Consider the following 115,343-nt stretch of genomic DNA (forward strand, 5'->3'; position numbering starts at 1 on the left):
CAAAGTCCTGAAGATCCTGGAACTGGGTTTTAAATCCATAAATTAAAAAATATTCTTTTAGAAAGTCAGATGCTATAGCATCTGGCTTTCTTTTTTTTATGAATAAACTATATATTGGTTACCAAGATGGAATTAATATTAGTCTACAATAGGCATATCTTCCTCCTTCAATTAAGCTATTTCTAATCCTCTTAAATAGGTTAAACTTACATTTATTATATTTGAGTAAACTAAATTGACTATGAAAAAACTACTTCTTCTTTCCGCTTTATTAATCTTTGCTTGTTCAAGTGATGATAATGCTGTTAAGAGTAATACTTCAACTAATCCATCTAGAAGATAAGAATACCTCATAAGGTTGAAAAAGTAATTTCACCAGCAGCATTAATATTATCATCAATAACTGAAATTATTGAAGTTGTTGAAAATGAGGAAGAAATTGAAGAAACAGTCATTGAATCAACTGAAATCGATGAGGAAGAAACAGATGAAAACACCCCTGAATCTAAAAATATTCAACTTGCAATTATTACTGATCCAAATGGAACAACTAATGTTCGATCAGGAATGGGAACTAATAATCCGGTCATTTATAAATTGAAAACAAACATCCATTCCTCTCTAGTTTTTTTACTGTATACGGTGTTTTGTAGAAAATCTACTTTACATACTTTACAATGTTTATTTTTTTGTTTCATATATTAACTAAGCTCACCAGTAACTTAACTTTTAGAATACAATATAACCACTTTATAATTATTTTTTTATACGTCCCGAGCAGCCTCTCGAGCAACCCCAAAAACCAAAAAACCCGTAAGTCATTGTTTATAAATGAGTTACGGGATAATTTTGTGGAGTCAAGAGGAGTAAAATCGAACTATTTTAGGTCTGACTTAGGTGCTTTTAGAAAAAATTATTCTTGGGAATAAAAAGTGGAGGCTGAGGGAGTAAAATCGAACTATTTTGGGCAGGATTTAACTATTTTTAAATGAAAAATAAGTCAATTTTCTCCTAAATTTTCAAAAAAAATTAGGATTTGATTCGAAAACAGGTCAATAGGGACAACAAAAGCAACTAATTTTCGAAAGAAGCTTAGTTGCTTTTTTTATGATCCCTATTTTCGTTTAGATGAAGCTCTCACAATAAGTTCTGCCTCCAGAATATTTTTCTTTAAAGTTTGGTTTAATTGATCTTGATCTTTGTACTCCAAAAATGTTTTAGCAGCTATTCTGCCAATTTCATAACTATGCTGATTTACACTTGTAATTTTAGGACTAACCATGTCTGTAAAGGGTTCATTTCCAAAACCTACCAAAGCAATATCATCAGGTATAGAAATATTTTGTTCTTTTAGAAGTTCTAATACTCCTAAAGCAGCATAATCTCCAGCAACATAAACAGCATCTGGTCTGTCTTCAAGATTTAATAAATCTTGCATTTTTAATCTACCATCTTCTTTGGATAAATTGCTTTCTATAAGCAATTCTTCATCTAATGGTAGATTATGCTTTTTTAAAGCATCTATATATCCTCTAATTCTGTTATTATAAATTCTGGTTCTTTTAAAACCACCAATATGGGCAATTCTTTTACAACCTTGTTCTACTAAATGATCTACAATAATGTGACTGCTGTTATAATCATCAATTCCTATATAATCTACATTTAAGTCGTTTTCACCTCTATCAAAAGTTATTAAAGGTATGCCAGCTGCCTTAATTTTTTCATAATGAGCTAAATCAACAGTTTCATTGGCCATAGATGCAATAATGCCATCCACTTGTGTAAAAAGTAAAGCATCTATATTAGCACATTCTTTTTTGTAAGATTCGTTAGATTGCGTAATTATTATATTATAACCTTCTGTATTCAGGCCTTCTTCTATATTATGAATTACAGATGAGAAGAAATTACTATTCGTTTTTGGCACAATAACTCCAATAAGTTTGCTTTTTCCACTTCGTAAAGCACTTGCTAAATGATTGGGCTGATAATTTAAATTTTCAGCAACTTGTCTTACAGCTTTCTTAGTTTTTTCGCTAATTCTGCTATCATTATGCAATGCTTTAGAGACTGCAGCAGTTGAGATATTTAAGACATTTGCAATATCTTTTATGGTAGTTTTGTTTTTTTTCGCCAAATTTATATATATTTGCTTAATCGTTTAAACAAAAGTACGGTTTGAAAGGTTAGAATCAAAACAAATTGTAAAATATAGGTTTTGATTTTATTTTGACACATTGGTTAAACGTTTAACTAAATTTAAATTTTATAATATTACATGGGAAAAGTAGTAACATTTGGAGAAATCATGTTAAGATTAGCTCCACAAGGATTTTTAAGATTTTCACAAGCAAATAACTTTGATGTAGTTTATGGTGGAGGAGAATCTAATGTAGCAGTTTCATTAGCTAACTATGGTGTTGATGTAGATTTTGTAACACGTTTACCAAAAAATGACATTGGTGAGTGTGCAATGATGGAAATGAGAAAACGTGGAGTTGGAGTAGATAAAATTGTTTATGGTGGAGATCGTTTAGGAATTTATTTCTTAGAAACAGGAGCTGTATCTAGAGGTTCTAAAGTAGTTTACGATAGAGCACATTCTGCAATTTCAGAAATTGAATCTGGAATGATAGATTGGGATAGCGTTTTTGAAGGTGTAGAATGGTTTCATTGGACAGGTATTACACCTGCAATTTCTCAAGGAGCAGCAGATGTTTGTTTAGAAGCAGTAAAAGCAGCAAGCGCCAAAGGAGTTACTATTTCTACAGATTTAAACTATAGAGCAAAATTATGGACGTATTGTGATGATGCTCATAGAGAAAAAATCATGACAGAAATTACTTCTTATTGTGACATTATATTAGGTAATGAAGAAGATGCCGAAAAGCATTTTGGAATTCATCCAGAAGGTCTAGACGTTCATAAACATGGTCATGATGTAAAAGCAGAAGCTTTCTTATCTGTTTGTAAACAAATGATGGAAAAGTTTCCAAGAGCTAAAAAAGTAATTACAACATTAAGAGGTTCTATTTCTGCTTCTCACAATACATGGGCTGGAGTTTTATATGATGGTTCTAAAATGTACGAAACTCGTCAGTATCAAATTACAGATATCGTAGATAGAGTTGGTGGAGGAGATTCATTTATGGGAGGTTTAATCTACGGATTATTAAAGTACCCAGAAGATGATCAAAATGCATTAGACTTTGCAGTTGCAGCTTCATGCTTAAAACATACAATTAAAGGAGATGCTAACCTAGTTACAGTCTCTGAAGTAGAAAAATTAATGGGAGGAGATGCTTCTGGTAGAGTAGCAAGATAAAACCAAGAAATTATGGCACAATATTCAAGATTAGAAGTAGCACAAGTAATGAAAGATACAGGTTTAGTGCCTTTATTTTTTAATAGTGATATAGAAGTAAGTAAGAAGGTTTTAAAAGCTTGTTATGATGGTGGTGCAAGATTATTAGAATTTACAGCACGTGGTGATTTTGCTTTAGAAGTTTTTACAGCATTAACAAAATATGCCATTGCAGAATTACCAGGTATGATTATGGGTGTTGGTTCTGTAACAGATGCAGCAGCAGCTTCTTTATACATGCAAAATGGTGCAAATTTTATTGTAACTCCAGTTTTAAGAGAAGATATTGCTTTGGTTTGTAATAGAAGAAAAGTACTATGGTCTCCAGGTTGTGGTTCTTTAACAGAAATTGCAAGAGCAGAAGAATTAGGGTGTGAAATCGTAAAGTTATTTCCAGGTGGAATTTACGGTCCAGATTTCGTTAAAGCAATAAAAGGACCTTGTCAATGGACGAGCATTATGCCAACAGGTGGTGTATCTCCAACAAGAGAAAATTTAGAAGGATGGTTCAATGCAGGTGTTACTTGTGTTGGAATGGGATCAAAATTAATAGCCAAAGATGCTAATGGTAATTTTGATTTAGATAAAATTGAAAATATGACAAAGCAAGCCTTAGATATTATTAAAGATTTAAGGAGCTAGTCAGTTATTTGATTATTTAAAACGCGAAAAACTCCAACTTTTAAGTTGGAGTTTTTTATTGTTTCTTTTTTGGAATGTTATCAAATAAAGAATTATTAAAATGGATTGTAAGGAAACTGCAATCCATTTTTTATCTTTACTAAAATCTACATTTTGAAGTTTATAAAATTCACAAAAAAAGGCATTTATTGCATTCCAGGTAAATTCTACTTAGATCCATGGTTTCCTGTAGATTATGCTATTATTTCTCACGGTCATGCAGATCATGCAAGATGGGGTAACAAGTATTATTTATGTCATAATGATTCTAAAGCGATATTAAAACATAGAATTGGCCAAGATATTTCTATAGAAAGTATGGGTTATAATGAGCCTAAAATGATAAATGGAGTTCAAGTTTCTTTTTATCCTGCAGGTCATATTATTGGTTCTGCACAAATACGTTTAGAATATAAAGGATATGTAATAGTTTTTTCTGGTGATTATAAAACGCAACCCGATTTTATTTCAGTGCCTTTTGAGCCAGTAAAATGTAACGAATTTATTACTGAAAGTACGTTTGGTTTGCCTGTTTATAAATGGAAAAGCGAACTAGATTTACAAGCTGAACTTCAAAATTGGGTATTACAAAATCAACAAAATAACAGAACCAGTGTTTTTTTAGGGTATAGTTTGGGTAAAGCTCAAAGAATTATGAAATTGGTAGAAGGAGTTGATGATGTTTATGTACACTCAGCAATCAATAATTTTAATAAAACTATCTCAGGTTCAGGTATTACAATTCCAGAAACAACTTTAATAAAACCGGATTTTGATAAAAAAAACATCCAAAATAAAATCGTAATTCTTCCACCAGCATTATTGGGTTCTAAATTATTAAAACGAATTCCAAATGCTGCAACTGCTATTTGTTCTGGTTGGATGCACATTCGTGGAAACAGAAGATGGAAAGGTGTAGATGCAGGTTTTGCTGTAAGTGATCATGCAGATTGGGATGGTTTATTAGAAGCTGTAAAAGCTACAGAAGCAGAAAAAGTATATGTAACTCATGGCTCACAAGCCGTGTTTTCTAAATATTTGAATGAAATTTGTATAGAAGCACATGAATTAAAAACAGAATATGGAGAAGATGAATTGGCAAAGCAAGACATTTTAAAAACTGAAACTGCTTAGTTATGAAAGACTTTTCTAATTTAATAAGTGCCATAGAAATCACGAATAAAACAAATGCTAAAATTGAAGCTTTAGTTAATTATTTTAAAACTGCTCCAGACAAAGATAAATTGTGGTTAATTGCATTATTTACAGGTAAAAGATCAAGCAGACCTGTAAAATCAAATTTAATGAAAGGTTGGGTGATGGAAATTACGCAACTTCCTGAATGGCTTTTTTTAGAAAGCTATTCTTCTGTGGGTGATTTAGGTGAAACCATTGCTTTGCTTTTACCAAATCCTGAAAATAAAATTGAAAAACCACTGAATGTTTGGATTGATGAACTCATCAATCTAAAATCAGAAACAGACGAAGAAAAGAAAGCATATGTTTTAAATGCTTGGAATGGTTTAAAAGCTCAAGAGCGTTTAATTTTTAATAAACTAATTGGTGGTAGTTTCAGAATTGGAGTTTCTAAAAAAACACTAGTAAATGCATTAGAAAAATTATCAGGTATAGATGCCAATCAATTAATGCACAGTATTATTGGTAATTGGACCCCAGACACCATCACTTTTGATGAATTGTTGAGTGGAGAACACATTAATTACGACAATTCTAAACCTTATCCCTTCTGCTTGGCTTATGCTTTAGAAAAAGATTTAGAAGATTTGGGTAATGAAAATGATTGGCAAGTAGAATACAAATGGGATGGAATTCGTGGTCAAATCATTAAAAGAGAAGATGAGGTTTTTATTTGGTCTAGAGGAGAAGAATTAGTTACACAGCAATTCCCAGAAATTGTAGAAGCAGTCTCTCAATTGCAAGGAAGTTTTGTAATTGATGGAGAAATTTTAGCCATAAAAGACAGTACAGTATTGCTTTTTAATGATTTACAAAAACGTTTAAATCGTAAAAATGTAACTAAAAAATTACTAGAAGAAGTACCTGTTGGTTTGTATATTTATGATATTTTAGAAATTGATGGCATAGATTTACGTGAAAAGTCTATGGCTGTTAGGCGTTTAAAATTAGAAACCTTATTTAAACAGAATAAAAGTGATATGCTTAAATTGTCTGAGGTTATCAACTTTAAGAGTTGGAACGAATTAGATGATTTAAGAAATGCTGCCAGAAGTTTCAATTCTGAAGGGTTAATGCTAAAAAAGAAATCTTCCATATATCATGTAGGTCGTAAAAAAGGTGATTGGTGGAAATGGAAAGTAGATCCTTTAACTATAGATGCTGTAATGATTTATGCTCAAAAAGGTAGTGGAAGAAGAAGTTCTAAATACACAGATTATACGTTTGCAGTTCAAAATGATGACAATTTAGTAACTGTTGCCAAAGCATATTCAGGTCTAACAGATAAAGAAATTACTGAAATTTCTAGATGGGTAAATAAAAACGCCATCGAAAAATTTGGGCCAGTAAGAACAGTAAAGCCAGAATTGGTTTTTGAAATTGCTTTTGAAGGTATTGCCTACAGTAAACGTCATAAAAGTGGAGTTGCCTTACGTTTTCCTAGAATGAAACGTTGGCGAAAAGATAAAACATTAAAAGATATTGATACTATACAAACCGTAAAAGCATTAATTGAAGTAAACTAAACTGCATATGAGAATCAATAGAAATGATAGAAAATAGCAGAAATGTCAGTTCAAGTGATTTTCTGACAAAGGAAGAAAATTGTATCGAGAATATAATAAACACAAAAAACTAAAAACCAAACTTGAGCAACTTTAAACAAACCCAAGGTTATCGAATCATTCAAAGTTGGATGGAAGAAAAAGGCCACGAACCTTTTAGTTTTCAATCACAAACTTGGGAACGTTATCACAATAATTTTAGTGGTATGGTTGTAGCTCCAACAGGTTTTGGAAAAACATTTTCTGTTTTTTTAGGTGTTGTTATCGATTATTTAAATCATCCCAACAAATATAAAAAAGGGTTAAAATTAATATGGATTAGTCCTTTAAGATCTTTAGCAAAAGATTTGGCAAAAGCCATGAATGATGTAGTAGCAGAAATTGGTTTAGATTGGGCTGTTGAGGTTAGAAATGGAGATACACCAACCAAAGATAGAAGACGTCAAGAGCGTTTAATGCCAGATGTTTTATTAACAACTCCAGAAACCTTACACTTACTATTTTCTCAGAAAAAAAATTCAAGATGGTTTAAAAATGTAAACTGTATTGCTGTTGATGAGTGGCATGAATTGTTAGGTTCAAAACGTGGTGTTTTAACAGAAATAGCAATTGCCAGAATAAGAAATTTATTACCAAAATTAAGAATTTGGGGAATCTCAGCAACCATTGGTAATTTAGAAGAAGCCAAAGATGTTTTAATTCCTTATGATGTAAAAACTACCATGATTCGTGCTAAAGAAAAGAAGAAAATTAAAATTACTTCTTTATTGCCAGATCAAGTAGAAGAATTGTCTTGGGCAGGTCATTTAGGTAAACAAATGAGCTCAAAAATAATTCCTATTATCTATGAAAACACAACTACTTTAATATTTACAAATACAAGAAATCAAAGTGAACTTTGGTATCAAATAATTATTGATGAAGAGCCAGATTTAATTGGTCAAATAGCCATACATCATGGTTCTATAGATAAAGTGCAACGAAATTGGATTGAGGAAGCAATTTCACAAGGGTTATTAAAAGCAGTAGTTTGTACATCTTCTTTAGATTTAGGTGTAGATTTTAAACCTGTAGATTGTGTAATACAAATTGGTTCTGCAAAGGGTATTACGCGTTTTATGCAAAGAGCAGGTAGAAGTGGGCATTCACCTTTTGAAACTTCAAAAATGTATGCAGTTCCTACACATTCATTACAGTTAATAGAAGTTGCAGCAGTAAAAGAAGCCGTAAAACAAAACGAAATTGAAGCTAGGCAACCTTATGTATTAACCTATGATATATTAGTTCAATTTTTGGTAACACTTGCTGTTGGTGAAGGTTTTAAACCAAAAGAAACTTATGAGTTTATCAAACAAGTTCATGCTTTTCATTTTTTGACCAAAGAAGAATTTGATTGGTGTATACATTTTATAACTCAAGGAGGAAACACCTTAAAAAGTTACGAAGAGTTTCATAAAGTGGTTTTATATGATGATGGTTTATACAGAGTCAAGAGTAGAAGAATTGCCATGAACCACAGAATGAATATTGGTGTGATTGTAAGTGAGGTTATGCTGTTTGTAAAGTTCTTTTCTGGAGGTTATATTGGTATGATTGAAGAGTATTTTATTTCAAAACTAAAAAAAGGTGATGCTTTTGTTTTAGGAGGTAAAGTTGTAGAAATTCAACAAATAAAAGACATGACAGTCTTAGTGAAAAGAAGTAAAAAGAAAAAAGCAATTACCCCAAGTTGGTTGGGTGGAAGGTTACCTTTAACTTCAGGATTAACACATTTTTTACGTTTAAAATTAAGTGATGCGCTTACTCCAAACAATAGAGAAAAAGAGCTTAAATTTTTACATCCTTTATTAAAAAGACAAGAAGAAAATTCTCACATTCCAAGACATGATGAATTTTTGATTGAAATGATTGAAACAAAAGAGGGTTTTCATTTGTTTGCCTATCCTTTTGAGGGTAGATTAGTGCACGAAATCATGGCTTCTTTAATTGCATATAGAATTAGTCAAATTAAAAAGTTAACGTTTACAATTGCCATGAACGATTATGGTTTTGAGTTGTTGAGCGATCAAGAAATTCCGCTAACAGAAGAAAATATGAATGCCATTTTTTCTAAAGAAAACTTAATTAAAGATGTTACAACCAGTATCAATGCAAGTGAAATGGCTTCTCGTAAATTTAGAGATATTGCAGTTGTTGCAGGTTTAGTTATACAAACACAACCAGGAAAACGTAAAACAAATAAGAGTTTACAATCATCATCAGGTTTAATTTTCAGGGTTCTAAATGATTATGAACCTTCTAATTTGTTATTGAAACAGGCTTATAATGAGGTGTTTGATTATGAGTTAGAAAAAGTACGTTTACAAGCTGCTTTTCAACGTATTTCTAACAGTAAAATTATTTTAAAAAAAGCACGTAATTTTACACCTTTGAGCTTTCCTTTAAAAGTAGACAGCTTAAGAGGTACAATGAGTAATGAAAATTTAAGTAAACGTATAGAGCGTATACAAAAGCAGGCTTTAAAATGATGCAAAACATTTCGATTATTTCTAAAACAATACCATGTAATGATGAGGTTTTAGAGCTAACCAATCAACGTGTTATTTATTGGAAAACCCAAAAAAGTTTAATTTTAAGTGATTTGCATATTGGTAAATCTGCACATTTTCAAAAAAGCGGAATTCCAATTCCTAAAAATGTTTTGACCACAGATTTAAAACGCTTAAAACAGCTTATTCAGCACTTTAATGCAGAAAATTTAATTATTGTAGGTGATTTATTTCATGCAGGATATAATTCAGATTTAGATGAATTTAAAGATTGGCTAACACAATTTTCGAATTTAAAAATTCAATTGATAAAAGGCAATCATGACCGATTTTCGAATGCAATTTGTGAACAGTTTCAAATTGAAGTTTTTAAAAAAGATTATTTTTTGAATTGCTTAAAGTTTGTGCATGATTTTAAAGAGCCCTCTAATGATTTTTTTACAATTTCTGGGCATACGCATCCAGGCGTTTTTATAAAAGGTAAAGGCAGGCAACGTATAAAATTACCTTGTTTTCAGGTTACAAAAAATCAATTAATTTTACCTGCATTTAGTTTGTTTACAGGTTTAAATACAAGAAGTGCACCTAAAAATTGTAAAAATTATTGTTTTACAGATGATGGAATTTTTGAACTATAACTTATTAGAATTATGTTAGATTTTTTTAAAGAAGAACCATCAATATTAAAAGTAGTGTACGCAATAACTTTTGTGTTATTTTGGTATTATAGCTATTGTTTTTTTTACAGATACACCTTTACTTCATAAATATATTCCTATAATTATGAACTGTGGAATTCTTCTTTTGATTTTTAGAAAGATGAATTATAATTCAAAACAAAGAAAATAACTATGTATTCAGATAGTTTTTCAAATCTTCATAAGAGCTAATTTTTAAAGCTACCTTTTCTTTATCAATCACTTTTTTAATTTGCTGAGGTATTTCAACTTTAACAGGCAAAGTACTTTCTACAACATCTAAAAATTTAACAGGATGTGCAGTTTCTAAAAAAACTCCAATTTCATTCTCTTTTAAACCATACTTTTCTAAACCTAAATAGCCCACAGCTCCATGAGGATCTGAAACATAACCAGAAATATCATAAATATCCTGCATCTTTTCACGAGTTTCATCATCAGAAAAAGAATAAGAAGAAAACGAATTTTTTAAAGTTTCTAAATCATTATTAAATAACTCTCTAATTCTAATAAAGTTACTAGGGTTACCAACATCCATAGCATTAGAAATGGTTGCTTTAGATGGTTTTGGTTCGTAAATTCCACTTTCTAAAAAGTTAGGTACAGTATCATTAACATTGGTAGAAGCTACAAAATGTTTTACTGGTAAACCGAGTTTTTGAGCCATGATTCCTGCACAAATATTTCCAAAATTTCCACTTGGTACAGAAAATACGATGTCTTTCTTTTTTTGATGAAGCTCTTTGTAAGCAATGAAAAAATAGAACATTTGAGGCAACCATCTTGCAATATTTATAGAGTTTGCAGAGGTTAGATTTCTTGCAATTTCATCATCTAAAAAAGCTGTTTTTACCATTTCTTGGCAATCGTCAAAAACACCATCAACTTCCAGAGCTGTAATGTTTTTTCCAAGTGTTGTGAGTTGCTTTTCTTGAATATCGCTCACTTTTCCTGAAGGATATAAAATAACTACATTCACACTTTTTGCATCCAAAAAACCATTGGCAACAGCACCTCCTGTATCTCCAGAAGTGGCTACTAAAACGGTTACTTCCTCATCATTATTTGTATTAAAGTATTCTAAACATTGAGCCATAAATTTGGCGCCAACATCTTTAAAAGCCATTGTTGGCCCATGAAAAAGCTCAAGAGAAGCAATATTATTAGTGATTTCCACAATTGGGAAATCGAACGTTAATGTGTGTTTAATGATGTCTTTTAAAATGTCTTCTGGTATTTCATCACCCACAAATTGTTCAATCACCTTAAATGCGATTTCATGATTGGTGAAGTCAGAAATATTTTCGATAAATTCAGAAGATAAAGCTGTAATTACATCAGGAAAATAAATGCCTCTATCTTTTGCTAAGCCTTCTATAACTGCTTTTTTAAAAGTAGTTTTAGGTGAATTATGATGTAAACTATAATACTGCATATTAATTCGATTCTAAAATTTTAATTCCTTTTTCATTAATTTTTGAGGTAAATAAAGTAAACTCTATTCCTGTGTTTTTATAACTTTCGTTAATGGCTGAGTGTACTTTTTTAGCATCTTCATCACCCTTACACAATGCAAAAATAGTAGGCCCTGAACCAGAAATTCCTGCACCTAAAGCACCTGATTTTATGGCTGCATTTTTAACTTCATCAAAATGTGGAATTAGTTTTTTACGATAAGGTTCTACAATAATATCAACCAAAGAGTTACTTATTAATTGATAATCTTCAGTATATAAGCCACTAATTAAACCACCAACATTAGCCCATTGAGTAATGGCATCTTTTAAGTCTATTTTAGTTGGTAAAACAGCTCTTGCATCTTTTGTTTTTACTTCAACTTGAGGATGAATAGCTACCAATTTTAATTCTTTTGGTACGGGTAATTTTATAATTTCTAAAGGTTCATAACTTCTGATTAAAACGAAACCACCATAAATTGCAGCGGCTACATTATCTGCAATTTGCGAACCACAGGCTACTTCTTCACCAAACATGGCAAATTTTACCAATTCTAATTCAGAGTAAATATTTCCTAATAATTGATTTGCACCAAATGCAGCACCTGCAGCACTTGCAGCAGAACTCCCTAATCCACTTCCAGGAGAATAACCTTTAGAAATAGTTAAAGAAACTCCAAAATCGGCATTTGCTTCATTTAGCATTTTTTGAACCACAGCACTTGCAGCATTTTCATCTACCTTGTAAGATAAACTTGCGCCAGAAATGGCAGTAATTTTCACTCCTTTTTCTGCTGTTTTTGTAAATGTCATTTCGTCACCAATAGTATCTGCAGCTAACCCTAAAGAGTCGAAACCACAAGAAACATTGGCTACAGTTGCAGGAGAAAATAGTTTTAAATAGTTCATTTTTTATTGATTTGCTATTCGAATTACATCAGCAAAAATACCAGAAGCAGTAACATCTGCACCTGCACCTGCACCTTTTATTATTAAAGGATTTTCTGGATATCTATCTGTGAAAAATAATACAATATTATCACTTCCTTCTAAATTATAAAAAGGATGCTGTGCAGGAATTTCTTGTAAACCAACATTGGCTTTTCCGTTGATAAATTCAGCCACATATTTTAAACGTGAATTGTTTTTCTGAGCCTTGGTAAATATGGATTGAAAGTGATCTTCATTCTTTTCTAATGATGCATAAAACGCCTCATTATTAGAAGTATTTAAACTCGCTTCAGGTAAAAAAGGATTGTTTTTAATGTCTTCCAACTCTAATTGATAGCCACTTTCACGTGCTAAAATTAAAATTTTTCTGGCTACATCAATTCCACTTAAATCAATTTTAGGATCTGGTTCTGTATAACCTTCTTTTTGTGCTTGTTGCACAATATCTTTAAACGTAGAGTTTGCATTAAAATTATTAAATACAAAATTTAAACTACCTGATAAAACAGCCTGAATTTTATGAATTCTATCTCCTGAATTCACTAAGTTTTTTAAAGTATCTATGATTGGTAAACCTGCACCAACATTAGTTTCAAACAAAAATGATGCATTGTATTTTTTAGATAGATTTTTTAGACTTTTATAGTTGTTGTATTCAGAAGCACAAGCAATTTTATTACAAGTTACTACAGAAATGCTATCTCTTAAATAGTTTGCATACACTTCAGAAACGCTTTTGTTAGCTGTGTTATCTATAAATACGCTATTTCTTAAATTCAGTTTTTTAACATGATCATGAAAAGATGTTAAAGAAGTTTCTTGCCCATCAGCTAATAAATCTTTCCAGTTTTTAAGGTTGATTCCAGATTTATCAAAGTACATTTTTCTAGAATTTGAAATCCCAATAACTCTAATGTTCAACTTTAAGTTCTCTTTTAAGAACTTTTTTTGTTGATGAATTTGCGCTAAAACACGTTCACCCACATTTCCAACTCCTGTTACAAATAAATTAAGTTGTTTTGTGCGTTCTTCAAAAAAATCTTCATGCAAAGCATTTAAAGCTTTTTTTGCATCGAAACTATTTATTACAGCAGAAATGTTTTTTTCTGATGAGCCTTGTGCAATTGCTCTAACATTTACATTGTTTCTACCTAAAGTGCTAAACATTTGTCCACTTAAACCTTGATAGTTTTTCATGCTTTCTCCAACAATTGCAATAATTGCTAAATCGCTTTCTACACTAATAGGTTTTATTTTTTTTCTGTCTATTTCAATACTAAAAGTTGCTTCCAATATCTCTTTTGCTTTTTGAGCATCAGCATCATAAATACCTACACAAATTGAGTGTTCTGAAGAAGCTTGTGTAATAAAGACTACATTTATTTGGGCCAATGATAAAGCTTCAAATAATCGTTTAGAAAAACCAGGAATACCAATCATTCCTCCACCTTCTAAAGTAATTAAGCTAATGTCATCTATATGAGAAATTCCTTTTACATCACTTTTATTTTGTGTGTTTTTACAGATTAATGTTCCTTTATTTTCTGGCGAAAATGTGTTCTTTATTTTAATAGGAATATCTTTCCTTAAAGCAGGCTGAATTGTTGGTGGGTACAAAACTTTTGCTCCAAAATGAGAAAGCTCCATAGCTTCTTCATAAGAAATTTCTGGAATTGGATGTGCTTGTTTTACCACACTTGGATTGGCTGTAAACATTCCAGAAACATCTGTCCATATTTGCAATTCAGATGCATTTAATGCAGCAGCATAAATAGCAGCCGAAAAATCTGAACCTCCTCTTCCTAAAGTTGTTATTTCGTTTTCAGCGTTTGAAGATATAAAGCCTCCTAGAACAGTAACTTGATGGTTATTACTCTTGAAATAAGTATGAATTAAATCATTTGTTTTATCAAAATTAACCTGAGCATTTAAATAAATATCATTGGTAAAAATTAATTCTCTGCTGTCTTTATGAGTTGCATTTAAAATTTCTTTAGCTGCATTTGCAATTATATAAGATGATAATCTTTCTCCAAAACTAGATACTTTTGCCAATGTTTTATCAGACAATTCTTGTAAAAGAAAAACACCTTCATAAATCGCATTTAATTTGGTAAATAGATCTACAATTGTTTCAGTAACTACTTTCGAATTACTTTGAATTAAATCATCTATAACCTTAATATGGAGGCTTTTAATTGATTCTAAAATTTCCTTTGCTTCCTTTATGTTTTCTAAAGCCTTATTTGCACCTGCTAATAAATTGTTGGTCGTTTTGCCAAATGCAGAAACTACAACTGCTGCTTTATCTTGTTTAGAAGTATTTGCTACAATGCTTAATACTTGTTTTATGTTTTCTGAGTTTGCTACAGACGAGCCTCCAAATTTTAATACTTTCATTTTGTAATCTTAAGTATTTACTTTTATAATATCTTTTAACTGAATTGCTTTTTGCAATAGATGATAACCTAAAATAATATGAATAGAAATAAACCCCTAAAGGGTTGTAGTAGTTTTAGAACGAATAAAACCACAATGACTAGTTGCTACTAAAGTAGTAGTTAGAAGTTTTTGTGTATGTTTTTTATATAAAATCACCTTCCAAAAATAAAAGTATTATTTATTCAGGGGTAATAAATTATCAATTATTTTCTAAAATTAGGCAATAAATAAATTGTTGGTAAAATACAGTGTGAAATAAAATGAAAAACGCATTATTTGGTATTAAAATATGATTTTTCTTTAATAACTAAAGAAATGGGTTTGTTTTGTATCTTACTTTCTAACCAAGAAAGAATGTCTAAGTACAAGAATGCTCTTTTTTCATAAGGATGATCTTTAAAAACCTCTAGTTTAGTATGTATTTTTTTAAATTCTTTTTTTATTTCTCCAGGAAATACATCGCTTAAATCTTTTATAGATGTTAAAAATATTTTTTGAACTTCTTGTAAATTTTCCATTTTTAGTAAAAATTTATAAGTTTCAATAAATTGTCTTTCTAGATCGTAATCTAAACCGCATTCATAATGTGCAATAAGGTTAAGAATTCTTGCAAAACATTGTAAATCTTCAGCAGAACTTAGTTTTTTAGATTGAATAATTTTTTGCAAATAAGCAATACACAACTCGTTTTTACCCATCCCAAAATACAAACAAGCAATTTTATAATAAAGCATTACAATGTAATGACTGTCTAATCTGTCTTGGTATTTTTCTAATTTATGATTTATTATAGCTACAAGGTATTCACCTTCAGAGAATGTAGCTTCAAGAAAATGCAGGTGAAGTTTATTAGCATATAAATACTGAAACATTAATAAATCAGTATTCATATTAGAAGGAATAACCTTACTTTCAATTTCTATTTCAAATGCTTTTAGTTCTTTTTTAAAAGTACCGGTTTTTTTAACAAAGAAAGATGCTTCTAATAGATAGTTTATACCTTTTAAATAAAAAACAGGATGTTGACTAATGTATTTTTTATCTTCTTTAAACAGTGCTACCCATTGGCTAGCATATTTGTAGCTGTGTAAAAAATCTTGTGTTAAAAAACTAAACCACAAGTGACTTTTATATAACCATAGTTTTTCTCTAAAACCAAAGGTTTTAAAATTGTATTTAGGAAGTTTACTATAAAAATATTGATTTATAAACTCTAGTTCTTCGTTGTTTTTTACATATCCATTTTGTAGTAGATGACTATATAATTGTAAAGATAAGTTAGAGAGTTTGCTCGCAATTACATTTTGTTGGCTTAATGTTTTTGCTTCTAATGATAGTTGGTTAGCTCTATTGCTTAAACTTCTGGTAATATATTGTGTTTCAATTACTTTTTCTAACTCTACAATTTCATATGCAATATTTTTTTCTTCGTTGTCCAAAGCTAAATTTTTAGCTTTATCTAATAATTTTAAACTTTGTTTGTACAATCCTTTTTGGTAAAGAACTGTAGCAAAGTCTAATTGTTCTCTTATTAATATTCTAATATTCTTGTGAGCAGGGTTTAAGCGCAAACTGATTAAAATCTGCTTGTATAGATGTGCTTTTAAATTCGATAACTGTTGTTTAGATACAATTCCACTTTTAATTATTTCTTTTTCATCATATGTTTTAAGCTTCTCTAGAAATTTAAATAAAGAAAAAAATTTAGCCCCTACATTACCTTCTAACCTACCTACATATAAGTTGAATTGTCTTTTTTCAGATTTGGTTAAAGACTTAATTAAAACGAATAAAGCATCGTTTTGCTGGCTGACTGATGTAAGCTTTTTAATCATAAATATTTAATAATCAGATTTTTATATTTTTAAATCAGATAATAGAAATCGTACAGAGAGGTAAAAGTAACTAATTATTTTAATCTCATTAAATACTTTTGATTAAATATAAAGCCAATTTTTTTAATTATGCAAAATAATCAAGTCCAAATTTTTGATACAACTTTAAGAGATGGTGAACAGGTGCCAGGTTGTAAGTTAGATACTACTCAGAAATTGGTTATTGCAGAAAGGTTAGATGTATTGGGTGTAAATGTGATTGAAGCTGGCTTCCCAGTTTCTAGTCCTGGAGATTTTATATCGGTTTCGGAAATTGCAAAAATTGTAAAAAACGCAACAGTTTGTGGTTTAACAAGAGCTGTAGAAAAAGATATTAAAGTAGCTGCAGAGGCTTTAAAATTCGCAAAATATCCCAGAATTCATACTGGTATTGGCACAAGTGATTCTCATATAAAATATAAGTTTAATTCAACTAGAGATAAGGTTATAGAAAGGGCTGTAAAAGCGGTTGCCTATTCTAAATCTTTTGTAGAGGATGTAGAGTTTTATGCAGAAGATGCAGGTAGAACAGATAATGAGTTCTTAGCAAAAGTGTGTGAAGAAGTTATAAAAGCAGGAGCTACAGTTTTAAATATTCCAGATACTACAGGGTATTGTTTGCCAGAAGAATATGGTGCAAAAATGAAATACCTTAGAGAAAATGTAAAAGGAATAGAAAACGTTACGCTTTCTTGTCATTGTCATAACGATTTAGGTATGGCTACAGCGAACTCAATTGCAGGTGTTGTAAATGGTGCTCGTCAAATAGAATGTACTATAAATGGTATTGGAGAAAGAGCAGGAAATACAGCTTTAGAAGAGGTGGTAATGATTTTAAAACAACACCCTTATTTAAATTTAGAAACCAGTATCAATACAAAATTATTGTATGATACTAGTATAATGGTTCGAGAAAAAATGGGAATGCCTGTACAGCCTAATAAAGCAATAGTGGGTGCAAATGCATTTGCTCATAGTTCAGGGATACATCAAGATGGAGTAATAAAAAATAGGGAAACGTACGAAATTATGGATCCTGAAGATGTTGGTGTAACAGACAGCGCCATTGTTTTAACAGCAAGAAGTGGTAGAGCAGCTTTAGCTTACAGATCTAAAAAAATAGGATATGAATTAACAAAAATACAGTTAGATGAGGCTTATAATTCTTTTTTAAAAATGGCAGATCAACAAAAGGAAATACAAGATGTTGACATTCATTTAATTATGAAGAGTTTAAAAATCCTTTCTACAGTAGTAATCCCATAAAAGTATACAATGAAATATAATATTGCAGTAATCCCAGGAGATGGAGTTGGCCCAGAAGTTGTAGCGCAAGCTATCAAAGTTTTGGATGCAGTAGCAGAGGCTTACGATCATATTTTTATTTATAAAGAAGCAAAATTAGGATCTTGTGCTATTGATAAAACAGGTAACCCTTTGCCTAAAGAAACTGTAGATATTTGTAATACCGCAGATGCGATATTATTTGGAGCAGTAGGAGATCCTAAGTACGATAATGATCCTAAAGCAAAGATTAGGCCAGAACAAGGCTTGTTAAATTTAAGAAGAGCTCTTGGTTTGTATTGTAATATTAGACCTGTAAAGGCATATGATAACTTGTTATCAAATTCTCCACTTAAAAGAGAAATAATAAAAAATACTGATTTTGTAATTTATAGAGAATTAACCGGAGGTATTTATTTTGGTGAAAAAAAATTGAGTCAAGACGAGCAAACAGCTTTTGATGTCTCTTCGTATTCAGTTCAAGAAATTTCAAGAGTAACACATTTGGCATTCCAAGCAGCGCAAAAACGCAGAAATAAAGTAACCTTGGTAGATAAAGCAAATGTTTTAGAAACCTCTCGTCTATGGAGAAGAACAGTTACAGAAATTGCCAAAGAGTATAAAGATGTTGAATTAGAATATTTGTTTGTAGATAATGCAGCAATGAAAATGATTTTAAACCCAACCCATTTTGATGTTATTTTAACAGAAAACCTTTTTGGAGATATGATTTCTGATGTTGCGAGTTCACTATCTGGGTCAATAGGAATATTGTCTTCTTCTTCAATAGGAACTAAAAATGGTTTGTTTGAGCCAATTCATGGTACATACTCTCAAGCCAAAGGAAAAGATATCGCTAATCCTTTAGCCTCAATACTTTCTGCTGCACTTCTATTAAAATATTTAGGCTTATATGAAGAGGCAGATGCAGTGGAAAGAGCTGTAGACAAATCTTTAGCTTTAGGTTTTACTACTCAAGATATCAAAAGGAAAATACAAAAATCAACCACAACTTCTAAAGTTGGTGATTTTATTGCAGATTATATTTTAAATCAAGACGATAGTAACATGAATTTTAGAAATATTCATATGGGACAAAGTACAATTATCTAAATATTTTAAATCTAATATAAAATCGCTTAGGTATGCTCATTGTATCTGAGCGATTTTTTTATTAAATAAAATATTATATTAATTGTAAATTGGTCTTTATGTTGAAAATAATATAAGTATTGAATATCATAATGGTAATAGTATAAAAATCTGAAATACAGTAATTAAGGTCTTTAAAAATTACTATGAGTTTAAATTTAAGAATTACATAATCTATAGCATTACCTTTGAATTATTATATTTTTGTCAAAAAGAATCTTTACCAAAAATGGAGTTAAATAAACATAGCAAAAGATTAACGCAAGACGAATCTCAACCTGCATCTCAAGCAATGCTTTATGCTGTAGGGCTCTCTGATGAAGATATGAGTAAAGCTCAGGTAGGTATTGCAAGTACAGGTTATGATGGTAATCCATGTAATATGCATTTAAACCGCTTAAAAGAAGAGGTTAAGGTAGAGTGTAATATTGCAAACATGGTAGGTTTAGGATTTAATACTATTGGAGTTTCTGATGGGATTTCTATGGGTACTTCAGGGATGAATTATTCTTTGGTATCTAGAGATATAATTGCAGATTCTATAGAAACTGTTATGAATGCACAAAGTTACGATGCGTGTATTGCTATTGTCGGTTGTGATAAAAATATGCCAGGTTCTATTATTGCAATGTTGCGTTTAAATCGTCCATCTATAATGATGTATGGAGGTTCTATTGCATCTGGAAATTATAAAGGAAAAAAATTAAATATTGTTTCTGCGTTTGAAGCTTTAGGACAAAAAGTAGCCGGCGAAATTGATGAGAATGAATACAAAGAAATTATAAAAAGAGCAATTCCAGGAGCAGGTGCTTGTGGAGGTATGTATACCGCAAATACAATGGCTTCTGCAATAGAATGTATGGGTTTTGCTTTGCCTTATAATTCATCAATTCCAGCAGAGAATCCAAACAAATTATCTGAGGCAGAGAGAACTGCTTTGGCTATTAAAAATTTATTGGAGTTAGACTTAAAACCATTAGATATTATTTCTAAAAAATCTTTAGAAAACGCTGTTGCTTTAGTAAACGCATTAGGAGGTTCTACAAATGCTGTTTTGCATTTTTTAGCAATTGCACATGCAGCAGAAATAGATTTTACTTTAGAAGATTTTCAAAGAGTATCAGACAGAACTCCTTTAATTGCAGATTTAAAACCATCAGGTAAATACTTAATGGAAGATGTCCATGGAGTTGGAGGAACACCTGCAATTATGAAGTATTTACTAGAAAGTGGCTATTTGCATGGAGATTGTTTAACTGTTACAGGTAAAACATTGGCAGAAAATTTAGCACATGTAAAAGCAATGGAGTTTGAAGATCAAGATGTTATTTATCCAAAAGATAAAGCGTTAAAGACATCAGGAAATATTCAAATTATTTACGGAAATCTAGCTACTGAAGGTGCTGTTGCTAAAATTTCTGGAAACGAAGGTTTATTGTTTGAAGGTAAAGCTGTGGTTTACGATGGTGAACAAGCAGCAAATACAGGTATTTCAAATGGAGAAGTAGAAAAAGGCGATGTTGTTGTAATTAGGTATGTTGGTCCAAAAGGTGGTCCAGGAATGCCAGAAATGTTAAAGCCAACTTCATTAATTATGGGTGCAGGTTTAGGTAAATCTGTAGCATTAATAACAGATGGTCGTTTTTCAGGAGGTACTCATGGCTTTGTTGTTGGTCATATTACTCCAGAAGCACAATCTGGAGGAGCAATAGGTTTGTTAGAAACAGGTGATAAAATTAAAATAAGTGCAGAAGATAACTCTATTAATGTACTTATTTCTGATGAACAATTAGCAAAAAGAAAAGAAAATTGGGTAGCACCTATACTAAAACATAAAAAAGGAATTTTATATAAGTATGCGAAATCTGTAGCTTCTGCATCTAAAGGATGTGTTACTGATTTATAAAGATGATATAGATAAAAGAATAAAGAGAAAAGAGAAAGATTAGAAAAATCTTCTTTTTCTATTCTAAAAAGAGGAAATATATGGAAATACAAACCATAAAATCACAAGGTAAAACTAATAAAGCTACAGAACGTATTTCTGGAAGCGAGGCAGTTGTGAGGTGTTTAATAGCAGAAGGTGTTGATATTTTATACGGATATCCTGGAGGTGCAATTATGCCTGTTTATGATGAATTATATAAGTATCATGGTAAAATCCACCATGTTTTAACACGTCACGAGCAAGGAGCAACACATGCCGCACAAGGTTACGCGCGTATTTCTGGTAAAGTAGGTGTGGCTATTGCTACATCTGGTCCTGGGGCTACAAATCTAATTACAGGAATTGCAGATGCTCAAATAGATTCTACACCAATGGTTTGTATTACAGGTCAAGTAGCTTCTCATTTATTAGGTAGTGATGCTTTTCAAGAAACAGATATCGTTGGTATTTCTACACCTGTAACAAAATGGAATTGCCAAATTACTAAGGCTGCAGACATTCCAAAAGTTATGGCAAAGGCATTTTATATAGCAAGAAGCGGAAGGCCTGGACCTGTTTTGGTAGACATCACAAAGGATGCTCAGTTTGAAGAGTTTGATTTTTTGTACGAGAAATGTACGCATGTTAGAAGTTATAATCCTTTGCCTACAACAGATATTATAAAAGTTAAAGAAGCTGCAAATCTTATAAACGCAGCAAAAAAACCATTAATAGTTTGGGGTCAAGGAGTAATTTTAGGAAAAGCTGAAGAAGAGCTTAAGGCAGTTCTAGAGAAAGCAGGTATTCCTGCTGCATGGACTATTTTAGGTGCTTCAGCAATACCAACTTCTCATCCTTTAAATGTAGGTATGGTTGGTATGCATGGTAATTATGCTCCAAATGTTTTAACCAATGAGTGTGATCTTTTAATTGCAATAGGAATGCGTTTTGATGATAGAGTTACAGGTAGCTTATCTACGTACGCAAAACAAGCAAAAGTAATTCACTTTGAAATAGATCCTGCAGAAATTGATAAAAATGTAAAATCTGATGTTGCAGTTTTAGGTGATGCAAAAAAGAGTCTAGAGGAATTATTACCGTTTTTAGAAGAAAAAAGTCATACAGATTGGCATCAGAAGTTTAAAGATTTATACCAAATAGAATACGATAAAGTAATCAAGAACGATTTATATCCTACAAAAGAAGGTCTAACAATGGCTGAAGTTTTAAAGGAAATAAATAGTCAAAGTGAGGGTAAAGCTGCAATTGTTACAGATGTTGGTCAGCATCAAATGGTTGCATGTAGATATGCAGATTTTAATGTGTCTAAAAGTAATATTACTTCTGGCGGTTTAGGAACTATGGGCTTTGGTTTGCCAGCGGCAATTGGTGCAAAAATGGCAGCTCCAGACCGTGAAGTGATTTCTATTTCTGGAGATGGAGGATACCAAATGACAATTCAAGAATTAGGGACCATTTTTCAACAAAAAGCGGCTGTAAAGGTTGTTGTTTTGAATAACGATTTTTTAGGGATGGTTCGTCAGTGGCAGCAATTGTTTTTTGATAAAAGATATGCATCAACAGAAATGGTAAATCCAAATTTTGTTGCAATTGCTGAAGGGTATTACATTAAAGCAAGAAAAGTTACCAAACGTGAAGAATTAGCTGAAGCAGTTGCAGAAATGATGCAAAGTAAAGAAGCTTATTTCTTAGAGGTTTGTGTAGAAAAAGAAGATAATGTTTTTCCAATGATTCCAACAGGAGCAAGCGTTTCTGATATAAGGTTGGAGTAAAGTTAGAGTATAGAATAAAGAACACAGAATAGAGAAGAAAGAGAAAAGTTTGTTAACTTTTATTTCCATTTTTTAATATCTTAAAAATATGAGTACAGAAGATAAACAGTTATATACAGTATCTATTTATACAGAAAACAATATTGGATTGTTGAACAGAATTTCTGCAATTTTTCAGAGAAGACACATTAATATAGAAAGTTTAAATACATCTCCATCAGAAATAGAAGGCGTTTCTAAATTTACTATTGTTGTAAATATGGATGAGGTAAATATTAAGAAAATTTTAGGTCAAATAGAGAAGCAAGTGGAGGTAATTAAGGCTTACTATCACAATTTAGATCAAATTATATATCAAATTTCTGGATTGTTCAAAATCAAGTCTGAATTACTGTTTGAAGAGCCTCATATACAGAACATCATTAAAGAGAGTAATGCTAGAATTGTGACAGTGAATAAAGCTTTTTTTATCCTAGAAAAATCAGGTAAAAAAGAAGAGATTGTAGAAATGTATAATCAACTAAGTAAATTCGGAATTATGCAATATACGCGTTCAGGATTAATTGCGGTTACCAAAGAAGAGATGAAAATATCATCATTATTAGAATCATACAACAACTAAAAATAAAATTTAGAAGAAAGAGCAAAGAACAAAGAATAAAGAGAGAAGACTTTTAATTTTAGATTAGTCGATCTCTTTTCCTTTCTCTCTTTTCTTTCTTCTGATTAAAAATTAAAAACAAGAAAATGTCAAATTATTTTAACACATTAACATTAAGACAAAAATTAGAGCAATTAGGTCAATGTCGTTTTATGGATGCTTCAGAATTTGAAGATGGTGTAACTGCTTTAAAAGGAAAAAAGATTGTTATTGTGGGCTGTGGAGCACAAGGTTTAAATCAAGGTCTAAATATGAGAGAATCTGGTTTAGATATCGCTTATACCTTAAGGCAAGCAGCAATTGATCAGAAAAGAGAATCGTACACAAATGCAACTTCTAACAATTTTGAAGTGGGTACGTATGAAGAGTTGTTGCCAACTGCAGATTTAGTAATTAATCTAACTCCAGATAAGCAACATACAAACGTGGTAAAAGCAGTAATGCCTTTAATGAAAAAAGGAGCTACTTTGTCATACTCTCATGGTTTTAATGTGGTTGAAGAAGGCATGCAAATTCGTGAGGATTTAACAGTAATTATGGTTGCGCCAAAATCTCCGGGTTCTGAAGTTAGAGAAGAGTATAAAAGAGGTTTTGGAGTGCCTACATTAATTGCTGTGCATCCAGAAAATGATCCTGAACAAAAAGGGTGGGCGCAAGCAAAGGCGTATGCTGTAGCAACAGGTGGTCATAAAGCAGGAGTTTTAGAATCTTCTTTTGTGGCAGAAGTAAAGTCAGATTTAATGGGTGAGCAAACTATTTTATGTGGATTATTGCAAACAGGTGCAATTTTATCCTTTGATAAAATGGTAGAAGAAGGTATAGATGCAGGTTATGCAGCCAAGTTAATTCAGTATGGTTGGGAAACAGTAACTGAAGCTTTAAAACATGGTGGAATCACAAATATGATGGATCGTTTGTCCAATCCAGCAAAAGTGGAAGCCTTTAGATTGTCGGAAGAATTAAAAGACATTATGCGTCCATTATTTCAAAAACATATGGATGATATTATGACTGGTCATTTCTCTAAAACTATGATGGAAGACTGGGCTAATGATGATGTAAACTTATTAAAATGGAGAGCAGCAACAGGTGAGACTGCCTTTGAAAAACAGCAAATTACAGATCAAGAAATCCCTGAACAAGAATATTTTGATCATGGAACTTTATTAGTTGCTTTTGTAAGATCGGGTGTGGAATTGGCTTTTGAAGCAATGACAGAATCAGGTATTATAGATGCATCAGCATACTATGAGTCTTTACATGAAACTCCATTAATTGCAAATACAATTGCAAGAATGAAGTTGGCGGAAATGAATCGTGTAATTTCTGATACTGCAGAGTATGGTTGTTACTTATTTGACCATGCATGTAAACCATTATTAACAGATTTCATGAAAACTGTATCTACAAATGTTATTGGTAAATCTTTTAGTAATGAAAATGGAGTAGATAATCAAGAGCTAATTAAAATCAATAAAACTATAAGAAATCATCCTGTAGAGGTTGTAGGTGAGCAATTAAGAGCTTCTATGACAGCTATGAAAGTGATTAAGTCTTAACTTTTTTAAGAACCTATTGTGAAATCTGCTAAATAAATTTTTAGCAGATTTTTTTTTGATTTTTCCGAAATCATTTTCGTAAATTATTTTTAAATTTGAAGCTAGCAAGGTTTATTTTTGTTAAATTGTAAGTTAAATTATTATCTTTAAATTATTTCAAAAGAAGTACTTATGAAAGGGTCTTATAAAAGCATACCAGAAATTTTTAAAATAAACTCACAATTACATCAAAATACATATTTGGTAAATGGAGAATTAATAACTTGGGAAGGAGATGTTTCTGAAGTTTATTCTACAATATCTTCTACGAAAGAGTACAAGCCTACTTTGTTGGGTACAATTCCTAACCTAACAGAAAGGCAAGCTTTAGATGCTTTAAATTCTGCTTATAGAGCTTATAATAAGGGGCAAGGCTTATGGCCGACAATGGGTGTTGCAGATAGAATTGCATGTATGGAGGAGTTTACAGAGCAAATGAAAACCAAAAGAACAGAAGTTGTAAAGCTATTAATGTGGGAAATTGGTAAAACACTTGCAGATTCAGAAAAAGAATTCGACAGAACTGTAGCTTATATTTATGATACAATTGAGGATTATAAACAGATGGATAGAGATTCTGCTAAGTTTGAAAAGCATAGCGGAGTTCATGCACATATACGAAGAGGTCCATTAGGAGTTGTTTTATGTTTGGGTCCTTATAATTATCCTTTAAACGAAACTTTTGCGCTTTTAATTCCGGCCTTAATTATGGGGAATACTACTGTTTTTAAACCTGCAAAACATGGTGTCCTCTTATTAACGCCTTTAATTGAAGCGTTTCAAAATAGTTTTCCAGAAGGTGTAGTTAATATTATTTATGGAAGAGGTCGTGTTTTAGCTACGCCTATTATGAAAACAGGTAAAGTAGATATTTTAGCGCTAATAGGAAATAGTACTTCAGCCAATGCAATACAAGCAAATCACCCTTACAAAAATAGGTTGCGTTTAGTGTTGGGTTTAGAAGCTAAAAATCCAGGAATTGTTTTGCCAGATGCAGACCTAGATTTAGCAATTGATGAATGCTTAACAGGTGCAACTTCTTTTAATGGGCAAAGATGTACAGCTCTTAAAATAATTTTTGTGCATGAACATATTGTAGATAAATTTAATAAGCGATTTGCAAAAAAAGTAGATGCACTTAAATTTGGTAATCCTTGGGAAAAGGATGTAAAATTAACGCCTTTACCAGAACCAGGAAAGCCAGATTATATTCAAGAATTAATAGACGATGCCAAACAAAAAGGAGCTACGATTTTAAATAAAAAAGGAGGACAAAGAACAGAAAATTATATATTTCCATCCGTATTATATCCTGTTTCAAAGAATATGAGAGTTTATGAAGAGGAACAATTTGGACCAGTAATACCAATTGTTTCTTTTAAAAACATTCAAGAACCTTTAGATGCAATGGCAGACTCTAACTACGGTCAGCAAGTAAGTGTTTTTGGTAGTGAAGTAAAAACATTAGCACCTTTAATTGATACACTAGTAAATTTAGTTTGTAGAGTCAATTTAAATAGTGCAGCACAAAGAGGTCCTGATGTATATCCTTTTACAGGTAGAAAAGATTCAGCAGTTAGTACTTTAAGCGTTCATGATGCGTTGCGATCTTTTTCTATCAGAACTTTTGTAGCATCAAAAGATACACCCTACAATAATAAAATCATACAAGACCTTTTAGATAAGAAAACCTCTAATTTTATTAATACGGAATATATTTTGTAAAAAAAAAGGTCCTAAAACAAATGTTTTAGGGCCTTTTTTTATTTCCCAAGAGGAATAACAATAAGTCCTGAAAATTTTTCTGAATAAAGAAGCATTGCTTTATCTGCTTCCAATTTTGTTTTGTAATTACCTGTAAGAACTTTCCAGTAAGGCTGTTCATAGTTAAGTTTTAGTGAAACTTTAGGAAAAGTGAGTTCAAATTCACTTTTTAAGTTTCTTGCATCTACTTCATCTCCATAATAAAGTTGTATACAATAACCGTAGCCAAATTCTTTATTAAAAGCTCTTTTTTTAGCAATAAGTCTGGCTACTTTATCATTAGATTTTGTTTTATTTTGAGCGATTAAATCAATGTTTGAGACTGAAAACGCCAAGATAAAAAATAGAATAAATGCATTTTTTCTCATGAAAATGTTTTTTACAAAAGTACTGACATCTTTTCTATTTTTGAATTTAAAAATCATTATTTAGAATTATTATAAATTAATGTTTTACATTCTTTTCCTTTTTTTAAATTTAGCAATATGTAGTACTTTTGTGTGACTGTTCAAAAACTGTTTTTTTTGAGCTATTTATACAGATATTAAAATAATTTGTAAATATGAAAAGTGTAGTGTTACACAGTAAAATTGCTAAAAAACTAGTCAAAAGTTTCGCAATTATTCTGCTTTTTTCAATCAGTTTATCTTCTTATTCTCAAGAGGTTGACGCTGCTCGTCAGGCCGAAGGAAGAAAGCTATTTAAGTCACTTTGTGCATCTTGTCATAAGTTAGACAGAAAATTAGTAGGTCCTGCTTTAGGAGGTGTAGAGGGTAGAAGAGAAAACGAGTGGTTGTTAGCTTGGATTAGAAATAATGTAGAGTTAAGAGCTTCTGGTGATAGAGATGCTATTGCAATCTACGAGGAGTATAATGGTTCTCCAATGAGTGCTTTCCCTCAATTGAGTGATGGTCAAATCAATGATATCCTTTATTATACTACTGTTGGGGATCCTGTAAAGCAAGTTGCTGCAGGTGCAGCTGCAACAGGTGTTGCTGTTGGAGATGGTTCTGGTGGTTCTCCTAAGTGGATTATTTATTTATTGGCTGGTGCTATTGTTGTTGCTTTTTTAATGATTGCTAGCTTGCTGAAGCAGGTAAATGAGTTAAAAGGTAAAAAGTCTGAAAACAAGTCAAATTTAAAAAGAGATTTACACGAATTGTGGTTGGGTATAAAAGGGAATACCTTTTTACATGTTGTAACCACTATTTTTGTTTTATTGATGAGTGCATACATTGTATTCGGAACGCTATATAAAGTTGGTGTAAACGAAGGGTATATGCCTTTACAGCCTATTGCTTTTTCTCATAAAATACATTCTGGAGAAAACAAAATCGAATGTCAGTATTGTCATTCGTCGGCAAAGCATAGTAAACATTCAGGAATTCCTTCTGTAAACGTGTGTATGAATTGTCATGAAAATATTGCTGAGGTTGCTGAAGGAACCGTGGTAGAATGGGATGGTGTTACTTATGGTAAAGCGCAATTAGATAAGGAAATTGCTAAAGTATATGATGCAGCAGGATGGGATCCAGAAGAATTAGAGTATACTGGTAATAGAAAACCGATTAAATGGATTAGGATTCATAATTTACCTGATTTTGCTTATTTCAATCATTCACAACACGTTACAGTTGGCGGTATAGAGTGTCAGAAATGTCATGGTCCTGTAGAGACTTATGATGAGATGCGTCAATACTCTCCATTAACCATGGGTTGGTGTATCAATTGTCATAGGGAAACAAAAGTAGATTTAAAAGGTACTGAGTACTATGACAATATTCACAAAGAATTAGCTGAAAAGTACAATGTAGATAAAGTTACTATTGCACAATTAGGTGGTTTAGAATGTGGTAAGTGCCACTATTAATAAAAGAAAGATAGTTTTTGTTTTATCAATTATTTAAAATAAAAACTAAAACTAATAACTAAAAGTAAATGGCTTCAAACAAAAAATACTGGAAAAGTGTTGAAGAGCTAAAAGATAGTTCTATTGTTGAAACGTTAAGTAAAAATGAGTCTGTAGGAGAAATAACTACAGATCAATTTTTAGGTGATAAAGAAACATTAGAAAATAGTTCTACTTCACGTAGAGATTTTTTAAAGTACGTTGGTTTCACTACAGCCGCAGCTTCTTTAGCTGCTTGTGAAGGACCGGTTAGAAAGTCTATTCCTTACGTAGTAAAACCTAATGATATAATTGCGGGAGTTGCAGATTGGTATGCAACCTCAATGGCAGATGGTTACGATTTTGCAAATGTTTTAGTAAAAACAAGAGAAGGTCGTCCAATTCAAATTATGCCAAATAAAGAGGCGAATGGAACAACTTCAGCTAGAGTACAAGCTTCTATTTTATCGTTATACGATGAAAAATTAAGATTAAAAGAACCAACTAAGTCAGGTGAACCAATTACATGGTCTTCAGCTGATAAGGATATTGCCCTACAGTTAGAAGGATTTAAGAGTCAAAATAAACCAGTTGTTTTATTAACAGGTTCAATGGCTAGCCCTTCAACAGAACAAATTATATCAGAGTTTTTGAATGTATTTCCAAACACAAAACATGTCGTTTATGACGCTGTTTCAGAGTCTGGAGCTGCAGATGCTATGTTGGCGATGTATGGTAAAAGAGAGTTGCCAAATTATCATTTAGAAAAAGCCAAAACAATTGTTTCTTTTGGAGCAGATTTTTTAAGTGATTTTCATGGTGGTTTTGAGAAAAGCTATGTAAATGGAAGAAAGCCAGAGACTGGCGAAATGTCTTACCATGTTCAGTTTGAAAGCAACATGTCATTAACTGGTGCTAATGCTGATAAGAGGGTTGTTTTAAAACCTTCAGATCAAGTTTTTGCTTTGTTAAACCTTTATAACGCTATAACAGGAAGTAATGTTGCTTCTAAATCTACACCTGCAGATGCTGAGGTGAAGAAATTGGCAAAAGAGTTGAGAGAAAACGGTTCTAGTTCTGTTGTAATGACAGGATTAAACGATAAAAATGCACAATTAATTGCATTTGCTATAAATGAGGCTTTACAAAGTAATGTATTTGATGTTCTAAACACATTACAAATTCGTCAAGGAAATGATGCTGAGGTTGCAAAGTTGATTTCTGATATGAAGTCTGGTAATATTGCAGGTTTATTAACGCACAATGTAGATCCTATATACTCTTCATCTAAGTCTGCTGACTTTATTGAAGGGATAGAGAAAGTTGAATTATCAGTTGCATTATCATCTGAGAATAGTGCTACTGTAAACGCTTCTATGTTTGTGTTGCCTACTCCACATTTCTTAGAATCTTGGGGAGACACACAATTTGATAGTATTACTTATGGTTTAATGCAACCAACCATTCAGCCATTATTTAATACCCGTCAATTGCAGGATACTTTATTAAAATGGTCTGGAAATTCAACAAGTTATTATGATTATTTAAAAGCTTTTGCTACAAATAATGTTTTAGACGGTGGTTCATGGAATACAGCTTTGCATAATGGGTATTTTGTAAGAACTATTTCAGATAAAAATATATTTAATAATTCAGTTTCTTTATCAGCTGTTGCTGCTAATTTGTACAATGTTACACAAAAAGCAAGTGGATTCGAACTTAATTTATATACAAAAACTAGTTTAGGAGACGGTAAGCAAGCAAACAATCCTTGGTTACAAGAATTCCCTGATCCAATTACAAGAACTTCTTGGGACAATTACCTAACGATGTCTATTGCTGATGCAAAAGAATTAGGTTTTTCTAATCCTGTAAAAGACAATGGTGCTATTAATGGTGATTATGCTAAAATTTCTGTAAACGGAAAAGAAGCTGTAGTTCCTGTAATGATTCAACCAGGACAAGCAAAAGGTTCTGTAGGTTTAGCATTAGGTTTTGGAAAAACTTTTGGATTAAAAGAAGAAATGCAAGTAGGTGTTAATGCATACTCTTTTTATGCAGATAGTAATAATATTCAATATGGAGTTACTATAGAAAAAGTAGAGGGTTATCACGAGTTTGCTTGTACCCAGGTTCAAAAAACCATTGCTGGTCGTCATGACATTTTAAAAGTAGCTTCTCTAAAAGAATATAAGACTGTAGATCCTAAAGATCATCATCATGGATGGAATAAGCCTGCTTATGTGTCTTATGATCATCAAGAGGTAGAGGCTAATACCATAGATTTATGGGATGAGCACAATAGAGAATTAGGGCATCACTTTAATTTGTCTATAGATTTAACCTCTTGTACAGGTTGTGGAGCATGTGTTGTAGCATGTCATGCAGAAAATAACGTTCCTGTTGTTGGTAAAAGAGAAGTAAGAGTTGGTAGAGATATGCATTGGTTGCGTATTGATAGGTACTATTCATCTACAGTAGAAACGAGAGAAGATGCTAAGGAATTAGGTTTAAGTAGAGGGGAAACGTATGAAGCTCTAGAAACTGAAGCTGAAAATCCTGAAGTGACTTTTCAACCTATGATGTGTCAACACTGTAATCATGCACCTTGTGAAACAGTTTGTCCAGTTGCAGCAACAACCCATGGACGACAAGGTCAAAATCAAATGACATATAACAGATGTGTAGGTACAAGATATTGTGCAAACAACTGTCCATATAGAGTTCGTAGATTTAACTGGTTTGAATATGCAAATAATAACCAATTCGACTTTAACATGAACAATCAATATGGTAAAATGGTATTGAATCCAGATGTTGTTGTACGTGGTAGAGGAGTTATGGAGAAGTGTTCTATGTGTATTCAAATGACACAAGCAACAATTCTAGAAGCTAAAAAAGAAGGTAGACCTGTTAATACAGATGAGTTTGAAACAGCTTGTTCATCTGCGTGTACAACAGGGTCATTAGTATTTGGTGATGTAAATAATAAAGAGGACAAAGTAACTACTCTTACAAAAGATAAAAGAGCTTATAATGTCTTAGATTATTTACAAACAAAGCCGAATGTAATCTATCAAGTAAAAATAAAAAACACTAACGAAGCGTAATTAAATTTAAGATATAGCATATGTCTCATTACGAAGCACCCATAAGGGAACCTTTAGTATTAGGTGATAAGAGTTATCACGATATTACCGAAGATATTGCAAAGCCTATAGAAGGTAAAGCAAATAAGAATTGGTACATGGCATTTTACATTTCTTTAGCAGCGATGCTATGGGGATTTGGATGTATCTTCTACACAGTAGGAACTGGTATTGGAGTTTGGGGATTAAACAAGAACATTGGATGGGCTTGGGATATCACCAATTTTGTATGGTGGGTAGGTATTGGCCACGCAGGAACACTTATTTCTGCAGTACTTTTATTATTCCGTCAAAAATGGAGAATGGCTATAAACCGTTCTGCAGAAGCAATGACAATTTTTGCTGTTTTTCAGGCAGGTTTGTTTCCAATTATCCACATGGGTAGACCATGGAATGCTTATTGGGTTTTACCATTACCTAACCAATTTGGTTCGTTGTGGGTAAACTTTAACTCACCATTGTTATGGGATGTATTCGCAATTTCAACGTACCTTTCAGTTTCATTGGTTTTCTGGTGGACAGGTTTATTACCAGATTTTGCAATGATTCGTGATAGAGCTGTAAAGCCTTTTCAAAAGAAAATTTATGCTTTATTAAGTTTCGGTTGGTCAGGTAGAGCTAAAGATTGGCAACGTTTTGAAGAAGTATCTTTAGTATTAGCTGGTTTAGCTACTCCTTTAGTACTTTCTGTACATACTATCGTATCTATGGACTTTGCTACTTCAATTAATCCAGGTTGGCATTCAACAATTTTTCCACCTTATTTCGTAGCTGGAGCAATTTTTTCAGGATTTGCAATGGTACAGACCTTATTAGGAATCATGCGTAAGGTTACAAATATGGAGGAATATATTACACGTTTACATGTAGAGTACATGAACATTGTAATTATTTTAACAGGAGGTATTGTTGCAGTAGCATATGCAACCGAATTTTTTATAGCTTGGTATACTGGTTCACCTTACGAAAATTATACATACTTATCTGTAGGAGCTGCAACAGGTCCTTATTGGTGGGCTTTTTGGTCACTGTTAATTTTTAACATTTTTATTCCTCAATTACTTTGGTTTAAAAAGATAAGAAGAAGTTTTATTTGGTCATTTATTATCTCTATTGCCATCAATATAGGTATGTGGTTTGAGCGTTTTGATATTATTGCAATTGTATTAAGTAAAGGTCATTTACCTTCAACTTGGTGGAGATTCGAACCAACTTTTGTAGATGTAGGTATTTTTATTGGAACTATTGGATTTTTCTTTGTGTTGTTTTTATTATACGCAAGAACATTCCCAGTAATTGCACAAGCTGAAGTAAAAACAATATTAAAATCTTCTGGAGAATTTTACAAAAAAAGAAGAGCACAGGGTATTCCTTCAAAACCAGCAATAGTTGTTGCTAAATCAGTATCTAAGGAAGCTAACTCTGATAAAAACAAAGAAGAATAATTATGGAATCATCAAAAGTTATTCACGCATTTTACAATGATGATGAAGTGTTGTTAGATGCTGTAAAAGCAGTAAAATCTGAACACTATCATATAGAAGAAGTATTTTGTCCATTTCCAGTACATGGTTTAGACAAAGCAATGGGATTAGCTCCAACAAAGTTGGCAATTACTGCTTTCTTTTACGGAATTACAGGTTTGTCATTTGCAATTTGGATGACAAATTATATGATGATTGAAGATTGGCCGCAAGATATTGGAGGGAAACCAAGTTTTTCTTGGATAGAAAACATGCCAGCATTTGTGCCAATTATGTTTGAATTAACAGTATTTTTTGCTGCACATTTAATGGTTATTACGTTTTACATGAGAAGTAGAATTTGGCCATTTAAAAAAGCAGATAATCCAGATCCTAGAACTACAGATGACCATTTTTTAATGGAAATTCCAATTCACAATAATGAAGAAGCATTAACTTCATTATTGTCAAAAACAGGAGCTGTTGAAATTAATATAGTAGATAAGCACTAATAAAAGAAGAATGAAGAGTTTAAAATTATTTATTGCTTTAGTTGTTTTTGCAAGTATAGTATCTTGTAATGACAGAAGAAAACCTCAGTTAGAGTATATGCCAGATATGTATGTATCTATACCTTATGACACTGATGATGCAAATGGTTTAAATGGAAAACCAGTAAATAGTAAGCCTGTTGCTGGTACTATTCCAAGAGGCGGTCATCCTGCTTATGATATTCCTGACACTCCTCAAGGATACGAAAAAGCGAAATCTGAACTTAAAAATCCAATTGAAGCTTCTGAAGCTAACTTAGAAAAAGGTAAAGAATTGTATTCAATTTACTGTATTTCATGTCATGGTAAAAAGGGAGATGGAAATGGTTATTTAGCACAAGCAGAAAAGTTTGAAGGGATACCAAGTTATAAAGACAGAGATATTACTGCAGGTTCTATTTATCACGTTATTTATCATGGTAAGAATTTAATGGGATCTCACTCAGGACAATTAACATATAACGAACGTTGGCAAATAATTCATTACGTAGAACAATTACGTGCTGATTTATTAAAATAATTACAAAAAGATAGATTACGAAAGATATGTATCAATTCTCAGGTAAATTAAAATCGCTCTCTATTATTCTAACAGTTGTTGGTTTAATAGGTATTGGATATAGCTTCTATACAGCTCCAGGTTCAATAGAGGACGCTAAAGAAATTATTGCAAATCAGTCATCTCACGGTGATGATCATGGAAATAATCACGCTGATGCTGCACATACAGCTATTTCAGACAGTGATTCACACCATGACGCCTCAGTAGAAGCTGATTCACATCATGGAGCAGAGAACACGCATCATGAAGGTGCTAAAGACGTAAGCAATCATGAAGCTCACAACGAACATGATGCTCATGCAGAACATGCATTTCATCAATTGCAAAATAAGCCTTGGTCTGCTTTATATGTTTCTTTATTTTTTTTCTTAGGAATTTCTCTTTTAGTGTTAGCATTTTATGCAGCTCAGCGAGTAGCTCAATCAGGTTGGTCTATCGTTTTATTTAGAGTAATGGAGGCAATTACAGCAAATTTAGTTCCAACTTCAATAATTATGGTACTAGTTATTTTAGCTGCTTCAGTATTGCATGTAAATCATATGTTTCCTTGGATGGCAGAAGGTGTTTTTGATCCTTCAAGTCCTAATTACGATGCAATAGTAGATGGAAAATCATGGTGGATGAATGTACCAGGATGGACAATCAGAAGTATTGTATACTTAGTAATTTGGAATGCATATAGATGGTTTATTAGGAAAAATTCAATTGCAGAAGATACTGCGAACGATAATCAAAAGACATATAAGAAAAACTATAATGCATCTGTTATCTTTTTGTTCTTATTTATGATTTCAGAATCTATGATGTCTTGGGACTGGATTATGGGCTTAGACCCTCACTGGTTCTCTACATTATTTGGTTGGTACGTATTGGCTAGTTTGCTTGTAAGTTCTTTAACAGTTGTTGCTTTCGTTACTATTTATTTACGTTCAAAAAATGCAATACCTGGTATAAATGACAGTCATATTCATGATTTAGCCAAATTCATGTTTGGTTTCTCTGTATTCTGGACTTATTTATGGTTTGCACAATTTATGCTAATTTGGTATGCAGATATTCCTGAAGAGACAACATACTTTGTAGCAAGATTTAATGAGTACAAATTACCATTCATAGCGATGGTTGTAATGAATTTTGTATTCCCTGTTTTGTTATTATTGAATAGTGATTACAAGAGTATTCCATGGTTTGTTGTTATAGGAGGTATTGTAATTTTAGGAGGGCATTACATAGACATATTTGTAATGATTATGCCAGCAACAGTTGGTCCTTTCTGGTCATTTGGTATTGCTGAATTTAGTGCGATTTTATTCTTCTTAGGAATATTTATTTACACTGTATTTAGTGCGTTTGCCAAGGTAAATCCAATTCCAAAAGGAAATCCTTTCTTAGAAGAAAGTGAACATTTTCATTATTACAATATAGAACACAGAGGAGAAGGTTCAGGAGATCATCATTAATAAATTAAGAATTAAATAATTAAGAAAAGATATATATGCTAGCTCTATTTTATATTTTTATAGGTGTTGCAATGGCTGTAAGTATTTGGCAGATCACTAGAATCTTAGATTTTAGAGGTGTGATTGCCAACGATGAAGACAATGCGAAGCAAGGTAAATACGCAATTTATTTTATGGTTTTTTTATATGCTATAATGATTTATTGTTTAATCTCCTTAAATGTGATTATGTTGCCAGAATCTGCTTCTATTGAAGGGGAGCACGATGATAGATTATTCAATACTACTTTTTGGTTAATAGGTATTGTACAATTTATTATGCAGTTTTTAATTTTCTATTTTACATTTAAGTACAGAGGAAATAAAAATAACAAAGCAAAATTTTATGCAGACAGTCATAAGTTAGAAATGATTTGGACTATTATACCTGCAGTAGTTTTGGTTGTTTTAATTGGGTATGGTTTATGGCAGTGGAATAATGTTATGGACATTGATGATGATGAAGCAGTCGTTATTGAAGTTTACGCTTATCAATGGGGATGGCATGCACGTTATGCTGGTGAAGATAATACTTTAGGTACAGGTAATGTAAACTATATCAAAGGTATAAATACTATGGGTGTAGATATGTCGGATGTTAATTCACAAGACGACCAACAGGTAACTGAATTGTATTTACCAAAGGGTAAAAAAGTACATTTTAAATTCCGTTCTCAAGATGTGTTACATTCCGCATACATGCCACACTTTAGAGCACAGATGAATTGTGTTCCTGGTATGGTTACAGAATTTGCTTTTACGCCAAAGTACACTACTGAGGAAATGAGAATGCAATCTGAGGTAAGAGAAAAAACAAAGGGAATTAATAAAATTAGAGCAGCTAAAGGTGAAGATCTTTATGAATTTGATTACTTACTTCTATGTAATAAAATTTGTGGAACTTCTCACTACAGTATGCAAATGAAAATTACGGTTGTAGAGGAAGAAGAGTATGATACTTGGATTTCAGAACAGCCAACATTAGCAACAGTTATACAATAATTAATAAAAAAGACACTACAAATTATATTATTATGTCAGATCACCATCATAAAGAAACATTTGTAACAAAATATATTTTTAGTCACGATCATAAAATGATTTCAAAGCAATTCCTAATTACTGGAATGTTTATGGGAATTATTGCAGTGTTAATGTCGATGTTGTTTCGTCTACAGTTAGCGTGGCCAGATACTTCTTTTTCTATAGTTGAGGCATTCTTAGGAAGGCATCAAACAGACGGAATAATGAGTCCAGATATCTATTTAGCACTAGTTACTATTCATGGTACTATCATGGTATTCTTTGTCTTGACTGCAGGTTTAAGTGGTACATTTTCTAATTTACTAATTCCGTTACAAATTGGTGCTAGAGATATGGCTTCAGGATTTTTGAACATGGTATCTTACTGGTTGTTCTTTTTATCTAGTGTTATTATGGTAATATCTCTTTTTGTAGAAGCAGGGCCTGCATCTGCAGGCTGGACAGTTTATCCGCCACTAAGTGCTTTACCGCAAGCAATTCCAGGTTCTGGTGCAGGAATGACACTTTGGTTAGTATCTATGTCAATTTTTATTGCATCGTCTTTAATTGGAGCATTAAATTATATAGTTACTGTCCTTAACCTAAGAACAAAAGGAATGAAAATGACAAGATTGCCTCTTACTATTTGGGCTTTCTTTATTACAGCAATTATTGGTGTAGTTTCTTTCCCAGTATTATTATCTGCAGCATTATTATTAGTATTTGATAGAAGTTTTGGAACCTCTTTCTATTTGTCAGATATTTTTATTTCAGGAGAAGTGTTACATTATCAAGGAGGTTCTCCTGTATTGTTTGAACATTTATTCTGGTTTTTAGGACATCCAGAGGTATATATTGTTTTATTACCAGCCTTAGGTATTACTTCTGAAGTAATTTCTACAAACGCAAGAAAACCAATATTTGGATATAGAGCAATGGTAATGTCTATTATGGCAATTGCATTTTTATCTACTATTGTATGGGGTCACCACATGTTTATTTCAGGAATGAATCCTTTCTTAGGATCTGTTTTTACATTTACAACTTTATTAATTGCAATTCCATCAGCTGTTAAAGCATTCAATTATGTAACGACTCTTTGGAAAGGTAATTTGCAACTTAATCCTGCCATGTTATTTTCTATTGGTTTAGTTTCTACTTTCGTAACAGGAGGTTTAACAGGTTTAGTTTTAGGAGACTCTGCTTTAGATATTAACATTCACGATACTTACTTTGTGGTTGCACACTTTCACTTAGTGATGGGTGTTTCTGCGATATTTGGTATGTATGCTGGTATTTACCATTGGTTCCCAAAAATGTATGGTAGAATGATGAATAAAAAAATGGGATATTGGCATTTCTGGATAACAATTATTTGTTCTTATGGAGTATTCTGGCCAATGCATTTTATTGGATTAGCTGGTTTACCAAGAAGATATTACTCAAACACAGCATTCCCTATGTTTAACGATTTAGCAGATGTAAATGTTGTGATTACTATTTTTGCTTTGGTAGGTGGAGCTGCACAGATTATTTTCTTAGCTAATTATTTTATTTCTATTTATAGAGGTGAAAAAGCAATACAAAATCCTTGGAAGTCTAATACTTTAGAGTGGACAACGCCCGTAGAACATATTCATGGAAACTGGCCAGGTAAATTACCTGAAGTGCACAGATGGGCTTATGACTATAGTAAGCGTGTAGATCCAAACGATGATGATAGTGATTACTTACATGGTCAAGATTATGTTTTACAAACAACACCATTATTAGAAGGCGAAGAGCCATCATAAGATAAATTATTATTTAAAAAAGCCTTTCCAATTTTGGAAAGGCTTTTTTGCTTTGTTACAAAACTTACAAATAGGTTTTTTAATTTCCATTATCTTTGTTAATATGAACGAAAACTTGAACCCTGAAAACACAAACTATTCTAATGAAGAATTAGATGTAGAAAAAAAATTACGTCCGCTTTCTTTTGAAGACTTTACAGGGCAAGACCAAGCTTTAGAAAATTTAAAAATTTTTGTAGAAGCTGCTAATCAAAGAGGAGAAGCTCTAGATCATGCTCTTTTTCATGGGCCTCCAGGATTAGGGAAAACGACATTAGCACACATTTTAGCAAATGAGTTAGAGGTAGGTATAAAAGTAACTTCTGGGCCTGTTTTAGATAAGCCTGGAGATCTTGCAGGTTTACTTACAAATCTAGATGAGAGAGATGTTTTATTCATTGATGAGATACATAGGTTAAGTCCAATTGTCGAAGAATATTTATATTCTGCAATGGAAGATTATAAAATTGATATTATGATCGAATCTGGTCCTAATGCGAGAACAGTTCAAATCAACTTAGAACCATTTACTTTAATAGGTGCTACAACACGTTCTGGATTACTTACAGCACCTATGAGAGCACGCTTTGGAATTAGTAGTCGTTTGCATTATTATTCTACAGAACTTTTAACCACAATCATTCAAAGAAGTGCTTCCATACTTCATGTTCCTATTTCAATGGAAGCTGCCGTAGAAATTGCAGGAAGAAGTAGAGGAACACCGAGAATAGCAAACGCTTTATTGAGAAGAGTTAGAGATTTTGCTCAAATTAAAGGAGATGGAAAGATTAGCATACAAATTGCAAAATATGCTTTAAAAGCATTAAATGTAGATGCCCATGGTTTAGATGAGATGGATAATAAAATTCTAGCCACAATTATAGACAAGTTTAAAGGAGGCCCAGTAGGTATTAGTACAATTGCTACAGCAGTTTCAGAAAATACTGAAACCATAGAAGAAGTATATGAACCTTTTTTAATTCAGCAAGGTTTCATAATGAGAACCCCAAGAGGAAGAGAGGTAACAGAATTAGCGTACAAACATTTAGGAAGAACTAAAGGAAAAAATCAAGGAGAACTTTTTTAAAATAGGCTTTTGTAGTTTGTTTTTCAGCATTTGACTACAAGTAAACGGCAAACAGTGATGATTACATGAACATAAAAAAAGTAATACCAATATTAGAGTGGTTACCCGACTATAAAGCTTCCTATTTTAAAGGAGATTTAGCTTCGGGAATTACTGTTGGTATCGTATTAATACCCCAAGGTATTGCTTATGCATTAATTGCTGGCTTACCTCCAATTTATGGTTTGTACTGTGCTTTAGTTCCACAAATACTTTATGCTATTTTTGGTTCTTCTAGGCAAGTTTCTATAGGTCCAGTTGCAATGGATTCTTTAATTGTTGCAACAGGTGTTTCTACGTTGGCTCTAGCTGGTTCAGAAAGTTATATTGCTATTGCAATTCTGCTTGCTTTAATGGTAGGTACACTTCAATTTTTACTTGGTATTTTTAGTTTAGGTTTTATCGTAAATTTTTTATCGAAGCCTGTTATTACTGGGTTTACTTCTGCAGTAGCTTTAATCATAGGGTTAAATCAATTTAGAAACCTATTTGGAGTTGATTTTTTTCAGAGTGATCAAATTCAATATATCGTCATAGACATTTGGGAACAATTTTCATTGTATAATCCACATACTACAATTATTGGTTTGTTATCTGTTTTATTAATTATTATATGTAGAAAAATCAGTAAAAAAATTCCAAGTGCTCTGATAGTGGTAATACTAGGAATTTTAATTTTGAAATTTTTTGGAACATATTTTAATAATCTAGCTATCGTAAAAGAAATTCCTTCAGGATTGCCTTTTTTTAGTTTACCAGAATTAGAGATAGACCAAATAAAAGAGTTATTACCAATTGCTTTAACATTGGTTATGGTTGGTTTTTTAGAAACAATTTCTATTGGCAAATCATTAGAAGCTAAACAAGATGAATATAGAATTAGACCCAATCAAGAATTAATTGCATTGGGATTAAGCAATATTTTTGGATCTTTTTTTAAAGCATATCCAACTACATCTAGTTTTTCTAGATCTGCAATAAATGCAGAAAGTGGGGCAAAAACAGGAATGGCATCGTTAATCTCTGTAGTAATGGTTGTAATTACCTTATTGTTTTTAACGCCATTATTCTATTATTTACCAAAGACAGTATTGGCTGCTATTATTATAGTTGCAGTATTTAATCTCATTAATTTAAAAGAAGCCTTTTATTTGTGGAGGGTAAATAAATTAGATTTTTGGTTAATGCTTTCTACATTTTTAGCTACTTTGTTTTTGGGTATTGAATATGGAATAGCAGTAGGTGTTGGACTCTCTTTAATTGTACTCATATACAGAACATCTAAACCTTACGTTACAGAGTTAGGAAAAGTGCCTAATTCTAATTTTTATAGAAATAAAAACCGTTTTGAAGAAGTAGTATTAGAAGAAGATATTTTAGTGTTTAGATTTGATGCCCAATTGTTTTATGCAAATGCGAATTATTTTAGAGATAATTTAGAGGAAATGACACTACAAAAAGGAACGGCATTAAAATTAATTGTCTTAGATGCAGAAAGTATTAATAGAGTAGATAGTACTGGAGTAGAGATGTTAAAAGAACGAGTACGCTATTATAAAAAGAAAGGAATAATCTTTTACTTTGCAGGAGTAAAAGGACCTGTAAGAGACGATTTATTTAAAAGTGGACTTTTAGAAATTATAGATATCAATCAATTTTTTATGAGAGCTAACCAAGCCGTTAAGTTTTATAAAACGGGAGATAGAAAACACCAAGAAAAATACGCAAAATACATCCACCAATCTTATCAATAAAAGAGGTTTTGCGTATCATTTATTATACTTAAAATTAAATTATTTTGAAAATAGAACAAATTTACACAGGATGCCTCGCACAGGGTGCTTATTACATAGAAAGTAATGGAGAGGTTGCCATAATTGATCCTCTACGTGAAGTACAACAATATATAGACAAGGCAGCAGAAGATAACGCGAACATAAAGTATATTTTTGAGACTCATTTTCATGCAGACTTTGTTAGTGGTCATGTTACCTTGGCTGAAAAAACAAGTGCAAAAATAATTTATGGACCCACAGCAAAAACTACTTTTGATGCAGTAATTGCAGAAGATAATCAGGTTTTTCAATTGGGTGATATTACAATTACAGCTCTACACACTCCAGGGCATACAATGGAAAGTACGTGTTATTTACTAAAAGATAAAGAAGGTAAAGATCATGCAATTTTTAGTGGAGATACGCTTTTCTTAGGTGATGTAGGTAGGCCAGATTTGGCACAAAAAGGGAATGTAACAGAAGCTGATTTAGCAGGGTATTTATATGAAAGTTTAAGAACTAAAGTAATGACTTTACCAGACGATGTAATTGTATATCCAGCGCACGGAGCTGGTTCTGCTTGTGGTAAAAACTTAAGTAAAGAAACTGTAGGTACTATTGGCAACCAAAAAAAGACCAATTATGCATTAAGGGAAGACATGACCAAAGCAGAATTTATTAAAGAAGTTACAGATGGTTTATTGCCCCCGCCAGCATATTTTCCTTTAAATGTAAAATTAAACAAAGAAGGCTACAAAGATATTACAGATGTTTTAGAAACAGCTACTAAGCCTTTATCTGTAAAAGAGTTTGAGTTTATGGCAAATGAAACCGATGCAGTTATTCTAGATGTACGCCATCAAACGGAATTTATCAAAGGGTACATACCACAATCTATTTTTATTGGAATAGATGGAGGATTTGCCCCTTGGGTAGGTGCTTTAATCAAAGACATTAAGCAGCCAATTTTATTGGTTTCTTCTGAAGGTAGAGAAGAAGAAGTAATTACAAGACTCTCTAGAGTTGGATTTGATAATGTACTTGGCTATTTAGAGGGAAGCTTCGATGCTTGGCAAAAAGCAGGTAAAGAAATGGATACTTTAGTGTCCATTTCAGCAGAAACTTTGGTAGACAAGATTTCAAATAATGAACCAGTTTTTGATGTAAGAAAACCAGGTGAATATGCTAATGAGCATATAAAAATTGCAGAAAGTACCCCTTTAGACTTTCTAAACAAACATATTGCTGAATTCCCAAAACAAGGTAAATTTTATATTCATTGTGCAGGAGGCTATAGGTCTGTAATTGCGGCTTCAATTCTTAAAGCAAGAGGTTTTCATAATGTTATAGATGTTGCTGGTGGTTATGGATCCATTAAAAAGACAGAAATTGAAAGGACAGCAACTGTTTGTCCGTCAACGTTAAAATAATTTAAAATGAGTAAAGTTTTAAGTAGTATAGTAGTATTGCTGTTTCTTTGGAGTTGTAGTGCGCAAGACCAAATTTCAGCTATTTCTACAAAAGAATTGAGAGCATTAATGGCTAAAGATACCATTCAACTTTTAGATGTTAGAACACCAAAGGAAATTAAATTAGGGTTTATAAAAGGGGCTCAATTTGTAAATTATTTTGATCACAATTTTACGACTCAGGTTAATGAAAAGTTTACTAAAAAAAACAAGATATATGTGTATTGTAGAAGTGGGAACAGAAGTTTAAAAGCTACAAAACAATTGCAGCTCAAAGGCTTTAAAGTTGTAAATGTCTTGGGAGGCTATTCGGCTTGGATTAAAGAAGAATAAAAATTACTTATAAATAAAAAAAACCTCGCAATCAGCGAGGTTTTTTGTGTGTATCTTAAAATAGAATCTATCCTAATGTTACTCTTTTAAAAGAAGATACTTCAACATCACCGTACGTTGTAACGTATTCAGCAACATTTTTCTTCTCATCTTTAATAAAAGTCTGGTCTAATAAACACTGCTCCATGTCTAAAGTAGTATTATCAGCTACAAATCTTTCCATTTTTCCTGGTAAAATTCTGTCCCAAATTTGCTCTGGTTTTCCTTCTGCAGCTAATTGTGCTTTTGCATCAGCTTCAGCTTGAGCTAAAACTTCTGGAGTTAATTGAGACATAGAGATAAATTGAGGTACATTTTTTAATGTTTTACCTAATCTACCTAACTCTATATTGTCTTTTTCAATTACAGCAATTCTAGCTTCTGTTTCAGCAGCTACATATGCAGGATCAAAATCTTTATAAGATAATGTTGTTGCTCCCATAGATGCAACTTGCATTGCTACGTCTTTTGCTAAAGTTTCAGCATTATCTACAACAGCAGATAAACCTACTAAAGCAGCAATTTTACCAATATGAGTATAAGCTCCGACAAAAGCAGCGTTTACTTTTTGAAAAGCAGTAATTTCTAACTTTTCACCAATAACACCAGTTTGTTCAACTAATTTATCAGCAACAGTCATACCACCAAAGTCAGCAGCTAAAAACTCTTCTTTATTGTTAAAGTTTAAAGCGATATCTGCGAATTCACCTCCTAAAGCAACAAATTTTTCGTTTTTACCAACAAAGTCAGTTTCACAAGCTAAAACAATAGCAACACCTTCAGTCTTGTCATCATTTATTCTTGTAACAGCAACACCTTCTGTAGATTCTCTATCAGCTCTTTTTGCTGCAATTTTCTGTCCTTTTTTACGTAAAACGTCAATTGCTTGATCAAAATCACCACCAGCTTCAACTAAGGCCTTTTTACAGTCCATCATTCCAGCTCCAGTAGCTTCTCTTAATTTTTTAACATCAGCAGCACTTACTTTTACTGTTCCCATGTTATGTTATAATTTAAAAGTTAAACTTATTTTTTATCTTCTGCTTTTGCTTCTGTTTTTTCTTCAGTTGCTTTCGCTTCTGTTTCTTTTACAGGTGCTTTTTCTTTCTTAGGAGCAGCTTTTGCTTCTTTTTTTTCTTCAGTTGCTTTCGCTTCTGTTTCTTTTACAGGTGCTTTTTCTTTCTCAGGAGCAGCTTTTGCTTCTTTTCCTTTTTCTTTATCTGCTTTTCTTTCAGATAAACCTTCTGCAACTGCATTAGAAACATAAGACAATACTTTATCTATAGATTTAGAAGCATCATCATTGGCAGGAATTACATAGTCTACTAATCTAGGATTAGAGTTTGTATCTACCATTGCAAAAATTGGAATGTTTAATTTTTGAGCTTCAGCTACTGCAATGTGCTCTTTCTTAATATCAATTACAAATAAAGCACCTGGTAAACGAGTCATATCAGAAATAGAACCTAAATTCTTTTCTAGTTTTTCTCTTTGGCGGTTAATTTGTAATTTTTCTCTTTTAGACAATGCATCAAAAGAACCATCTTGCTTCATTCTATCAATAGAAGCCATTTTCTTTACAGCTTTCCTAATAGTAACAAAGTTTGTTAACATACCTCCTGGCCATCTTTCTGTAATGTAAGGCATGTTAATACTCTTAGCTTTTTCTGCTACAATGTCTTTTGCTTGTTTTTTAGTAGCAACAAATAAAATTTTACGTCCAGAGTTAGCAATTTTCTTAAGTGCTTCTGAAGTTTCTTCTATTTTAGCTGCAGTTTTATACAAATCAATGATGTGTACACCATTTCTTTCTGTATATATGTATGGAGCCATGTTAGGGTCCCATTTTCTAGTTAAGTGTCCAAAGTGTACACCACTATCTAGTAATTCTTGTATGTTTATGTTTGCCATCTTTTAAAATGTGTTTACGTTCTGTTTTGAAATCAATACCTAAGTAGTCTTTCGAGTCTTAGGTATTTAGATACTAAACTGTTTTTTATTAAATAATTTGTAATAATAACAGTTCTCTGAGAAAATAAGTTGCAGAATAAATCCTGCAAAAATATTAACGCTTTGAGAATTGGAATTTTTTACGTGCTTTCTTCTGACCAAATTTCTTACGTTCAACCATTCTTGGGTCTCTCGTTAATAATCCTTCTGGTTTTAAGATCGCTCTATGCTCTTCGTTAATTGCTACTAAAGCTCTGGTAATTGCCAAACGAATTGCTTCTGCTTGTCCAGTAACTCCACCACCATAAACGTTAACTTTAATATCGTAAGATGCTAAGTTTTCTGTTAACATTAAAGGCTGTTGTACTTTATACTGTAAAGTACCTGTAGTAAAATAGTCTTTATAATCTTTTTTATTTACAGTTATGTTACCCTTACCTTCTGAAAGATAAATACGAGCAACAGCTGTTTTTCTTCTACCGATTTTGTGTACTATATCCATTATTTATAATCGTTAAGGTTAATAGCTTTAGGTTCTTGACCCGCGTGTTTGTGCTCTCCACCTGCATATACATACAAGTTTCTGTATAAAGCACTACCTAAAGTATTTTTAGGTAACATTCCTTTTACTGCTTTTTCGATTAATCTTGTAGGATCTTTCTCAAACATTTCTGTTGCAGTTAACGATCTTTGACCACCTGGATACCCTGTATGACGAATGTAAGATTTGTCTCTCATCTTGTTTCCAGTTAGTACTATTTTTTCTGCGTTGATAATAACCACGTTATCTCCACAATCTACGTGAGGAGTATAGTTTGGTTTGTATTTACCTCTAATTAGCTTAGCTACTTTAGAAGCTAGACGACCCAACGTTTGCCCGTCCGCATCAACTAAAACCCACTCCTTGTTTACGGTCGCTGCGTTTGCTGATACTGTTTTGTAACTTAATGTGTTCATAATTACACTATTAGTTTTTGTTCAATTAATAATATTTATTTTCCTTAAAAAAGGAGTGCAAATGTAAGTAGATTTATTTGATTGACAAATAGCACTTTAATATATTTTTTAGCGTATGTTTTTTATTGAAATAATTCTTTAAATAATTAACATAAACTTAAGAAAATAGAAAACTATTTTTGCACCATCAATAAACATTGATATTCATCAATTTTCACTCAAAAAGCTGCTGTATTAATAATGAGATTTTTTTTAGTTTTTATTTCCTTTACGTTCATTTTTTCTTTAAAAAGTAATGCCCAACAAGGTACTGTGCCTAAGCTTAAAAAAAGTGTTTATACTACTAAAAAACTAAAAGACACACCCTTTATAGATGGTGATGTTTCTGATAAAGCCTGGGAAGTTGTGCCTTGGTCTACTGATTTTACAGAAAAAGACCCAGATGAAGGTACAGCACCAACTTACCAAACCATGTTTAAAATCATGTACGATGATAAGTACTTGTACATTGCATTACGTGCCTGGGATGATGAGCCAGAACTAATACAACAACGATTAAGTAGAAGAGATGGTTTTGCAGGAGATCGTATAAATGTACTCATAGATAGTTATCACGATAAGAGGACGGCCTTTGTATTCACTACAACTGCTGCTGGTGTAAAAGGAGAGGAATTTGCCTCTCAAAATGGAGAAAACTTGGATGATAGTTGGAACCCTATTTGGTACACTGATGCAAAAGTAGATGACAAGGGCTGGACAGCAGAAATGAAAATACCTTTTAGTCAATTGCGTTTTGGAAAAGCAGAAGAGCAAGTTTGGGGACTTAATATTAATAGAACCATTTTTAGATTGCAAGAAAGGTCTTTATGGCAAAGAATACCAAACAACCAGGCTGGTTTTATAAGTGAAGCTGGTGAGTTGCATGGGTTAAAAAAATTAAAAGCACAAAAGCAATTAGAAATACAGCCATTTACGGTTACGCAATTTGATACGTATCCTGCAGAGGCAGGTAATCCCTTTAGAACTGGAAACGATTTTAAACTTAATGCGGGTTTAGATGCAAAAATTGGAATTACCAACGATTTAACACTAGATTTAACTGTAAATCCAGATTTTGGGCAAGTAGAAGCAGATCCTGGAGCCATAGCTTTAGATGGTTTTCAGATTTTCTTTAGAGAACAACGTCCGTTTTTTGTAGAAAATAGTAATATTTTCGATTATGAGTTTGCTAACGGAAGAGATAATTTATTTTACAGTAGACGAATAGGAAGAAACCCTTATAGAACTGCAAATCTAGCCCCTGGAGAGTTTGCGAATGAACCACAGAATACTCGAATATTAGGAGCAGCTAAATTTTCTGGCAAAACCAGAAACGGTTGGTCTATAGGTGTTCTAGAAAGTGTAACCGGTAATGAGTTTGCAGAAATTAGAGAAGTAAATGGAGGCACAAGAGAAGAAATTGTTGCTCCTTTAACTAATTATTTTGTTACTCGTGTTCAAAAAGATTTTAACGAAAGAAATTCTTTTATTGGCGGAATTTTTACAGCCACAAACAGAAATTTAAATTTTAACGAGCTACACAAAGCAGCTTACACAGGAGGTATTGATTTTCAGCACAACTGGAAAAATAGAGCGTATTATTTAGACGGAAACGTTATTCTAAGTCATGTTTTGGGAAGTGCAGAAGCTATTACGCAAACTCAAACCACGTTAAGACACAATTTTCAAAGAATAGATGCTACTCATGTTTCTGTAGACCCTAATAAAATGTCTTTATCAGGAACTGGTGGTCGTGTTGAAATTGGTAAAAATGGTGGTGGAAACTGGAGATATAATGGAGGTTTAGTTTGGCGTTCTCCAGAATTAGAATTAAACGATGTCGGTTTTTTAAGAAGAACTGACGAGATTATTCAGTTTGGAAATTTAAATTACTTATGGCAGGTGCCTACAGAAAATTACAGAAGTGCGAGAGCAAGTTTTGAACAAAGTACTTTTTACGACTTTCAAGGAAATTCAAATAGAACTCGTTTTGAATTAAAAGGGAGTTTAAATTGGTTGAACAATTGGGCTATTGATACAGGTTATGGATACAATACTAATTTTTACGATAATTTCTTTTTAAGAGGAGGTCCAAGGTTTAGAAGACCAGATACCGGTTTTGCTTACTTGTTTTTAAATTCTGATAGAAGTAGAATGTTTAGTTTTACAGTTGGATATTCTAACAGGCATAGCCAAAAAAATGTAACCTCTAGAGATCGTTTTGTGATTCGTACAAACTACCAACCGTTCGATGCTTTTAGTATGTCTTTAAATGTAGAATATGCCAATTTATATGATGCAACACAATATGTAACTGAAACCAATTTTAATACAGCTGCTCGATATATTTTAGGTAAAATTCAAAACCAAACCTTAACAACTACATTGCGTTTAAATTACAGTTTTACGCCTAATATTTCTTTACAATTCTACGGACAGCCATTTATTTCTAAAGGGCAGTTTACAAATTTAAACTATGTGGTTAATCCTGTTGCAAATCGTATTAATAATAGAATATCTATTTATGACAATAATCAAATAAGTACACAAAATGATACTTATTTTATTGATGAAGATAGTGATGGAACTACAGATTACAGTTTTTCGAATCCAGATTTTTCATTTGTGCAGTTGCAAACTAATTTGGTAGCAAGATGGGAGTACATTCCTGGTTCTGAGTTATTTTTTGTTTGGGCAAGGGGTTCTGCTGGCAATGTAAACCCAACTGATAATTTGTTAAACAGTGTGTCTAACCAAGTTTTTGAAGCTCCTTCTAGTGATACTTTTTTAATAAAAGCTACTTATCGTTTTGCGAGGTAAAAAGAACGTATTTTATAGTTGAAATATAGCTAATCTGTCAAATGGATAGAATTAGCCATAAACTTATCATCCTCTATAGTTCCAATCACAGCCTTCCACAAAGTAGGCTTTATCGTCAAATCTTACAGCTAAATCACAGCCGGATTTGCTTTTTAATCCAAATTTACATTGACCACAAGAAAGCTCTGCAACTTCATTAAAGGTTGTTTTTTCTCTAGCACAAGATGCAAGTATCAATAGACCTAGAATTATTGTTTTTTTCATAACGACTCTTCCTAGTACTTCTTTTATTTTTTTGTCCAGCTATCTCTTAAGCCTACAATTTTATTAAAAACTAAAGCCTCTGGAGTAGCATCATAATCCACATTAAAATAACCTAATCGCTGAAATTGAAAACGTTCACCAATTTTAGCAGTTTGTAAACTAGGCTCCAAAAATGCATTGATCACTTCTAACGAATTAGGATTAACAAACTCCATAAAATCTTTGTCTTTATGAGAGTCAGGTGCTTCATCTAAAAGTAAACGATCATAAGCCCTAACCTGTGCTTGTATAGCGTGTTTTATAGAAACCCAGTGAATGGTTCCTTTTACTTTTCGCATACTTTCTGGCGTTCCACTTCCAGATTTCGTTAAAGGATCGTAAGTACATTGTATTTCAGTGATCTTTCCATTTTCATCTTTTGTACAGCTATTTGCTGTAATAAAGTAGGCATTTTTTAAACGAACTTCTTTACCCAATTTTAAACGGAAAAACTTTTTATTAGCCTCTTCTCTAAAGTCCTCTCTTTCGATATAAATTTCTCTAGAAAATGGAACTTTTCTGCTACCAAAACCATCTTCATAGTCGTTATAACTTGCCTCTAAAAGTTCTTCTTCTCCTTTAGGGTAATTGGTGATTACAACTTTTACAGGATCTAAAACCCCCATTACTCTTTTGGCTGTTTTATTAAGATCTTCTCGAATTTTAAACTCTAAAAGAGCTACATCAATTACATTTTCTCGTTTAGAAACACCAACGGTATCTATAAAGCTCCTAATAGCAGCAGGTGTATATCCTCTTCTTCTTAAACCAGAAATTGTTGGCATTCTTGGATCATCCCAACCAAAAACTATATTTTCTTCTACCAGTTTCAATAACTTTCGCTTACTCATAATAGTATAGCTTAAGTTTAAACGAGAAAACTCGCGTTGTTTTGGCGGATTTGGATAATCAGATTTACTGTAATTATGAACGTTTTCTATAAACCATTCGTACAATTCTCTATGAGGTTTAAACTCTAAAGAACATAATGAATGTGAAATTTGTTCTATATAATCGCTTTCTCCGTGAGTCCAGTCATACATTGGATAAATACACCAATCAGAACCAGTTCTATGGTGTGCTTTGTACATGATTCTATACATTAACGGATCTCTCATTAACATATTTGGACTAGCCATATCAATCTTTGCACGCAAAACATGTTCACCCTCTTTAAACTCTCCTGCTTTCATTGCTTGAAAAAGCTCTAAGTTTTCAGCTATAGTTCTATTTCTAAAAGGACTATTTGTGCCTTCTTCTGTTGGTGTGCCTTTTTGTGTTCTCATTTCTTCAGAAGTCTGAGAATCTACATAAGCTTTACCGTCTTTAATCAACAGTAGTGCCCAGTCATACAATTGCTGAAAATAATCTGAAGAATAACATTCGTTTTTCCATTGATATCCAAGCCAAGAAATATCTTCTTTAATGGCATCTACATATTCTTGCTCTTCTTTTGCAGGGTTTGTATCATCAAATCTTAAGTTTACAGGTGCATTATATTTTTCTCCTAGTCCAAAACTTATACCAATTGCTTTGATATGGCCTATGTGTAAATAGCCGTTTGGCTCAGGTGGAAAACGAAAACGTAAGGTTTCTTTTGGCATTCCATTCGCCAAATCGTCTTCTATAATATGTTCTAAAAAGTTAAGTGATTTGTGATCTTCAGACATCCTTGTATTTTAAAGTATATTTAATACAAAATTACATAAAATACTTTTTGAAACTATTATTTTACCATTTAAAGATGAAGTAAATTATTGCTGTTTATTTTATTCTTTTAGCTAGAAAAAAATAATAGTATTTAAATGTTTTGTAACAAATTAGTAAATTGATCTTCTAATATAAAATCATTTAAATTATGAGCAAACATATATCTAATTACAGTTGCCCTAAGTGTCATCATACCACCTATAAATTAGGAGAAATGAGAGCTACTGGAGGAACATTATCTAAAATATTTGATATTCAAAATCAAAAATTTACAAGCGTTACTTGCGAGAGATGCACGTATACTGAGTTTTATAAAACAAAAACAAGTGCAATTAGTAATGTTTTTGATTTTTTCACGAATTAGAAATTTAAAGTCCTCTGTTTTTTATCGTATTTTTGTAAACTGAAAACGTTAACAAAAATGCATACCTTTTCGTTTAATCATTTGGCATTATCTGTTTTAGATATAGAGCAATCTATAACTTTTTACACCTCGGTATTTGGTTTTAAAGAAATTAAAAATACTGCATCTGCTTCTAAAACAAGATGGTTACAATTGGACGGAAAAATACAATTGCATTTAATTGTTAGGTCTAACTTTAAAATTAAAACCAACAAAGCAGTCCATTTTGCACTATCTACCAAAGATATTGTTGGTTTTACGAAAAAATTAGATCGTTTAGGAATAGAGTATTCAGACTGGATAGGATCTGTAAATAAAGACTACATTAGAAATGATGGTGTTTTACAAGTATATTTTCAAGATCCCAATCAACATTGGATAGAAGTTAATAATGCAGTATAATTGGTAACCTTTGTGTTTTATGAAGAAAGAAAGTAAAAAACCAGATTTAGTAGTTTTTAATGAAGATACTCAGCAATATGATGCGGCTTTAAAACCTTATGGAACTTCTGCAAGCTCTCCAGTAATAAAGCCTTTAAATACTGCAAGTTGGAAAAACGATGGAATTCAACGTGTTAACAAACAACTTAAATCTAAGTTCGATGAAGTTAAAAAAGAGTACGAGGCTTTACTTGAGAAGTTTGAGTATAATGATTTAATTTACAATGCAAAATTTAGTTTCGAACCAATTTTTGGAGAAAACTATCATTTGTATAATAACAAAAACAATGAGCCTTTTTTGTCTATTATAGCTCCAGAGCAATGTAGTTTTGAGTATTTAGGTTCATTCAGGTTGAACACAGATAAAATGTGGGAAAAAATAGAAACTTTACCTAAAGAATCATAAATGGGAATAATTAAAGTAAATAATATAAAACTTTATGCTTATCACGGATGTTTAGATGAAGAAGCTAAAATTGGTTCATGGTATAGGGTTGATGTTGAGGTAAAAGCAAATCTGCAAAAATCTGCAAAAACAGATCAATTAAGTGATACTGTAGATTATGTTCATTTAAATCATATTGTAAAAGAAGAAATGCAAATACGTTCTAAGTTATTAGAAGAAGTTGCCCAAAGAATTTTAGATCGCTTTTTCAAAGAGATAAAAATGCTTAGAAAAGCATCGGTTGCAGTTTCTAAGATTAACCCTCCTATTGGTGGAAATGTAGAAGAGGTTGTTATAGTGTTGTCTAAGAAAAGATAATTCATTTGAATCTAAATCAAGTTACAATACTATCTTTAGATTTAGATAAAGCAGTTATATTTTATAAAACCTTAGGTTTAAATTTAATTGTAGATGCTTTGCCTTACTATGCAAGATTTCTTTGTCCAGATGATAATGCAACATTCTCAATTCATAAAGTAGAACAATTATCTCAAAATTCAGAGACTTCTATATACTTTGAGTGTGAAAATTTAGATGATAAAGTATCGAATTTGATTAGTCAAGGTATTATTTTTGACGAATTACCAAATGATAAACCATGGTTATGGAGAGAAGTTCGTTTAAAAGACTTGTATGGCAATCAATTGATTTTATATTTTGCAGGAGAGAATAGAATTAATCCTCCTTGGAAAATCAAAACGTAAAAAATACTTGCAAGCTTTGTAAAATTGCGTAAATTTGCAGTCCAATTGAAAAAAGGTGTCTTGGCCGAGTGGCTAGGCAATGGTTTGCAAAACCATGTACAGCGGTTCGAATCCGCTAGACACCTCAAAAAAACTCTGAAATTTATATTTCAGAGTTTTTTGTTTTTTTTCAAGAAAGATGCACTTTTTAATTAGAATCTTTAGAATTTTCTTAACGATTAACAATCTTTTTTTTAACATCTTTGTAACAATCTAAAGTTATAGAGAAGATGAAAATTTACCCAATAGAAACAGGAAATTTTAAACTAGATGGTGGTGCAATGTTTGGAGTTGTGCCTAAAACTATTTGGCAAAAAACAAATCCTGCAGATGCTAATAATTTAATAGACATGAGCATGCGTTGTTTGCTTATTGAAGATGAAAATCGATTGATTTTAGTAGATACAGGATTAGGAAACAAACAATCAGATAAATTTTTTGGATACTATTATTTATTTGGTGATTTTTCTTTAGATGCTTCTCTAAAAAACTTAGGATTTCATAGAGATGACATTACAGATATCTTTTTAACTCATTTGCATTTCGATCATTGTGGAGGTGTAATTGAAAGAAACAAAGAAGGTTTACTAATACCTGCTTTTAAAAATGCCAAAGTTTGGTCTAATGAAAAACACTGGTCTTGGGCTATAGAACCAAACCCAAGAGAAAAAGCATCCTTTTTAAAAGAGAATATCAACCCAATAAAAGAAAGTGATCAACTAGAGTTTATACATAGCAATTATCAAGAGCAAATTGGTTTTGATGTTTTATTTATGGATGGTCACACAGAAAAGCAAATGCTTCCTAAAATAGAATACCAAGGAAAAACCCTTGTATTTATGGCAGATTTGTTACCAACAACTGGGCACATACCTTTACCTTATGTTATGGGTTATGATACTAGACCATTACTTACCATTAAAGAAAAAGCAGACTTTTTAAATCTAGCAGCAGATGAAAATTATTATCTTTTTTTAGAACACGATGCACACAATGAAATCTGTACTGTGAAACATACAGAAAAAGGAGTAAGATTAAACACTACACATAAGTTTTCAGAATTATTTAGTTAAAATTATACAGAAATGAGAAATGTAAGAGCGTATTTTTTAAGTGCTGCAATCGCACTTGTTTTTTTAGGATGTAAAACAACACAAAATGTTGTAGTGCAACCAAATTTTAATCTCGTAAATACAACACCAGCAAAAAAAACAGACTTATCAGAAAATGAATTTCAAAGATGGTCTCATTTAGATATTACTCAAGATTCTGTTGCAGGTATGAGTTTATCTAAAGCTTACCAGTTTTTAGAAGGTAAAAAAAGCAAAGAAGTTATTGTGGCAATTGCAGATTCTGGAGTAGATGTAAAACATGAAGATTTAAAAGGGGTGCTTTGGATTAATCCTTCAGAAATTGATAGCAACAATATTGATGACGATAAAAATGGTTACAGAGATGATGTTTTTGGGTGGAACTTTCTTGGAAATAAAGAGGGAGAAATAGTTACCATAGATCAACTAGAAATTACAAGATTAGTACAAAAAGGTAAATCTAAATTTGCTAATGTAGATGTTGTAAATCTTTCTGAACAAGATAAAAAAGAGTATGATGCGCATTTAAAATTAGTAAAAGAGTATGATGCCACAATTATAGAAAAAGAGGTAGAACTTAGTAAAATGGAAGATTACCTTATTACTCTAGGGTTAATTCAACAAGACTTTAAAGCTGTTAGAGATTTAGCAAAACAAAAAACGTTAACGCTAGAATTAGTAAATAGCTTAAATGTTCCCAATTTACAAACACTTGTAAAGGTGAAAAATGTGGCTAACATTCTTAAGCAAGGAATGAATGAAGATATGCTAAATGAAGAACATGAAAAAGTTGTAGAATATCTTAAGGAAATAAAAAAAGCGATGAAAGGGTATGATTTAGAAATGAATTTTCGCCAATCTCTGGGAGATGATTTATATGATATTACAGATAAATTTTATGGTAATAATAATGTGCTAGGTACAGCAGAAGTAGCAAAACATGGTACACATGTAGCAGGTATTGTTGCAGCTAATAGAGCCAATAGTATTGGTGCAATTGGTGTTGCAAATAATGTAAAAATTATGACTGTAAGAATTGTGCCTGATGGAGATGAACATGATAAAGATGTAGCTTTAGGTATTAGGTATGCAGTAGATAATGGGGCAAAAATCATAAACACAAGTTTTGGTAAACGTTTTTCGCCAAACAAAAATTGGGTATTTGATGCTATTAAATATGCAGCAGAAAACGATGTTTTAATCGTAAATGCAGCAGGCAATGATGGTAAAAATATAGATAGCAGAGCATCTTATCCAACAGACTCTAAAGATATAATTATTGAGTATGCAGATAATGTAATTACAATTGGTGCAAGTAGCTTGTCTTATGACAAAAATTTACCAGCAAGTTTTTCTAATTATGGTAAAATTAATGTAGATGTTTTTGCGCCTGGCGTAGATATTTACGCTCCGGTTCCAAATGACAAATATGAGGCTTTAAGTGGTACGTCTATGGCTGCACCATCAACAGCAGGAGTTGCAGCTTTAATTAGAGGATATTATCCAAACTTAACAGCAAAAGAAGTAAAAGAAATAGTAATGAATTCTGGGGTAAAAATAAACTTTGATGTTATTAAGCCAGGTTCACAATCAGAAGATAATCCAGAAGGAGAATTAATTCCTTTTGCTGAACTTTCAGTTTCAGGCAGAATTGTAAATGCCTACAATGCTTTACAATTGGCAGATTATATTTCTAACAAAAAATAATAGAATCAAACAATTAAAGATTGTTGCTATTTTTATACTTTTATAATCAATTAAAAATTCAAATTATAATGAGAAAATTATTACTTCTACTAGTATCTGTAGGTTTTATTGTTGCTTGTGCAGAAATTAAAGATGTTCAGTATTCAGAAAACTCTAAGGACACAATGTCTTCAAACGCTAATGGTTATTGGCAGCAGCAAGTAGATTATACTATGGATATTGATATGAATGTAAATAACTATCAATATAAAGGAACACAGAAGTTAGTTTACACCAATAATTCTCCAGATGATTTAGATCGTGTATTTTATCATTTGTATTTCAATGCATTTCAACCTGGTTCACAAATGGACGTACGTTCTTTAAATATTGCAGATCCAGACAGAAGAGTAGGAGATAGAATTAGCAAATTAAAGCCAAATGAAATTGGTTACATAAAAGTAAATTCTTTAAAACAAGATGGTGCAGCTGTAACTTATGAAACAGTAGGTACTATATTAGAAGTACAATTACAAAAGCCAATTAAAGCTGGTGAATCTGTAACTTTTGATATGCTTTTTGATGCTCAAGTACCTGTGCAAATTAGACGTTCAGGAAGAAATAGTAAAGAAGATGTTGCACTTTCTATGGCCCAATGGTATCCAAAAATGGCTGAATATGATTTTCAAGGATGGCACACTCCTCCATACATTGCTCGTGAATTTCATGGAGTTTGGGGAGACTTTGATGTTACTTTACATATAGACAAAAGTTACGTAGTTGGTGGAACAGGTTACCTACAAAATCCGCAAGAAGTTGGACATAATTATGCTGATAAAAATCAATCGTTAAATTTACCTGAAGGCGATAAACTAACATGGCATTTTAAGGCGCCAAATGTGCATGATTTTATGTGGGCTGCAGATCCTGACTATAATCATGATATGCTAAAAATGCCTTCTGGATCAACTTTACACTTTTTTTACAAGAAAACTTTAGACGAAGAATATCTCCAAAACTGGAAAAAGTTACAGCCTCAAACTGCGGAGTTAATGGCTTATTTTTCAGAAAATGTTGGCAAATATCCTTACAAGCAATATTCTGTTATTCAAGGTGGAGATGGAGGAATGGAGTATGCAATGGCTACATTAATTACAGGTAAACGTAAATATGGTAGTTTATTTGGGGTTACCGCACACGAAATGGCTCATACTTGGTTTCAATTTTTATTAGCTTCTAACGAAAGTTTACATCCTTGGATGGATGAAGGTTTTACAAGTTACATTTCTAATAAAGCCGAGAATCAAATATTAAATGAAAACAAAGAGAATCCACATGCTGGTTCTTATAGAGGGTATAGAACAATTGTAGAAAGAGGTTATGAAGAATCACTTTCTACGCATGCAGATAGATATCATACAAACTGGGCTTATGGTACTGCAAGTTACTCTAAAGGAAACATCTTTTTATCTCAATTAGAATATGTAATTGGTTCAGAAAATGTAGCTAAAGGTTTAAAAAAATACTTTAATGAATTTAGCTTTAAACATCCAACTCCAAATGATATTAAACGCTCTATGGAAAAAGTTTCTGGTATACATTTAGATTGGTATTTAAATGAGTGGACACAGACTACACACACCATAGATTATGGAGTAAAATCTGTTGATGATAAAACCATTACTTTAGAAAGAATTGGTAAAATGCCAATGCCTATAGATGTTGATGTAGAATATGCAGATGGTACAACACAAAGTTTTAATATTCCATTAAGGATAATGAGAGGAACTAAGCCAACTAATGCAACAGTTTTAGAAGATTGGGCTTGGGCTATACCAACATATTCTTTCAATGCTGCTAAGTCTGTTAAATCTGTTACAATAGACAAAAGTGGATTAATGGCTGATGTTAAATTAGATAACAATACTTATCCTATAAAATAAGTTTTAGAATAGTCATAAAATAAAAAAGTGAAGCTGTTTTAGCTTCATTTTTTTTATGTGTAAGAACTAATAGTTAGTTCAAAAATTCGTTTATTTTTTCTTTAGGAATAAAGCCCATTAGCATTGAGTAGATACCACAGACAATAAGAATAATACCCATAATACGCTTAACTCTGTAAACGACTAACGGAGTCATCTTACTTTTAAGTTGTTTTGCTAAAAGTATTTTACATAAATCTGTGATAATATACCCTAGTATAATGGTGGCAAAGTAACAGAAAATTGCATTTTGATTCATTTTTAAGGCTGGTCCGATTACTAAAATTGTACCTAGCCAAAATGCTAAAACACCTATATTTATAAAATTTAAAAAGAAACCCTTTATAAAAAGTTTTAAATAGTTGTTCTCTACAATAGGCACTTCTATACTTTTAGCAGACTCTAGATCTTCTTTTTTGTTTTCTTTATCAAAATACGTAATTAATCCGTAAATTATTAAAATCAATCCTCCAATAAAAAACAGTCTTGGGTCGTCTTTTATCTTTTCTAACAAAGATCTACTTCCATAATAACTAATAAGAATAAAACAGATATCACCTAAAATCACCCCTAAATCTAGTGCAATAGCAGCTCTAGCTCCTTTTAAAATACTGGTTTGTATGAGCATAAAAAATACAGGCCCAATCATAAAAGCCATAAAAAAACCAATAAGAAAAGCGTTTTTAAAGTCGTAAATATCCATTGAAGCTAAAAATACTATTTTTTAGTTGAAGCATAAAAAAAAGGATGAGAAACCATCCTTATGTTTTATTTTTAGCGTTTATTTCTAAGCAATTAAACATCATCAAAATCAATAGAAATAGTTGCTGTTGTTGGATGAGCTTGGCAGGTTAAAATAAAACCTTCTTCTACTTCACTGTCTGTTAAAATTGAGTTTTTAGTCATAATAGCTTTACCTTCAGTTACTTTTGCTAAACAAGAACTACAAACTCCACCTTGACATGAGTAAGGAGGGTCTAAATCGTTACGTAAACTAGCGGCTAAAATATCATCTGATTGTTGCATGTTGAAAGTCGTTTCTTCATCATCTAGCAAAATTGTAATTTTAGAAGTACCCTCTTGTACTTCTGCTACAGCTTCCTTATCTATACTGGCTGTAAACAATTCAAAGTGAATGTTTTCTTTCGTAAAGTAGCCGCTTTTTAAAGTGTTAGTAACCTCATTTATCATTGCCTCTGGCCCACATAAATAGGCAGCATTAAAAGTGGTTTCTTTGTACATGTTTTTTACAAAGTAGTTGGTTACACTTTTATCTATTCTTCCTTTTAATTGGTTTTTTACTTCTTCTCTACTAAAGATATAGTGTAGCTTGAATTGTGTTGAATATTCTTCTTTTAAAGAATTCAATTCATCATAAAAGATAGTGTCTGCTGCAGTTTTGTTACCATAAACCAAGGTAAATTTAGAAGTTGGTTCATTTTCTAAAACAGACTTTACCATAGAAAGAATAGGTGTAATTCCTGAACCTGCAGCAAAAGCAATATAGCTTTTGTTTGACTCTGGTTGCAATTCAAACCTACCTTCAGGAGCAGAAATATCTATCTCATCTCCAGCTTTTAGAACAGAAGTTGCATACTGAGAAAATTTGCCATTTTCTATAGCTTTTATTGCTACTCTAATTTCACCACTTTTAGCAGTAGAACAAATGGAATATGCTCTTCTTACTTCTTCTCCATTTATTATGGTTTGTAGTGTTATGTATTGCCCAGCAACAAAATTAAAACCTTGTTTTAATTGTTTAGGTATATCAAATAAAACAGAAACCGCGTTTGCGGTTTCTTGTTTAACTTCTTGTATGTTTACTTTGTGAAAATTTGCCATTTTAAATAAATATAAATTCTATTATAAATTAGTTCTCGATACAATTTTTCATACCTCAAAATCATTCGAACTGACATTAAGGATTACATCTATACTAAATTATTTGCAATTAAATATTCAGCTATTTGAACTGTGTTGGTTGCAGCACCTTTTCTTAAGTTGTCTGCAACAATCCACAAATTTAAGGTATTTTCTTGAGATTCGTCTCTTCGAATTCGTCCAACAAATACTTCATCTTTATCATGCGCATTTATAGGCATTGGATATATGTTGTTTGCCAAATCATCTTGAACATCAACTCCCGGAAAATCATTTAATAATTGACGCACTTCAGCCAAATCAAAATCATTTTCAAATTGTACATTTACAGCCTCTGAGTGCCCACCAGCAGTTGGAATACGAACAGCTGTTGCAGTAACTGAAAAAGAGTTATCTCTTAAAATTTTCTTTGGCTCCTTTACCAATTTCATTTCCTCTTTGGTGTAACCATTTTCTAAGAAAATATCGCAATGAGGTAAAGCGTTTCTACCAATTTTGTATGGGTAAGCCATTTCTCCATCAACACCGGCTTCTTCATTATCTAATTGTTGCACCGCTTTTACTCCTGTTCCAGAAACAGATTGATAGGTAGAAACAACCAAACGTTTCATAGTGTATTTTTTGTGCAAAGGCGCTAAAGCCATTACTAACTGAATGGTAGAGCAGTTTGGGTTTGCTATAATTTTGTCATCAGCAGTTAAAACATCACCATTAATTTCTGGTACTACCAATTTTTTATCAACATCCATTCTCCAAGCAGAAGAATTATCAATAACTGTGGTGCCAACTTCAGCAAATTTTGGAGCCCATTCTAAAGAAGTTTCTCCACCTGCAGAAAATAAGGCAATATCTGGTTTTAAGTTTACAGCATCCTTTAAGGTTACTATTGTAAACTCTTTGCCTTTGTAACTTAATTTTTTACCTGCAGATCTTGCAGAAGCTACAGGAATAAATTCTGTTATTGGTAAATTGCGTTCTTCTAAAACTTTTAACATTACTGTGCCAACCATACCTGTTGCACCAACTACTGCTACTTTCATTATTTTAAATTTTGATTCTAAATTCTTTACAAAGATGAGAACTAAATAAATGCTAACCATTATTTTAATAAATATTTACCAATATATTTCCAGTTGTTTAAATTTTAACAAGATGTAGTAAAATTTAATTTTGAAGCTATTTCCAGCTTTCAGCACTCGCTTTTTTATGCTGAATTTATTTCAGTATCTTTCTATATGAAAACTATTTTAACTACTATTAACAGAAGTTGAATGAGTTTAGCATAAAAAAGAGCTTAAACAAAGTCTTCAATCTAGGCTAAGCATTTTTAGAATTGTATGTGTTTAGGTCATTTTAAGATTAAACAAATTGCCTTCGGTTTCTAAAATAATTGTAGTTTTGTATAGAATTATTTTACGAACAAAAACTGAATAAAGTTCAGCTTAAAAAAAGGTATAGCATGCAACTGTACAATAAATTAAGCGCAAAAGAACGCGCAGAATTAATTGATAAAGCTGGTAAAGACAGACTTACCATTTCTTTTTATCAATATCATCAAATTAAAAACCCACAAATCTTAAGAGACAAGTTATTTCTAGAATGGAATGCTTTAGATGTTTTAGGACGAATTTACGTTTCTTACGAAGGTATTAATGCTCAACTTTCTGTGCCTTCAGAAAATTTTTATGCGTTAAAAGATCAATTAGATAGCATTAGCTTTCTAAAAGATATTCGTTTAAATGTAGCTGTAGAACAAGACAATAAATCGTTTTTAAAACTAAAAGTTAAAGTTAGAAACAAAATTGTTGCTGATGGTTTGAACGATGATACTTTTGATGTTACCAACAAAGGTGTGCATTTAAATGCCAAAGAGTTTAACGAAATGTTGGCAAACCCAAATACGGTTTGTGTTGATATGCGAAATCATTACGAAAGTGAAATTGGGCATTTTGATGGAGCTGTAACTCCAGATGTAGATACCTTTCGTGATTCGTTAGATATTATAGAAGAAGACTTAAAAGACAACAAAGAGGATAAAAATCTATTGATGTATTGTACAGGAGGTATTCGTTGTGAGAAAGCCTCTGCATACTATAAGCATAAAGGATTTAAAAATGTGTTTCAGTTAGAAGGTGGTATTATAGAATACACACGTCAAGTAAACGAAGAAGGCATAGAAAATAAATTTATAGGTAAAAACTTTGTGTTCGATCATAGAAGAGCAGAGAAAATTACAGATCATGTAGTTGCAAATTGTCATCAATGTGGAAAACCTTGTGATACGCATACCAATTGTGCAAATGAAGGATGTCATTTGTTATTTATTCAGTGTGATGAGTGTTCAGAAAAAATGGAAAACACCTGTTCTACAAGTTGCCAAGAAATTATTTATTTACCTTATGAAGCGCAAAAAGAACTTCGAAAAGGCAAACACGCGAGTAATAAAATTTTTAAGAAAGGGAGAAGTAAGGTTCTAAAATACAAGAACTAATTTCTTAAATAATATAGCAAAAAAGACCTCATATGAGGTTTTTTTTATGCGAATCAGCAAATACTAATTCGTTTACTACGAATTCTAATTTAGATATTTATTAAGAAAATAAAGGCTATAATTTAGGTGTATAATTAAAGAAAAATAAAGAAGATTTATGTTGAAAAAGCTATTTTTTCATTCTTTAAGAATACGTATATTTACGAAATAGATAAGATTAGGTGCAAACATTGTATAAGCCTGATTATCAAATTATGAATCATACGTTTTCTAGCAAATTAGCCTATTATCAAGGTCCATATTTACTAAGTAGTATTAGTAAAAGCTAAGAACGGAAAAAAATATATATTTTACATGGCATGTGGAAGTTGTGGTACAACAGAAAATGGAGTACCAAAGGGTTGTAAAAGTAATGGTAATTGTGGCACAGGAACTTGTGTAAGTGGAAGTGAAAAACTAGCTGTTTTCGATTGGCTTTCGAATATGAAATTACCAAGTGGGCAAGAGAGTTATAATATTTTTGAAGTACGTTTTAAAAACGGAAGAAAACACTTTTATAAAAATGTAGATAATTTACCCTTAACTATGGGTGATATTATTGCAGTAGAGGGTTCTCCAGGTCATGATATTGGTACAATTTCTTTAGCAGGTGAATTGGTAAAAGTGCAAATGAAAAAACGCAAAATTACTGAAGATCATGAAAATGTTAAGAAAATATATAGAAAAGCTACTCAAAGAGATATAGACGTATGGCAAGTTGCTAGAGCTAAAGAAGAAGAAACGCAAAAAAGAGGTAGAGAAATTTTAGGAAAGCTTGGTTTACAAATGAAGCTCTCTGATGTAGAATATCAAGGAGATGGAAACAAAGCAACTTTTTACTACACAGCAGATGCTAGAGTAGATTTTAGACAATTAATTAGAGATTTAGCAGGCGCGTTTTCCATTAGAGTAGAAATGAAACAAGTTGGCGCTAGACAAGAAGCTGCAAGGTTAGGTGGTGTTGGTTCTTGTGGGAGAGAATTATGCTGTTCTACTTGGTTGACAGATTTTAGAAAAGTAAGTACATCTGCAGCAAGGTATCAACAATTATCTTTAAACCCACTAAAATTAGCAGGTCAATGTGGTAAATTAAAATGCTGTTTAAATTTTGAATTAGATACCTATTTAGATGCGTTAAAATCTTTTCCAAAACAAGACCTTGTTTTAAAAACAGAAAAGGGTGATGCTGTCTTTGTTAAAATGGATATTTTTAAAAAGTATCTCTGGTATACCTATAAAGAAGAGCGTTTTAAATGGTTTCGTTTAACATTAGATCAAGTACAAGAAATTATAGAGCTAAATAAAAATAATGAGAAATCTGTTTCTTTAGAAGAATATGAGTCTGATTTAGAAATTGTTGAAAAAGTAAGTTTTGAAGATGCTGTAGGACAAGATAGTTTAACACGTTTTGATGCACCTAAACCAAGTAACAGAAGAAGAAATAACAGGAATAAGAGAAAGAAAAAACCTGTTACTATAATTGCTGAAAAAACTTCGAATCAAAATAAAAATAATTCACAGAAAAGAAAGCCTAGAAATAACCCCAACCAAAATAACCCAAAAGCGGAAGGAGCCAAGCCAAATAAACCTAGAAGAAATAATAGAAATAGAAAAAACAACAAAAATCAAAATGGGAATAGTGCTAAAGAAAACTCATAAATTTTTTATTTTATTTCTAATTACTGTTCTGTATAGTTGCAACTCTAATATTGAGTTTACAGAATACAATACATTGCAAAATAGTAATTGGAAATCTCATGAGAAAGTCTCATTTATTTTTGAGGTGACAGATACTATTAAACCCAAAAATTTGTTTATTAATATTAGAAATAACAATAACTATCCATTTAGTAATTTATATGTTATAACTGAGTTAAAAACTCCAAATGGAGACCAAATTATAGATACTTTACACTATGCAATGACAGATGCTAAAGGAAAATTTTTAGGAAATGGCTTTGCAAACCTAATAGAAAATAAACTCTTTTATAAAGAACAAATAAAATTTGCAACCCCTGGAGAATATCAATTTAATATTCGACATGCAATGCGAAAAAATGGCCAAATAATTCCTTTAGCTCAGTTAGAAGGGATACAAGATATTGGTTTTAGTATCGAAAAATAGTATAAAATGGTAAAGGAAAAGATAAGTTTTAGAAAATATATTATCTGGTTTTGGGCACTCATTTTAGGAGGTGTTTTAATTTTGGCAGGTTTGTTTTTTACAGCCTCTATAGGTGGTTTAGGTGATTTACCTACTTTTGAAGAATTAGAAAATCCACAAACCAATCTAGCTACCGAGGTAATTTCTTCAGATGGTGTAACCATAGGTAAGTATGCTACAGAAAATAGAACACCTGTTCATTTTAATGAATTACCTCAAAATTTGGTAAATGCATTAGTAGCTACAGAAGATGAGCGTTTTTACGACCATTCAGGTATCGATTTTAAAGGGACAGCAAGAGCTGTTTTAAAGCCAGGTAGTGGAGGTGCAAGCACAATTACACAACAATTGGCAAGAATGTTATTTACTGGTCCAAAATCTAGGAATAAAATTAAAAGAGTACTTCAAAAAGTGAAAGAATGGGTAGTTGCTACCAAGTTAGAAAAGCAATATACCAAGCAAGAAATTATTGCGATGTATTTAAACAAATACGATTTTTTAAATCAAGCAGTAGGTATTCGTTCAGCAGCTAGAATTTACTTTGGTAAAGAACCAAAAGAGTTAGAAATTCATGAATCTGCAATGTTGGTGGGTATGCTTAAAAACTCTTCATATTTTAATCCATTAAGAAGGGAAGCATTAGTAAAACAAAGAAGAAATGTTGTTTTATTACAGATGACGAAAAATGATTTTATTACAGAAGAGGAAAAGAAAAGTTTACAACAATTACCTTTAGAATTAAATTATACTCCAGAAAGTCATGATGAAGGATACGCTACTTATTTTAGAGCACACTTGCAAAAATTGATGCGTACTTGGGTAAAAAATTATCCAAAACCAAATGGAGAGGAATACAACATTTTTAAAGATGGCTTAAAAATTTATGTTACTATAGATTCTCGAATGCAAAAATATGCAGAAGAGGCAGTTACAGAACATATGGCTAATTTACAATCCTATTTTTTTAAAGAGCAAAAATACAATAGAACTGCTCCTTTTTACGATTTAGAAAAAGAGCAAATTGATAGAATTTATCAAAGAGCAAAAAGAAACTCAGATCGTTATAAGCGTTTAAAAGCTGTTGGAAAAACAACCAAAGAGATAAATAAAATATTTAGCACTAAGACAAAAATGAAAGTCTTTTCGTGGAAAGGGGTTAGAGATACTGTAATGTCTCCTAATGACTCTATTAGGTACTACAAACATTTTCTACGTTCTGGATTATTATCAATAACACCAGAAACAGGTCATATAAAAGCTTGGGTTGGTGGTATTAATAATAAATTCTTTAAATACGATGCTGTAGCACAACAAAAAAGACAGGTAGGTTCAACATTTAAGCCATTTGTATATGCAACAGCTATTAACCAATTAAGAATGTCTCCCTGTGACAAATTACCAAACATACGCTATACTATACCCAAAGGTAAATATGGAATTCCAGAAGCTTGGACACCAGATAATTCTTCAGAAAAATATGGAGGTATGCTTACTTTAAAAGAGGGTTTAGCAGGATCTATAAATACAATTTCAGCAAATTTAATAGATAAAGTAGCTCCAGAAAATGTTGTTCGTCTAGCAAAAGCTTCGGGGATAGAAACGAACATAAGAGCCAACCCATCTATAGCTTTAGGTGCAGTAGACTTGTCTTTATTAGAAATGGTAAGTGCCTATAGTACTTTTGCAAACAGAGGCTTACGAGTAAAACCAATGATTATCACTCGAATAGAAGACAAAAACGGTACAGTTTTAAAAGACTTTGTTTCTGAAACACAAGAGGTACTGAGTGAAGAGTCTGCGTACGTAATTTTAAATCTATTAGAAGGAGTTACACAATCTGGTTCTGGTATAAGGTTGAGAACAGACTGGTCTTCAGGAGGTGGAGCTGTTACTGGGTTCCCTTATAATTTTACAAATCCTATTGCTGGTAAAACAGGAACAACTCAAAATCAATCTGATGGTTGGTTTATGGGTATTGTACCTAATTTAGCCACTGGTGTTTGGACAGGAGGTGAAGATAGAGCAACTCATTTTGCTGGTATTGCAAAAGGCCAAGGAGCTACAATGTCTCTCCCAACTTGGGCTCTTTTTATGAAAAAATGTTATGCAGATGAATCGTTAAACATTAGTGTGGAAGAGTTTGAAAAACCAGAACAACTTACTATAGATATTAATTGTAATAAAATAGAGGAAGAGGATATACAGAAACTTCCAGAAGATGACACAGATTTTTAAGAATTTTTTAAAAATATTGCTATGATTAACAAAAAAGTAAAAAATGTACAAGAGGCTTTAAAAGGTGTAAAAGACAACATGACTTTAATGTTGGGTGGTTTTGGACTTTGTGGTATTCCTGAAAACGCCATTTTGGAATTAGTAAATTTAAATGTTAAAGACGTTACTTGTATATCTAATAATGCAGGTGTAGATGATTTTGGATTAGGTTTGTTGCTACAAAACAAACAAATAAAAAAAATGATTTCCTCTTATGTAGGAGAAAACGATGAGTTTGAGCGTCAAATGTTGTCTGGTGAACTAGAAGTAGAATTAACTCCACAAGGAACTTTGGCTGAAAAATGTAGGGCTGCACAAGCCGGATTTCCTGCTTTTTATACCCCTGCTGGCTATGGTACAGAAGTAGCTGAAGGTAAAGAAACAAGAGAATTTGTTGGTAAAATGTATGTTTTAGAGCCCGCTTTTAAAGCAGATTTTGCTTTTGTAAAAGCTTGGAAAGGAGATGCTGCAGGGAATTTAGTCTTTAAAGGAACATCTAGAAATTTTAATCCCAATATGTGTGGTGCAGCAAAAATAACAGTTGTTGAGGTAGAAGAATTGGTAGAGGTTGGTGCTTTAGATCCTAACCATATTCACATTCCAGGAATTTTTGTTCAGAGAATTTTTCAAGGGACTAATTATGAAAAGAGAATTGAGCAAAGAACAGTAAGACAAAAAAAGTAAGTATGGCTTTAGATAAAAATGGAATTGCAAAACGAATTGCGCAAGAAGTTCAAGATGGTTTTTATGTAAATCTAGGTATAGGTATACCAACTTTAGTCGCCAATTACGTAAGAGAAGATATTGAGGTTGAGTTTCAATCAGAAAATGGTGTCTTAGGTATGGGACCTTTTCCTTTTGATGGTGAAGAAGATGCAGATATTATAAATGCAGGAAAACAAACTATTACTACAATGCCTGGTGCTAGTTTTTTTGACTCTGCAACCAGTTTTGCTATGATTCGTGGCAAGCATGTAGATTTAACAATTTTAGGAGCAATGGAAGTTGCAGAAAATGGAGATATTGCCAACTGGAAAATACCAGATAAAATGGTAAAAGGTATGGGTGGTGCCATGGATTTAGTAGCTTCTGCAGAGAATATTATTGTGGCAATGATGCACTCTAATAAAAGAGGTGAATCTAAGATTTTAAAACAGTGTTCTTTACCATTAACAGGGGTAGGCTGTGTAACAAAGGTAGTAACTAATTTAGCCTTTTTAGAAGTTAAAAATAACGCTTTTCATTTGTTAGAAAGAGCTCCAGGAGTTTCTGTAGAAGAGATTCAAAAAGCCACAGAAGGTACTTTAGTGGTTCATGGTGATATACCCGAAATGATGATTTAGTATGAATCAATTAAAATTTATCATACCTTTTCTTTTTGGATTAATTATATATAGAATACTTGGTTTTGAACTTAATTTTTATACGATAATTATTAATTTTGGATTAGCTTATGTATTAGCTCCAAAATTTAAAATTATTCAAAAACAGCATGGAGAGGAAGAGCAAATGAAATGGTTGTTTTTCAAAAAACTAATTAATAAAAAGCTATGATCTTCTAAGATGAAAAAAATAGCACATTATCAAAGATTAATTTTTTTATTCGTTTTCTTGTTAACCTACATAATTGCTTATTTCTGTATGTTAAAAAACCCAACGTTAAGAACCATTTTTTCGATTACATTGGCTTTTGTTTTATCGCCAAGAAAAAAGAGAATTGAAACACAAAATGGTGTGAAGACACAAATAACTTGGCTTTTTTTGAAAGAACCAATAATCATAGATTAATAATTAAAAGAATGATTTCTCTTTTCCTGTAGACAAATTTGAAAAAGGGTTAAAGAATTAAAAAAGAGGTAAATGAAAATAATATCATATAACGTAAATGGAATTAGAGCAGCAATAAAAAAAGGTTTTTTAGATTGGTTAACGGCAGCAAGTCCAGATGTAATTTGTATTCAAGAAACCAAAGCACATAAAGAACAACTAGATTTAACCTTATTTGAAGAAGCGGGTTATCCTTATCACTATTGGTTTTCTGCACAAAAAAAAGGCTATTCATCTGTAGCTATTTTGTGTAAACAAAAACCAAATCATATTGAATATGGAACAGGGATTGAGTCTATGGATTTTGAAGGTAGAAATTTACGAGTAGATTTTGATGAGGTTTCTATTATGAGTCTGTATTTACCCTCAGGAACAAATTTAGGTAGATTGAATTTTAAACTAAATTATATGGATGAATTCCAAGAATACATCAATAATTTAAAAGAAGAAATTCCCAATTTAGTAGTTTGTGGAGATTATAATATTTGTCATGAAGAAATAGACATTCACAACCCAAAAATGAAAGGAGTTTCTGGTTTTTTACCAGAAGAAAGAACTTGGATAGGAGATTTCATCTACAGTGGTTTTGTAGATAGTTTTCGTCACTTAAACAAAGATGTTCAACAATTTTCTTGGTGGAGTTATAGAGCCAACGCAAGAGCCAATAACAAAGGTTGGAGGTTAGATTACGCCATGGTTTCACAACCCTTAGAAGATAAAATTAGTCGTGCTTATATTTTACCAGAAGCTAAACATTCAGATCACTGTCCTATAGCTGTAGAATTAGATATATAAAATTTATGAGGTTATTTTTATTCTTTCTATTAATTAGTATTTCGGCTTTTGCGCATAAAAAAAAAGACGCTCTTTTAATTCTACAAGGAGATACTGTTATTGCCACAAAAATTGATACTGTTGAAATTAAAAACCAAGACTTCTTTACAGATAATGATTTAAAAGTTATCGATAGTTTATTGGTAGACTATAAATTTAGTTCTCCTCTAATTGATACTTTAGAGTATGTGCTTGATGATAAAGATGTTATTGGGAATACAATAAAAGTACTTACTACAGATTTATTAAAAGAACGATTGTCTAACTTAAATGACAATACGCCTTTTAATTTAGCTTATAACCCTGCTTTAGAGAAAGTAATCAATAGCTATCTGTTATACAGAAAAAAATATTACCCTGCATTAATGGCAAAAGCAAAGTATTACTTTCCGATGTTTGAGCAATATCTCGATCAATATGACATTCCTTTAGAAATGAAATATCTAGCGATTGTAGAGTCTGCGTTAAGGCCAAAGGTTAGGTCTAGAGTTGGGGCTTCTGGTTTATGGCAATTTATGTATGGAACAGGCAAACAGTTTGATTTAAAACTGAGTTCTTATGTAGATGAAAGGTTTGATCCTGTAAAAGCAACTGTTGCAGCTTGTAAATATTTAAGTCAATTGTATGGTGTTTTAGGAGATTGGGATTTGGCCTTAGCAGCTTATAACTCTGGGCCTGGTAATGTTTCTAAAGCCATAAAAAGATCGGGAGGATATAAAAATTATTGGAACATAAGACCATTTTTGCCGAACGAAACAGCAGGTTATGTTCCTGCTTTTTATGCTACTATGTATATTTTTGAATATGCAAAACATCATCAAATATATTCAGAATTACCAAAGTTTTTTAAATTTCAGACAGATACAGTTCGTGTAAAAAGAACCATTTCTTTCGATCAGATTTCAGAAACAATTAATGTAGATGAAGAGGTTTTAATTTTTTTAAATCCTGCTTATAAATTAAACATTATTCCCTTTGTAGTAGGCAGAGATTATGCGCTTCGGTTACCAAGTGCTAAAGTTATTGACTTTTTAGATAAAGAAAAAGAATTATATGCGTTAGCAGATGCAGATGATGCAAAAAGAGAAAAGCCGTTACCAAGGTATTTTGAAATGGATAAGCGAATTCGTTATAAAGTTAAAAGTGGTGATTATTTGGGTAAAATTGCAAATAAATTTGGAGTTAGAGTTAGTAGTATTAAAAGTTGGAATCGTCTAAAAAATAGTAACTTAAAAATAGGACAAAGGTTATATATTTATCCGAAAAGAATTTAATAAAAATACCTTTATCGTTTTTTTGGAATAATCTTTGATAATCTATTTAAAATTAAAAAAAATAATTCAATGAGAAAAATAGTTTCATTTGTAATCTTCGCCAATTTATTGGTTTCCTGTGTTGGAAATGACAAAATGGTGTTAAAAGATTCTATAGGAAGAATAAATAAAGTAATGGTTGTTGCTAAAATTAGTGATTGGACAGGAGATATTGGCCAAGAAATAAGAAATTCCTTTGGAGAGTTGATGGTAGGTTTACCGCAGTCTGAACCTATACTATCTGTTTCTCAAGTTGCTCCAAATGGCTTTAGTTCTATGATGAAGGCAAGTAGAAACATTTTAGTTGTTTCAGAAGGAAAACAAGCTAATTTTTCTGTAAAGCAAAATGTATATGCAAAACCTCAAACCATCATTAATGTCCAGGGTAAAGATGACAACGAAATCATAGAAATCCTTCAAAACCGTAAAGAAGAAATTAGAAAAATATTTTTAGATGCAGATATCGCATTTACTCAAGCTATATTTAACAAAGACCTAAGTAAACAACAATACAAAACCCTAAATAATTTAGGTTTAAGCTTAAACATCCCTAGTAAATTTAAAACGGTAGACGATACAGGAGATTTTTTATGGTTGCGTAATCATTTAACAAGTGGAATTGCAAAAACAGGAAGTAATAATATTTTGGTTTACAGTCTTCCTTTAAAAGATAAAACAGCCATTGTAGACAATATTGTAAGTAGTAGAAATGAAATAGGTGAAAAATATATACCTGGTTCAGACCCGGAAACTATGCATATGATTACAGAGGCAGCTTACACACCTTTTACTTTTGATGCAATAATTGATGGCAAAAAGGCTTTTGAAACTAGAGGTAAATGGGAAGTTAAAAATGATTTTATGGCTGGCCCTTTTTTAAATTATACAATTTTAGATGAAGCGAATAATCGTCTGATTGTAGTAGAGGGATTTACATATGCGCCATCGATTAAGAAAAGAGCTTTTTTATTTGAATTAGAAGCAATTGCAAAGTCTTTAAAAATTAAATAATTACTTTAATAAAAACTAAATATAAAAGCCGCTATTTAGCAGCTTTTATATTTTTTAATATCCTATTTTTTTACGAACTCTTTGTAGTACTTCATTAGCAGTTTCAGTAGCTTTTTCTGCTCCAAGTTTCAAGGCTTCGTCAATTTCATGATGGTTATTCATATAATGATGATAACGTTCTCTAATAGTTTCAAACTTGCCTATAATTAATTCATACAAGGCTTGTTTTGCGTGGCCATATCCATAATTCCCACCTTCGTAATTTGCTCTCATTTCTGTAATTTGCGCATCAGAAGCTAATAATTTATATAAAGCAAATACATTATCAGTATCTGGGTCTTTAGGTTCTTCTAATGGGGTACTATCTGTTTTTATACCCATAATTTGTTTTCTTAACTTTTTATCGGTTAAAAAAATATTGATGGTATTTTCTCTAGACTTGCTCATTTTTTCACCATCAATTCCTGGAACCAATTTTGTATTCTCTTGAATTTTAGCTTTTGGAGCTACCAATGTTTCTCCAACCACATTGTTAAACCTGTTGGCAACATCTCTGGTCATTTCTAAGTGCTGTAATTGATCTTTACCTACAGGTACAATTTCTGCATCATACAATAAAATATCTGCGGCCATTAACATTGGGTAGGTAAATAGACCTGAATTTACATCAGATAAACGGTCTGCTTTGTCTTTAAAACTATGAGCCAATGTTAACCTTTGGTAAGGAAAGTAACAACTTAAATACCAACTTAATTCAGTTACTTGAGGTATGTCGCTTTGTCTATAGAAAACAGTTTTGCTAATGTCTAAACCACATGCAAGCCAAGTAGCAGCAGTACTATAAGTGTTTTCCCTTAACTGTTTACCATCTTTAATTTGAGTTAAAGAGTGCATGTCTGCAATAAAAAGAAACGCTTCGTTTTTAGGATCATTTGCCATTTCTATTGCTGGTAAAACAGCTCCTAAAAGATTTCCTAAATGTGGTGTTCCTGTACTTTGTACTCCTGTTAAAATTCTAGACATTTATTAAAGTTTATCAAATTTTATTTAAAAAAAATTAAACGAAATTTTAAGTATTGTAGTACAAAAATAAGGTTTTGCACTTAAATTATATCAAAGAAAAGAAATTACTATTTTTGTCTGTATTTTGTTTTAAAAAAAAGTTAAGAAAACTCTATTTTGAAATTTATAAAAATTCCATTCTTATTACTTTGGCGTATTTGGTTTTATATGTTAATGACAATTACCATTTTAATAATGGTACCATTTATGTTAATTTTAACGGCTAAAGAATCGTATTACCCTGTGTTTTGGAAAATGGTAAGACTTTGGTCTTTCACATTGATTTATGGTATTGGCTTTTGTTTGAAAATTACCAAAGATAAAAATATAGAAGAAAATAAAAGCTATATGTTTTGTCCAAATCATAGCTCTTTAATGGATCCTTTTGTCATGGTTGCTTTAAGTAAAAACCCAATTGTTTTTATTGGTAAAAAAGAGCTGGTCAAAATACCAATTTTTGGTTTTTTTTATAAAAGAGTTGTGATAATGGTAGATAGAAGCTGCCCAAAGAGTAGAAAAAGAGTATTTAGAAAAGCAAAAGAGAAATTAAGGAACGGAGTTAGTATGGGTATTTTTCCAGAAGGACTGGTTCCCACTGAAAACATACCATTAGCACCTTTTAAAAATGGAGCATTTAGCTTGGCAATAGAGTTTCAAATTCCTGTAGTACCACAAGTTTATTATGATTGTAAACGTCTGTTCTCTTGGGATTTTTTTAAAGGTGGCCCAGGTGTTTTTAGAATCCATCAAAAAAATTTTATTGAAACTAAAAAATTAACATTAGCTGATGTAGATCAACTTAAAAAGCAGACCTTTGACTTAATTTATCAAGACTTGATAAATGATAAAAAGTATATGAAAGATACTAACAGACCAAATAATGAGCAAAAGTTTAAATCACCTTTATAGCGCAAAAGAAGAGAAACTGAATGTTATTTCTCATGGTTTGGGTTTACTTCTAAGCAGCATCGCTTTTCCTTTTTTAATTTACAAAGCACAAGATTTTGAAGGGTTTTGGCAGCCAGTAAGTTTTATTATTTACGGCTTAAGTATGATTGTTTTATATGCAACATCTACATTTTATCATGCAACTAAGGATCCAAAAAAAAGTAGAAAACTAAACATTTTAGATCATGCAGCAATCTATATTTTAATTGCTGGTAGCTATTCCCCTTTTTGTTTGGTGGGTTTAAACTCAGACTTGGGTTGGTATATGTTTTTGTTTGTTTGGCTTTTTGCTTTAGTAGGTGTTATTTTAAAGTTTTTTTTTACAGGTAGATTTGATAAAGTTTCTACAGCCATGTATTTACTTATGGGTTGGCAAATACTATTTTTCATTAAACCCTTAATGAATAGTATTTCTGCTGAAAACTTTTACTATTTGTTAGCTGGTGGTATCTTTTATTCTATTGGAGCAGTCTTATATTCAATTAAAAGGATGCCTTATAATCATGCAATTTTTCATGTATTTGTATTGCTTGGAAGTTTCTCACATTTTTTAGGTATTTATAACTTATAACACCCAGTTTTTAAAAGGATTTTTACTCAAGTTAGAGTTGTAATATTTAGAATCTCCTGTAACTTCTTTTCCCAGCCATGCTGGCTTATGGAAGCTTTCGTTTTCTGAATTAAGTTCTATTTCAGCAATAATTAAACCCTCATTATCTCCATAAAATTCATCTACTTCAAAAGTAAGGTGATCGTTTTTAATGAAGTACCTTGTTTTTTCTATTATCGATTCTTCACATAGTAAAAGTAAATTTTCAGCATCAGAAATTGTTATTTCTTTTTCCCATTCAAATCTTGTAGTACCTGATTTATTAGACTTGCCTTTTACAGTTAAATATGCGTTATCATCTTGAATTCTAACTCTTACAGTTCTTTTTTTATCCGTGTTTAAATACCCTTGTTTTAAAGTATTTGACTGATATACTAACTTCTTAAACTCGTTATTATTTACTAAAAATTTACGTTCAATTTCTAAACTCATATTATCTGAAGTTAATTTATACTTATGTATTTGATTTAATCGTTAAGTTATAATAATTAAATATCTTTGATTAAGAATTACAACGTTATGAAAAAAATATTTTTATCATACTTTTTATTTATTGTTTATGGACTTTTTTCACAAGTTGATTACAGTAATTCTTGGGAAGATTTTTATTCCTATAATAATATTAAAGATTTCGTAAAAGTAGACAATATTATTTATGCTTTAGCCGATAATGCTGTATTTACATACAACGAAACTACCTTAGAAACCAAGAAGTTTTCTTCTATACAAGGTTTGTCTGGAGAAACAACATCTGCGATTTTTTATAATGAAACTGAAAAACGTTTAGTTATTGGTTACGAAAATGGTTTGATTGAGGTTATTGATGATAATGGAGAAATTACCATATCATCTGACATTACAAACTTTAATCAGACAGGGTTAAAAAGAATTAATCACATAAGTGAATTTGAAAATACATTATACTTGTCTACACCTTTTGCTATTGTTGAATATGATATTGAAAATTTAGAATTTGGCGACACCTTTTTTATAGGTGATAAATCAACTTTATTAAACATAAATCAAACATTAATAGCTAATAATGTAATCTATGCAGCTACAGAAGATGGTATTTTTATAGCTGATGTAAATAGTAACTTATTAATAGATTTCAACAATTGGAAGCAACTGTTTGATGGTCGAAATTTTAGTAATATATCACTTTTTAATAACCAAGTTTATATTTCTGAAGGGAATAGATTGTATCAATTACTAGAAAATAATACTTTAAATCAAATAAGAGATTTTTCTGAAACAGTTTTAGGTTTGAAAAATTCAGATAATCATTTGACAGCTACTTTAAATAAAAAAACAATTGTTTTAGATAATACAAATAATGAGATTTCTGAATTTACAACAACATCTGATTTCGATTTTACATTATCGAATTCTTTATTTATAAATAACACTATTTACTTAGGAACTAAGGAATTTGGAATTTTAAAAACAAATATAAATCAAATAGATGTTTTTGAAGAAATCCATCCTCAAGGACCATCGTCCAATGATGTTTTTTCAATTGATGTAAAAGATGATAACCTATGGGTTGTATATGGAGGTTATGATATTACCTATACATCTATTTATAAAAAAGCAGGTTTTAGTCATTATGTAGAAGGAAATTGGATAAACACACAATTTGACCCTAATTTTCCAGTAATCGATTTGAATCATGTTACTATAGATCCAAATGCAGAAAATAGGGTTTATATAAGTTCATTTGGAGATACAGGAGCTATAAACTCAGTTTCTACAGGTGGTTTATTAGTTGTTGAAAATAACGAAATAAGTACCTTTTACAATCATTTAAATAGTGGTTTAGAAGATTTAGAACCAACACAACCTAATAGAGTAACATTAAGAATTAGTGGCTCTGCCTTTGATAGAGAAGGTAATTTATGGGTAGCAAATATTAATAGAACAGACGAACTTAAAAAATTATCACCTTCTGGAGTTTGGAATAGCTATGATTTAAGTGGATTGAAAACCAATCCAAAAGAATTTGGTTTAAGTGAAATTGCCATAGATAATAATCAAACTATTTGGATGGGTACCAGAAGAAATGGAATTTATGCTTTTAATGAAATTGGAAACAGATCTAGAGTTTTATTAAATACACCTAATTTAGGTAGTTTACCAGATACAGATGTGCTAACAGTAGCTGTTGATAGATCTAATAGAGTTTGGATTGGAACTAGAACAGGAATGGTTGTTTTTAGAAATTCTGCTACCGTTTTTGATGCAGAAGTTTTAAATGCACAACCTGTAATCATAGAAGAAAATGGAGTAGGAGAACGTTTATTAGGTGATCAAAGAGTGAATTCTATAAAAGTTGATGGTGCAGATAACAAATGGTTTGGAACAGAGAGCGGAGGTGTGTTGTACACAAATCCTTCAGGAACAACAACATTAAATAACTTTAGTACTCAAAATTCACCTTTGCCTTCTAATAAAATCTTAAAAATTGCCATAGATGATTCCAGTGGAAAAGTATTTTTTGCAACTGACAAGGGTATTGTAGCATATAATAGTAATGTAGCTCCATTTGGAGATGTTTTAGAAGAAGTTTATGCATATCCTAACCCTGCTTTAAACAACCATAACACAGTAACAATTACAGGTAGAAATGGAAATAGTTTACCTAAAGGGACTAATGTGAAAATCTTAGATATTGCAGGCTATTTAGTGTATGAAACAAATGTTGTAGAAGGCCAAGAATTACAAGGAGGTAAAGTAGTTTGGAATAAAAAGAATCTTGCAGGTAGAAGAGTAGCATCCGGTGTTTATATTGTTTTACTTTCTAATGACGATGCTTCAGAGACCACCACCACTAAAATTGCAATTGTAAATTAATGGCAGTTGTAACCACAAAAGCAATTGTGCTTAGCGCTTTAAAATATGGTGATACCAGTTTAATTGTAAAATGCTATACACAAGAAGAAGGTATTAAAACTTATATGGTTAGAGGAGTTTTAAAACCTAAAAAGAAAGGCATAACTGCTGCTTATTTTCAGCCTTTAACACAACTAAAAATAGTTGCGAATCATAATACTAAAAACACTTTAAATTCACTTAAAGAGGTTCAGGTTTATCATCCATATAAAACAGTTTATAACAATATTGTAAAACAATCTGTAGTTTTATTCTTGTCAGAAGTACTAAACTATGCTATACAAGAAGAAGAACAGAATGCAACTTTATATGAGTATATAGAAACAACTTTACAATGGTTAGATTTGCATGATAATGTAGCTAACTTTCACTTGTTATTTTTGCTAAATTTAACTGGTTTTTTGGGTTTTTATCCAGAATTATCAGATGCTAATAAAAATGGTTTTGATTTGGCAGAGGGTGTGTTCTCTGAAAACTATGCAAACAAAAATGTAATCTACAAAAATGATTTTTATCAGTTTAAAAAGCTTTTGGGCATAAATTTTGATAAGATACAAGAAGTGTCTTTCAGTAAAGAAGAAAGGCAAATAGTTTTACAGATTATAATTCAGTATTTTAAACTACATTTGGGCAATTTTAGAAATCCTAAATCTTTACAAGTTTTAGAAACCGTTTTTAGTTAATGAAGAAGAACATTTTCATTTATATTATTTTTTTTATTTGTGGTTCAACACTCGCGCAAACCGTTAAAGTTTTAGATAAAGAAACAGGAAGAGGAGTTAAAAATGTGAGTATTTTTAATGAAGCAAATACCATAAGTTTAACTACAAATAAAGAGGGTTTTGCAGACGTTTCTTTATTAAAAGATAATGAGGTTATTTTATTTTCTCACATTTCTTATGCAGTTTATCGCATTAAAAAAGCCAATCTAAAGAATCGAAATTTTGTTATTCAGCTTATCAAAGAGTCAGAACAATTAGATGAAGTAGTTATTTCTGCTTTTAAGAAAGATGTTAAAACCAAAAGAATTGCAGAGAGAATTGCTGTAATTTCTAAGAAAGATATTCGCAAAATTTCTCCTCAAACTTCTGCAGATTTATTAGCAGCAATTCCAGGCATTAAAGTACAAAAATCGCAATTTGGAGGAGGTAGTCCTGTGATTAGAGGAATGGAATCTAATAGAGTTTTATTAGTGGTAGATGGAGTTAGAATGAATAATGCTATTTACAGGAAAGGGCATTTGCAAAACGCAATAACACTATCGCCTAATTTATTAGAAAAAACCGAAGTTGTTTTTGGACCATCTTCTGTAGTCTACGGTTCAGATGCTTTAGGAGGTGTAATTCACTACTATACAAAAACGCCTAAATTATCAGAAAATAACGAAGTTAACAGTCAGTTTTTTTCTAGATATTCTTCTGTAAATCAAGAAATAACCACGAGTATATCTGCTGAATTAAGTTTTAAAAGATGGGCGTCTTTTACCAGTATTTCATATTCAGATTTTGGTGATTTAAGAGCTGGTAAAAAAAGAAGTCATGGCTTTGAAAATTGGGGTAACGTATTTTATCATTCAGAAAATGTGAATGAAAATTATGCTGCAACCCCTACTTTAAATACAAATCCAAATCTATTAAGAAATACAGGGTATAACCAAACTGATTTTTTGCAGAAATTTTTTGTACCATTATTAAAAGATACTGATTTAAAGGTAAACTTACAATATTCAACTTCATCAAATATTAAAAGATTTGATAGACTTACAGAATTAACAGATCTTACAGATGTTTCTTCATTAAAATTTGCAGAATGGTATTATGGCCCTCAGCAAAGACTTTTATTATCGTCTCAACTCGATTTGTATCCTCGAAAAAATTGGTTAGAAACAGTTGCTATAACTGCGGCTTTTCAAAATATTAAAGAAAGTAGAATTCAAAGAAAATTTGGAAGTTTAGACAGATCTTACAGAGAAGAAATCGTAAATGTTTTTAGTTTAAATGGTGATTTTTCTGTGCCTTTATCTAATAATAACTCAAGATTATTATCTTATGGTTTTGAGTTTGCTTATAATGATGTTGGTTCTACTTCTTATGGGAAAACTTTAAATATAGAAAGTGATCAAATAAATGGTTTTTCTAACGATTTTAAGGTGCAGTCTAGATATCCAGATGGAGGAAGTAATTTTCTAACATCTGCTGTTTACGTTGGTTATAGACAAGATTTAACAAAGAAATCTACCTTAAATACTGGGGTTCGATTTACAAACATCAATAAAAATGCAAATTGGCTAGATGAAACTTTTTTAACTTTCGAAGATAAAAGTATATCAAGAAATAACTCTGCAGTAACAGCTACTTTAGGCTATGTTTTTAAACCGAATAAAAATTGGCAATTAAATAGTGTTTTATCTTCTGGTTTTAGATCTCCAAATATAGATGATGTAGGTCGTGTTCGAGAAAAAGCAGGTAATGTTACCATTCCTAACATACTTGTGAGTCCTGAGTTTGCTTATAATGCAGAACTAGGGTTGTTTAAATACTTTAATAAAAAGAAATTTCGTTTAGGATCCAATATTTATTATACACTTTTAGATAATTATATTCAAAGAGACTTTGTGTACAATGCAGATGGCTCTATTTTGCAAGTAGAATTTGATGGTGAGTTTGGAAATGCTGTAAATAATCAGAATATGGGTACAGCTTATATTTTTGGATATACTGCTAATTATTTGGGTAAAATTTCTAAAACAATAAATACCTCTGGTTTTGTTACTTATACAAAAGGAAGAACTTACGATACTAAAGAACCAATGTCTTCTATACCACCACTATTTGGTCAGTTTGAACTGAATTATAAAAAAGAGAAAATTGCTTTAGGAGCCGAATTTAGATTCAATAGCAAAAAAGATATTGAAGATTTTAATATTACAGAAGGTATAGATAACCACGATTTAACACCAGTTGTGAATGCAAATGCAACTAATGAAGAAGATATTTATTTTGGTTCTCCAAGTTGGATGACCTTTGGTGTAAATGGGTCTTATGATTTTAATACTAATTTTTCTATACAAGCAAGATTAGATAATGTTTTTGATGAACACTATATAGAGTTTGCTTCGGGTGTTTCCTCTCCAGGAAGAAACTTGTCTGTTTCTATTTTGGCTAATTTTTAATGAAGTTATTTAATTCGCTTTCCTTCATCATTAAAATTTTCATTTATTGCACGCTCTGTTTTTATTAAGCTCACTAATATTGATAGCGCTACAAAAACCATAGGTTGCCAGGTTAATTGTTCTTTACTAATGCTTGTTAATAGTAATGCTGCTAAAAAAGATATGCCACTATATTTAAAAAATACTAAATTAAAAGTAGTGTTGGCAAAATGCCAAATATCTTCATTTTGCATCGCTTTTGGAGTTCTATAGCCATACAAACTATTTATTTTTTTTGGTGGAAATTTCCAAAAAATAATACTAATTAAAAATAATACTCCATTAGTTGTTAGTATATAAATATAAGGTCCCATAATTTTATCTGTTTTTTATTGGTCTCATTAAACCTTCTTGTGCAAAAGAGGCTACTAATTTACCATCTCTTGTATAAATATTTCCTCTACATAAACCTCTTGCTCCATAAGCATTTGGAGAATCAGCAGAGAATAACATCCAATCATTAAAATCAAAATCTCTAAAAAACCACATAGAGTGATCTAAACTAGCAGTCATTGTATTTGCAAAACTATAATTTTTAGCATTTGGATTAAAGGCTGCATTCAAAACATTATAATCTGAAATATACGTTAAAATTTGATGCTTCAATTTTAAATCCATCTTAGGAGTATCACCTTTTAATTTAAACCATACTTCTTCTTTAGCTTCTTTATTTTCAGGTTTTAGTGGATTAGGCACAGCTACTGGTTTGAAATCTATAGGTCTTTCGATACTTAAAAAAGACTTTACACTTTTTGGTAAAAAATCTCCAAATTTTACAGCCATTTCATCCCAACTTAATAATTCTTCAGGTTGTTTAATAGAAGTGTTCATTTTAGTTTGATGTTCAAAACCTTCTTCTTTTTTATGAAAAGAGGCAGCTAAAATAAAAATCGTTTTTCCATTTTGGCTTGCTGTAACTCTTCTTGTGGCAAAACTTCCTCCATCTCTCATAATTGCAACATCATAAGAAATAGGTACTTTTAAATCTCCTGCTTCTAAAAAATAAGAGTGTAATGAATGTAAAAATCTATTATCAGGTATAGTTCTATAAGCCGCATTTACAGCTTGGGCTAAAACTTGCCCGCCAAAAACTATGGCACTTCCTATAGTTACACTCTCTCCTAAAAAAGTAAGTTCATCTACTCTATGTAGGTTTAGTAAATTAATTAATTCTTTACTAGTTTTCATAGGAGTTTATTTTTAAATGGTAAATTTTGACGAAAAGGAGTGGGTTGCACTCGCATCAAAAATAACTTTATGATTTTATTGGTGATGCTTTTTTTATGACGAAGGTACATGGTTAAATCTTGTGGTTCTGCACCTACAGAACTTTTAATTTCACTTGCTGTTCTGCCAAAATTTAATGTCTTTAAATTATTGTCAATAGCTATTTTTATATAATCATATAACATTCTTTGATAAATAGCTAACTCTTTATTTAAGCTATAATCAATGCCTACAAAGTGCGCATCTAAGCTATCATTATTGATAACTCCAGACATAAAACCAACCATTTTATTTTCTGAATAATATGTTTTAATGACGTAGTTATTGTCTAACTGATTCATAAACTGTTGATACGTATTCAAATTAAAATCACTTATGTTAAAAGAGGCATTTTTTGCTACTTTTTTATAGAGCCGTTCCATTTCAGAAAGTTGTTGTGAAATAGAATCTTTGGTGACATCTTTTACAGATAAGCTTTTACTTAGTTTTAGCGCTTTTTTTGCTTTTACTCTAAATTTTGTTTTTAATGCTCGTAAGTAATTATCAAAGGTTCGCCAGTTTTCATCTATATGCAAAACCATGTTTGGTTCTGCAGAAAAAGGGTGATAATTATAGTCTTTTAACTCATTTGTTATAGATAACGATTCATTTACAAAATCCTTAAATAGAAATGCATCAATTTGATGTTCTTCATTTGAATTGATATAGTTAAGGATTGCCTTTGCAAGTTCTTTAATGGTTTGTTTTTTATTAAAACCATCAGCTATAAAAACCCCATGTTCACCACTTACAAATGTATTTCCACAAATCAGTAGTTTAAATGGTTTCTTTTTTGGAAACAAGTGTAGTTTTTGTCCGAATTTCTTTATTTTTTTAGAAAAAGATTCTAAATCATTTTTTACAGTTTCAAAATAAAAATCTATTATTTGGATAGAACCAAAACACTTAGGATTACCGTTTTTGTCTAGTAAAACAACATAGAAAAAGTCTAAATTTTGATGATTATCTTCTATTGATTTTAAGAAAGATTTCTTGAAGTAAACATTTTCATTTGCATTTAAAGAACTCCAAACCTTGCTAGGTATTTCATCTACAGACGAGTAATAATTAGCATTTAGATTTTTCGTGGAACAATTCAAAGAATGTATAGTGTTTTTTTATTTTTACAAAGTTCTTAAAAATAAGTCAGTTTAAAAATTTTGCTTTAGAAATAAACAATTATAACTTTTCTTTAACATAGATTAAAGAGCTTAAAACTGTTCTGTAGCTTCAAAAAAGTATCTTTGCACCCAATTAATACTTGTTTTGCAAGTTCAATTCAACTAACTAAGTTATGAGAAAAGTAATTCTGGCTATATTAGGTTTATTATTCATTGCTGGTGCTATTGTATTAGGTAATTATTTTATTGATAAAAATCAGGCACCAAGACCAACCTTAAAAAAAAGTATTAAAACTGTTTTTGTACAAGAGGTAAAGAATAATGAAGTTCCAATTATTTTAACAGCAAGTGGTAATCTGCTAGCAAAGAACAAAATTGATGTTTTTTCTGAAGTGCAAGGTGTTTTAAGTGTTAGTGATAAAGCTTTTAAACCAGGAACAGAATATAATAAAGGTGAGATTTTATTAAGCATTAATAGTGATGAATTTAGAGCGAGTTTAAAATCGCAAAAAAGTAATTTATTCAATTTAATTACATCTATTTTACCTGATATTCGTTTAGATTATTCCTATGAATTCAAAAAATGGGAAACTTATTTACAAAGTTTTGATATTAATAAAATCATTGCAAAATTACCCGAATTTACTACAGACAAAGAAAAGTATTTTATCTCTGGACGTGGAATTTTAACAGCTTATTACAATGTTAAGAATTTAGAAGTGCGTTTATATAAACATCAAATTAGAGCCCCTTTTATAGGTATTTTAACAGAGGCTTTAGTAACTCCTGGAACTTTGGTGAGATCAGGTCAAAAATTAGGTGAATTTATAAATACAGATATTTATGAAATGGAAGTTTCTATTAGTGCTGAATTCGCAGATTTGTTAAAAGTGGGTAGTACTGTTAACTTAAATAACTTAAATAAATCTAAAAATTACGAAGGTAAAGTAATTCGTGTAAATGGGAAAATAGATCAGATTTCACAAACAATTACTGCTTATATAGATGTAACACATCCAGATTTAAAAGAAGGAATGTTTTTAGAAGCAAATTTAGAAGCAAAATCAGAGGTAGATGCCATAGAAATTTCAAGAAAATTATTAGTAGATAATAATGCCGTTTATACTGTAAAAAACGACAGTATTTTAACATTATCGACTATAGATCCTGTTTATTTTGGAGCAGAAAAAGTAATTATTAAAGGTTTAGAAAATGGAGATAAAATTCTTACACAAACTTTACCTGGGGCTTTTGATGGAATGATTATAAAAACAGAAACAAAAAAGTAATTAGATGAAAAAAATAATTACTTATTTCATAAAATATCCTGTAGCAGTAAACGTAATGATATTTGCGTTTATCATTTTCGGAGCTGTAGGTGCCATTAGCATGAAATCTTCTTTTTTTCCTCTAGTAGATTCACAATTAATAAGAATCAACCTAACTTATCCAGGTGCTTCACCAGCAGAAATGGAAGAAGGTGTTGTACTTAAAATTGAAGATAATTTAAAAGGGATTGTTGGTGTAGAAAGAGTTACTTCAGTTTCAAATGAAAATGCTGCATTTGTAAATGTAGAAGTAGAAAAAGGTAAAAATATAGATGTAGTTTTATCTGATGTAAAAAATGCAGTTGATAGAGTCCCTTCTTTCCCTTCAGGTATGGAACCTCCTGTAATTGCCAAAGTAGAAAGTATTAGACCTACAATTAGTTTTACAGTTAGTGGAGAAAATGTATCCTTAAAATCGCTAAAACAATATGCAAGAAATATAGAAAATGATATTAGAGGTATAGAAGGTATATCTCAAATTGCCATTTCTGGATTTCCAGCAGAAGAGATAGAAATTGCAGTTCGTGAAAATGATTTATTGGCTTACAATATGTCTTTTACAGAGGTTGCAAATGCTATTAGGAACTCGAATATTTTAATAACAGGTGGTAACATAAAAACCGCTGAAGAAGATTATTTAATTCGTGCAAGTAACCGCTCTTACTATGGTGTAGAATTACAAAACTTAATTGTTAGAACAGAAACTAATGGTAATGTTATTCGTTTAAAAGATGTTGCTGAGGTTAGAGATACGTGGTCAGAAACGCCTGATAGATTGTTTTATAATGGAAATTTAGCCATTGATATTACTGTAAGTAATACCAATAATGAAGACCTAATTTCATCAGCAGAAAAAATTAAAGAATACATTTATGAATTCAATCAAAAACAGCAAAATATTCAGTTAAATGTCTCTAGTGATGCTTCTATTACTTTAAACGGAAGAACAAAATTATTAATAGAAAATGGAGTAGTTGGTATTTTATTGGTACTTTTCTTTTTAGCTCTATTTTTAAACTTACGTTTGGCAATTTGGGTTGCTTTTGGTTTACCAGTAGCCTTCTTTGGTATGTTTATTTTTGCAGCTCAATTTGGGGTAACCATAAATGTATTGTCTCTTTTTGGGATGATTATAGTAATCGGAATTTTGGTTGATGACGGGATTGTAATTGGCGAAAATATTTATCATCATTATTACGATTTAGGAAAATCTAAAATACGAGCTGCAATAGATGGAACCATGGAAGTAATTCCGCCAATTGTATCAGCTATATTAACTACAATTATTGCTTTTTCTACTTTCTTTTTTGTAGATGGTAGAATAGGAAGTTTCTTTGGTGAGGTTTCTACAATTGTATTACTAACACTATTGGTTTCTTTAATTGAAGCGCTAATTATTTTACCAGCGCATATTGCACACTCTAAGGCTTTAAAAAGAAGAAAAGAAGAAAATTTAGCAGCTAATTTTAATTTTAATCATTCAGAAATTGAGTCTATAGAACATAAACGTAACCAAGTTATTGTTGTAAAAAATGGAGAAACAATTATACTTGAAAAAGAAAGTAAAGTAGATGCCTTTTTTGCAAAAGTTAATGGTTTTGCAGATAAGTATTTAACGCTATTTAGAGATAAATACTATGTGCCCCTATTAAGGTTTTCGCTAAAGAATAAGTTGTTTGCTTTTAGTGTACCTATTGCTATTTTAATTTTTAGTTTTATGGCCATTGGTGGCGGAATAGTAAAAACATCTTTCTTTCCAAGAATTGCAAGTGATAGAGTTCAGATTTCCCTTAAAATGCCTCAAGGAACTAACGAACAAATTACAGATTCTATAGTATCATTTATAGAAACCAAAGTCTGGGAAGTAAATAAAGAATATACAGCCAAACAAAAAGGTAATATTCAAGTAGTTGAGAATATAATTAAAAGAGTTGGCCCAGGTTCTGCAAATGCAACTTTAACTGTAAATCTTTTACCTGGAGAAGCTAGAGATGTTTCATCACCAGAAATTACAAACGCTATAAGTGATAGGGTTGGTAAAGTTTATGGTGTAGAAAGTTTGGTTTTTGGTTCTGGTGGTAATTTTGGAGGTAGCCCATTAGCGGTATCACTTTTAGGCAATAATATAGAGGAGTTAAAGGCTGCAAAAGAGGAATTAAAATATGAGTTAGAAAACAACCCTCTTTTAAAAGATGTTGCAGATAATGATCCTGCAGGTATTAAAGAGGTTAAAATAACTTTAAAAGATAATGCTTACGTACTAGGCTTAAACTTACAGTCTATCATGACACAAGTTCGTTATGGATTTTTTGGTTTTCAAGCTCAGCGTTTTCAAAGAGGGCAGGATGAAATTAAAGTCTGGGTTCGTTATGATAAGCAAGATAGATCTTCTATTAAAGATTTAGATGACATGCGAATTATAACTCCTGCAGGAACTCGAGTTCCATTTTCGGAAATTGCTAATTATCAAATTGAAAGGGGAGATATTGCAATTAATCATTTAGAAGGTAAACGTGAAATTCAAATTACTGCAGATTTAAAAAGTTTAGAAATCAGTGCTACAGAAATTTTAGATGATATAAAGGCTAGAGTTATGCCAGAAATTTTATCTAAATATCAAACTGTATCACCTTTGTTTGAAGGACAAAATAGAGAAGCGAAAAAAACTACAGATTCTGTAAATGTTGTTGGGCCAATAATATTACTATTAATTTATATAGTTATTGCGTTTACATTTCGTTCTTATAGCCAACCAATTTTACTAATAATTATGATTCCTTTTAGTATGATAGGTGTTGTTTGGGGACACTATTTTCATAATTTTCCAATCGGAATTTTATCTTGGTTAGGTATTATTGCTTTAATAGGAATTATGGTAAATGATGGTTTAGTACTTATAGGTAAATTCAACAGTTACCTTAAAGAAGGCATGAAATACGATGATGCTTTAATAGCTGCAGGTCAATCTCGTTTTAGAGCTATTTTCTTAACCTCTTTAACCACAATTGCAGGTTTAGCTCCACTTTTATTAGAAAAAAGTAGACAAGCACAATTCTTAATTCCAATGGCTATTTCAATAGCATATGGTATTGCAATTGCTACACTTTTAACTTTAGTAATGTTGCCACTTTTATTATCGGTCTCAAATTCATTAAAAGTAAATATTAGATGGTTAAAAACAAATGAGAGAGTAGAAAAAGAAGAAGTAGAAAGAGCTATCATAGAGTCTAAAATTGATGCAGATGATGATGCAGATGATAGATTAAATCCTAAAAATGTAGTTTATGAAATTGAATAGATGCAGCATAATTGTAGGTTTATTGCTATTGAGTTTAAACGGGTTTGCTCAAGAACTTTTAACCAAAGAAAGAGCATTAGAAATTACGTTAGAGAATAATTTCGGAATTAAAATTGCGAAGAATAATTTAGAAATTGCAAAGAATAATACCAGTATTTACAATTCTAGAAAATTACCAACATTAGTATTAAATTCAGGTGCAAACTACAGTAGAAATAACCAGAGCTTAACCTTTACAGATAGAGATACAGGCAACGATTCTGAGATTTCTGGTAATGGAGTTGTGGCAAAAACTTACAATTCTTCTCTAGGTGTAAACTACACCGTTTTTGATGGTTTTGGACGTAAGTATAACGTAGAACAGCTAAAAAAAACCTATAATTTAACAGAATTACAAGCTAGAGAAACTATAGAGAATACTTATTTACAATTGTTTACAGCCTATTTTCAAATAGCACGTTTAACAGAAAATAAGAATAATTTAAAAGAAGCATTGATTATTTCTAAACAACGTTTGCAGCGTGCACAATACCAATATGATTATGGGCAATCTACCAAACTAGAATTTTTAAATGCTCAAGTTGATGTAAATAATGATAGTATTTCTCTTATTGCTGCTAAACAACAACTAAACAGTGCTAAACGCGGTTTAAATGTTATTTTAGGATCTAAGAATGATGTAAGTTTTGATGTAGAAACTGAGGTTGAATACAATAAAATGCTAAATTTTGAAGAATTAAAATCTAAAACAATGCAAAATAATGCGTTGCTAAAACAAAATGAGCAAAATATTGCTATTAGCGAATTTAACATCAAAATAAATAAAGCAAACTATTTACCAAGTTTAAATTTCAATACTTCTTACGGTTTTAATAGAACAGAAAACGAAAATCTAATTAACCCTTTTGGGGCCAAATTAATTACTTCAGATGGTTTAAACGCAGGTTTAAATTTAGCTTGGAATATTTTTGATGGAGGAGTAATTAAAACACGTGTTGCCAACGCTAAAATTACTTTAGATAACCAACAAATTTTGTTAGATCAGCAAAAAGTAAACATAGAAAACAATCTTAAAGATACTTGGGAAAAGTATAAAAACCAGCTGTTTATTTTAAGCGCACAAGAACAAAACGTGCAAAGCAATCAAAATAATTTTGATAGAACACAAGAGCGTTTTAAGTTAGGACAAATTACATCAGTCGAGTTCAGACAAGCGCAAATAAATTTAATTAATTCCAAAACAGCATTGAATAATGCTATATTTGACGTCAAGTTGATAGAACTACAATTGTTACAATTGAGTGGAGATATTCTGAATGTAAAATTTTAAAAACTTGTTTTTTATCATAATCTAAATACATCGTAAATTTTAATTTTATCGCAAAATATATGATTTATGAATCATTTTAATTTTTCTACAAAAGAACAACAACAAAAAAGTTAGTAAATAATTCTTTTTTCTTATTCAAATACTTTCTTGTAAAATCATTTCATTAAATTTATAATTCATAAATAAACATAAATGAATATAGACCTACAATCTAATTTTGGTTACCTTTTTGAAAATGATTTAATTAACGAAATTTCTAAAATTGGAGTTTCAAAAACGTTTTCTGCAGATACAGTTATTATACAAATAGGTGATTACTTAAAGTCAATGCCATTACTATTGTCTGGAGCTATTAAAATTTTAAGGGAAGATGAAAATGGAGAAGAGTTGGTGTTGTATTATTTAGAAAAAGGAGATACTTGTGCCATGACTTTGTCTTGTTGCATGGGACAAACTAAAAGTAAAATAAGAGCAGTTGCAGAAACAGAGGTTTCATTAATAATGCTACCCAAAGAAAAAATGACAACTTGGTTAAGTAGCTACAAAACTTGGCAATCTTTTATACTACAAAGTTATCATAATAGAGTAGAAGAGCTTTTACAAGCTGTAGATACCATTGCTTTTTTAAAGATGGATGAACGGTTGTTTAAGTATTTAAAAGACAAAGCAATGGTTAATGGTAATGACGAACTAATAACCACACACTACCAAATTTCTCAAGACCTACATACATCTAGAGTAGTAATTTCTCGATTGTTAAAAAAGCTAGAAAACGAAGGCAAAATACAACTTTTTAGAAATAGTATTAAAGTTAAAGAACTGTAACATTTGTTACTAAATGTTAGGGAGTTGCATGTTACTTTTGTAGTAAAAACATGTATTATATTTCAATAATTTTAGTGAGTTTATTTTTTAATTTCTCCAAAACAAATTCCTATTACACTAAGAGAATTAATACTGAACATAGAGACCAGGATAAAGGACGAGTTTTATTAAAAAAATATTGTTATTCTTGTCATAACCCTAAAGCTTCAGAAAGTGATAGAATTGCTCCACCTATGATTGCTGTTAAAAAACATTATAAAAAAAGCAATACTACTCAAGAAGAATTTATAGCCTCTATCCAAAATTGGATTAAAAATCCTATTAAAAAAAATTCAAGGATGACTGGTGCTATAGGAAAGTTTGGGATTATGCCAAAACAGTATTTTTCGGACGAGACAATAAGAGAAATTTCTATTTATATGTATAATAATAATATTGAGAAGCCAAAATGGTTTGATGAGCATCATAAGAACAAATCTAAAAACCATAATAAACAAACCAAACATTAAAATAATGAGTAATTTTACAGAAATAATACAAAAAGATAAAATAGTTTTAGTTGATTTTTTTGCAGAATGGTGTGGCCCTTGTAAAATGATGACACCAATTTTAAAAGAGGTTAAAGCAGATTTAAAGGAAATAATTTCAATTATTAAAATAGATGTTGATAAAAACCAATCTCTAGCCGCAAAATTTCAGGTCAGAGGTGTGCCAACATTTATTCTTTTTAAAGAAGGAAAACAAGTATGGAGACAGTCTGCTATGTTGCAAAAAAATGATTTAATTTCGGTAATTAATCAATACAAATAAATGCGATATGAAGTTTGATGAGAATTTTTGGGATAATAAATACAAAACCAATAAAACAGGTTGGGATTTAGGTCAAGTTTCACCACCTTTAAAAGCCTATTTTGATCAACTAACTAATAAAGAACTAAAAATTCTAATACCTGGAGGAGGAAATTCTCATGAGGCCGAATATTTATTAAATAACGGTTTTACTAATGTTTATGTTGTAGATATTTCTAAACTAGCTTTAAATAATTTAAAGGAAAGAGCACCAAGTTTTCCAACCTCTAATTTAATTCATCAAAACTTTTTTGATTTAGAACAGGCCTTCGATTTAATTATTGAACAAACATTTTTCTGTGCTTTAAATCCAAACTTAAGAAAAAACTATGTCAATAAAATGTTTGGTTTATTAAAAGAGAATGGCAAATTAGTAGGTTTACTTTTTGATACCAAATTAAATGAAGATCTTCCACCTTTTGGGGGTTCTAAAGGAGAATACTTAAATTATTTTACGCCCTATTTTAGTATTGAAATTATAGAAAAATCGTACAATTCAGTACCCAATAGATCAGGTAGAGAGCTTTTTATAAATTTTAAAAAGGCATCAAATTAATCTGATACCTTTTTAAAAAGTAATTTCTTATTTAAATCCGTTTAAACCTGTAATGTCTAAACCTGTAATAAGTAAATGAATGTCATGCGAACCCTCATAAGTAACTACACTTTCTAAATTCATCATATGACGCATAATAGAATAATCACCTGAAATACCCATACCCCCTAAAATTTGTCTTGCTTCTCTAGCAATTTTTAAAGCCATATCTACATTGTTTCTTTTCGCCATAGAAATCTGCGCTGAAGTTGCTTTACCTTCATTTTTTAATGTACCAAGTCTCCAAGCTAATAGTTGGGCCTTGGTTATTTCTGTAATCATTTCAGCCAATTTCTTTTGTTGTAATTGAAACTGTGCAATAGGTTTACCAAATTGCTCACGTTCTTTTGCATAACGCAAAGCAGTATCATAACAATCCATAGCAGCACCAATTGCACCCCAAGCAATTCCATATCTAGCAGAATCTAAACAACCTAATGGTGCGCCTAAACCAGATTTATTTGGTAATAGATTTTCTTTAGGAACTTTCACATTATCAAAAATAAGTTCACCAGTTGCAGAAGCACGTAAAGACCACTTGTTATGTGTTTCTGGGGTAGAAAAACCTTCCATACCACGTTCTACAATTAGCCCATGAATTCTACCTTCTTCATTTTTTGCCCAGACTACAGCAACATTACAGAAAGGAGCATTAGAAATCCACATTTTAGCTCCATTTAATAAGTAATGATCGCTTTTATCTTTAAAATTGGTTTCCATACCTCCAGGATTTGAACCATGATTAGGTTCAGTTAACCCAAAAGAACCCATCCATTCTCCAGAAGCTAATTTTGGTAAATATTTTTTGCGTTGTTCCTCACTTCCGTAGGCATAAATAGGGTACATTACTAAAGAAGATTGCACAGAAGCAGTAGAGCGAACTCCAGAGTCTCCTCTTTCTATCTCTTGCATAATTAATCCGTAAGATATTTGGTCTAAACCAGCTCCACCAAATTCTTCTGGTATATAAGGTCCAAAAGCACCAATTTCTGCTAATCCATTAATAATTTGTTTTGGAAACTCTGCTCTTTGAGCATAATCTTCAATAATTGGAGAAACATCACGTTTTACCCATTCTCTAGCAGAATCACGAATTAGTTTGTGTTCTTCAGAAAGTAAATCATCTATATTATAATAATCTGGTGCTTGAAATAAGTCTGGCTTCATCTCTAATTTAAATTTTTAAATGTATAATATTTAACAAAAATATCAATACCTGTTTTATTTATAACAAATAAAACTAAACATTACGCTGTAATTATCGTATATAAAAATACATAAAATTTAAAGTTACTTCAAAGAAACGTTTTAAAAGTTATTGTTTTCTCTTAAGTTTGTAATGATGAAGTATACCCTTGGCAAAAAAGAGAGATTAAAAAGTAAAAAGCTTATAGAAAAGCTTTATAAAGAAGGTACTTCTGTAAAAGCGTTTCCATTAAGAATGGTTTTTTTACAAACAGAACATACTTCGGACTACCCTGCACAGGTTGGCGTATCCGTTGCTAAAAGAAACTTTAAAAAAGCACCAGATAGAAACCGACTTAAAAGGGTAATGCGTGAAAGTTATCGTCTTCAAAAAGAAATTGTTTACAATAATTTAGAGCTTCCTTATGTTTTTATGATTTCGTATCTTGGGAAAGAAGAAAAGAATTATGAAGAAATCTATACTAAAATGAATAAGTTGTTGAATTTATTTATCAAAGACATACAAAATATATCTAATGAAGAATATGATTCGTAAACATAAAATAGCATTAATTCTATTGTTTTCTGTGCTGTTTTTATCATTTTCAGTTAAATCTAAGTTTTTTGAAGTTGCCAAACAGATAGAAATTTACAACTCATTATTTAAAGAGTTGAACATGTATTATGTAGATGAAATTAATCCTGCAGATTTAACAGATAAAGCAATTAAAAACACGTTAAAGGATTTAGACCCTTATACCAATTTTTATAATGAGCAAAATGTAGAAGATGCAAAAATAAGAAGAGAAGGTGAATATGCAGGCATTGGTGTCTCTGTGTACTACACAGATAAAGGGATACAACTTAAAGAAATTTACAAAGGTTTTTCTGCAGATAAATCTGGTTTAAAAGCAGGTGATATCATTATTTCTGTTGATGGCCAATCTTTAAAAAATATGGAACGAGATGAACTTTCTATGTTTTTAAGAGGAATACCAAATACAAAAGTTAATGCTAAAGTTTTAAGACAAGGTCAAGTAATTGATAAGATTTTGGTTAGAGAAAAAGTTGAGGTGAATCCTGTACCTTACTTTAAAATGTTAGATGATGAAACTGGTTATATTACCTTAACTCGTTTTAACAATAAAGCATCATCAGAAGTTAAAAAAGCGTTTGTTGCTTTAAAGGAGAAAGGCATGAAAAAGTTGGTTTTTGATTTACGCTCAAATCCTGGAGGTTCTTTATTAGAAGCAATTAATATCTCTAACTTTTTTATTCCAAAAGGTAAAACAATTGTAACTACAAAAGCTAAAATAAAGAAATGGAGTAATAATTATAGAGGCTCTAATGATGCTTTAGATTTAGAAATACCTATTGTTGTTTTAGTGAATGGTAGTTCTGCATCAGCATCAGAAATTGTTAGTGGTTCTTTACAAGATTATGACAGAGCTGTAATTATGGGTCAGCGTTCTTTTGGAAAAGGATTAGTTCAACGTCAAAAAGAATTGACTTATGGTACACAATTAAAGCTAACGATATCTAAATATTATACACCAAGTGGAAGGTGTATTCAAGAATTAGATTACACCAACAGAGATTCTAAAACAGGAGTTGTGCCTAAATTTTCTGCAAGAGGAATTAATGCTTTTAAAACAGCTAATGGACGAACTGTTTATGATGGAGGAGGTATTATGCCAGATGTAGAAATTAAATTATCTGAAAAAACAGAAGCAACAAAAGCGCTAATTGGTTCCAAGGCTTTATTCAATTTTGCTACAGATTACTATTATCAAAATAAAAATATAGCAGATTCAGAGAGTTTTAGATTCACAAAAACTGATTTCAAAAACTTTACGAAGTATTTAGAAAAAGATACTACGTTTTTAACTCCGCAAGAAAAGTTGTTTGAAGATGCATACAAATCTTCTCAAAACAGTTTAATTTCTGAAGAATATGCTAGCTTAAAAAGCAAATTAGTTACTCAGAAATTAATTGCTATTAAAAAAAATGAAGATATTTTAACTAATTTATTGAAAGAGGAAGTTTTGTTAAAATTTTATTATAAAGAAGGTGTTTATAAAAACAAACTTAAGAAAGATGAGACTATTTCCGAGGCACTTAACTTACTAAAAAATCAACAAAAATATTACCAAATATTATCAGGTAAATAACTATATATTTGTTAAAGAAAATTAAGAATGTTACAGAGCAATAATATTGAAAGGACAAGGGCTCAAGAGTCTACAAATGCCATAGAAAAGTTATACATTTCTATGCGTCACTTATTTTCTAGGGGTTTTTACAAGCCGATGGGAATTTCTGGTGAAACATTACGTAAATCGCTATTGTTATTACGTCCTGAAATCTATGGTTCTATTGCAGATTCAAAGACTGAGTTAGACGGTTTAGTCTATGTGATAGAAAGACTTCCTGAAGGTATAGAGCAATGTCAATTTATCAATTTAACTGCAGATGAAGGCTATAAAAACGCTCATTTTAAGTCTATAATTCCACCAAAAAGAAGAAGAAATTGCTATAGAATAGATAAAGATCAAATGAATATCGAAATCACCAGAGGAAGATCTGAGATTTATGATATTTTAACTCATCTTACATTTCTTTTCATTGAGTCACACAAAATACAAGATCGTGTTACGATAAATGAGGGAAAAAGTTTTACCAGAGAGTGGCTTCATTTAGAGGATATAGTATTGCATCAAAAGGAAATTTCTAATGGAGAGAAAGAGGTGCTTTTAGTTCATTTGTGTAGTATTTTAGGTAGATCTTTTGATGAAGTTTCTGTTATTTTTAGTCAGTTTTCATCAAAAGAAAATCCATACAAATTTTTTGATTTAATTTATTGGTTAGGAAAGTTAGCAATAAAAGAAGTTTTTGAAGGAGATAAAAGAACAGTTACCTTTAGTTCATTACTGATTGAAGAGATTGGACATCATATTTATGGTGAGATTTGGGCAAATGATGTAAAAAACATTTTAAATCAACAACAACTATTAAAAAGACCAATTCACATTATTAGTGCCAATATGCATAGTGTATTAAACTCTATTTATGCAGTTGCTGCACTACCAGAAGAAGCTAAAAATCATAAAGAGTTTGAGTTATATCAATTGTTAAGTAATTCAGATAGTAAAGCGTTACAAAAAAAAGTAATGGATTATGCATCTAAAAACGGTTTGATTTTCGTAGAAGATACCTCAGGGACCAATATAAATGTTCAAATTATTGATACCGATAAAATAAACTTTAACGATTCGTCGTTTAAAAAAGAGTATTCGTTAGAAGAGAAGCCTGTAATAATAGTTATGGATTATGCTTTTGGCGAACAAGCTTATGAAACTATGGATGAATTATTAAAACCCTATAAAGTGTCAAATGAAGAAAAGGTTCATTTAGATGTGAAATCCGTTTCAATAATGGGTAAGGCTGGTATTTTAGAAGGTGGTAAAGGAGATATTATGATTCCATCTGCTCATATTTTTGAAGGAACAGCAGATAACTATCCATTTAAAAATGAATTAACTAAAGAAGGTTTAGAAGGTTTTGGTGTTAATGTATTTGATGGTTCAATGGTTTCAGTTTTAGGAACTTCTCTTCAAAATAAAGATCTTTTAAAGTTTTTTCACGATTCAACTTGGAATGTTATAGGACTTGAAATGGAAGGAGCTCATTATCAAAAAGCAATACAATCTGCCTCTAAAATTAGAGGTAATATATCTGAAAATGTAAAAGTAAGATATGCATATTATGCATCAGATAATCCGTTAGAAACAGGTGCAACATTAGCTTCTGGTGGATTAGGAATGACAGGAGTTACACCAACATATGCTATAACACAAAAAATACTAGAACAAATTTTCTAATTGTAAAAAAACATATTTTTTAACTAAACTAAAACAATGTCAACAAACCAACAAAATAAAAATAACGAAGAAGAAGTAGATTTAGGTTCTTTGTTTTTAATTATCGGAAAAGGATTTTCTAAATTATTTAATTTTATTGGAAGTTTTTTTAAAGGTGTTTTTGAGTTTATTATTTTAATATTAATATTCTTAAAAGAAAATATTATTAAAATTGGAATTGCAACAAGTATTGGTCTAATATTTGGTATTTTTTTACAAGTTAATAAGCCAGTTGTTTATGGATCAGAATTGTTGTTGGAGCCTAATTTTAATAGTGCCAGGCAATTGTATAATAATGTGAATTATTATAATGATTTAGTAAAACAAGATAAAATAAAAATCCTTCAGAATACATTTAATTTAGATTCTGTTTCAGCTGCATCCTTAATAAAATTTCAAGTAGAGCCAATAAAAGTAGACAGTGATATTATAAATGGTTATGATGAGTTGATTCTTGAAGTAGATACATTAACTATTCGTAGTTATGAATATGATGTTTTTAAGGAGTCATTCACAGATTATGATTTTAAAGTACACAAAGTAACTGTAATTGCGGAGCAAAATAATGTTTTTGATAAATTAGATGAAGTAATTATATCTTCTGTTGTAAATAATAAATATTTCAATAGATTAAAACAGTTAACCAATGAAAATTTAAACAGAACAGATTCTCTGTATCGTCAAAATTTATCTCAAATAGATTCTTTAAGAAGAGTTTATATGACAGTTATGATAGAAGAGGCAAAGAATCAGAATACAGGTACAAGCATAGATTTAGGAGGTGAAAAAAGAACTACTAAAGAATTAGAACTTTTTGAGACCAACAGAAAAATTAATTATGATTTAAAAAATATTGCTGAAGAAAAATCTAGTAATTATGAAGTTATTAATGTAATCTCAAACTTTCAACCTATAGGTTATGAAATAAAAGATATTACAAAAAATTATGCTTTTTTATTGGGAATCACAGGTGCTGGATTAATGATTTTTTATCTTCTTTTAATTAAGCTGAATACATATTTGGATAACTATAAAAAATAATAAATGCAAACAGTTTTGATAACTGGAGGAGCAGGTTTTATTGGCTCTAATTTTATTCTTTTTTTTATGGAAAATAATAAGGAATTAAATGTTGTTAATTTAGATTTATTAACATATGCAGGAGATCTTTCTAATTTAAAAGAAATAGAGAATAATTCAAGGTATACTTTTGTAAAAGGAGATATTTGTGATAGAAATTTGTTAGAAAAATTATTTAAGGAGTATCATATTACACAAGTAATTCATTTTGCTGCAGAATCTCATGTAGATAATTCAATAAAAAACCCTGATGCCTTCGTGAGAAACAATGTTTTTGGAACGTTTAATTTATTAGATGTTGCAAAAAATTACTGGATGTCTGCTCCTCGAGTTTTTAAAAATGGTTTTGAGGATTCTCGATTTCATCATATATCAACAGATGAAGTTTATGGTACTTTAAATGATGTTGGTTTGTTTACAGAAGAAACCTCTTATGCACCTAATAGTCCATATAGTGCCTCAAAAGCATCATCAGACTTTATGGTAAGAAGTTATTATCATACTTACGGGTTAAATGTAGTTACTACTAATTGCTCTAATAATTATGGGCCAAAACAGCATGATGAAAAATTGATTCCTACAGTTATCAGAAAAGCAATTTTAGGAGAAGCTATCCCTATTTATGGAGATGGACAAAACATTAGAGATTGGTTGTATGTTTTAGATCATTGTAAAGGAATAGATTTAGTTTTCAAGAATGGCATAGTTGGAGAAACTTATAATATTGGAGGAAAGAACGAACGTAATAACTTGTATATTGCAAATATAATTTGTGAAATTTTAGATGATATTTGTCCTAAAAGTAAATCCTATAAAAATCAAATTAGTTTTGTAAAAGATAGACCAGGACACGATTTTAGATATGCAATAGATGCCTCTAAATTAGAAAATGAATTAGGTTGGAAAGCAGAAGAGAATTTTGAAACTGGCATTATCAAAACCATAAACTGGTATTTGAATAAATATAATCAATTATGAAAGGAATAGTTTTAGCAGGAGGTTCAGGTACAAGATTGCACCCACTTACTCTAGCAATAAGTAAGCAATTAATGCCTGTTTATGATAAACCAATGATTTACTATCCTATTTCAACGCTAATATCTGCAGGAATAAGTGAGATTTTAATAATTTCTACACCACAAGATTTACCTTTATTTCAAAAATTACTAGGAGATGGTCGTAAATATGGATGTAAATTTGAATATGAAGTTCAAGATAAACCAAATGGTTTGGCAGAAGCTTTTCTTATTGGTGAAAAATTTATTGGTTCAAATTCAGTTGCTTTAATTTTAGGGGATAATATATTTTATGGTTCAGGATTAGCGAATTTGTTAAAAGCAAATACAAATCCTGAAGGAGGAATTGTATATGCTTATCATGTAAACGATCCAGAAAGATATGGGGTTGTAGAGTTTGATGAACAACAGCATGCCATTTCTATAGAGGAAAAACCAAAAGTACCTAAATCTAATTATGCAGTTCCTGGAATCTATTTTTATAATAATTCTGTTATTAAAAAGGCGAAAGAATTAGAACCAAGTAAAAGAGATGAATTAGAAATAACCGATATTAATAAAGCCTATTTAAAAGATAAAAAATTATCTGTTCAAATATTAGATAGAGGTACAGCTTGGTTAGATACAGGTACATTTAAATCCCTAATGCAAGCAAGTAACTTTGTTGAAGTTATTGAAGAAAGACAAGGTTTAAAGATTGGTTCTATAGAAGAAGCTGCATACAAAAGTGGATTTATAAATAAAAATCAATTACAAAAATTAGCAGAACCACTTTTAAAAAGTGGATATTCTATTAATTTATTAAAAATATAAATGAAGATAACCGAAACCTTTTTAAAAGATTGCTTTATTATTGAACCCAAAGTTTTTAAAGATAATAGAGGTGAATTTTTTGAAAATTTTAACCAAAAAGAATTTGAATTAATAACAGATTTAAAAATAAAATTTGTTCAAGATAATCAATCAATTTCTCAAAAAGGAGTAGTTAGAGGTTTGCATTTACAAAGAGGTGATTTTGCACAAGCCAAACTAGTAAGAGTCATAAAAGGTGAAGTGTTAGATGTTGTTGTAGATGTAAGAAAGAATTCAAAAACTTTTGGACAATCATTCAGTTGTATTTTATCAGGAGAAAATAATAAACAGCTTTTTATTCCTAGAGGATTTTTACATGGTTTTTCTGTTTTAGAAGACAATACAATTTTGGCTTACAAATGTGATAATTATTACAATCAAAAATCTGAAGATGGAGTTTTATTTAATGACACAACTTTAAATATTGATTGGATGCTAAATAAAGAAGAAATTATAGCATCAGAGAAAGATGAAAAATTACAAACATTTAATGAGTTTAAATTAAGCTTATAAAATTACGTATAGAAAAAATGAAAAAAATAGTTGCGTTATTACCAATGAAAGGAACTTCTGAGAGAGAGCCAAATAAAAATTTAAAACTCTTTAACGGTAAGCTATTATATCATTATGTAATGAATGAGCTTTTAAAGTCAAAATATATTGAATTTGTAGTCAAAAATTATGTACCTCAATTAGATAGTTATAGAATAACTTTAACTTACCCTACATTGTTAAATTGTAAGGAAAGTATTGTATTAATTAAAGGAGAGGAAAAGGAGAGGATTTTTAATGAAATTTTAAAAGGAGAAGGAGAAAACTATCCAATTACGAAACTTCTTAGTTCAAATATTAATTGGATAATTGGTAATTAAGATGAATATAAAAAATATTTTTTTTGATTTTGATGGAGTAATAGCAGAATCTGTTAGTGCGAAAACAGAGGCGTTTAAAGAAATGTATTTACCTTATGGAGAAGAAATAGCAAAACAAGTTGTTAAATATCACACAATTCATGGTGGAGTATCTAGATTCGAAAAATTTAAATATTGGGAAAAAAAGTTTTTTGATAAAGATATTGATGATGAAAGAGTTAATGAATTAGCAAAACAATTTTCTAATCTAGTTTTAGACAAAGTTATTAATTCAAAGGAAGTGCCTGGGGTAAATGCTTTTTTAAGAAAATATAATAATAAATTAAATTTCTGGATAATTACTGGAACACCAACATCAGAAATTGAAATTATTTCTGAACAAAGAGGGATTTCAAACTATTTTAAAGGAATTCATGGTTCACCAAAAAATAAACGTTATTGGACAGAAAATTTATTAAAAAAATACAAACTAAAAAGAGAAGAAACTTTATTTCTTGGAGATGCAATTACAGATCAAGATGCAGCAGAATATTCTAAATTGCATTTTTGGTTTAGAGAAAATGAAGAAAATAAAGAATTATTTAAAGATTATAAAGGAAATAAATTTAATGATTTCTTCGATTTTGAAGAAAAATTTAAAAAAACATATAGTTAACCTAAGTTTATGAAAGTATTATTAACCACAACATCATTTCAAGATACACCTGGTGTTCATCAAGATTTATTATATAGTCAAGGTTTTGATGTTGATACTCTTAGAGGTCCAATTTTAGAATCAGAATTATTGCCAATCATTCAAAATTATGATGCTGTAATTTGTGGAGATGATGAATATACAGAACAAGTTATTAAAAAAGGAACTGAAGGTAAACTTAAATATTTATGTAAATATGGTGTGGGTTTAGATAGAATAGATTTAGCTGCAGCAAAAAAGTATAATGTTCCTGTAACAAATTGCCCAGCAGTAAATCAAATATCAGTTTCAGAACATGTTTTAGCTTTGCTATTTACTTTTGAAAGAAATATTCACTTACAATACAATTCAGTTCAATCTGGAAGCTGGAAACGTTGGGTAGGCAATGAAATTGAAGGTAAAACCATAGGTATTATTGGTTTAGGAGCTGTGGGTAAAGAACTTGCAAAAAAAACTTCAGCACTTGGTATGACAGTATTAGGATTTGATTTATATAAAGATGAAGAATTTTTATCAAAATATAATGAGGTTACATTTGTCGAATCAGTTGAAACTATTTTTGAACAAGCAGATGTAATTAGTTTGCACTTGCCACATACACCAAAAACAGAACATTTAATAAACAGAGATGTGATTTTTAACAAACTAAAAAGAAATCCTATTCTTATTAATACAGCTAGAGGAATGTTAGTAGATTCTATTGCTTTAATAGAAGGTCTTAAAGAAAGCAAAATAAAAGGTTATTTAACAGATGTTTTGGCACATGAGCCAATGTTAGATAATGAAGTTTTAAAAGGTGTTGATAATATTATTATTACACCACATGTGGGTTCTAGAACATATCAAAGTGTTCAACGTCAAGGATCAATGGCTGTAAATAATTTGTTAAACCTTATTAAAAGTGAAAATTAAACTATATCATTTACAGATATTGTTTTTTTGCCTTCTTGGGTTTTATCCATTATTAAAATTTGATTGGTCCTCAAAAATAATAATTCTTCTCTGCCTAGTTTCAGTAATTAGAGCAGTCTTAAATAAGAATGTTAATTTTTCAAAAAAGAGTTTTTATAAATTTTTATTGATGGCAGGTTATTTTATAATACTGCTTATTTCTGCTTTATATTCTTCAAATAAAGAAGAAGCAATTAAAGTTATTATTCAACTTACACCACTATTAATTATTCCATTTCTTTTATCATTTACAAATTTTAGTGTATCCAAAAAAAAGGTTTCAACAATTTTTATACTTTTTATTTGTGTAAATATTTCCTTTACAATATTAATTTCTTATTTTTTTATCACTAACCCAGACAGGTTTGAGTTTGATTTAAAACATTATTTACTTGATTATGATAAATTTCAATTTATAATTAATAATAATTTATACACCCCTTATTTTTTAGTTCATAAACCATATTTTTCTATGGGTTTTGTTTTATGTGCTATATTTTCTTTACATACTTTTTTTCAGAAAAAATCAGCAACATTTTTTAATCAAAGTATATATCTACTGCTGTTTTTTTATTTTTCACTTTGGATTTTTTATGCATTTTCATTTCCCAATGTAATTGCACTTTTATTAAGTATAGTTCTGATTTTATATTTAAATTTAAAGAAGAATGTTTTTTTAACTACACTTTTTATTTTCTTTGTTACAATCGCTATTTTTTTAAATATAAAATCTAAAGATATAGATGTTAAAAGAGGGTTTAACTTTATTAAATCTATTGCTAGTAATGAAAAATTTGAAGTAAACGATACTAGGTTTGAAATTTATAAAACATTTGGTAATATTGTAAGTAAAAGTAACTTTTCTGAATTAATATTTGGTTTTGGTGTAGGGGATGTTCAAGATAAATTAAATAGCGAATATTTAAATAGATTATCTCTTAATAAATCCAGAAACCTTCTGTATTTCTCAGAGGAATTTAATCATAAATACTGGTTTAGAAACAATATTCATGTTAATGCTAATACAGAAAGCTCACCAGCCTCAAAAAAAAATGCAGATTTAATTATTTTAGATAAAATTTCTCAAGAAGTTTCTCACAACATATGCGCTAATGTAAAAGTTAAAAAGGAAGAATTATATACTTTTTCGATTCATGCAAAAAAAGGAAATTTTAATAAATTAATTTTAAGACTTGGAAATATTAATCAAAGAGTTGTTTTTAATGTTGAAACAGGAGAAGTGTTTCAAAAATTAAATGTAGAAAATGCAGAAATTATAGAGCTTAAAAATGGTTGGTATAGATGTTATATAAGTGTTATCTTAAAGAAAGACGCTCTTGCTTTAATTGGAATTCCGAATGAAAAAGGAAGTTACGTTTACACCAGTAAAACAGATAAAAACTTGTATTTTTGGGGCATTCAACTTGAAAAGGGTCGTATTTCTGAATATGTTAAAAATAAAAATGAACAGTTACAGATAGCAATTGATAAAAAATTAAATACTCACAACAATTATTTGTATTTCTTAATGTCAACAGGAATTATTGGTCTATTATCTTTTTTGGTCTTTATTTATTACTTATTTAAAAAATCATTAAAATCAAAAGATGTTTTAATGTTTTCATTTTGTATTACCATAGTTTTGAATTTCTTAACAGAAAACATTTTATCAAGACATTGGGGATTAATGTTTATTACATTTATGCTAATTCTATTGTTTAGTAATAGAAAAAAAACAATAGAATCATAAAGATTTGAAAAGGTTATTTGAAAAACATATAAAAAACAATTTAGGATTAATAAATCTCTTTGGTAAAATTTCTGGAAGGTTTTTATTTTTATTGTTAACCTCTTTTTTTGCTTATAAACTTTCTTTTAAAGATTTCGCAACATTTGCAATTTTTTGGACTGCACTAAGAATGTTAACTTTTTTTTCTGCAAATAATTTATATATAATTTACTTTAATGAAGTAAGAGAGAGTGTCATAAATGATAAAAAATGGCCAATACATATTACTTCTAACATCATACTTACCTTAATTGTTTTTGGGAGTTTATCCACAATAATATCTTCTTTAATTTTTAATAATCTAATAATTACAGCTTTAATGATTCCATCATTACTGTTTTTTGTAATTATTAGAAATATTTCAGAATTTTCTAAATCAGATAATTCTGTCTATCTATCTATTTTTATTGAAGATTTCTTATTTTATTTCCTGTTTTTTATAACTGGGGTTATTAGTGTTTATTTATACAACAGTTTAATAGGTATATTAATAGCTTTATTTTTCACCACTTTTATTACTGCTATAATAAGTTTAGTTTTATTTAATCGTAAGTTTAAGTTAAAAACAAACACCTATAGATTAAAGGTTAAAGATTTTTCTTTTAAAATTTTGAGATTAGGTATTAACTATACTTTTTTAAGAGGAAATGAGTTTTTATCTAGTTTTGGGGTTAGATATTTTGGGCAAATATATTTTGGAGACATTTTTGTTTCATATACTCACATTATGTACCAATTTTATAATGTTTTTACTCTTATAACAATTTCAGTTATATCAGGTATGCAATCAAAAATAACAGTAAAAAAAGACATTACCTTCAATAAATATTTTGTTAAGAATATGTATTTTAAAATTTTAAAAACTATTAGTCCATTTGTTTTTGGTGCAATTATTATAATATTCTTTTTTAATTCCGAAATTTTAAATTTATTTTTCCCTAAATATATTCAATATAACGAACTTTTAGTAAAAGTTTCACTTACAGGTTTAGTGTTCATGGTTATTCAACCACTTATTTTTATTTTAATTTATAATAATAAAGTCTATAATATTAGGCTATTAAATTTTGTACAATATTTAGGTGTTATTATTGTCTATATAGTACCTGTTGTGTTTTTAGATTTTAATGAAGAATATTGGTTATTAATTTTAATGACTATTTTTATAATAATACAAGGAGTATTTTCTCTTTTAAGCTATAAAAAAATTAAATGATCTACTTTTATGTACTTTTATTAAGGATTGTAGCATTTTTAGAAGGGCCACAAAAAATAGTTGCTTTTTTAGTTGTATTTGTTATGATGTCTTATTCTACATTAAAAAGAATCCCTACAAAAAAATTAATAAAAATTTCAAAATATAATTATTATGCTATACTATTATGTTTAGCAATTTTTCTACATGGATTAATATTTGGTAATGTTCTTTTAAGAGATGTTGCTGTATTATTAACATACTGGATTTGGTTTATTTTTACTCTTACTTACTTTAAAAATAAAAAAATAGAAGAATGTCTTAAATATGTAATGATAGCTTTTTTAATCTTTAACTTTACAAACTTCACCATATTTGAACTTTATTTTTCTAATGCAAAACCAGGAATTAATAGTATAATGTCTTTGTTTGGAGTGCATGGCTATAGAGTTTATTTCCCTTTATCTTCTGGAGCAAATATTTATACATCTCAACTTGCACTTAACTCCATAATTATTTTATATTTTTTTAAAAAATCTAAAAATAATTATCTATATGTTGTTTTGTATTTGTTTTATATCTACATGCTAGTTTTAGCTGACTCAAGGTTAATATTAATGTTTTCATTGATTTTTTCTTTTATTTATTGGTTTTCAATGAACACTATTTTAACTTTTTTTAAAAAATTTTGGTGGGCTATTGGAATAGCACTATTTGGCTTTTTATATATATTTTATGGTACTAATATATTTGATTCATTTAAAAGGTCAGGAGAGTTAAGTGGTCGAACATTATCTAGAGTTGAAATATGGTCTTTAGCTAAAGACGTAATCTTTTCAGATTTTCATATTATAACTGGTTATGGTTTAAATGGGTTTGAAAATAATATGTTAGAATCAACTAAAGGGATTTTTGAGTCTCAATACTTGCAAACTTCTCATAATTTTTTGATTCAAAATATAATTGATTTTGGTATAGTAGGTATTGTAATTATTTTATATTTGATTTTCGAAATTTTAAAAAAAATGAGAAAATTGAAAGCTCAAATTATTACTAATCTAATAGTGATGCTTTTATTTATGGGTATTACAGAATCGATACCTTCTTTTTATTCTTTTGAACCAACATTGTTTTTTATAGTAATTCTAACGATTATACTAAGTCAAAATGAAAGAGAAATTAGTTGAAATATTAAAAGTATTAACATATTATCCTAGAAAAGGGTTAGATTTTTTACTTTTTCATTTATATTTTAAAAATAATAACGAATGGAGTATTTTAGAGAGTTTCTTTAATAAACCAGTATTAATAGTTGGTAATGGGCCAAGTTTGAATAAAACTCCTTTAGATAAAATAAAGAATGATTTTATATCTATTGGTATGAATAAAATCAATTTGATTTATGAAAAAAGTACTTGGAGACCTGATATAATTACTTGTGTAAATGGATTTGTAATAAGTCAAAACAAAGATTACTTTAATAAAACAAATAGGGCTTTAATTTTGCCAATAAAAGCATTTTATTTAGGGATTAAACCAAGAAAAAATGTATTGTTTGTAAATCTAAAAGACCAATATAAAATAGAAAAAAATATTGAAAAAGTATTATCAACAGGTTGTACAGTAACCTTCACAGCACTTCAAATTGCAGCTTATTTAAATCCAATATCAGTAAACATAGTAGGAGTAGATCATAGTTTTGTAGTCGAGAAAGGCCCTTTGGTTCAAAAATACAAAGGTGATGATGTAAACCATTTTAGTAAAGATTACTTCAAAAATCAGTATTGGGGACTACCTGATTTGGATGGAAGTGAGATTCTCTACAAAATTTCAAAAGATTATTTTGATTTTATTAAAACACCTATAACTGATTTTACTATTAATGGAAAATTAAAAATTTTTGATAAAGGTAACATTGAAGATATTTTAAACTAAAAAGTAAGTGAGTAGCTCTAAAAATATTTTAATAATATCTCCATTTTTTTTCCCAGAGCCAATTTCAACTGGAAAATTTAATACTGACTTTGCAATTTCTTTAAAGGATAAAGGACATAATGTAACAGTTTTATGTTACCACCCTTTTTATCCAGATTGGAAAATAAAGAAAAACAATTCTGAACTAAAAGGTATTAAAATAATTAGAGGAGGAAAATTTTTAGCTTTTTCAAAAAAAACAATAATCAGAAGAATAATTTTAGAATTTAGTTTTGCTTTTTATATATTAAGAAAAATAAAAAAGTATCAAAAAAATACAGATATTATAATACCTGTTTTTCCACCAAGTTTTGCTTTTTTGTCGATTTTGCCTTTTTTGAATAAGAAAATTAAAAAAGTAGGAATGGTACACGATTTACAAGAAGTGTATTCTATTGATAAAAATGGTTTTGTAAATAATTTGGTTCAGTTTTTTATTCATAGAATAGAAAAAAAATGCTATAATAGTTGTAATAAACTAATTTTTCTTTCTAAAGAAATGAAAGAACAAGCAAAAGATTTATATCAACTAAATGAAGATTTACTAGAGGTACAATATCCTTTTATTACTATTAAAGCTAGAAAAACGAATAATTTAGACTATATATTTAAGAATAAAAATAAACATATAGTTTATTCTGGAGCTTTAGGTGAAAAGCAAAACCCCAAAAGACTATATGATTTTTTTAATGAAGCTTCTTTGAATACTAATAATGTAAGTTTTCATTTTTTTTCAGAAGGAGAAGAAATTAATAAACTAAAAAAAATAAATACTAACTCTGATATTCATTTTCACAAATTAGTAGATAAAGAGTGTTTAGAAGAATTATATGATAGAAGTGATGTTCAAATGATACCTCAAAAAGAAGGAACATCTAAAGGCTCATTGCCTTCAAAACTGCCTAATTTACTAGCATCTCAATGTAAAGTGCTTTTAATTACTGATCCTAATAGTGAATTAGAAAAATTTTTTACAGATAATAATTTAGATTTTGTTACCAATAATTGGGACGCTACATTATTAATACAATGCCTCAAAAAATTATTGAATAAAGACGTAGATTTTGATCGCCAAAATAAAATTGCCAAAAACTTTTTTACAATTGATAAAATGATTCAAAAAGTTTTAAGTTAAATCAATACCTTTGTTTTTTATTAAAATTTACTTTGAAAAAACGTTACTCCTTTTTAATAAAACCATTACAGATAGTTATAGATATTATACTAATCAACTCATTAGTGTATTTTATCTATGATAAAGAATTTTTTAATTTTTCATTCTTATCATACATTACACTTTTTTGGATTGTAATTTCTTATTTTTTAGGATTTTATAGAGTGTATAGGCATACACGATTTTTAAGAATCCTTACTTTATTAGGAAAACAGTTTTTAATTTTTGTGCTAGGTTATTTTGCTTATTTTGGAATATTTAGAGAAGGAGATGTAGTGCATAATCAATTTTTGATTTTGTCTTTAATTGTTGGGAGTATATCCATTGTTAAGTTTTTTTCTTTTATTCTCCTAAAAAAATATAGATCTTTAGGTAATAATTTTAGAACTACTGTGGTTGTGGGTTATGACCAATCCTCAAAAAACATTATTAAACTTTTTAAAAGTAAATCTAATTTAGGTTACAAGTTCTTAGGGTTTTTCACTGAAAAGAAATATAAGAACAAAGAATATTTAGGGAATTTTGAAGAAGTATTTGAGTTTATTGAAAATAATATTGTAGACGAAATATATTGTTCATTAAATGTTTTAAATAAAGAACAAATTAAAAGAATAAATAAATTTGCGCTAGAAAAAGACGTTGTTTTAAAATTGATTCCAGAAACTGACGAATTGTATAGTAAAAATCAAAGTGTAGAGTTTTATGATGATACACTTATGGTATTGAATGTTAATAAACTTCCCTTTGAGTTCGAGGAAAGTTTTTATATCAAGAGGATTTTTGATATTTTCTTTTCGCTTTTTGTAATTATTTTTCTACTATCTTGGTTAATTCCAATTATTTGGTTTTTTGTAAAACTTGAATCAAAAGGATCTTTAATATTTATGCAAAAAAGAGAAGGTATTAATGGACAAGAATTTGTTTGCTATAAATTTAGATCTATGAAAATTAATGATTTATCAGACAAAGTTCACGCAACAAAAAATGACACAAGAGTTACAAAAACTGGTGCTTTTCTTAGAAAAACTAGTATAGATGAATTACCGCAGTTTTTTAATGTTTTAAAGGGTGATATGAGTGTTGTTGGACCTAGACCACATATAGAAAGTTTGTCTTTAGAATATCAAAAAGATGTGGAAGATTATTTAAAAAGACATATCGTAAAACCAGGTATAACAGGGTTAGCTCAAGTAAGTGGTTATAGAGGTGAAATAAAAAACAAATCTGATATTAAAAACAGGGTGCGTTTTGATATTTTTTACATAGAAAATTGGTCTTTTTTATTAGACATAAAAATTATAATACAAACTGTTTTAAATATTTTTAAAGGAGAAGATAAAGCCTATTAAAAATGATTTCAGCCTCAATTGTTTTATATAATACCAACCTTGAAACGCTTCAAAATACAGTTTACTCTTTTTTAAAAACACCCATACCAAAAAAATTATATTTAATAGACAATTCGAAAACGTCAAAGTTAAAAAAACATTTTTTACACAAAGAAATCGAATATATTTTTTTAGGTCAAAATATTGGTTTCGGTAGTGCGCATAATCTGGTTTTACACAAACTTACATCAGAATTTCATTTGATACTTAACCCAGATGTTGAATTTTCTGGACATGTTATACCCTCGTTAATTAAGAAATTAAAAACAACAGAAAACACCTCGTTTATTAGTCCAAAGGTTTTGAACTCAGATAAAACTTTGCAATATGTTTGCAGAAAACATCCTACATTTTTAAACTTACTCAATAGGAAATTAAAATTTTCGAAAAAACAAATTGAAAAAAATCAATATCAGCATAAAGATGTAAATGAAGCATTTAATCCCGAATTTATTCACGGTTGTTTTATGCTTTTTAAAACAAAATATTTTAAAAAATTAAAAGGTTTTGATGAACGTTATTTCTTGTATTTAGAAGATGCAGATTTATGCCGAAAAATAGAAATACAGTCTCAAAAAATACTTTATTTTCCTGATGTACATATTGTTCATCAGCATCAAAAAGGATCTTCAAAAAAAATAAAATTGTTTTTTTACCATGTTTCATCAGCAATTAGATATTTTTTAAAGTGGGGTTTTAGGTAGCCAATTTTATTTAAAATATATTTGCAATCCATAAATTAATTACCATGAATATTTTAATATTAGGTTCTGGAGGAAGAGAACACGCTTTTACATTAAAACTAGTTGAAAGCTCAAAAGTAAATAAAGTTTTTGTAGTACCAGGAAATGCTGGTACCGCTAAAATTGCAACAAATGTGACAATTAGTCCTACTGATTTTGAAGCTATAAAAAGTACAGTTTTAGAGAATGATATTAAGATGGTAGTTGTTGGCCCAGAAGCACCTTTAGTAAGTGGTGTTCACGATTTCTTCTTGGCAGATAATCAGTTAAAAGATATTCCAGTTATTGGGCCTAAAAAAGATGGTGCTTTGCTAGAAGGATCTAAAGATTTTTCTAAACAATTTATGGAAAACCACAATGTACCAACTGCAAAGTATAAATCTTTTAATAACAATAATTTAGAAAAAGGTTATACCTTTTTAGAAACTTTAGAACCACCTTATGTTTTAAAAGCAGACGGTTTAGCTGCTGGTAAAGGTGTTTTAATTTTAAATTCTTTAGAAGAAGCCAAATTTGAGTTGAAAGAGATGGTTTCGAACCAAAAGTTTGGAGAGGCTTCATTAACAGTAGTTATAGAAGAGTTTTTAAAAGGTATAGAATTATCAGTATTTGTTTTAACTGATGGTAAAAACTATAAAATTCTACCTTCAGCTAAAGATTATAAAAGAATCGGAGAAGGCGATGTTGGTTTAAATACTGGTGGAATGGGTGCAATATCACCTGTTCCTTTTGCTGATGATGCATTCCTAGATAAGGTTGAAGAACTTGTTGTAAAACCAACTATTGCTGGACTCCAAAAAGAAGGTATAGATTACAGAGGATTTATTTTTATAGGTTTAATGAACGATAACGGAAATCCTTCTGTAGTTGAATATAATGTAAGAATGGGTGACCCAGAGACTGAGGTTGTTTTACCAAGAATAGAGTCAGATTTATTTGAATTATTTGATGGTGTTGCCAATCAAACTTTAAATGAAAAATCTTTTTCAGTTACGAAACAAACTGCAACAACTGTAATGCTAGTTTCAGGAGGATACCCTGAAGCCTATCAAAAAAATAAAGAGATTAGTGGCTTAGAAAATGTGGTAAATTCAACCGTATTTCATGGAGGTACTTCTTTAGATAATAATAAAGTTGTAACCAGTGGAGGGAGAGTAATGGCTATTACTTCTTTTGGAGATTCTATTCAAGAAGCATTAGATAAATCTTATGATAGTATTGAAAAGATTTCTTTTGATGATATGAATTATAGAAAAGATATTGGTTTCGATTTAGTCTAGAAATTAACTTGCTTTTTCTAACGTAAATGAAAATTCTGAACCTCTTCCAAATGTACTTTTAAGCAGTATATTTTCATCATGTGCTTCAATGATATGTTTTACTATAGAAAGTCCAAGACCTGAACCACCCTGTTCTCTAGATCTACTCTGGTCCACTCTGTAAAAACGCTCAAATAAACGAGAGATATGTTCTTTTTTAATTCCTTCTCCATTGTCTATTACTTTGATAATAAATTTTTTGTCTGAGTAACTTTCTACTCCAACAAAAGTAGTTCCGTTTGGATTGCCATATTTGATAGAATTTACCACTAAATTTATCAATACTTGTTCAATTTTTTCAATATCACCTTTCACAAAGACTGGGAATTCATATATTTTATCAAATTTTAAAGAAATATTTCGTTTTTTTGCTTTCATTTCAAATAAATCGAACACATTCTGAATGAGTTCAAGAATATTAAAAACTTCTATATTTAAATTAGTTCCTTCGTTTTCTAATTTTGCAATCATATCCAAATCTTTAATAACAGCCACCAACCTTTCAACTCCCTTATTGGCTCTATTTAGATATTTCATTCTAATTTCTTTGTCATTAACAGCACCTTCAAGAAGGGTTAAAATATAACCTTGAACGGTAAAAAGAGGTGTTTTTAATTCATGAGCTACATTTCCTAAAAAGTCTCTCCTGAAAGAGTCTCTTTCTGTTAAACTTTTTATTTCTAAACGTTTACCTTCAACAAACTTTTGCATGCTTTTAGAAAGTTTATCGATATCTGTTGTAGCGGATTCTCTTTTCAAATCATTAACATTAAGAATAGAAACTTCTTGATAAATTTTTTTTAATCTTCTGTAAATAAAGTGTTCAGCCCTATATTGAATAATAAAAAAGGAAATTAAAAAAAGAAAGATAATAGAAACCAGAATACTCCCAATACCAAAATCTTTTTGAATCATGTAGTAGGATATAGAAGAGATTATAACTGCTAACAGTGTTAAGTATACTGCAGATAATAGTGCGTAGGAATATGTTTTTTTGAGTCTCAACGAAAAATTATTTTTAATCCTTTAATACAAATTTATATCCAACACCTTTAACAGTTTTAAAGTGGTCGTCTCCAATTTTTTCTCTTAATTTTCTAATATGGACATCTATTGTTCTTCCACCAACAACTACTTCGTTACCCCAAACAGTATCTAAAATTACCTCTCTTTTAAATACTTTACTTGGTTTTGAAGTTAATAAAGAAAAAAGTTCGAACTCCTTTCTTGGAAGCGCTATTTTTTTACCTGCTTTATAAACTACATACTCATCTCTATCAATTACAATATCACCAATTTTAAGCGTTTCTTCACTCTCTTCATCAGATTTTAGCCTGCGTAATAAAGATTTCATTTTACTTATTAAAACTTTTGGTTTTATTGGTTTTGTAATGTAGTCGTCTGCACCTGCTTCAAAGCCAGCGACTTGAGAATAGTCTTCGCCTCTCGCTGTTAAAAAAGCAATAATTACATTTTCTAAAGATTTTATTTTCCTAATCTTTTCACATGCTTCAATACCATCCATTTCTGGCATCATAATATCTAATAGGATAAGATGTGGGGTGTTTTTCTTTGCAGATTTTATTGCTTCTAATCCATTTTCAGCAGTAAAAACTTGATAACCTTCATTTTTTAAATTGTAACCAATAATTTCTAAAATATCTGGTTCATCGTCTACTAATAATATTTTTACATCACCTTTATTCATAATATATTCTTTATATTGAATCAAAAATAACGATTAATATTCTATATTTAAGACTACTTAACAATCATTTAATCTTAACTAGGTTATTTGTGCTTAATAACATAACAATTACTAGTAATAGTGCTGAAGTTAAAAATGTTTCAATTTTTAATGTTTTAGGTAAAAATGTTTTATCTACATCTGTTTCTAGTAACAGAGCAGAAATTAATACTTCATTATTATCATCAGGAATTTATATTATTAAAGTTCAAGAAGGGGTTAATACTGCAACTTCTAAGTTGGTAATTAAATAATTTTTTTACTTTCATATCAATACAAAAGCTATGAATTTTCAGAGCTTTTTCTTTTTTACTATATTTATAAAAAAGAAATTATATTGCTATGAATTTAACCTATCAATTAAATGATATCTTATTTTTAGATATTGAAACTGTACCTCAAGAAGAGTATTGGTCATTATTATCAGAAGAAACTCAACATTTATTTGAAGCTAAAACAAAATACCAAAGAAAAGAAGAATTTACTGCAGAAGAGTTTTATAATAGAGCAGGAATTTGGGCTGAGTTTGGTAAAATAGTTTGTATATCTGTTGGCTATTTTAACAATAAAAATAAGACAAAACAATTAAGAATTCGTTCTTTTTTTGGTGATGATGAGCATAAGATTCTTACCGATTTTAAACAATTATTAGACAAGCATTTTGCTAAAAAGTCGAATATTTTGTGTGCACATAATGGAAAAGAATTTGATTTTCCATTTATAGCTAGAAGAATGATTGTGCATCAAATAGAGTTACCTCAAAAACTGAATTTATTTGGTAAAAAACCATGGGAAGTTCCTCATCTTGACACTTTAGAGCTTTGGAAATTTGGCGATTTTAAACATTACACGTCTTTAAAATTACTGACATCAATTTTAGGTATTCCGTCTCCTAAAGATGATATTGATGGCAGTGAAGTAGCTAAAGTTTATTATCAAGAAAAAGACTTACAAAGAATTGTAACTTATTGCGAGAAAGATACAGTTGCTATTGCACAAATATTATTAAGATTTAATAATCAAAAAATTATTACAAATAAGGAAATTGTTAGTATAGATTAACTTTCTAGTTTCATAGATAGTTCTAACCAGCGTTCTTCTTTTTGTTCCAAATCATTTATAATTTGCTTTAATTCTTCAGATTTCTTGGCAATATTTTCTTCTGCAATCTCAACATTTAGAAATTGCTTTTCAATGCGTTCTTTCTGATTTTGTAATCGCTGAATTTCGTCTTCTAAAGCACCAAATTCTCTTTTCTCATTATAGCTTAATGAGTTTTTTTGAGATTTAGTTTCAGCATGTTTTACTTCAGTTTTTACATTTGAAATTTCTTCTTGCTCATATGGATTTGAGTTTTCATACGCTCTAAAGTCTGAATAGTTTCCAGGAAAGTTCTCTACAATTCCATCACCTCTAAATACAAAAAGCGCATCAACTATTTTATCCATAAAATACCTGTCATGTGAAACCACCATTAAGTTCCCTGGATAATCTAATAGAAAATTTTCTAATACATTTAAAGTAACCACATCTAAATCATTCGTTGGTTCATCTAAAATTAAAAAGTTTGGATTTTGAATTAAAACAGCACACAAATACAAGCGCTTTTGTTCGCCTCCAGAAAGTTTTTCTACAAAATCATACTGTTTTTTTTTATCAAATAAAAATCGTTCTAGTAGCTGTGAGGCAGATATTTTTCTGCCTTTTGTAAGCGGAATAAATTCACCAAACTCCTTTATTACTTCAATTACCTTTTGACCTTCTTTTATAGCAATTCCAGATTGTGTATAATATCCAAATTTTACAGTTTCACCAACAACAACTTTTCCACCATCAACAGGATTGTTTTGAGTAATAATATTTAAAAAAGACGATTTTCCAGTCCCATTCTTTCCTATAATACCAATACGTTCTCCGCGTTTAAAAACATAATCAAAACCATCTAAAATAACTTTATCTCCATAAGATTTTTTTAGTTTATGAAGTTCAAGAATTTTACTTCCTAAACGTTCCATATTTATCTCCAATTGAACTTTA

General features: G+C 30.4%; 100 protein-coding genes and 1 tRNA gene (1 of these 101 running past the window's edge). 77 read left to right on the top strand and 24 right to left on the bottom strand.

Annotated elements, in window-relative coordinates; translation table 11 throughout:
• Positions 1-1,114: 1,114 nt before the first annotated feature.
• A complete protein-coding gene (locus Q0L44_RS02255) occupies positions 1,115-2,140 on the bottom strand; it encodes a LacI family DNA-binding transcriptional regulator (RefSeq protein WP_296634725.1) in 1,026 nt (341 codons plus the stop codon).
• A 141-nt stretch (positions 2,141-2,281) separates the two neighbouring features.
• Here Q0L44_RS02255 and Q0L44_RS02260 point away from each other — a divergent pair, with 141 nt between their 5' ends.
• From Q0L44_RS02260 to pdeM, 6 genes are all read left to right on the top strand, one after another.
• Complete coding sequence (locus Q0L44_RS02260; protein WP_015481768.1) at positions 2,282-3,328, top strand: sugar kinase; 1,047 nt, start codon at positions 2,282-2,284, stop codon at positions 3,326-3,328.
• Between the two features lie 12 nt (positions 3,329-3,340).
• Positions 3,341-4,009, top strand: coding sequence for a bifunctional 4-hydroxy-2-oxoglutarate aldolase/2-dehydro-3-deoxy-phosphogluconate aldolase (locus tag Q0L44_RS02265; protein WP_296634732.1), 669 nt, complete (start codon positions 3,341-3,343; stop codon positions 4,007-4,009).
• Between the two features lie 153 nt (positions 4,010-4,162).
• Positions 4,163-5,182 (top strand): ligase-associated DNA damage response exonuclease, encoded by a 1,020-nt coding sequence (locus Q0L44_RS02270; protein WP_296634734.1) that lies wholly within the window; start codon positions 4,163-4,165, stop codon positions 5,180-5,182.
• A 2-nt stretch (positions 5,183-5,184) separates the two neighbouring features.
• Positions 5,185-6,771, top strand: coding sequence for an ATP-dependent DNA ligase (locus Q0L44_RS02275; protein WP_296634735.1), 1,587 nt, complete (start codon positions 5,185-5,187; stop codon positions 6,769-6,771).
• Between the two features lie 122 nt (positions 6,772-6,893).
• Positions 6,894-9,338: a ligase-associated DNA damage response DEXH box helicase gene (locus Q0L44_RS02280; RefSeq protein WP_296634737.1), complete on the top strand. Its 2,445-nt coding sequence runs from the start codon at positions 6,894-6,896 to the stop codon at positions 9,336-9,338.
• Positions 9,335-9,997, top strand: coding sequence for a ligase-associated DNA damage response endonuclease PdeM (gene pdeM / locus Q0L44_RS02285; protein ID WP_296634739.1), 663 nt, complete (start codon positions 9,335-9,337; stop codon positions 9,995-9,997). The genes Q0L44_RS02280 and pdeM overlap by 4 nt, the downstream gene beginning before the upstream one ends.
• A 211-nt stretch (positions 9,998-10,208) precedes the next feature.
• Here the strand turns inward: pdeM and thrC are convergent, their stop codons facing one another.
• The 4 genes from thrC to Q0L44_RS02305 form a co-directional block, all read right to left on the bottom strand.
• Positions 10,209-11,492: a threonine synthase gene (gene thrC / locus Q0L44_RS02290; protein ID WP_296634741.1), complete on the bottom strand. Its 1,284-nt coding sequence runs from the start codon at positions 11,490-11,492 to the stop codon at positions 10,209-10,211.
• 1 nt (position 11,493) lies between these two features.
• Positions 11,494-12,423, bottom strand: a complete 930-nt coding sequence (locus tag Q0L44_RS02295; protein ID WP_296634743.1) for a homoserine kinase — start codon at positions 12,421-12,423, stop codon at positions 11,494-11,496.
• 3 nt (positions 12,424-12,426) lie between these two features.
• A complete protein-coding gene (gene thrA / locus Q0L44_RS02300; RefSeq protein WP_296634745.1) occupies positions 12,427-14,865 on the bottom strand; it encodes a bifunctional aspartate kinase/homoserine dehydrogenase I in 2,439 nt (812 codons plus the stop codon).
• A gap of 314 nt (positions 14,866-15,179) precedes the next feature.
• Positions 15,180-16,742, bottom strand: coding sequence for a hypothetical protein (locus Q0L44_RS02305; protein ID WP_296634747.1), 1,563 nt, complete (start codon positions 16,740-16,742; stop codon positions 15,180-15,182).
• Between the two features lie 129 nt (positions 16,743-16,871).
• Here Q0L44_RS02305 and Q0L44_RS02310 point away from each other — a divergent pair, with 129 nt between their 5' ends.
• From Q0L44_RS02310 to Q0L44_RS02340, 7 genes are all read left to right on the top strand, one after another.
• Positions 16,872-18,047, top strand: coding sequence for a 2-isopropylmalate synthase (locus tag Q0L44_RS02310; RefSeq protein WP_296634749.1), 1,176 nt, complete (start codon positions 16,872-16,874; stop codon positions 18,045-18,047).
• Positions 18,048-18,056: 9 nt separating this feature from the next.
• Complete coding sequence (gene leuB / locus Q0L44_RS02315; RefSeq protein ID WP_296634752.1) at positions 18,057-19,178, top strand: 3-isopropylmalate dehydrogenase; 1,122 nt, start codon at positions 18,057-18,059, stop codon at positions 19,176-19,178.
• Between the two features lie 268 nt (positions 19,179-19,446).
• A complete protein-coding gene (gene ilvD / locus Q0L44_RS02320) occupies positions 19,447-21,123 on the top strand; it encodes a dihydroxy-acid dehydratase (protein WP_296634754.1) in 1,677 nt (558 codons plus the stop codon).
• Positions 21,124-21,203: 80 nt separating this feature from the next.
• Positions 21,204-22,937 carry a biosynthetic-type acetolactate synthase large subunit gene (gene ilvB / locus Q0L44_RS02325; RefSeq protein WP_296634757.1) on the top strand — a complete coding sequence of 578 codons (1,734 nt, stop codon included), beginning with the start codon at positions 21,204-21,206 and terminating at the stop codon, positions 22,935-22,937.
• 88 nt (positions 22,938-23,025) lie between these two features.
• Positions 23,026-23,559, top strand: a complete 534-nt coding sequence (gene ilvN / locus Q0L44_RS02330; protein WP_296634759.1) for an acetolactate synthase small subunit — start codon at positions 23,026-23,028, stop codon at positions 23,557-23,559.
• Positions 23,560-23,684: 125 nt separating this feature from the next.
• The gene (ilvC, locus tag Q0L44_RS02335; RefSeq protein WP_296634762.1) at positions 23,685-25,157 is read left to right on the top strand and encodes a ketol-acid reductoisomerase; all 1,473 of its coding nucleotides are present in this window, start codon (positions 23,685-23,687) and stop codon (positions 25,155-25,157) included.
• 171 nt (positions 25,158-25,328) lie between these two features.
• Positions 25,329-26,921 carry an NADP-dependent glyceraldehyde-3-phosphate dehydrogenase gene (locus Q0L44_RS02340; protein ID WP_296634764.1) on the top strand — a complete coding sequence of 531 codons (1,593 nt, stop codon included), beginning with the start codon at positions 25,329-25,331 and terminating at the stop codon, positions 26,919-26,921.
• A gap of 38 nt (positions 26,922-26,959) precedes the next feature.
• On the opposite strand, the gene Q0L44_RS02345 is transcribed toward Q0L44_RS02340, so the two are convergent.
• Positions 26,960-27,328, bottom strand: coding sequence for an SPOR domain-containing protein (locus Q0L44_RS02345; protein ID WP_296634767.1), 369 nt, complete (start codon positions 27,326-27,328; stop codon positions 26,960-26,962).
• A gap of 194 nt (positions 27,329-27,522) precedes the next feature.
• Between Q0L44_RS02345 and Q0L44_RS02350 the strand changes: the two genes are divergently transcribed.
• The 12 genes from Q0L44_RS02350 (at position 27,523) to Q0L44_RS02405 (ending at position 43,629) form a co-directional block, all read left to right on the top strand.
• Positions 27,523-28,830, top strand: coding sequence for a cytochrome c3 family protein (locus Q0L44_RS02350; protein ID WP_296634769.1), 1,308 nt, complete (start codon positions 27,523-27,525; stop codon positions 28,828-28,830).
• Positions 28,831-28,898: 68 nt separating this feature from the next.
• Positions 28,899-31,958, top strand: coding sequence for a TAT-variant-translocated molybdopterin oxidoreductase (locus Q0L44_RS02355; protein ID WP_296634771.1), 3,060 nt, complete (start codon positions 28,899-28,901; stop codon positions 31,956-31,958).
• Positions 31,959-31,978: 20 nt separating this feature from the next.
• Positions 31,979-33,442, top strand: coding sequence for an NrfD/PsrC family molybdoenzyme membrane anchor subunit (gene nrfD / locus Q0L44_RS02360; RefSeq protein ID WP_296634773.1), 1,464 nt, complete (start codon positions 31,979-31,981; stop codon positions 33,440-33,442).
• Between the two features lie 2 nt (positions 33,443-33,444).
• Positions 33,445-33,972 carry a DUF3341 domain-containing protein gene (locus tag Q0L44_RS02365; protein ID WP_296634776.1) on the top strand — a complete coding sequence of 176 codons (528 nt, stop codon included), beginning with the start codon at positions 33,445-33,447 and terminating at the stop codon, positions 33,970-33,972.
• Positions 33,973-33,982: 10 nt separating this feature from the next.
• Positions 33,983-34,531: a cytochrome c gene (locus Q0L44_RS02370; RefSeq protein ID WP_296634778.1), complete on the top strand. Its 549-nt coding sequence runs from the start codon at positions 33,983-33,985 to the stop codon at positions 34,529-34,531.
• Positions 34,532-34,557: 26 nt separating this feature from the next.
• Positions 34,558-36,033, top strand: a complete 1,476-nt coding sequence (locus Q0L44_RS02375) for a quinol:cytochrome C oxidoreductase (protein ID WP_296634781.1) — start codon at positions 34,558-34,560, stop codon at positions 36,031-36,033.
• 35 nt (positions 36,034-36,068) lie between these two features.
• Positions 36,069-37,073, top strand: a complete 1,005-nt coding sequence (locus tag Q0L44_RS02380; RefSeq protein WP_296634783.1) for a cytochrome c oxidase subunit II — start codon at positions 36,069-36,071, stop codon at positions 37,071-37,073.
• Between the two features lie 32 nt (positions 37,074-37,105).
• Positions 37,106-38,887, top strand: coding sequence for a cbb3-type cytochrome c oxidase subunit I (locus tag Q0L44_RS02385; RefSeq protein WP_296634786.1), 1,782 nt, complete (start codon positions 37,106-37,108; stop codon positions 38,885-38,887).
• A 103-nt stretch (positions 38,888-38,990) separates the two neighbouring features.
• Positions 38,991-40,013, top strand: a complete 1,023-nt coding sequence (gene ruvB / locus Q0L44_RS02390; protein ID WP_296634789.1) for a Holliday junction branch migration DNA helicase RuvB — start codon at positions 38,991-38,993, stop codon at positions 40,011-40,013.
• A 65-nt stretch (positions 40,014-40,078) separates the two neighbouring features.
• On the top strand, positions 40,079-41,806 hold the full coding sequence (locus Q0L44_RS02395) for a solute carrier family 26 protein (RefSeq protein WP_296634791.1): 1,728 nt from the start codon (positions 40,079-40,081) through the stop codon (positions 41,804-41,806).
• Between the two features lie 44 nt (positions 41,807-41,850).
• A complete protein-coding gene (locus Q0L44_RS02400) occupies positions 41,851-43,257 on the top strand; it encodes a rhodanese-like domain-containing protein (RefSeq protein WP_296634793.1) in 1,407 nt (468 codons plus the stop codon).
• 6 nt (positions 43,258-43,263) lie between these two features.
• Positions 43,264-43,629, top strand: a complete 366-nt coding sequence (locus tag Q0L44_RS02405) for a rhodanese-like domain-containing protein (protein WP_296634796.1) — start codon at positions 43,264-43,266, stop codon at positions 43,627-43,629.
• 67 nt (positions 43,630-43,696) lie between these two features.
• Here the strand turns inward: Q0L44_RS02405 and tsf are convergent, their stop codons facing one another.
• The 4 genes from tsf to rplM all read right to left on the bottom strand — a co-directional run bounded on the left by tsf (position 43,697) and on the right by rplM (position 46,575).
• Complete coding sequence (gene tsf / locus Q0L44_RS02410) at positions 43,697-44,668, bottom strand: translation elongation factor Ts (protein ID WP_296634798.1); 972 nt, start codon at positions 44,666-44,668, stop codon at positions 43,697-43,699.
• 26 nt (positions 44,669-44,694) lie between these two features.
• A complete protein-coding gene (rpsB, locus tag Q0L44_RS02415) occupies positions 44,695-45,579 on the bottom strand; it encodes a 30S ribosomal protein S2 (RefSeq protein WP_296634802.1) in 885 nt (294 codons plus the stop codon).
• Between the two features lie 154 nt (positions 45,580-45,733).
• A complete protein-coding gene (gene rpsI / locus Q0L44_RS02420; protein ID WP_296634805.1) occupies positions 45,734-46,120 on the bottom strand; it encodes a 30S ribosomal protein S9 in 387 nt (128 codons plus the stop codon).
• Positions 46,120-46,575 (bottom strand): 50S ribosomal protein L13, encoded by a 456-nt coding sequence (gene rplM / locus Q0L44_RS02425; protein ID WP_015481807.1) that lies wholly within the window; start codon positions 46,573-46,575, stop codon positions 46,120-46,122. The genes rpsI and rplM overlap by 1 nt, the downstream gene beginning before the upstream one ends.
• A gap of 240 nt (positions 46,576-46,815) precedes the next feature.
• Between rplM and Q0L44_RS02430 the strand changes: the two genes are divergently transcribed.
• The gene (locus Q0L44_RS02430; protein ID WP_296634809.1) at positions 46,816-49,434 is read left to right on the top strand and encodes a DUF5916 domain-containing protein; all 2,619 of its coding nucleotides are present in this window, start codon (positions 46,816-46,818) and stop codon (positions 49,432-49,434) included.
• A 66-nt stretch (positions 49,435-49,500) separates the two neighbouring features.
• Here the strand turns inward: Q0L44_RS02430 and Q0L44_RS02435 are convergent, their stop codons facing one another.
• Both Q0L44_RS02435 and Q0L44_RS02440 read right to left on the bottom strand, forming a co-directional pair.
• Complete coding sequence (locus tag Q0L44_RS02435) at positions 49,501-49,698, bottom strand: DUF6370 family protein (RefSeq protein ID WP_296634812.1); 198 nt, start codon at positions 49,696-49,698, stop codon at positions 49,501-49,503.
• A 23-nt stretch (positions 49,699-49,721) separates the two neighbouring features.
• Positions 49,722-51,407 carry a glutamine--tRNA ligase/YqeY domain fusion protein gene (locus Q0L44_RS02440; RefSeq protein WP_296634814.1) on the bottom strand — a complete coding sequence of 562 codons (1,686 nt, stop codon included), beginning with the start codon at positions 51,405-51,407 and terminating at the stop codon, positions 49,722-49,724.
• A gap of 188 nt (positions 51,408-51,595) precedes the next feature.
• On the opposite strand from Q0L44_RS02440, the gene Q0L44_RS02445 reads away from it, so the two are divergent.
• The 9 genes from Q0L44_RS02445 (at position 51,596) to Q0L44_RS02485 (ending at position 58,199) form a co-directional block, all read left to right on the top strand.
• Positions 51,596-51,811, top strand: a complete 216-nt coding sequence (locus Q0L44_RS02445) for a zinc ribbon domain-containing protein (protein WP_296634817.1) — start codon at positions 51,596-51,598, stop codon at positions 51,809-51,811.
• A 57-nt stretch (positions 51,812-51,868) separates the two neighbouring features.
• The gene (locus tag Q0L44_RS02450) at positions 51,869-52,252 is read left to right on the top strand and encodes a VOC family protein (protein ID WP_296634818.1); all 384 of its coding nucleotides are present in this window, start codon (positions 51,869-51,871) and stop codon (positions 52,250-52,252) included.
• A gap of 19 nt (positions 52,253-52,271) precedes the next feature.
• A complete protein-coding gene (locus tag Q0L44_RS02455) occupies positions 52,272-52,697 on the top strand; it encodes a DUF2452 domain-containing protein (RefSeq protein WP_296634822.1) in 426 nt (141 codons plus the stop codon).
• Positions 52,698-53,054: a dihydroneopterin aldolase gene (folB, locus tag Q0L44_RS02460; protein ID WP_296634826.1), complete on the top strand. Its 357-nt coding sequence runs from the start codon at positions 52,698-52,700 to the stop codon at positions 53,052-53,054.
• A 5-nt stretch (positions 53,055-53,059) separates the two neighbouring features.
• Positions 53,060-53,440, top strand: a complete 381-nt coding sequence (locus Q0L44_RS02465) for a VOC family protein (protein ID WP_296634829.1) — start codon at positions 53,060-53,062, stop codon at positions 53,438-53,440.
• A 54-nt stretch (positions 53,441-53,494) separates the two neighbouring features.
• Positions 53,495-53,565, top strand: a tRNA-Cys gene (locus tag Q0L44_RS02470).
• Between the two features lie 144 nt (positions 53,566-53,709).
• On the top strand, positions 53,710-54,552 hold the full coding sequence (locus Q0L44_RS02475; RefSeq protein ID WP_296634830.1) for an MBL fold metallo-hydrolase: 843 nt from the start codon (positions 53,710-53,712) through the stop codon (positions 54,550-54,552).
• A gap of 12 nt (positions 54,553-54,564) precedes the next feature.
• Positions 54,565-56,277 carry a S8 family peptidase gene (locus Q0L44_RS02480; protein WP_296634835.1) on the top strand — a complete coding sequence of 571 codons (1,713 nt, stop codon included), beginning with the start codon at positions 54,565-54,567 and terminating at the stop codon, positions 56,275-56,277.
• Between the two features lie 68 nt (positions 56,278-56,345).
• Positions 56,346-58,199, top strand: a complete 1,854-nt coding sequence (locus Q0L44_RS02485) for a M1 family metallopeptidase (RefSeq protein ID WP_296634839.1) — start codon at positions 56,346-56,348, stop codon at positions 58,197-58,199.
• A gap of 73 nt (positions 58,200-58,272) precedes the next feature.
• Here the strand turns inward: Q0L44_RS02485 and Q0L44_RS02490 are convergent, their stop codons facing one another.
• From Q0L44_RS02490 to Q0L44_RS02500, 3 genes are all read right to left on the bottom strand, one after another.
• Positions 58,273-58,941, bottom strand: coding sequence for a LysE family transporter (locus tag Q0L44_RS02490; RefSeq protein ID WP_296634842.1), 669 nt, complete (start codon positions 58,939-58,941; stop codon positions 58,273-58,275).
• Positions 58,942-59,033: 92 nt separating this feature from the next.
• Positions 59,034-60,080, bottom strand: a complete 1,047-nt coding sequence (locus Q0L44_RS02495) for a ferredoxin--NADP reductase (RefSeq protein ID WP_296634843.1) — start codon at positions 60,078-60,080, stop codon at positions 59,034-59,036.
• A gap of 89 nt (positions 60,081-60,169) precedes the next feature.
• Complete coding sequence (locus Q0L44_RS02500) at positions 60,170-61,159, bottom strand: aspartate-semialdehyde dehydrogenase (RefSeq protein WP_296634846.1); 990 nt, start codon at positions 61,157-61,159, stop codon at positions 60,170-60,172.
• 419 nt (positions 61,160-61,578) lie between these two features.
• On the opposite strand from Q0L44_RS02500, the gene Q0L44_RS02505 reads away from it, so the two are divergent.
• The 10 genes from Q0L44_RS02505 (at position 61,579) to Q0L44_RS02550 (ending at position 72,072) form a co-directional block, all read left to right on the top strand.
• Positions 61,579-62,610, top strand: coding sequence for a rhodanese-related sulfurtransferase (locus tag Q0L44_RS02505; RefSeq protein WP_296634848.1), 1,032 nt, complete (start codon positions 61,579-61,581; stop codon positions 62,608-62,610).
• A gap of 354 nt (positions 62,611-62,964) precedes the next feature.
• The gene (gene ricT / locus Q0L44_RS02510; RefSeq protein WP_296634850.1) at positions 62,965-64,308 is read left to right on the top strand and encodes a regulatory iron-sulfur-containing complex subunit RicT; all 1,344 of its coding nucleotides are present in this window, start codon (positions 62,965-62,967) and stop codon (positions 64,306-64,308) included.
• Positions 64,280-64,774, top strand: coding sequence for a gliding motility lipoprotein GldH (locus tag Q0L44_RS02515; protein WP_296634853.1), 495 nt, complete (start codon positions 64,280-64,282; stop codon positions 64,772-64,774). Before ricT ends, Q0L44_RS02515 begins: the two co-directional genes overlap by 29 nt.
• Positions 64,775-64,780: 6 nt before the next feature.
• Positions 64,781-67,048, top strand: a complete 2,268-nt coding sequence (locus Q0L44_RS02520) for a transglycosylase domain-containing protein (RefSeq protein WP_296634855.1) — start codon at positions 64,781-64,783, stop codon at positions 67,046-67,048.
• Positions 67,049-67,069: 21 nt separating this feature from the next.
• Positions 67,070-67,771 carry a CoA transferase subunit A gene (locus Q0L44_RS02525; protein ID WP_296634858.1) on the top strand — a complete coding sequence of 234 codons (702 nt, stop codon included), beginning with the start codon at positions 67,070-67,072 and terminating at the stop codon, positions 67,769-67,771.
• A 2-nt stretch (positions 67,772-67,773) separates the two neighbouring features.
• The gene (locus tag Q0L44_RS02530) at positions 67,774-68,430 is read left to right on the top strand and encodes a 3-oxoacid CoA-transferase subunit B (RefSeq protein ID WP_296634860.1); all 657 of its coding nucleotides are present in this window, start codon (positions 67,774-67,776) and stop codon (positions 68,428-68,430) included.
• 1 nt (position 68,431) lies between these two features.
• Positions 68,432-68,641 (top strand): hypothetical protein, encoded by a 210-nt coding sequence (locus Q0L44_RS02535; RefSeq protein WP_296634863.1) that lies wholly within the window; start codon positions 68,432-68,434, stop codon positions 68,639-68,641.
• Between the two features lie 306 nt (positions 68,642-68,947).
• On the top strand, positions 68,948-69,709 hold the full coding sequence (locus tag Q0L44_RS02540) for an exodeoxyribonuclease III (protein WP_296634866.1): 762 nt from the start codon (positions 68,948-68,950) through the stop codon (positions 69,707-69,709).
• Positions 69,710-69,714: 5 nt separating this feature from the next.
• Positions 69,715-71,022, top strand: coding sequence for a lytic transglycosylase domain-containing protein (locus Q0L44_RS02545; RefSeq protein ID WP_296634868.1), 1,308 nt, complete (start codon positions 69,715-69,717; stop codon positions 71,020-71,022).
• 69 nt (positions 71,023-71,091) lie between these two features.
• The gene (locus tag Q0L44_RS02550) at positions 71,092-72,072 is read left to right on the top strand and encodes a DUF4837 family protein (RefSeq protein ID WP_296634870.1); all 981 of its coding nucleotides are present in this window, start codon (positions 71,092-71,094) and stop codon (positions 72,070-72,072) included.
• Between the two features lie 54 nt (positions 72,073-72,126).
• Here the strand turns inward: Q0L44_RS02550 and trpS are convergent, their stop codons facing one another.
• Positions 72,127-73,095 carry a tryptophan--tRNA ligase gene (gene trpS, locus Q0L44_RS02555; protein WP_296634874.1) on the bottom strand — a complete coding sequence of 323 codons (969 nt, stop codon included), beginning with the start codon at positions 73,093-73,095 and terminating at the stop codon, positions 72,127-72,129.
• A 156-nt stretch (positions 73,096-73,251) separates the two neighbouring features.
• On the opposite strand from trpS, the gene Q0L44_RS02560 reads away from it, so the two are divergent.
• Positions 73,252-74,043: a 1-acyl-sn-glycerol-3-phosphate acyltransferase gene (locus Q0L44_RS02560; RefSeq protein ID WP_296634877.1), complete on the top strand. Its 792-nt coding sequence runs from the start codon at positions 73,252-73,254 to the stop codon at positions 74,041-74,043.
• A complete protein-coding gene (locus Q0L44_RS02565; protein WP_296634880.1) occupies positions 74,015-74,653 on the top strand; it encodes a hemolysin III family protein in 639 nt (212 codons plus the stop codon). The genes Q0L44_RS02560 and Q0L44_RS02565 overlap by 29 nt, the downstream gene beginning before the upstream one ends.
• On the opposite strand, the gene Q0L44_RS02570 is transcribed toward Q0L44_RS02565, so the two are convergent.
• Entirely contained in the window at positions 74,648-75,124 is a 477-nt protein-coding gene (locus tag Q0L44_RS02570) for a CYTH domain-containing protein (RefSeq protein WP_296634883.1), read from the bottom strand. The two genes, Q0L44_RS02565 and Q0L44_RS02570, sit on opposite strands and share 6 nt — an antisense overlap.
• 87 nt (positions 75,125-75,211) lie before the next feature.
• On the opposite strand from Q0L44_RS02570, the gene Q0L44_RS02575 reads away from it, so the two are divergent.
• Genes Q0L44_RS02575 through Q0L44_RS02585 form a run of 3 tightly spaced genes read left to right on the top strand, consistent with a single transcriptional unit; the run spans position 75,212 to position 80,756 of the window.
• The gene (locus Q0L44_RS02575; RefSeq protein ID WP_296634886.1) at positions 75,212-77,545 is read left to right on the top strand and encodes a two-component regulator propeller domain-containing protein; all 2,334 of its coding nucleotides are present in this window, start codon (positions 75,212-75,214) and stop codon (positions 77,543-77,545) included.
• Positions 77,545-78,267, top strand: coding sequence for a DNA repair protein RecO (recO, locus tag Q0L44_RS02580; protein WP_296634888.1), 723 nt, complete (start codon positions 77,545-77,547; stop codon positions 78,265-78,267). Before Q0L44_RS02575 ends, recO begins: the two co-directional genes overlap by 1 nt.
• On the top strand, positions 78,267-80,756 hold the full coding sequence (locus Q0L44_RS02585) for a TonB-dependent receptor (RefSeq protein ID WP_296634891.1): 2,490 nt from the start codon (positions 78,267-78,269) through the stop codon (positions 80,754-80,756). Before recO ends, Q0L44_RS02585 begins: the two co-directional genes overlap by 1 nt.
• A 5-nt stretch (positions 80,757-80,761) precedes the next feature.
• Here Q0L44_RS02585 and Q0L44_RS02590 read toward each other — a convergent pair whose 3' ends face one another.
• From Q0L44_RS02590 to Q0L44_RS02600, 3 genes are read right to left on the bottom strand one after another with little or no spacing between them, the layout of a single operon-like run.
• Positions 80,762-81,109, bottom strand: a complete 348-nt coding sequence (locus Q0L44_RS02590) for an SdpI family protein (RefSeq protein ID WP_296634895.1) — start codon at positions 81,107-81,109, stop codon at positions 80,762-80,764.
• Positions 81,110-81,113: 4 nt separating this feature from the next.
• Positions 81,114-81,983 carry an acyl-CoA thioesterase II gene (locus tag Q0L44_RS02595; RefSeq protein ID WP_296634898.1) on the bottom strand — a complete coding sequence of 290 codons (870 nt, stop codon included), beginning with the start codon at positions 81,981-81,983 and terminating at the stop codon, positions 81,114-81,116.
• A complete protein-coding gene (locus tag Q0L44_RS02600; RefSeq protein ID WP_296634902.1) occupies positions 81,980-83,161 on the bottom strand; it encodes a peptidogalycan biosysnthesis protein in 1,182 nt (393 codons plus the stop codon). The genes Q0L44_RS02595 and Q0L44_RS02600 overlap by 4 nt, the downstream gene beginning before the upstream one ends.
• A 194-nt stretch (positions 83,162-83,355) precedes the next feature.
• On the opposite strand from Q0L44_RS02600, the gene Q0L44_RS02605 reads away from it, so the two are divergent.
• The 7 genes from Q0L44_RS02605 (at position 83,356) to Q0L44_RS02635 (ending at position 91,368) form a co-directional block, all read left to right on the top strand.
• The gene (locus Q0L44_RS02605) at positions 83,356-84,471 is read left to right on the top strand and encodes an HlyD family efflux transporter periplasmic adaptor subunit (protein WP_296634904.1); all 1,116 of its coding nucleotides are present in this window, start codon (positions 83,356-83,358) and stop codon (positions 84,469-84,471) included.
• Between the two features lie 4 nt (positions 84,472-84,475).
• Positions 84,476-87,808: an efflux RND transporter permease subunit gene (locus Q0L44_RS02610; protein WP_296634907.1), complete on the top strand. Its 3,333-nt coding sequence runs from the start codon at positions 84,476-84,478 to the stop codon at positions 87,806-87,808.
• Entirely contained in the window at positions 87,795-89,138 is a 1,344-nt protein-coding gene (locus Q0L44_RS02615) for a TolC family protein (protein WP_296634909.1), read from the top strand. Before Q0L44_RS02610 ends, Q0L44_RS02615 begins: the two co-directional genes overlap by 14 nt.
• Positions 89,139-89,330: 192 nt before the next feature.
• Positions 89,331-89,963 carry a Crp/Fnr family transcriptional regulator gene (locus Q0L44_RS02620; protein WP_296634912.1) on the top strand — a complete coding sequence of 211 codons (633 nt, stop codon included), beginning with the start codon at positions 89,331-89,333 and terminating at the stop codon, positions 89,961-89,963.
• Between the two features lie 74 nt (positions 89,964-90,037).
• A complete protein-coding gene (locus Q0L44_RS02625) occupies positions 90,038-90,472 on the top strand; it encodes a hypothetical protein (protein ID WP_296634914.1) in 435 nt (144 codons plus the stop codon).
• Between the two features lie 4 nt (positions 90,473-90,476).
• Positions 90,477-90,773 carry a thioredoxin gene (gene trxA, locus Q0L44_RS02630; protein ID WP_296634916.1) on the top strand — a complete coding sequence of 99 codons (297 nt, stop codon included), beginning with the start codon at positions 90,477-90,479 and terminating at the stop codon, positions 90,771-90,773.
• Positions 90,774-90,780: 7 nt separating this feature from the next.
• The gene (locus tag Q0L44_RS02635) at positions 90,781-91,368 is read left to right on the top strand and encodes a methyltransferase domain-containing protein (RefSeq protein WP_296634920.1); all 588 of its coding nucleotides are present in this window, start codon (positions 90,781-90,783) and stop codon (positions 91,366-91,368) included.
• 27 nt (positions 91,369-91,395) lie between these two features.
• On the opposite strand, the gene Q0L44_RS02640 is transcribed toward Q0L44_RS02635, so the two are convergent.
• Positions 91,396-92,574 carry an acyl-CoA dehydrogenase family protein gene (locus tag Q0L44_RS02640; RefSeq protein WP_296634923.1) on the bottom strand — a complete coding sequence of 393 codons (1,179 nt, stop codon included), beginning with the start codon at positions 92,572-92,574 and terminating at the stop codon, positions 91,396-91,398.
• Between the two features lie 175 nt (positions 92,575-92,749).
• Between Q0L44_RS02640 and rnpA the strand changes: the two genes are divergently transcribed.
• The 18 genes from rnpA (at position 92,750) to purD (ending at position 111,520) form a co-directional block, all read left to right on the top strand.
• Entirely contained in the window at positions 92,750-93,148 is a 399-nt protein-coding gene (gene rnpA, locus Q0L44_RS02645) for a ribonuclease P protein component (RefSeq protein WP_296634926.1), read from the top strand.
• Positions 93,129-94,763, top strand: a complete 1,635-nt coding sequence (locus tag Q0L44_RS02650; RefSeq protein ID WP_296634928.1) for a S41 family peptidase — start codon at positions 93,129-93,131, stop codon at positions 94,761-94,763. Before rnpA ends, Q0L44_RS02650 begins: the two co-directional genes overlap by 20 nt.
• 27 nt (positions 94,764-94,790) lie before the next feature.
• Positions 94,791-96,473 (top strand): hypothetical protein, encoded by a 1,683-nt coding sequence (locus Q0L44_RS02655; RefSeq protein ID WP_296634931.1) that lies wholly within the window; start codon positions 94,791-94,793, stop codon positions 96,471-96,473.
• 36 nt (positions 96,474-96,509) lie between these two features.
• Positions 96,510-97,553: a hypothetical protein gene (locus Q0L44_RS02660; protein ID WP_296634933.1), complete on the top strand. Its 1,044-nt coding sequence runs from the start codon at positions 96,510-96,512 to the stop codon at positions 97,551-97,553.
• Between the two features lie 3 nt (positions 97,554-97,556).
• The gene (rfbB, locus tag Q0L44_RS02665; RefSeq protein ID WP_296634935.1) at positions 97,557-98,570 is read left to right on the top strand and encodes a dTDP-glucose 4,6-dehydratase; all 1,014 of its coding nucleotides are present in this window, start codon (positions 97,557-97,559) and stop codon (positions 98,568-98,570) included.
• Positions 98,567-99,421, top strand: a complete 855-nt coding sequence (rfbA, locus tag Q0L44_RS02670; RefSeq protein ID WP_296634938.1) for a glucose-1-phosphate thymidylyltransferase RfbA — start codon at positions 98,567-98,569, stop codon at positions 99,419-99,421. Before rfbB ends, rfbA begins: the two co-directional genes overlap by 4 nt.
• Positions 99,422-99,973 carry a dTDP-4-dehydrorhamnose 3,5-epimerase gene (gene rfbC, locus Q0L44_RS02675; RefSeq protein WP_296634941.1) on the top strand — a complete coding sequence of 184 codons (552 nt, stop codon included), beginning with the start codon at positions 99,422-99,424 and terminating at the stop codon, positions 99,971-99,973.
• A gap of 17 nt (positions 99,974-99,990) precedes the next feature.
• Positions 99,991-100,332 carry a 6-phosphogluconolactonase gene (locus tag Q0L44_RS02680; RefSeq protein ID WP_296634943.1) on the top strand — a complete coding sequence of 114 codons (342 nt, stop codon included), beginning with the start codon at positions 99,991-99,993 and terminating at the stop codon, positions 100,330-100,332.
• Position 100,333: 1 nt separating this feature from the next.
• Positions 100,334-100,987: an HAD hydrolase-like protein gene (locus Q0L44_RS02685; protein WP_296634946.1), complete on the top strand. Its 654-nt coding sequence runs from the start codon at positions 100,334-100,336 to the stop codon at positions 100,985-100,987.
• A 9-nt stretch (positions 100,988-100,996) separates the two neighbouring features.
• The gene (locus Q0L44_RS02690) at positions 100,997-101,938 is read left to right on the top strand and encodes a phosphoglycerate dehydrogenase (protein ID WP_296634948.1); all 942 of its coding nucleotides are present in this window, start codon (positions 100,997-100,999) and stop codon (positions 101,936-101,938) included.
• A 169-nt stretch (positions 101,939-102,107) separates the two neighbouring features.
• Positions 102,108-103,727 carry a hypothetical protein gene (locus Q0L44_RS02695; RefSeq protein ID WP_296634953.1) on the top strand — a complete coding sequence of 540 codons (1,620 nt, stop codon included), beginning with the start codon at positions 102,108-102,110 and terminating at the stop codon, positions 103,725-103,727.
• A 4-nt stretch (positions 103,728-103,731) separates the two neighbouring features.
• Positions 103,732-104,982, top strand: a complete 1,251-nt coding sequence (locus Q0L44_RS02700; protein ID WP_296634956.1) for a hypothetical protein — start codon at positions 103,732-103,734, stop codon at positions 104,980-104,982.
• Entirely contained in the window at positions 104,979-106,148 is a 1,170-nt protein-coding gene (locus Q0L44_RS02705) for an O-antigen polymerase (protein ID WP_296634957.1), read from the top strand. Before Q0L44_RS02700 ends, Q0L44_RS02705 begins: the two co-directional genes overlap by 4 nt.
• Positions 106,129-106,896 (top strand): 6-hydroxymethylpterin diphosphokinase MptE-like protein, encoded by a 768-nt coding sequence (locus Q0L44_RS02710; protein WP_296634959.1) that lies wholly within the window; start codon positions 106,129-106,131, stop codon positions 106,894-106,896. Before Q0L44_RS02705 ends, Q0L44_RS02710 begins: the two co-directional genes overlap by 20 nt.
• 7 nt (positions 106,897-106,903) lie before the next feature.
• On the top strand, positions 106,904-108,070 hold the full coding sequence (locus Q0L44_RS02715) for a glycosyltransferase family 4 protein (RefSeq protein ID WP_296634961.1): 1,167 nt from the start codon (positions 106,904-106,906) through the stop codon (positions 108,068-108,070).
• A 32-nt stretch (positions 108,071-108,102) separates the two neighbouring features.
• Complete coding sequence (locus tag Q0L44_RS02720) at positions 108,103-109,458, top strand: exopolysaccharide biosynthesis polyprenyl glycosylphosphotransferase (protein ID WP_296634963.1); 1,356 nt, start codon at positions 108,103-108,105, stop codon at positions 109,456-109,458.
• A gap of 2 nt (positions 109,459-109,460) precedes the next feature.
• The gene (locus Q0L44_RS02725) at positions 109,461-110,201 is read left to right on the top strand and encodes a glycosyltransferase (protein WP_296634966.1); all 741 of its coding nucleotides are present in this window, start codon (positions 109,461-109,463) and stop codon (positions 110,199-110,201) included.
• A 44-nt stretch (positions 110,202-110,245) separates the two neighbouring features.
• On the top strand, positions 110,246-111,520 hold the full coding sequence (gene purD, locus Q0L44_RS02730; protein ID WP_296634969.1) for a phosphoribosylamine--glycine ligase: 1,275 nt from the start codon (positions 110,246-110,248) through the stop codon (positions 111,518-111,520).
• A 3-nt stretch (positions 111,521-111,523) separates the two neighbouring features.
• Here purD and Q0L44_RS02735 read toward each other — a convergent pair whose 3' ends face one another.
• The gene (locus Q0L44_RS02735; protein WP_296634972.1) at positions 111,524-112,564 is read right to left on the bottom strand and encodes an ATP-binding protein; all 1,041 of its coding nucleotides are present in this window, start codon (positions 112,562-112,564) and stop codon (positions 111,524-111,526) included.
• Positions 112,565-112,577: 13 nt separating this feature from the next.
• Complete coding sequence (locus Q0L44_RS02740; RefSeq protein ID WP_296635458.1) at positions 112,578-113,267, bottom strand: response regulator transcription factor; 690 nt, start codon at positions 113,265-113,267, stop codon at positions 112,578-112,580.
• An 89-nt stretch (positions 113,268-113,356) separates the two neighbouring features.
• Here Q0L44_RS02740 and Q0L44_RS02745 point away from each other — a divergent pair, with 89 nt between their 5' ends.
• Together Q0L44_RS02745 and Q0L44_RS02750 are read left to right on the top strand one after the other, a co-directional pair.
• The gene (locus Q0L44_RS02745) at positions 113,357-113,560 is read left to right on the top strand and encodes a T9SS type A sorting domain-containing protein (protein ID WP_296634974.1); all 204 of its coding nucleotides are present in this window, start codon (positions 113,357-113,359) and stop codon (positions 113,558-113,560) included.
• An 88-nt stretch (positions 113,561-113,648) separates the two neighbouring features.
• On the top strand, positions 113,649-114,368 hold the full coding sequence (locus Q0L44_RS02750) for a 3'-5' exonuclease (protein ID WP_296634977.1): 720 nt from the start codon (positions 113,649-113,651) through the stop codon (positions 114,366-114,368).
• On the opposite strand, the gene Q0L44_RS02755 is transcribed toward Q0L44_RS02750, so the two are convergent.
• Positions 114,365-115,343, bottom strand: the 3' portion of a protein-coding gene (locus Q0L44_RS02755) for an ABC-F family ATP-binding cassette domain-containing protein (RefSeq protein ID WP_296634980.1). 890 nt of this gene lie beyond the right edge of the window; the window shows 979 of its 1,869 coding nt (coding positions 891-1,869); its start codon lies off the right edge, out of view; the stop codon is at positions 114,365-114,367. The two genes, Q0L44_RS02750 and Q0L44_RS02755, sit on opposite strands and share 4 nt — an antisense overlap.

This window comes from Polaribacter sp. (assembly GCF_024639685.1).
Taxonomy (GTDB): domain Bacteria; phylum Bacteroidota; class Bacteroidia; order Flavobacteriales; family Flavobacteriaceae; genus Polaribacter.

Coding starts and splice junctions, on each gene's coding strand:
- ilvD (WP_296634754.1), top strand. CDS start 19,447: ATGGAGTTAAATAAACATAGCAAAAGATTAACGCAAGACGAATCTCAA.
- Q0L44_RS02305 (WP_296634747.1), bottom strand. CDS start 16,742: ATGATTAAAAAGCTTACATCAGTCAGCCAGCAAAACGATGCTTTATTC.
- Q0L44_RS02525 (WP_296634858.1), top strand. CDS start 67,070: ATGATTAACAAAAAAGTAAAAAATGTACAAGAGGCTTTAAAAGGTGTA.
- Q0L44_RS02350 (WP_296634769.1), top strand. CDS start 27,523: ATGAAAAGTGTAGTGTTACACAGTAAAATTGCTAAAAAACTAGTCAAA.
- Q0L44_RS02385 (WP_296634786.1), top strand. CDS start 37,106: ATGTCAGATCACCATCATAAAGAAACATTTGTAACAAAATATATTTTT.
- Q0L44_RS02585 (WP_296634891.1), top strand. CDS start 78,267: ATGAAGAAGAACATTTTCATTTATATTATTTTTTTTATTTGTGGTTCA.
- Q0L44_RS02615 (WP_296634909.1), top strand. CDS start 87,795: ATGAAATTGAATAGATGCAGCATAATTGTAGGTTTATTGCTATTGAGT.
- Q0L44_RS02520 (WP_296634855.1), top strand. CDS start 64,781: ATGGTAAAGGAAAAGATAAGTTTTAGAAAATATATTATCTGGTTTTGG.
- pdeM (WP_296634739.1), top strand. CDS start 9,335: ATGATGCAAAACATTTCGATTATTTCTAAAACAATACCATGTAATGAT.
- Q0L44_RS02590 (WP_296634895.1), bottom strand. CDS start 81,109: ATGGGACCTTATATTTATATACTAACAACTAATGGAGTATTATTTTTA.
- Q0L44_RS02650 (WP_296634928.1), top strand. CDS start 93,129: ATGAAGAATATGATTCGTAAACATAAAATAGCATTAATTCTATTGTTT.
- purD (WP_296634969.1), top strand. CDS start 110,246: ATGAATATTTTAATATTAGGTTCTGGAGGAAGAGAACACGCTTTTACA.
- ruvB (WP_296634789.1), top strand. CDS start 38,991: ATGAACGAAAACTTGAACCCTGAAAACACAAACTATTCTAATGAAGAA.
- Q0L44_RS02540 (WP_296634866.1), top strand. CDS start 68,948: ATGAAAATAATATCATATAACGTAAATGGAATTAGAGCAGCAATAAAA.
- Q0L44_RS02430 (WP_296634809.1), top strand. CDS start 46,816: ATGAGATTTTTTTTAGTTTTTATTTCCTTTACGTTCATTTTTTCTTTA.
- Q0L44_RS02355 (WP_296634771.1), top strand. CDS start 28,899: ATGGCTTCAAACAAAAAATACTGGAAAAGTGTTGAAGAGCTAAAAGAT.
- rfbC (WP_296634941.1), top strand. CDS start 99,422: ATGAAGATAACCGAAACCTTTTTAAAAGATTGCTTTATTATTGAACCC.
- Q0L44_RS02340 (WP_296634764.1), top strand. CDS start 25,329: ATGAAAGGGTCTTATAAAAGCATACCAGAAATTTTTAAAATAAACTCA.
- rpsI (WP_296634805.1), bottom strand. CDS start 46,120: ATGGATATAGTACACAAAATCGGTAGAAGAAAAACAGCTGTTGCTCGT.
- Q0L44_RS02375 (WP_296634781.1), top strand. CDS start 34,558: ATGTATCAATTCTCAGGTAAATTAAAATCGCTCTCTATTATTCTAACA.
- Q0L44_RS02545 (WP_296634868.1), top strand. CDS start 69,715: ATGAGGTTATTTTTATTCTTTCTATTAATTAGTATTTCGGCTTTTGCG.
- Q0L44_RS02570 (WP_296634883.1), bottom strand. CDS start 75,124: ATGAGTTTAGAAATTGAACGTAAATTTTTAGTAAATAATAACGAGTTT.
- nrfD (WP_296634773.1), top strand. CDS start 31,979: ATGTCTCATTACGAAGCACCCATAAGGGAACCTTTAGTATTAGGTGAT.
- Q0L44_RS02370 (WP_296634778.1), top strand. CDS start 33,983: ATGAAGAGTTTAAAATTATTTATTGCTTTAGTTGTTTTTGCAAGTATA.
- Q0L44_RS02605 (WP_296634904.1), top strand. CDS start 83,356: ATGAGAAAAGTAATTCTGGCTATATTAGGTTTATTATTCATTGCTGGT.
- recO (WP_296634888.1), top strand. CDS start 77,545: ATGGCAGTTGTAACCACAAAAGCAATTGTGCTTAGCGCTTTAAAATAT.
- Q0L44_RS02395 (WP_296634791.1), top strand. CDS start 40,079: ATGAACATAAAAAAAGTAATACCAATATTAGAGTGGTTACCCGACTAT.
- ilvB (WP_296634757.1), top strand. CDS start 21,204: ATGGAAATACAAACCATAAAATCACAAGGTAAAACTAATAAAGCTACA.
- ilvC (WP_296634762.1), top strand. CDS start 23,685: ATGTCAAATTATTTTAACACATTAACATTAAGACAAAAATTAGAGCAA.
- Q0L44_RS02260 (WP_015481768.1), top strand. CDS start 2,282: ATGGGAAAAGTAGTAACATTTGGAGAAATCATGTTAAGATTAGCTCCA.
- Q0L44_RS02380 (WP_296634783.1), top strand. CDS start 36,069: ATGCTAGCTCTATTTTATATTTTTATAGGTGTTGCAATGGCTGTAAGT.
- Q0L44_RS02740 (WP_296635458.1), bottom strand. CDS start 113,267: ATGAATAAAGGTGATGTAAAAATATTATTAGTAGACGATGAACCAGAT.
- Q0L44_RS02440 (WP_296634814.1), bottom strand. CDS start 51,407: ATGTCTGAAGATCACAAATCACTTAACTTTTTAGAACATATTATAGAA.
- Q0L44_RS02535 (WP_296634863.1), top strand. CDS start 68,432: ATGAATCAATTAAAATTTATCATACCTTTTCTTTTTGGATTAATTATA.
- Q0L44_RS02695 (WP_296634953.1), top strand. CDS start 102,108: ATGGCAGGTTATTTTATAATACTGCTTATTTCTGCTTTATATTCTTCA.
- thrA (WP_296634745.1), bottom strand. CDS start 14,865: ATGAAAGTATTAAAATTTGGAGGCTCGTCTGTAGCAAACTCAGAAAAC.
- rfbB (WP_296634935.1), top strand. CDS start 97,557: ATGCAAACAGTTTTGATAACTGGAGGAGCAGGTTTTATTGGCTCTAAT.
- Q0L44_RS02455 (WP_296634822.1), top strand. CDS start 52,272: ATGAAGAAAGAAAGTAAAAAACCAGATTTAGTAGTTTTTAATGAAGAT.
- Q0L44_RS02750 (WP_296634977.1), top strand. CDS start 113,649: ATGAATTTAACCTATCAATTAAATGATATCTTATTTTTAGATATTGAA.
- Q0L44_RS02480 (WP_296634835.1), top strand. CDS start 54,565: ATGAGAAATGTAAGAGCGTATTTTTTAAGTGCTGCAATCGCACTTGTT.
- folB (WP_296634826.1), top strand. CDS start 52,698: ATGGGAATAATTAAAGTAAATAATATAAAACTTTATGCTTATCACGGA.
- Q0L44_RS02620 (WP_296634912.1), top strand. CDS start 89,331: ATGAATATAGACCTACAATCTAATTTTGGTTACCTTTTTGAAAATGAT.
- Q0L44_RS02575 (WP_296634886.1), top strand. CDS start 75,212: ATGAAAAAAATATTTTTATCATACTTTTTATTTATTGTTTATGGACTT.
- Q0L44_RS02345 (WP_296634767.1), bottom strand. CDS start 27,328: ATGAGAAAAAATGCATTTATTCTATTTTTTATCTTGGCGTTTTCAGTC.
- Q0L44_RS02365 (WP_296634776.1), top strand. CDS start 33,445: ATGGAATCATCAAAAGTTATTCACGCATTTTACAATGATGATGAAGTG.
- Q0L44_RS02295 (WP_296634743.1), bottom strand. CDS start 12,423: ATGAACTATTTAAAACTATTTTCTCCTGCAACTGTAGCCAATGTTTCT.
- Q0L44_RS02690 (WP_296634948.1), top strand. CDS start 100,997: ATGAAAGTATTATTAACCACAACATCATTTCAAGATACACCTGGTGTT.
- Q0L44_RS02505 (WP_296634848.1), top strand. CDS start 61,579: ATGCAACTGTACAATAAATTAAGCGCAAAAGAACGCGCAGAATTAATT.
- Q0L44_RS02450 (WP_296634818.1), top strand. CDS start 51,869: ATGCATACCTTTTCGTTTAATCATTTGGCATTATCTGTTTTAGATATA.
- Q0L44_RS02500 (WP_296634846.1), bottom strand. CDS start 61,159: ATGAAAGTAGCAGTAGTTGGTGCAACAGGTATGGTTGGCACAGTAATG.
- Q0L44_RS02435 (WP_296634812.1), bottom strand. CDS start 49,698: ATGAAAAAAACAATAATTCTAGGTCTATTGATACTTGCATCTTGTGCT.
- trxA (WP_296634916.1), top strand. CDS start 90,477: ATGAGTAATTTTACAGAAATAATACAAAAAGATAAAATAGTTTTAGTT.
- Q0L44_RS02475 (WP_296634830.1), top strand. CDS start 53,710: ATGAAAATTTACCCAATAGAAACAGGAAATTTTAAACTAGATGGTGGT.
- Q0L44_RS02310 (WP_296634749.1), top strand. CDS start 16,872: ATGCAAAATAATCAAGTCCAAATTTTTGATACAACTTTAAGAGATGGT.
- Q0L44_RS02705 (WP_296634957.1), top strand. CDS start 104,979: ATGATCTACTTTTATGTACTTTTATTAAGGATTGTAGCATTTTTAGAA.
- Q0L44_RS02595 (WP_296634898.1), bottom strand. CDS start 81,983: ATGAAAACTAGTAAAGAATTAATTAATTTACTAAACCTACATAGAGTA.
- Q0L44_RS02710 (WP_296634959.1), top strand. CDS start 106,129: ATGAAAGAGAAATTAGTTGAAATATTAAAAGTATTAACATATTATCCT.
- ricT (WP_296634850.1), top strand. CDS start 62,965: ATGGCATGTGGAAGTTGTGGTACAACAGAAAATGGAGTACCAAAGGGT.
- Q0L44_RS02275 (WP_296634735.1), top strand. CDS start 5,185: ATGAAAGACTTTTCTAATTTAATAAGTGCCATAGAAATCACGAATAAA.
- Q0L44_RS02515 (WP_296634853.1), top strand. CDS start 64,280: ATGGGAATAGTGCTAAAGAAAACTCATAAATTTTTTATTTTATTTCTA.
- Q0L44_RS02635 (WP_296634920.1), top strand. CDS start 90,781: ATGAAGTTTGATGAGAATTTTTGGGATAATAAATACAAAACCAATAAA.
- trpS (WP_296634874.1), bottom strand. CDS start 73,095: ATGTCTAGAATTTTAACAGGAGTACAAAGTACAGGAACACCACATTTA.
- Q0L44_RS02680 (WP_296634943.1), top strand. CDS start 99,991: ATGAAAAAAATAGTTGCGTTATTACCAATGAAAGGAACTTCTGAGAGA.
- Q0L44_RS02655 (WP_296634931.1), top strand. CDS start 94,791: ATGTTACAGAGCAATAATATTGAAAGGACAAGGGCTCAAGAGTCTACA.
- rplM (WP_015481807.1), bottom strand. CDS start 46,575: ATGAACACATTAAGTTACAAAACAGTATCAGCAAACGCAGCGACCGTA.
- leuB (WP_296634752.1), top strand. CDS start 18,057: ATGAAATATAATATTGCAGTAATCCCAGGAGATGGAGTTGGCCCAGAA.
- Q0L44_RS02725 (WP_296634966.1), top strand. CDS start 109,461: ATGATTTCAGCCTCAATTGTTTTATATAATACCAACCTTGAAACGCTT.
- Q0L44_RS02660 (WP_296634933.1), top strand. CDS start 96,510: ATGTCAACAAACCAACAAAATAAAAATAACGAAGAAGAAGTAGATTTA.
- Q0L44_RS02265 (WP_296634732.1), top strand. CDS start 3,341: ATGGCACAATATTCAAGATTAGAAGTAGCACAAGTAATGAAAGATACA.
- Q0L44_RS02530 (WP_296634860.1), top strand. CDS start 67,774: ATGGCTTTAGATAAAAATGGAATTGCAAAACGAATTGCGCAAGAAGTT.
- Q0L44_RS02495 (WP_296634843.1), bottom strand. CDS start 60,080: ATGGCAAATTTTCACAAAGTAAACATACAAGAAGTTAAACAAGAAACC.
- tsf (WP_296634798.1), bottom strand. CDS start 44,668: ATGGGAACAGTAAAAGTAAGTGCTGCTGATGTTAAAAAATTAAGAGAA.
- Q0L44_RS02490 (WP_296634842.1), bottom strand. CDS start 58,941: ATGGATATTTACGACTTTAAAAACGCTTTTCTTATTGGTTTTTTTATG.
- rpsB (WP_296634802.1), bottom strand. CDS start 45,579: ATGGCAAACATAAACATACAAGAATTACTAGATAGTGGTGTACACTTT.
- Q0L44_RS02610 (WP_296634907.1), top strand. CDS start 84,476: ATGAAAAAAATAATTACTTATTTCATAAAATATCCTGTAGCAGTAAAC.
- Q0L44_RS02640 (WP_296634923.1), bottom strand. CDS start 92,574: ATGAAGCCAGACTTATTTCAAGCACCAGATTATTATAATATAGATGAT.
- Q0L44_RS02485 (WP_296634839.1), top strand. CDS start 56,346: ATGAGAAAATTATTACTTCTACTAGTATCTGTAGGTTTTATTGTTGCT.
- Q0L44_RS02685 (WP_296634946.1), top strand. CDS start 100,334: ATGAATATAAAAAATATTTTTTTTGATTTTGATGGAGTAATAGCAGAA.
- Q0L44_RS02565 (WP_296634880.1), top strand. CDS start 74,015: ATGAGCAAAAGTTTAAATCACCTTTATAGCGCAAAAGAAGAGAAACTG.
- Q0L44_RS02445 (WP_296634817.1), top strand. CDS start 51,596: ATGAGCAAACATATATCTAATTACAGTTGCCCTAAGTGTCATCATACC.
- rnpA (WP_296634926.1), top strand. CDS start 92,750: ATGAAGTATACCCTTGGCAAAAAAGAGAGATTAAAAAGTAAAAAGCTT.
- ilvN (WP_296634759.1), top strand. CDS start 23,026: ATGAGTACAGAAGATAAACAGTTATATACAGTATCTATTTATACAGAA.
- Q0L44_RS02405 (WP_296634796.1), top strand. CDS start 43,264: ATGAGTAAAGTTTTAAGTAGTATAGTAGTATTGCTGTTTCTTTGGAGT.
- thrC (WP_296634741.1), bottom strand. CDS start 11,492: ATGCAGTATTATAGTTTACATCATAATTCACCTAAAACTACTTTTAAA.
- rfbA (WP_296634938.1), top strand. CDS start 98,567: ATGAAAGGAATAGTTTTAGCAGGAGGTTCAGGTACAAGATTGCACCCA.
- Q0L44_RS02550 (WP_296634870.1), top strand. CDS start 71,092: ATGAGAAAAATAGTTTCATTTGTAATCTTCGCCAATTTATTGGTTTCC.